The organism is Arthrobacter sp. EPSL27, from assembly GCF_001512305.1.
GTDB lineage: Bacteria > Actinomycetota > Actinomycetes > Actinomycetales > Micrococcaceae > Arthrobacter.
In genome coordinates this window covers 1-94700 of sequence record NZ_LNUT01000006.1, presented here as the reverse complement: position 1 = coordinate 94700, position 94700 = coordinate 1, and the positions used below count along the sequence as shown (strand labels likewise).

At 66.2% G+C, this 94700-nt stretch carries 81 protein-coding genes; 37 read left to right on the top strand and 44 right to left on the bottom strand.

The window, feature by feature from the left end; genetic code table 11:
• Positions 1 to 164: 164 nt before the first annotated feature.
• Entirely contained in the window at positions 165 to 1139 is a 975-nt protein-coding gene (locus AR539_RS18550; protein ID WP_066440317.1) for an aldo/keto reductase, read from the bottom strand.
• Between the two features lie 231 nt (positions 1140 to 1370).
• Here AR539_RS18550 and AR539_RS18545 point away from each other — a divergent pair, with 231 nt between their 5' ends.
• The gene (locus tag AR539_RS18545) at positions 1371 to 3110 is read left to right on the top strand and encodes a SulP family inorganic anion transporter (protein ID WP_066440316.1); all 1740 of its coding nucleotides are present in this window, start codon (positions 1371 to 1373) and stop codon (positions 3108 to 3110) included.
• On the opposite strand, the gene AR539_RS18540 is transcribed toward AR539_RS18545, so the two are convergent.
• From AR539_RS18540 to AR539_RS18530, 3 genes are read right to left on the bottom strand one after another with little or no spacing between them, the layout of a single operon-like run.
• Complete coding sequence (locus AR539_RS18540) at positions 3107 to 3547, bottom strand: DUF2177 family protein (protein ID WP_066440315.1); 441 nt, start codon at positions 3545 to 3547, stop codon at positions 3107 to 3109. The two genes, AR539_RS18545 and AR539_RS18540, sit on opposite strands and share 4 nt — an antisense overlap.
• On the bottom strand, positions 3544 to 5427 hold the full coding sequence (locus AR539_RS18535; RefSeq protein WP_066440314.1) for an AMP-dependent synthetase/ligase: 1884 nt from the start codon (positions 5425 to 5427) through the stop codon (positions 3544 to 3546). The genes AR539_RS18540 and AR539_RS18535 overlap by 4 nt, the downstream gene beginning before the upstream one ends.
• A complete protein-coding gene (locus tag AR539_RS18530) occupies positions 5424 to 5891 on the bottom strand; it encodes a MarR family winged helix-turn-helix transcriptional regulator (RefSeq protein ID WP_231728678.1) in 468 nt (155 codons plus the stop codon). Before AR539_RS18530 ends, AR539_RS18535 begins: the two co-directional genes overlap by 4 nt.
• 159 nt (positions 5892 to 6050) lie before the next feature.
• Between AR539_RS18530 and AR539_RS18525 the strand changes: the two genes are divergently transcribed.
• Together AR539_RS18525 and AR539_RS18520 are read left to right on the top strand one after the other, a co-directional pair.
• Positions 6051 to 6917 carry a DUF1295 domain-containing protein gene (locus AR539_RS18525; RefSeq protein ID WP_066440311.1) on the top strand — a complete coding sequence of 289 codons (867 nt, stop codon included), beginning with the start codon at positions 6051 to 6053 and terminating at the stop codon, positions 6915 to 6917.
• 235 nt (positions 6918 to 7152) lie between these two features.
• Complete coding sequence (locus AR539_RS18520) at positions 7153 to 8094, top strand: pullulanase X25 domain-containing protein (protein ID WP_066440309.1); 942 nt, start codon at positions 7153 to 7155, stop codon at positions 8092 to 8094.
• Between the two features lie 507 nt (positions 8095 to 8601).
• Here AR539_RS18520 and AR539_RS18515 read toward each other — a convergent pair.
• Positions 8602 to 10362 (bottom strand): glycoside hydrolase family 13 protein, encoded by a 1761-nt coding sequence (locus AR539_RS18515; RefSeq protein WP_066440307.1) that lies wholly within the window; start codon positions 10360 to 10362, stop codon positions 8602 to 8604.
• A gap of 97 nt (positions 10363 to 10459) precedes the next feature.
• Entirely contained in the window at positions 10460 to 11758 is a 1299-nt protein-coding gene (locus AR539_RS18510) for a mechanosensitive ion channel family protein (protein WP_082699488.1), read from the bottom strand.
• 191 nt (positions 11759 to 11949) lie between these two features.
• On the opposite strand from AR539_RS18510, the gene AR539_RS18500 reads away from it, so the two are divergent.
• Together AR539_RS18500 and AR539_RS18495 are read left to right on the top strand one after the other, a co-directional pair.
• The gene (locus AR539_RS18500; RefSeq protein WP_082699487.1) at positions 11950 to 12672 is read left to right on the top strand and encodes a hypothetical protein; all 723 of its coding nucleotides are present in this window, start codon (positions 11950 to 11952) and stop codon (positions 12670 to 12672) included.
• A 4-nt stretch (positions 12673 to 12676) separates the two neighbouring features.
• On the top strand, positions 12677 to 13495 hold the full coding sequence (locus tag AR539_RS18495; RefSeq protein ID WP_231728677.1) for a hypothetical protein: 819 nt from the start codon (positions 12677 to 12679) through the stop codon (positions 13493 to 13495).
• 42 nt (positions 13496 to 13537) lie between these two features.
• On the opposite strand, the gene AR539_RS18490 is transcribed toward AR539_RS18495, so the two are convergent.
• The 3 genes from AR539_RS18490 to AR539_RS18480 are packed head-to-tail and all read right to left on the bottom strand — an operon-like array spanning position 13538 to position 16047.
• On the bottom strand, positions 13538 to 14800 hold the full coding sequence (locus tag AR539_RS18490) for an ABC transporter permease (protein WP_066440301.1): 1263 nt from the start codon (positions 14798 to 14800) through the stop codon (positions 13538 to 13540).
• 3 nt (positions 14801 to 14803) lie between these two features.
• Entirely contained in the window at positions 14804 to 15730 is a 927-nt protein-coding gene (locus AR539_RS18485) for an ABC transporter ATP-binding protein (RefSeq protein ID WP_066440299.1), read from the bottom strand.
• A 53-nt stretch (positions 15731 to 15783) separates the two neighbouring features.
• Positions 15784 to 16047, bottom strand: coding sequence for a YegP family protein (locus AR539_RS18480; RefSeq protein WP_066440297.1), 264 nt, complete (start codon positions 16045 to 16047; stop codon positions 15784 to 15786).
• 203 nt (positions 16048 to 16250) lie between these two features.
• Between AR539_RS18480 and AR539_RS18475 the strand changes: the two genes are divergently transcribed.
• The 6 genes from AR539_RS18475 (at position 16251) to AR539_RS18450 (ending at position 21170) form a co-directional block, all read left to right on the top strand.
• Entirely contained in the window at positions 16251 to 16556 is a 306-nt protein-coding gene (locus AR539_RS18475; RefSeq protein ID WP_066440295.1) for an acylphosphatase, read from the top strand.
• Positions 16557 to 16637: 81 nt separating this feature from the next.
• The gene (locus tag AR539_RS18470; RefSeq protein WP_066440289.1) at positions 16638 to 17042 is read left to right on the top strand and encodes a glyoxalase; all 405 of its coding nucleotides are present in this window, start codon (positions 16638 to 16640) and stop codon (positions 17040 to 17042) included.
• 284 nt (positions 17043 to 17326) lie between these two features.
• Positions 17327 to 17662, top strand: coding sequence for a cupin domain-containing protein (locus AR539_RS18465; RefSeq protein ID WP_066440287.1), 336 nt, complete (start codon positions 17327 to 17329; stop codon positions 17660 to 17662).
• Between the two features lie 69 nt (positions 17663 to 17731).
• A complete protein-coding gene (locus AR539_RS18460) occupies positions 17732 to 19066 on the top strand; it encodes a diacylglycerol/lipid kinase family protein (RefSeq protein ID WP_066440286.1) in 1335 nt (444 codons plus the stop codon).
• Positions 19067 to 19118: 52 nt separating this feature from the next.
• The gene (locus tag AR539_RS18455) at positions 19119 to 19721 is read left to right on the top strand and encodes a class I SAM-dependent methyltransferase (protein WP_066440285.1); all 603 of its coding nucleotides are present in this window, start codon (positions 19119 to 19121) and stop codon (positions 19719 to 19721) included.
• Between the two features lie 87 nt (positions 19722 to 19808).
• Positions 19809 to 21170, top strand: a complete 1362-nt coding sequence (locus AR539_RS18450) for an MFS transporter (protein ID WP_066440284.1) — start codon at positions 19809 to 19811, stop codon at positions 21168 to 21170.
• Between the two features lie 274 nt (positions 21171 to 21444).
• Here AR539_RS18450 and AR539_RS18445 read toward each other — a convergent pair whose 3' ends face one another.
• A complete protein-coding gene (locus tag AR539_RS18445) occupies positions 21445 to 24051 on the bottom strand; it encodes an AMP-binding protein (protein ID WP_066440282.1) in 2607 nt (868 codons plus the stop codon).
• Positions 24052 to 24351: 300 nt separating this feature from the next.
• On the opposite strand from AR539_RS18445, the gene AR539_RS18440 reads away from it, so the two are divergent.
• Positions 24352 to 24771: an ester cyclase gene (locus AR539_RS18440; protein ID WP_066440281.1), complete on the top strand. Its 420-nt coding sequence runs from the start codon at positions 24352 to 24354 to the stop codon at positions 24769 to 24771.
• Positions 24772 to 24944: 173 nt separating this feature from the next.
• Here AR539_RS18440 and AR539_RS18435 read toward each other — a convergent pair whose 3' ends face one another.
• From AR539_RS18435 to AR539_RS18420, 4 genes are all read right to left on the bottom strand, one after another.
• Positions 24945 to 26015, bottom strand: a complete 1071-nt coding sequence (locus tag AR539_RS18435; protein WP_066440279.1) for a glycerophosphodiester phosphodiesterase family protein — start codon at positions 26013 to 26015, stop codon at positions 24945 to 24947.
• Between the two features lie 219 nt (positions 26016 to 26234).
• A complete protein-coding gene (locus tag AR539_RS18430; protein WP_157361089.1) occupies positions 26235 to 26762 on the bottom strand; it encodes a hypothetical protein in 528 nt (175 codons plus the stop codon).
• 9 nt (positions 26763 to 26771) lie between these two features.
• On the bottom strand, positions 26772 to 27533 hold the full coding sequence (locus AR539_RS18425) for a DinB family protein (RefSeq protein WP_066440277.1): 762 nt from the start codon (positions 27531 to 27533) through the stop codon (positions 26772 to 26774).
• Between the two features lie 89 nt (positions 27534 to 27622).
• A complete protein-coding gene (locus tag AR539_RS18420) occupies positions 27623 to 28213 on the bottom strand; it encodes a histidine phosphatase family protein (protein ID WP_082699485.1) in 591 nt (196 codons plus the stop codon).
• A gap of 236 nt (positions 28214 to 28449) precedes the next feature.
• Here AR539_RS18420 and AR539_RS18415 point away from each other — a divergent pair, with 236 nt between their 5' ends.
• Complete coding sequence (locus AR539_RS18415) at positions 28450 to 29937, top strand: APC family permease (protein WP_066440274.1); 1488 nt, start codon at positions 28450 to 28452, stop codon at positions 29935 to 29937.
• Positions 29938 to 29964: 27 nt separating this feature from the next.
• Here the strand turns inward: AR539_RS18415 and AR539_RS18410 are convergent, their stop codons facing one another.
• The gene (locus AR539_RS18410) at positions 29965 to 32607 is read right to left on the bottom strand and encodes a hypothetical protein (RefSeq protein ID WP_066440273.1); all 2643 of its coding nucleotides are present in this window, start codon (positions 32605 to 32607) and stop codon (positions 29965 to 29967) included.
• Between the two features lie 177 nt (positions 32608 to 32784).
• Here AR539_RS18410 and AR539_RS18405 point away from each other — a divergent pair, with 177 nt between their 5' ends.
• Both AR539_RS18405 and AR539_RS18400 read left to right on the top strand, forming a co-directional pair.
• Positions 32785 to 33264 (top strand): DUF2975 domain-containing protein, encoded by a 480-nt coding sequence (locus AR539_RS18405; protein ID WP_066440272.1) that lies wholly within the window; start codon positions 32785 to 32787, stop codon positions 33262 to 33264.
• The gene (locus tag AR539_RS18400; protein WP_066440270.1) at positions 33264 to 33470 is read left to right on the top strand and encodes a helix-turn-helix domain-containing protein; all 207 of its coding nucleotides are present in this window, start codon (positions 33264 to 33266) and stop codon (positions 33468 to 33470) included. The genes AR539_RS18405 and AR539_RS18400 overlap by 1 nt, the downstream gene beginning before the upstream one ends.
• Before the next feature lie 100 nt (positions 33471 to 33570).
• On the opposite strand, the gene AR539_RS18395 is transcribed toward AR539_RS18400, so the two are convergent.
• Positions 33571 to 34509, bottom strand: a complete 939-nt coding sequence (locus tag AR539_RS18395) for a lipid kinase (RefSeq protein ID WP_066440267.1) — start codon at positions 34507 to 34509, stop codon at positions 33571 to 33573.
• A gap of 55 nt (positions 34510 to 34564) precedes the next feature.
• Entirely contained in the window at positions 34565 to 35314 is a 750-nt protein-coding gene (locus AR539_RS18390; protein WP_066440265.1) for an ArsR/SmtB family transcription factor, read from the bottom strand.
• Between the two features lie 654 nt (positions 35315 to 35968).
• Between AR539_RS18390 and AR539_RS18385 the strand changes: the two genes are divergently transcribed.
• Positions 35969 to 36514: a hypothetical protein gene (locus AR539_RS18385; RefSeq protein WP_082699483.1), complete on the top strand. Its 546-nt coding sequence runs from the start codon at positions 35969 to 35971 to the stop codon at positions 36512 to 36514.
• Positions 36515 to 36639: 125 nt separating this feature from the next.
• On the opposite strand, the gene AR539_RS18380 is transcribed toward AR539_RS18385, so the two are convergent.
• Complete coding sequence (locus AR539_RS18380; RefSeq protein ID WP_082699482.1) at positions 36640 to 37659, bottom strand: PASTA domain-containing protein; 1020 nt, start codon at positions 37657 to 37659, stop codon at positions 36640 to 36642.
• Positions 37660 to 38625: 966 nt separating this feature from the next.
• Here AR539_RS18380 and AR539_RS19445 point away from each other — a divergent pair.
• Positions 38626 to 38805 (top strand): hypothetical protein, encoded by a 180-nt coding sequence (locus AR539_RS19445; protein WP_066440262.1) that lies wholly within the window; start codon positions 38626 to 38628, stop codon positions 38803 to 38805.
• 415 nt (positions 38806 to 39220) lie between these two features.
• Here AR539_RS19445 and AR539_RS18365 read toward each other — a convergent pair whose 3' ends face one another.
• The 8 genes from AR539_RS18365 to AR539_RS19565 form a co-directional block, all read right to left on the bottom strand.
• Positions 39221 to 39526 carry a hypothetical protein gene (locus AR539_RS18365; RefSeq protein ID WP_231728676.1) on the bottom strand — a complete coding sequence of 102 codons (306 nt, stop codon included), beginning with the start codon at positions 39524 to 39526 and terminating at the stop codon, positions 39221 to 39223.
• Between the two features lie 403 nt (positions 39527 to 39929).
• Entirely contained in the window at positions 39930 to 41591 is a 1662-nt protein-coding gene (locus tag AR539_RS19200; RefSeq protein ID WP_157361088.1) for an ATP-dependent nuclease, read from the bottom strand.
• A 449-nt stretch (positions 41592 to 42040) separates the two neighbouring features.
• Positions 42041 to 43729, bottom strand: coding sequence for an alpha-amylase family glycosyl hydrolase (locus AR539_RS18360; RefSeq protein WP_231728675.1), 1689 nt, complete (start codon positions 43727 to 43729; stop codon positions 42041 to 42043).
• Positions 43726 to 44646, bottom strand: a complete 921-nt coding sequence (locus AR539_RS18355) for a carbohydrate ABC transporter permease (protein ID WP_082699479.1) — start codon at positions 44644 to 44646, stop codon at positions 43726 to 43728. The genes AR539_RS18360 and AR539_RS18355 overlap by 4 nt, the downstream gene beginning before the upstream one ends.
• On the bottom strand, positions 44643 to 45656 hold the full coding sequence (locus tag AR539_RS18350; protein ID WP_082699478.1) for a carbohydrate ABC transporter permease: 1014 nt from the start codon (positions 45654 to 45656) through the stop codon (positions 44643 to 44645). Before AR539_RS18350 ends, AR539_RS18355 begins: the two co-directional genes overlap by 4 nt.
• 119 nt (positions 45657 to 45775) lie before the next feature.
• Positions 45776 to 47095, bottom strand: coding sequence for an ABC transporter substrate-binding protein (locus AR539_RS18345; protein WP_066440260.1), 1320 nt, complete (start codon positions 47093 to 47095; stop codon positions 45776 to 45778).
• 108 nt (positions 47096 to 47203) lie between these two features.
• Positions 47204 to 48196, bottom strand: coding sequence for a LacI family DNA-binding transcriptional regulator (locus AR539_RS18340; protein WP_066440255.1), 993 nt, complete (start codon positions 48194 to 48196; stop codon positions 47204 to 47206).
• A gap of 599 nt (positions 48197 to 48795) precedes the next feature.
• The gene (locus tag AR539_RS19565) at positions 48796 to 49272 is read right to left on the bottom strand and encodes an HNH endonuclease (RefSeq protein WP_197410688.1); all 477 of its coding nucleotides are present in this window, start codon (positions 49270 to 49272) and stop codon (positions 48796 to 48798) included.
• A gap of 1519 nt (positions 49273 to 50791) precedes the next feature.
• Here AR539_RS19565 and AR539_RS18335 point away from each other — a divergent pair.
• Positions 50792 to 51067 (top strand): hypothetical protein, encoded by a 276-nt coding sequence (locus tag AR539_RS18335; protein ID WP_066440253.1) that lies wholly within the window; start codon positions 50792 to 50794, stop codon positions 51065 to 51067.
• A gap of 42 nt (positions 51068 to 51109) precedes the next feature.
• Here the strand turns inward: AR539_RS18335 and AR539_RS18330 are convergent, their stop codons facing one another.
• Positions 51110 to 52783, bottom strand: coding sequence for a thiamine pyrophosphate-binding protein (locus tag AR539_RS18330; RefSeq protein ID WP_066440250.1), 1674 nt, complete (start codon positions 52781 to 52783; stop codon positions 51110 to 51112).
• A 120-nt stretch (positions 52784 to 52903) separates the two neighbouring features.
• On the bottom strand, positions 52904 to 53407 hold the full coding sequence (locus AR539_RS18325) for an Lrp/AsnC family transcriptional regulator (protein ID WP_066440249.1): 504 nt from the start codon (positions 53405 to 53407) through the stop codon (positions 52904 to 52906).
• A 93-nt stretch (positions 53408 to 53500) separates the two neighbouring features.
• Here AR539_RS18325 and hisC point away from each other — a divergent pair, with 93 nt between their 5' ends.
• Positions 53501 to 54598 (top strand): histidinol-phosphate transaminase, encoded by a 1098-nt coding sequence (gene hisC / locus AR539_RS18320; RefSeq protein ID WP_066440247.1) that lies wholly within the window; start codon positions 53501 to 53503, stop codon positions 54596 to 54598.
• A 55-nt stretch (positions 54599 to 54653) separates the two neighbouring features.
• Positions 54654 to 56066 (top strand): amino acid permease, encoded by a 1413-nt coding sequence (locus AR539_RS18315; RefSeq protein WP_066440245.1) that lies wholly within the window; start codon positions 54654 to 54656, stop codon positions 56064 to 56066.
• A 220-nt stretch (positions 56067 to 56286) separates the two neighbouring features.
• Here the strand turns inward: AR539_RS18315 and AR539_RS19940 are convergent, their stop codons facing one another.
• Positions 56287 to 56835 (bottom strand): substrate-binding domain-containing protein, encoded by a 549-nt coding sequence (locus tag AR539_RS19940; RefSeq protein WP_082699476.1) that lies wholly within the window; start codon positions 56833 to 56835, stop codon positions 56287 to 56289.
• Between the two features lie 198 nt (positions 56836 to 57033).
• On the opposite strand from AR539_RS19940, the gene AR539_RS19185 reads away from it, so the two are divergent.
• From AR539_RS19185 to AR539_RS18285, 5 genes are all read left to right on the top strand, one after another.
• Positions 57034 to 58137: a DNA cytosine methyltransferase gene (locus AR539_RS19185; protein WP_082699475.1), complete on the top strand. Its 1104-nt coding sequence runs from the start codon at positions 57034 to 57036 to the stop codon at positions 58135 to 58137.
• A gap of 158 nt (positions 58138 to 58295) precedes the next feature.
• Positions 58296 to 61586: a sacsin N-terminal ATP-binding-like domain-containing protein gene (locus AR539_RS18300; protein ID WP_157361087.1), complete on the top strand. Its 3291-nt coding sequence runs from the start codon at positions 58296 to 58298 to the stop codon at positions 61584 to 61586.
• Between the two features lie 2 nt (positions 61587 to 61588).
• Positions 61589 to 63151, top strand: coding sequence for an ATP-binding protein (locus AR539_RS19180; RefSeq protein WP_082699474.1), 1563 nt, complete (start codon positions 61589 to 61591; stop codon positions 63149 to 63151).
• 144 nt (positions 63152 to 63295) lie between these two features.
• Complete coding sequence (locus tag AR539_RS18290; protein WP_066440234.1) at positions 63296 to 64153, top strand: PD-(D/E)XK motif protein; 858 nt, start codon at positions 63296 to 63298, stop codon at positions 64151 to 64153.
• Complete coding sequence (locus tag AR539_RS18285) at positions 64153 to 67245, top strand: Z1 domain-containing protein (protein ID WP_082699472.1); 3093 nt, start codon at positions 64153 to 64155, stop codon at positions 67243 to 67245. The genes AR539_RS18290 and AR539_RS18285 overlap by 1 nt, the downstream gene beginning before the upstream one ends.
• 489 nt (positions 67246 to 67734) lie before the next feature.
• Here the strand turns inward: AR539_RS18285 and AR539_RS18280 are convergent, their stop codons facing one another.
• The 3 genes from AR539_RS18280 to AR539_RS18270 all read right to left on the bottom strand — a co-directional run bounded on the left by AR539_RS18280 (position 67735) and on the right by AR539_RS18270 (position 71302).
• Positions 67735 to 68169, bottom strand: a complete 435-nt coding sequence (locus AR539_RS18280) for a helicase associated domain-containing protein (RefSeq protein ID WP_231728674.1) — start codon at positions 68167 to 68169, stop codon at positions 67735 to 67737.
• A 526-nt stretch (positions 68170 to 68695) separates the two neighbouring features.
• Positions 68696 to 70129 (bottom strand): SLC13 family permease, encoded by a 1434-nt coding sequence (locus AR539_RS18275; RefSeq protein WP_082699489.1) that lies wholly within the window; start codon positions 70127 to 70129, stop codon positions 68696 to 68698.
• Between the two features lie 54 nt (positions 70130 to 70183).
• Entirely contained in the window at positions 70184 to 71302 is a 1119-nt protein-coding gene (locus AR539_RS18270; RefSeq protein WP_066440321.1) for a PrpF domain-containing protein, read from the bottom strand.
• Positions 71303 to 71542: 240 nt separating this feature from the next.
• Here AR539_RS18270 and AR539_RS18265 point away from each other — a divergent pair, with 240 nt between their 5' ends.
• Positions 71543 to 72481 (top strand): LysR family transcriptional regulator, encoded by a 939-nt coding sequence (locus tag AR539_RS18265; protein WP_066440227.1) that lies wholly within the window; start codon positions 71543 to 71545, stop codon positions 72479 to 72481.
• 155 nt (positions 72482 to 72636) lie between these two features.
• Here AR539_RS18265 and AR539_RS18260 read toward each other — a convergent pair whose 3' ends face one another.
• The 4 genes from AR539_RS18260 to AR539_RS18245 are packed head-to-tail and all read right to left on the bottom strand — an operon-like array spanning position 72637 to position 77291.
• Positions 72637 to 73680, bottom strand: coding sequence for a zinc-dependent alcohol dehydrogenase (locus AR539_RS18260; RefSeq protein ID WP_066440225.1), 1044 nt, complete (start codon positions 73678 to 73680; stop codon positions 72637 to 72639).
• 54 nt (positions 73681 to 73734) lie between these two features.
• Positions 73735 to 75030, bottom strand: coding sequence for a four-carbon acid sugar kinase family protein (locus tag AR539_RS18255; RefSeq protein WP_066440223.1), 1296 nt, complete (start codon positions 75028 to 75030; stop codon positions 73735 to 73737).
• Position 75031: 1 nt separating this feature from the next.
• Positions 75032 to 76297 (bottom strand): RuBisCO large subunit C-terminal-like domain-containing protein, encoded by a 1266-nt coding sequence (locus AR539_RS18250; RefSeq protein WP_066440221.1) that lies wholly within the window; start codon positions 76295 to 76297, stop codon positions 75032 to 75034.
• Positions 76298 to 76334: 37 nt separating this feature from the next.
• On the bottom strand, positions 76335 to 77291 hold the full coding sequence (locus AR539_RS18245; RefSeq protein ID WP_231728672.1) for a 2-keto-3-deoxygluconate permease: 957 nt from the start codon (positions 77289 to 77291) through the stop codon (positions 76335 to 76337).
• Between the two features lie 203 nt (positions 77292 to 77494).
• On the opposite strand from AR539_RS18245, the gene AR539_RS18240 reads away from it, so the two are divergent.
• A complete protein-coding gene (locus tag AR539_RS18240; protein ID WP_231728671.1) occupies positions 77495 to 78355 on the top strand; it encodes a GntR family transcriptional regulator in 861 nt (286 codons plus the stop codon).
• A 2-nt stretch (positions 78356 to 78357) separates the two neighbouring features.
• Here the strand turns inward: AR539_RS18240 and AR539_RS18235 are convergent, their stop codons facing one another.
• A complete protein-coding gene (locus AR539_RS18235; protein ID WP_066440215.1) occupies positions 78358 to 79575 on the bottom strand; it encodes a hypothetical protein in 1218 nt (405 codons plus the stop codon).
• A gap of 407 nt (positions 79576 to 79982) precedes the next feature.
• On the opposite strand from AR539_RS18235, the gene AR539_RS18230 reads away from it, so the two are divergent.
• Positions 79983 to 80831: an esterase/lipase family protein gene (locus tag AR539_RS18230; RefSeq protein WP_066440213.1), complete on the top strand. Its 849-nt coding sequence runs from the start codon at positions 79983 to 79985 to the stop codon at positions 80829 to 80831.
• A gap of 44 nt (positions 80832 to 80875) precedes the next feature.
• Here the strand turns inward: AR539_RS18230 and AR539_RS18225 are convergent, their stop codons facing one another.
• Both AR539_RS18225 and AR539_RS18220 read right to left on the bottom strand, forming a co-directional pair.
• The gene (locus AR539_RS18225; RefSeq protein WP_066440210.1) at positions 80876 to 82141 is read right to left on the bottom strand and encodes a flavin-containing monooxygenase; all 1266 of its coding nucleotides are present in this window, start codon (positions 82139 to 82141) and stop codon (positions 80876 to 80878) included.
• A 2-nt stretch (positions 82142 to 82143) separates the two neighbouring features.
• Positions 82144 to 82533: a TfoX/Sxy family protein gene (locus tag AR539_RS18220; RefSeq protein WP_066440208.1), complete on the bottom strand. Its 390-nt coding sequence runs from the start codon at positions 82531 to 82533 to the stop codon at positions 82144 to 82146.
• Between the two features lie 153 nt (positions 82534 to 82686).
• Here AR539_RS18220 and AR539_RS18215 point away from each other — a divergent pair, with 153 nt between their 5' ends.
• The 3 genes from AR539_RS18215 to AR539_RS18210 all read left to right on the top strand — a co-directional run bounded on the left by AR539_RS18215 (position 82687) and on the right by AR539_RS18210 (position 84569).
• Complete coding sequence (locus AR539_RS18215; protein ID WP_082699471.1) at positions 82687 to 83895, top strand: acyltransferase family protein; 1209 nt, start codon at positions 82687 to 82689, stop codon at positions 83893 to 83895.
• Between the two features lie 96 nt (positions 83896 to 83991).
• Positions 83992 to 84240, top strand: a complete 249-nt coding sequence (locus tag AR539_RS19440; RefSeq protein ID WP_157361085.1) for a hypothetical protein — start codon at positions 83992 to 83994, stop codon at positions 84238 to 84240.
• Positions 84237 to 84569: a hypothetical protein gene (locus tag AR539_RS18210; protein ID WP_066440204.1), complete on the top strand. Its 333-nt coding sequence runs from the start codon at positions 84237 to 84239 to the stop codon at positions 84567 to 84569. The genes AR539_RS19440 and AR539_RS18210 overlap by 4 nt, the downstream gene beginning before the upstream one ends.
• Here AR539_RS18210 and AR539_RS18205 read toward each other — a convergent pair.
• Positions 84556 to 84957: a VOC family protein gene (locus AR539_RS18205; protein WP_066440203.1), complete on the bottom strand. Its 402-nt coding sequence runs from the start codon at positions 84955 to 84957 to the stop codon at positions 84556 to 84558. The genes AR539_RS18210 and AR539_RS18205 overlap by 14 nt on opposite strands.
• 38 nt (positions 84958 to 84995) lie before the next feature.
• Positions 84996 to 85418: a helix-turn-helix transcriptional regulator gene (locus AR539_RS18200; protein WP_066440202.1), complete on the bottom strand. Its 423-nt coding sequence runs from the start codon at positions 85416 to 85418 to the stop codon at positions 84996 to 84998.
• Positions 85419 to 85665: 247 nt separating this feature from the next.
• Here AR539_RS18200 and AR539_RS18195 point away from each other — a divergent pair, with 247 nt between their 5' ends.
• Entirely contained in the window at positions 85666 to 85869 is a 204-nt protein-coding gene (locus AR539_RS18195) for a cold-shock protein (protein ID WP_056738746.1), read from the top strand.
• Between the two features lie 87 nt (positions 85870 to 85956).
• Here the strand turns inward: AR539_RS18195 and AR539_RS18190 are convergent, their stop codons facing one another.
• Positions 85957 to 87777: a tetratricopeptide repeat protein gene (locus AR539_RS18190; protein WP_066440201.1), complete on the bottom strand. Its 1821-nt coding sequence runs from the start codon at positions 87775 to 87777 to the stop codon at positions 85957 to 85959.
• Positions 87778 to 87918: 141 nt separating this feature from the next.
• Between AR539_RS18190 and AR539_RS18185 the strand changes: the two genes are divergently transcribed.
• Positions 87919 to 88113 carry a hypothetical protein gene (locus AR539_RS18185; protein WP_066440199.1) on the top strand — a complete coding sequence of 65 codons (195 nt, stop codon included), beginning with the start codon at positions 87919 to 87921 and terminating at the stop codon, positions 88111 to 88113.
• A gap of 136 nt (positions 88114 to 88249) precedes the next feature.
• Entirely contained in the window at positions 88250 to 89005 is a 756-nt protein-coding gene (locus AR539_RS18180; protein WP_066440198.1) for a ZIP family metal transporter, read from the top strand.
• A gap of 42 nt (positions 89006 to 89047) precedes the next feature.
• Here the strand turns inward: AR539_RS18180 and AR539_RS18175 are convergent, their stop codons facing one another.
• Entirely contained in the window at positions 89048 to 89230 is a 183-nt protein-coding gene (locus AR539_RS18175) for a PspC domain-containing protein (RefSeq protein ID WP_066440319.1), read from the bottom strand.
• Between the two features lie 171 nt (positions 89231 to 89401).
• Positions 89402 to 90295 carry a glucose 1-dehydrogenase gene (locus AR539_RS18170; RefSeq protein ID WP_066440196.1) on the bottom strand — a complete coding sequence of 298 codons (894 nt, stop codon included), beginning with the start codon at positions 90293 to 90295 and terminating at the stop codon, positions 89402 to 89404.
• A 380-nt stretch (positions 90296 to 90675) separates the two neighbouring features.
• Here AR539_RS18170 and AR539_RS18165 point away from each other — a divergent pair, with 380 nt between their 5' ends.
• From AR539_RS18165 to AR539_RS18155, 3 genes are all read left to right on the top strand, one after another.
• Entirely contained in the window at positions 90676 to 91875 is a 1200-nt protein-coding gene (locus tag AR539_RS18165) for a TerC family protein (RefSeq protein ID WP_082699470.1), read from the top strand.
• Positions 91872 to 92231: a winged helix-turn-helix domain-containing protein gene (locus AR539_RS18160; RefSeq protein ID WP_066440194.1), complete on the top strand. Its 360-nt coding sequence runs from the start codon at positions 91872 to 91874 to the stop codon at positions 92229 to 92231. The genes AR539_RS18165 and AR539_RS18160 overlap by 4 nt, the downstream gene beginning before the upstream one ends.
• Positions 92232 to 93097: 866 nt before the next feature.
• Complete coding sequence (locus tag AR539_RS18155; protein ID WP_066440189.1) at positions 93098 to 94363, top strand: plasmid pRiA4b ORF-3 family protein; 1266 nt, start codon at positions 93098 to 93100, stop codon at positions 94361 to 94363.
• Positions 94364 to 94700: the final 337 nt, after the last annotated feature.

The window sequence follows — 94700 nt, the reverse complement described above, 5'->3', positions numbered from 1 at the left end:
GGCCGCCGCAAAAATCGACATCCCGCCGCAGACCAGATCAAAGAACTCGGTACGGGCCTCCAAGGAAAAGCTGCCCATCAAACGCTCCATCTTTCAGAGCGTTGCAACGACCATATGAATTTGCCCGCCGAATGGGCACCAAATCTGATAGGGCACCGGCGGGATTAGACGTCGATCGAGTCCATGTGCGGGTACCGCGCTCCGGCGGCCGCACCGGCCGGAACCAGTTCGTCCAGGCGGGTTAGGTCTTCGGTGGAGAGTCCGACGTCGATAGCGCCCAGGTTCTCCCGCAGGCGGTCGCGCTTCTTGGTGCCAGGGATGGGAACGATGTGCTCGCCCTGGGCCAGCAGCCAGGCCAGTGCCAGTTGCCCCGGGGTGCAGCCCTTCGCGTCCGCCAACTTCTTGACCTCCTCCACGAGTTGGAGGTTTCGGTAAAAGTTCTCGCCCTGGAAGCGTGGTGAGTGCCTGCGGAAATCGTCCGCGGCGAAGTCGTCGGGGCTGCGGAACTGGCCGGTCAGGAAACCGCGGCCCAGCGGGCTGTAGGGGACAAAGCCGATGCCCAGTTCCGCGAGGACCGGGAACACCTTGGTTTCCGGCTCGCGTTCCCACAGCGAGTATTCGGTCTGGAGGGCGGTGATGGGGTGCACGGAATGGGCCCGGCGCACCGTGTCGGCGCTGGCCTCGGACAGGCCGAGGTGGCGGACTTTGCCGGCCTGCACCAACTGCGCCATGGCCCCGACGGTTTCCTCAATGGGGACGGTCTTGTCCACCCGGTGCTGGTAGTAGAGGTCGATGTGGTCCACGCCCAGCCGCTGCAGGCTCGCGTCGCAGGCGGCGCGCACGTAATCGGGGGAACCGTTGATGCCCACCCAGGAGCCGTCAGCCCGGCGTTCGTTGCCGAATTTGGTGGCCAGGACGACGTCGTCGCGCCGGCCGGCGATGGCCCGCCCGACAAGCTCTTCGTTCGTGAACGGGCCGTACATGTCGGCGGTGTCGAGCAGGCTACCTCCGGCGTCGAGAAAGGCCTGGATGATGGCGACGGACTCGTTTTCCTCGCCTTGGCCGTAGAACTCGCTCATGCCCATGCAGCCCAAACCAAGGGCCGAGACGGTGAGCGAACCGAGTGTACGCGTTTGCATAGTAATCTCCTCGATCAGGAAAGCAGGGGTTCAGAAAGGCAGGGGTTCAGAGAGGCAGGGGTTCAGAAAGGCAGGGGTTGCCTCAGGCACATCTCCGTGCAGCGTGGCGGCACAGTTGGCCGATGGCCACTCTAGGCCTCCCGGTCCGTGCGCACAACGGCCCCCGGGCGTGCGCCCGGTTCACCCGCGGCGGAGGATGCACCGGAGGCCGCCGCCGGGCAGAGTGCACTCATGACCGAGACTGCACGACGGCGGCCGGAGGCGGGCTGGCTGCGCCAGCTGATGCCGGGGTTCGACGTCGCCGCGGCGTATAAAAAGGAATGGTTCGGCAAGGACATCGTCGCCGGGATCGTCCTGTCGACGCTGCTGGTCCCGCAGGGCATGGCGTACGCGGAACTGGCCGGGCTGCCGCCGATCACCGGCCTCTACACCACCGTCCTCTGCCTGCTCGCCTATGCGGTGTTTGGCCCGTCCCGCATCCTGGTGCTGGGGCCGGACTCCTCGCTGGGGCCGATGATCGCGGCGACGGTCCTGCCGCTGGTGGCGTCCGACGGCGACCCGCAGAAGGCGGTGGTCCTCGCCTCTATGCTGGCGCTCATGGTCGGCGCCATTATGATCCTCGCGTCCGTCGCGAAACTCGGGTTCATCGCGGACCTCATCTCCAAGCCGACCATGATCGGTTACATGAACGGCCTCGCGGTCACCATCCTGATCGGCCAGCTCCCGAAGCTGTTCGGGTTCTCCGTGGACTCCGATACCTTCATCGGGGACATCACCGGCTTCCTGCAGGGCGTGGCCGGGGGCGAGACGGTGGTTGCCGCGGCCGCCGTCGGGATCTCCGGGATTGTGCTGATCCTTGCCCTGCAACGGTGGCTGCCGAAGGTCCCGTCGGTGCTGGTGATGGTGGTGCTCGCCATTGGGGCGACCACACTGTTCGGCCTCGCGGACCGCGGCGTCTCACTGGTGGGGGAGCTTCCGCAGGGTTTCCCGCCGTTCACCATCCCGTACCTGGAATTCTCGGACTTCGCGCTGATGTTCGCCGGCGCCCTCGGCATCGCCCTGGTGTCCCTGACGGACACCATCTCGACGGCGTCGTCGTTCGCCGCGCGCTCCGGCGATGAGATCCGGGGCAACCAGGAGATGATCGGAATCGGGGCGGCGAACCTCGCGGCGGGCCTGTTCCAGGGCTTCCCGGTGAGCACCAGCGGATCCCGGACCGCGGTGGCGGAGCGGTCCGGCTCGAAGTCCCAGCTCACCGGCGTGACCGGTGCCGTGCTGATTCTCCTGATGCTGGTGCTGCTGCCGGGGCTGTTCCGGAACCTGCCGCAGCCTGCCCTGGCGGCCATTGTGATTACCGCGTCGATATCTCTCGCCGACATCCCGGGCACCGTGCGGCTGTGGCGCCAGCGCAAGACCGAGTTCAACCTGTCGGTGGCCGCGTTCCTGGGTGTGACGCTGCTGGGGGTGCTGCCCGGCATCGGTATTGCGGTGGGGCTGTCCATCCTCAACATTTTCCGCCGGGCCTGGTGGCCGTACGAGACGGTGATCGGCCGGGTGCCGGGGGTGGAGGGCTACCACGACGTGCACTTCCATCCGGAGGCGAAGCACCTGCCCGGCCTCGTCATCTACCGGTTTGACGCGCCCCTGTTCTTCGCCAACGTCCGGCCGTTCCGCGAGAACATCCGGCGGCTGGCACGGACCGAACCCAAGCCGCGGTGGATCGTCATTGCCGCCGAGCCCATCACCGACGTCGACACCACCGCCTCGGACGTGCTGCTGGAGCTGGACGTCGAACTGAACGCGCAGGGCACGTCCCTGGTGTTCGCGGAGCTCAAGCACGGGGTCAGGGAGAAGATCGAACGGTACGAACTGACCCGGCAGATTAATCCGCTGCACTTCTACCGCACCGTGGACGCGGCCGTGGCTGCCTACATGGCCGAGACCGGTGTGGAATGGAGCAGCGGGGACTAGCCGGTGGCGGAGCCGGTGCGCACGGCGAGCTTGCGCCGGAGCAGCGTGGCCGTCAGCCAGGTGACGGCGCTGCACACCGCGGCGCCCCAGGCGATGTCGGTCAGCGCCACCACGGCGGGGAACCCGTCCAGGATGGCCAGCGCCGTTAGGGCCCACGTGGCGTAGGTGAAGAACCCGTACAGGGCCGCACCCGTCACCCGCTGACGCAGTGTGGCGTCCGGATCGTTGGGGCGGATGCCGAAGTGAACGATCCCCGCGACAAAGATGAGGTAGAACGCGACGGCGCCGGGGCCGTTGACGCTGGGCGCCATCAGGTGGGGGATCTGGCTTTCGTACTGCCGGTTCGCCACGGTCAGGATCCAGACGACGTCGATGGCGGCAAAGATCACGGCGGCGGCCGCGTAGGACAGCAGCCACCTCTTGATGCGGGGATTCATGCGGGACTCCTCGTGTCGGTGGGGCGGGGTTCGGTGTAGAGGCTGTCGACGATGTGCTGCGCGCGCTCGGTCAGGGCGGCGCGCTTGAGCTTCATGGTGGGGGTCACGATCCCGTTGGCCTCGGTGAGGTCCGCGAGCAGCAGCACCCAGCGGCGCACCTGCTCGGACTGCGCGATCTTGGCATTCGCGGCGCTGACGGCCTTGCCGATGGCCGTGAGGAGCCGTTGGTCTTCAATCCGGACGGCGCCGCCGTCGTCCGGGATCCGCAGGCCTGCCAGGTCCGCGATGCCCTCGCGCTCCGCCCAGGCGGTGACGGATTCCGGGTCCAGCAGAACCAGGCCGCCGAGGAACGGTTTGCCCTCGCCCACCATGACGGCGTGCGCCACGAGGGGATCTCCCTCGACGTAGCCCTCCCAGATGGCCGGGGAGACGGTCTTTCCGCCCGCGGTGACAATGACGTCCTTGATCCGGCCCTTGAGGGTGAGTCGTCCCAGTTCGTCGAATTCGCCGAGATCCCCGGTGCGGAAGTACCCGTCCACGAAGGCGTCCGCGTTGTCGGCGGGCCTGCGGTAGCCGGCAAACACGCCGACGCCGCGGGCCATCACCTCGCCCTGCTCCGAGAGCCGGACGGTGGTGCCGGGCATCGGGATGCCCACCGAGCCGGCCCGGATGGAGCCGGGCATGTTCCCGGTCAGCGGGGCGGTGGTTTCGGTGAGCCCGTACCCTTCGATGACCGGAAGGCCGAGCCCGCGGAAGAAGAGCGACAGCTCGGCGTCGAGCGCGGCGGCACCGGACAATAGGTAGTCCAGCCGTCCGCCCATGAGCTTCCGGAGCCGGGCGTAGAAGAGGTGGTCGAACAGGGCGCGCCGCAGCCGGAGTCCCGGTGCGGGCCTGGCCGACGGGTCGGCGTCGCGGGCTTCGGCCAGCCGGCCCCATTCGACGGCGGTGCGATGCGCAGCCGCCCACACCCGTCCGAGATGTTTTTGCGCGGCAGCCGCCGCGGCGGACGCCTGGATTTTCTGCAGCACGCGGGGGACCACCACCAGGAAGGTGGGCTTGAGGACGCCGAGCGCGGGCACCACGTCCTTGGGGTCGGCCAGGTGCGCAATGCGCATGCCGTTGGCCAGGCAGGTCAGCTGCAGCCCCCGGGCCAGCACGTGCGCCATGGGCAGGAAGATGATGGTGTTGCCGGCCTCGCGGACCACCTCGGTGTAGGCGGCGGCCACGTTAAGCACCTGGCCGACGAAGTTGCCGTGCGTGATCAGGGCGCCCTTGGGGGCGGCGGTGGTGCCGGAGGTGTAGACGATGGTGGCCACCGAGTCGAGGCCGGCCAGCAGGCGCCGCTCTTCGACCGCATCGTCGGTGATGTTGGCGCCGCGGGCTTTGAGGTCGGCCAGGTCCGCTCCTGGACGGGCGTCCATGGTCCAGACCCCCAGGCTCGGGATCCCGGCGTGCGCAAACCCCTGTTCCAGCAGGAGGGCATGTCCAGCGGTGCCGGCGACGGCCAGGCGGACATCGGCGTCGTTGAGGATCGCTGTGACCTGCGGGGCCGCCGATGTTTCGTAAATCGGGACGACGACGGCGCCCGCGAACCAAGCTGCCATGTCCGCCAGCGCCCACTCGTAGCGGGTGGGGGACATGATGGCGAGGGATTCTCCCGGGCCGATGCCGGCCGCGATGAACCCCTTGGCCAGGGCGCGCACCTCGTCGGCGAACTGCCGGGTGGTGACCTGGCGCCAGGGGCTGGTGACGGGGGCGTCCGCGGCACGCACCTCGAAGGCGATGTGGTCGGGGGAGGAGCGCACCCGCTGCATCAGCAGCTCGGTGGCGTTCCGGTGGCCGGCCGGTTCAACCAGCAGGGGGGTGGTGAACTCTCTCATGGGGCGTCCTTTGTCGAAAGTGCGTTCAGGTGGTCCTGCATGAGGTGCCGGGCAACCTCGAGGAAGTCCGCGATGACCGTCTTGTGATCGTCGGGCAGGGACGTGATGTGGTTGTCGGCGGCGGTCATCAGGGGCCGCATCACGGCCGCAATCTCGCTGGTTGCGGCGGGTGTGACGCTCACCTGGACGCGGCGCCGGTCCTCGGTGCCCCGGTGGCGTTCGAGGTAGCCGCGGGATTCCAGCCGGCTAACAATCGCGGTGGTGGTGGCCGGGGTGGCGCCCAGGTCCTCGGCGAGCTGGCCCACGGTCACCGGACCGGACTGCGACAGCGCCGACAGGGCGCGGAAGTCAGTGAGGTTCAACCCCATGCCGCGGGCAATTTCCCGCTCGGTTTCGTTGGCGAGGCCGAACAGCCCCTGCAGGGCCAGTGTGGCCGGATGGTACTGCGGCACAGTCATAGCCATTACTCCGGTCCCGATTTCCGCTAGTCTTCCATCTTATTAGATACTCTATTATTCAATCCTATTTGATTATCTACTAGGATGGCTACAACTGCTGATACCCGGGGTGCCTCCCGGGCCGTGCCAGCCGCGGCCAGTTCCGCGGACGAAAGGAACTTCCTGATGAAGGATTCGTACCGTAAGTCGCTCTTCGTTCTGCCCGTGGTGGTGCTGCTGGGAGCCCTGCTGGCCCTGGCAGGGTCCCAGGGCGGCGCCACACTGGGCGGGGTTCCGGTCTTCGCACTGGCGGTGGCGGCCGCGTTCATCATCCAGTGGCTGGTGTTCATCCCCTCCTTCAAGGCCCAGACCGAGAAGTTCTACGACCTGACCGGCTCCCTGACCTACATCACCATCACGCTGCTGTTGCTCCTGCTCACGCCGGGTATCGACGCGCGGGCGCTGCTGCTCGGCGCCATGGTCCTCGTGTGGGCCGTGCGGCTGGGAAGCTTCCTGTTCCGGCGGATCAGCAAGGCCGGCAAGGACGACCGCTTCGATGAGATCAAGCCCGACTTTGTCCGTTTCCTCAACGTGTGGACCATCCAGGGCCTCTGGGTGACCTTCACCGCGGCCGCTGCCTGGGTCGCCATGACCTCAGACACCCGCGTGGCGCTGGACGGCTTCGCGCTGGTGGGCTTCCTGGTGTGGGCCGCCGGTTTCGCCTTCGAGGTGGTGGCCGACCTGCAGAAGTCCCGCTTCAACGCGGACCCGGCCAACAAGGGCACCTTCATTTCCACCGGGCTGTGGGCCAAGTCGCGCCACCCCAACTACTTCGGCGAGATCCTGGTGTGGGTCGGCGTCGCCCTCGTGGCCATCCCGGCGCTCAACGGATGGCAGTGGGTTGCCCTCATCTCCCCGGTGTTCGTCATCCTGCTGCTCACTAAGGTCAGCGGCGTGCCTCTCCTGGAGAAGAAGTCGGACAAGAAGTGGGGCGGCCAGGCCGACTACGAGGCGTACAAGAAGAACACCCCGGTCCTGGTCCCCAAGTTCTGACGCCACCCCCAAAGCAACGCGGGGTCACTTAGGGTCCATTCCGGCGGCTGGGATGGACCGTAAGTGACCCCGCGTTGTTTTTTCTACTGACGGGTAGCGGTGAGTTGGTCCCGGAAGCACCCCGGTTAGGCCTGTCACAGTGGGTCACGACACACAGAGTTAACAGTGTCCACTCGCGCAAAGACGTTCACTCTTGGCAAAATGCAGGTGGATCAATTGCTTCTAGAGGAGACCCATGGGCACCAACACTGCGGAAAACACCACCCTTCGACTGAAAGCCGTGCTGGACGTGCTGGCCGAGGGGTTGTGGACGGATCAGAAGCTGAACGCCGGAGCAGTGCTGGGCGAGGCCATCGCCCGCGTTCCGCTCAACGAGTCGGAGCGCGAGCTGCTGAGCGGCGGCATTCCCCGCGGACACAAGGCGCTGACCACCGCCACCGCGAAGCTGGTCAAGGCCGGCTGGCTGGTCAAGGGCCGCTCGGGCTGGACCATTACGGAGGAGGGCCAGCGCGCCACCGTGGCCTTCGCTGACCCTGCCGCCTTTGCCGCAGCGCTCGACGCCGGAACTCCAGTTCCCGCCGACACCCCGCTGCCCGCGGCACCCGCCAACAAGCCGGCCACCCAGGCCGCGCCGAAGGCAGCAGCAAAGACCGCCACGAAGGCCGCGCCGAAGTCCGCCTCGAAGGCAACTGCAGTCGCCGAGAAGGTTGCCGGCAAGGCCGCCAAGCTGGTGGAAGAAGCCGTAGCCCCTGTCGCCAAGGCGGTCCGCAAGCGCAAGGCAGCTGACACAACGGAGGCCCAGGGCGCGGCCGCGGACACGGCGACAGCAGCCGGCGCGACGGCACCCGCGGCTCCCGCGGTCAGCGTCGAGACCATCGACCAGCCCGACGCCGTCGCCGTGGCGGGTGACTTCAACATCCTGCTGGGCGCCCCGGCCAACTGGGCTCCGCAGTACGACGAGTCCCAGATGGAACTCGACCAGGTGGACCAGCTGTGGAAGCTTGCGGCGGACCTTCCGGCCGGTTTCTACAGCTTCAAGATCGCGCTCAACCGCTCCTGGGACGAGAACTTCGGCGCGTTCGGTGCGTTCGACGGCGCCAACCACGAGGTGCACCACTCCGGCGGAGTGCTGGTCATCCACTACGACCACCGCACCCGCGACATCGTCCTGCCGTAGCGGACGCTCTTTCCCGCTGACGACGCGTTTTCCCACCGACGCGCCTTCCCACCGACGCGCCTGCCCGCCGACGCGTATTCCCGCTGGCGACGCGTTATCCCGCTGACGACGCGCAAAAGACCCCTCGCACCCTTATTCGGGTGTCGAGGGGTTTTTGGCGTAGCGCGGGCGGTTTCGCGTGTCGTCAGATCACGTGCCCGCTGGAATCCGCCGTCGCTAGAACCGCGTTGGATCCGGCCGCGGCGGGACCGGGCCGGGGTCCGGAATCGGCAGCGGGCCGGGCGCGGGGAACGGGCCCGGGGTCGGTGCGGGGCCGGGTTCTGGAATCGGTGCCGGCGGCGGGACCGGCCCGGGCTCCGGCGGGAACGGATCCGCGGGCTGCGGCTCGGGCGTGGTGGGCCCGGGTTCCGGCGGAAACGGCTCAGGTTCGTGTGGCGGTGGAATGGTCATGCCGGGCTCCCTCACTCGTTGCGGATGGTGCGTGTGGTCCAGATCAGCGGCCCGCCGTCAGCGCCCGGCGCGGAAGACCTTCAGCTCCCACGGCCGGAGGTGCAGCCGCGGCACCGAAGGTTCGGCGGGGTAGTTGCCCAGGATCAGCACCGCGCTGCCCCAGGCCACCGGAACGTCGGCGCCGTCGAGCGCCACTTCCTGGTCCTGGCCGGAGAAGTTGCCCAGCACCAGCAGCTGGGTGTCCGGCAGCGAGCGGACGAACGCGTAGACGTGCTCGTCCCGCGGCAGGAGCATGGTGAAGTCCCCGTGCGACACCACCGGCTCGCTGTGCCGCAGCGCGATGACCTGCCGGTAGAAGCTGTAGACGGAGTCGGGGTCGTCCACCTGCGCGGCGGCGTTGATGTGGTTGGCGTTTGGGTTGACCGCAATCCACGGCGATCCCGTGGTGAAGCCGGCGTGCCGCGAGGCGTCCCACTGGACCGGCGTGCGGGCGTTGTCGCGGTTCAGCGGCGCCAGGGCGGCGAGGACCTCGGCGTCGGTGTGGCCCAGGTGGGTGGTGGCTTCGCGGTGGTGGTTGAGGACCTCAATGTCGCGGTAGTCGCTGATGGCGCCGAATGTCATGTTGGTCATGCCCAGTTCCTCGCCCTGGTAGACGTAGGGCGTGCCCCGGTGCAGGTGCAGGATGCCGGCGAGCATCTTGGCGGACAGCTCGCGGTATTGGCCGTCGTTGCCGAAGCGCGACACCGCACGGGCCTGGTCGTGGTTGCCCCAGTAGAGGCTGTTCCATCCGCGCTCCGCTAGGCCGGTCTGCCAGCGGCCCAGGGAATGCTTGAGGTCTGTGAGCTTGAGTTTCTTCGGCCGCCACTTGTTGCCGTCCTCCTGGTCCAGCGCGACGTGCTCGAACTGGAACACCATGTCCACCTCGGCCCGCTCCGGGTCGGTGAACAGGACGGCCTGGTCCACGGTGACGCCGGGCATTTCGCCGACGGTCAGCAGCGGGCCGGGCCGGTCGGCGAACACCTCGCGGTGCATCTCCTGCAGGAATTCGTGGATCCGCGGCCCGCCGATGAAGAACGGGCTGCCGTCGCCGTACAGCATTCCGGCGGCGATGGGGCCGTCCGGCAGGGCGGTGTCCTTGGAGATGAAGTTGATGACGTCCATCCGGAACCCGTCCACGCCCCGGTCCAGCCACCAGTTCATCATCTCGTAGACGGCGGCCCGGACCTCCGGGTTTTCCCAGTTCAGGTCCGGCTGCTTCCGGGAGAAGATGTGGAGGTAGTACTCGCCGGTGGCCTGGTCGAACTCCCAGGCCGGGCCGGAGAACACGGACCCCCAGTTGTTGGGTGCCGCGCCCTGAACGCCGCCGCCGTCGCCGGCAACTTCGCGCGGCGGCCGCCACCAGTACCAGTCCCGCTTGGGGTTGTCCTTGGAGGACCGTGATTCGACGAACCAGGGGTGCTCATCCGAGGTGTGGTTGACCACCAGGTCCATGACCAGCTTCATGCCGCGGGCGTGGAGCCCGTCCGTCAGTTCCTGCAGGTCCTCGAGGGTGCCGAACAGCGGGTCCACGTCGCGGTAATCGCTGATGTCGTAGCCGTTGTCGTCCTGCGGGGATGTGTAGATCGGGGACAGCCAGACGACGTCGACGCCCAGCCGCTGCAGGTAGTCGAGCTTGCTGATGATGCCGCGCAGGTCCCCGATGCCGTCGCCGCTGGAATCGGCGAAGCTCCGCGGATAGATCTGGTAGACGACGGCGCTCTTGAACCAGTCGCGGGCAGGAGCCTCCACGGATTCTTCAGTGGGCTGTTCTACCGTCATCGGGTCTCCTCAGCTGGTCCGGCAGGCTCCGGCGGCCAGCACCGGCGCTGACTCACCAACGTCTGATTATTGACCAGTTCCTGAAGGCTGGGAAGACCTAGTTCTGCGCGGCGATGCTCTTGTCCCGGTCCTCGAACACTTCCTCGCCGGGGCCGGTGAAGGCCTTGGACCGCTGGATCGCTTCGATGGAACCGGTGAACAGCTGGGAGTCGTGCGGGTCGGCGGGGTGCCGGCCGGTCTCATCCGCCGCGGAGACCTTGCGGGGCCGCGCGGCGGTCGTGCCGGCGGGCGTGTCAGCTGCGCCGGCAGTCGCGGGCGTGCCGGCGCTTGCCGTCCCGGTACCGGGGATAGCGGCACCGAACGGTTCGAGCCGCACGTGGGGAAGCGCCGTCGGGTGTTCCTGCTGCAGGAAGAGCACCAGCTCCTCGCGGATCAGGCAGCGCAGGTCGAAGAGGGTGGCGCTGTCCGCGGCGCTGACCAGGATGCGGACCCGGACAAAGCCGGCGGTGGCGTCGGTGATCTGCAGGATGCCTACCCGCTCGTCCCACAGGTCGGTGCCGGCCAGGACGCGCTTGAGCTCCGCGCGCATGTCCTCGACCGGGGCGCGCCAGTCCAGGTCGAACTCCACGGTGCCCATCACCTCGGACTGCCGCCGGGTCCAGTTCTCGAACGGGGTGGTGGTGAAGTACGTGGATGGCAGGATGAGGCGGCGGTCGTCCCAGATGTGGACCACCACGTAGGTCAGGGTGATCTCCTCGATGCGGCCCCATTCCTTCTGGACCACCACTACGTCGTCCACCCGGATCGCGTCCGTGAAGGCCAGTTGGATGCCGGCGAAGACGTTGACCAGGGAGGTCTGGGCGGCCAGGCCGGCCACGATCGAGATGACACCGGCGGAGGCCAGCAGCCCCGCGCCGAGGGCCTGGATGGCGGGGAAGGTCAGCATGGCGATGCCCAGAGCCACGATGGCGATCAGGGCCACGCCGATCCGCCGGGCCAGGATCACCTGGGTGCGGAGCCGGCGGGCGCGGCGGTTGTCCGCCACGTCCACCCGGTAGCGGGTGAGCACCATGGTCTCGATGATGAGCAGGACGGCGATGGCCAGCCAGGCCAGTGAGCCGATCAGTGCGATCTGCAGCGCGTGGTCCACGTTGCGGCGCCATTCGGCGTCCTCGGTGGTCATGCCCAGCGCAATCCGGACGCCGATCAGGCAGAGCGCCAGGCGCAGCGGCATCCGCGCCACCCGGGACGTCTCCCGGAGGGCTTCCTGCTTGCGGTTGAGCCGGAGCACCACGCGCCGCACCAGCCAGGAGGCGAGCAGGCCTGCGGCGATGGCGAGCGCGACCGCGAGGATGGGGACCAGAAAGGGCATGGCGGGATCGAGGGCGTCTTGCATTAGTTAAGCTCTAGCAAGCTTCAGCGGCCATTTGAAATCAGCAGGGGTCAACGTGGGAAGCATCACGGCCGGCTCCGGTGAGGCCGCCCCGGCCCGGCCCGCCCGCACACGTAGGGCCCAAAGCCCCTAGTTTCCCCGCCGAAAGCCCCGAGAATGGTCGAATCACGGACTATTCCCAGGGGGAGGGTGTCATGCGCCCAGCCGCATCATTGGCATCAGTCGTTTCCGCTGTCTGCGCGGTGGCCGTCCTCGCGGGGTGCGGGTCGCCGGCGGCGGCGCCGTCCACCAGCGCTCCGGCCACGAGTGCCGCTGCCACCAGTCCCGCAGCCAGCGCGCCGTCGTCGGATGCGTCGCCATCCGCCACGGTACCGGCAGGCTGGAAGACGTTCACGACGTCGGACGGTACGCTCGCGTTCGACTATCCGGAGGCCTGGACCATTGTGGACCCGGCCGGGCCGCCGGCCGAGGGCGGTGTTTTTGTGGCCCTGGTCAGTGACTACGGCAAGACGATGGCCACCCTGCGGACCGGCATGACCTCGGGCGCCGAGTGCCCCGAGAAGCTTCCCTTTATGGTGTACGACACCGAGCCCGTCCCGGCGCTGGCCCAGGGCGGGGAGGCCCCCAGGTTTGTGTACGAGGGGCGGACCGATCCGGCGGCTAGCGATCCGTCCCGGGCAATGACATTCGGTTACGGGATCACCTCCGAGCCGGAACCATTCGGGGACACGGCCTGTCCCATCTCCCACTTCTTCACCTGGCCGCCCAACCGCGCCATGTTCAGCGGCGTCTATGACCCGTTCGACACCACCCCGGGAGCTCCCAAGAATGTGGACACCCCCGAGGTATATATGGACACCACGGAGTACAAAGACGTCAAGCAGGCCATCATGTCACTGCGGCCGGCCGGAAAGTAGGACCGTGAGGAAACCGGCGGGACCACCCGGCACGGCACTGCAGGCCGGGGTGCGCGCCACCGCCGGCACGGCCCTCGGGCTGGTTCTGCTGCTGACGTCCTGCGGCCTGGTGTCGGGCACGGAGAACGGAACAGCAGCACCGCCGGCCGCCTCCGGCTCAGCGACACCGCCGTCGGGCACCCCGCCGCCAGGCACCACACAGCCGAGTACAACGCAGCCGGGCACCACGCCGTCGCCCTCGGAGGGGACGCCGTCGTCGGGCTGGAAGACGTTCACGACCACGGACGCCGGCCTCAGCTTCGACTATCCCGCAGGCTGGACGGTCAAGGACCCCGGCGGAGCGCTGGGCGGGGAGTTTGTGGACGTGTTCAACGCCGAGGGCAAGCCCATGGCCAGCCTGCGGACCAACATCGTCACGGGTGCGGAGTGCATAGGCAAGTCCCCGTACGAGGTCTACGACAGCGAACCGATGCTTGCCCTCGCCGAGGGCGGAGGCGGCGACGGCGGGGTGCCCCGCTATGTGTTCGAGTCGCGGGGCGACGACCCCGACCCGCTGGCCACACGGTCCACCATCGCGGCGTACGGCATCACCATGGTGCCGGAGGAGTCGGGGGACCTGGCGTGCCCCATGTTCCACCTGTTCCTCTGGCCGCCGAGCGGCGCGTTCTTCGGCGGGACCTACAACCCGGAGAACAACACAACGCCGGGCGATCCGTCCCTGCCGTACCTCGAGAAGGCCAAACAGTACGAGTCCACGCCGGAATACCGGGACATCCGGACGATGATCACGTCCCTGCGGCCCGGGGAACTCCCGGCGGGTTAGTCCGCCGCCTGCCGCCTCAGCGGCCGGCCGCCGTCGGCCGCCTCAGCCGCCGGCCGCCGTCGGGGGTTCCTCCGCCGCAGTGCGCCGCGGCCCGGCCCGGAGCGCCGTGCGGACGTTGACCTTCGACGTGTAGGAGATGGAGCCGTACTGGAAGAGCCGCACGGCGATGCGGAGCATGACGGCGGCGCCTCCGAACAGGATCACGATCACGATTGCCGCCTCCGGCAGGCTCAGGGAGCCGAAGCCGTTCCGCAGCAGGGCCGTGACGGGGGCGGAGAACGGGAAGAACGTGAAAATCTGGACGATCACGGACTGCGGGTCGGAGATTACCAGGGACACGGCGTAGAACGGGACGAAGATCAGCGCCATCATCACGCCCATGAAGTTGCCGGCTTCTTTGGCGGTGGGCATCACGGCGCCGATGGCCACCAGCGTGGTGGTGAACAGGGCGAAGCCGCCGACCAGGATCAGCAGGCCAACGGTCATCCGGACCGGGTCCAGGATCAGCGGGGGCAGGTCCAGGGACGCGAGGCTGAGCTCCTCGGGGAAGAACAGCCGGGCGATCGCGATCGGGGAGAGGAACACGATCATCTGCACCAGCCCGATCGCGAACAGGGCGATCACCTTGCCCGCGATGAGGGTGGTGCGTTTGAGGGTGGTCAGGATCATCTCGGTGACGCGGTTTTCCTTTTCCTCCAGCGTGGAGTTGAGCATCTGCCCGGCCAGGAGCACGATCAGCCCGTAGAAGATGACCAGGAAAACCAGCGGCGGAATCACCGAGCCCAGGCCGCCGGATTCCTTGGTGCCGTCGTAGGTGACGGTCTCCACCCGGACCTGCCCGGCCGCGAGCGCGGACAGCTGCGGTGAGCCGATTTTTTCGTTGACAGCGTGCGCCAGCATGGCCTGCGCGACGGCGGCATACTTGCCGTTCTCGAAGATCCCCTGGTCCGCGCCGTAGACGCGCACCGGCGTCGACTCGGGCTGGGCAGGGTAGTCGAAGTAGGCGTCCACGGTGCGGGACTGCACGGCCTGGATGCCGGCGTCGGGGGAGTCCGCCGGGGTGGCGCCGAAGATCGCGGCATCGGCGGGGGTGATGAGCCCGGAGGCGTCCGTGTAGGCGATGCTGAACTGGGCGTTTTTCTGCGCCTCGGCGGCGGTGTCCGTGCTGGAGTTGCTGAGGAAGATCAGCCCGAACACCACGGCGAGGATGAGCGGGACGGACAGGGTGCCGATCCAGAAGCGCTTTTTGGTGACGGTGCGGATGAACTCGAAGCTGAGGACTGTCCCGAGGTTGTGCTGCGCCACGGCCTACACCCCGCCCGCCGCCGTCGACGGCTTGTTCTGGTCCCCGTAGACCCGGATGAAGATGTCCTCCAGCGAGATTTTGGTGGTGGTGAAGCTCCGGACCGTCACGCCGGCGTCCACCAGGTCCTTGAGGATCGCGGCCTCGTCGGTGGCGTCGGTGATGGACAGTTCCGAGTAGTTGGTGTCCTGGAGTAGCGCCTTGTAGTGGGGCGACGGCGGGATGGCGCCGCTGTGCCGGATGCGGATGATGCGGCCGCCGTACTTGTTCTGCACCTCATCGATGGTCCCGTAGGCTTCGGCGGTGCCGTCCTTGAGCAGGATCACCCGGTCGCAGAGCCGCTCCACCTCCTCCATCTGGTGGGTGACCATCACTACGGTGGCGCCGCCCCGTTTCTGCTCGGCGATGATATCCATCAGCAGGCGCCGGTTGACGGGGTCGAAGCCCTTGGTGGGTTCATCGAGGATCAGCAGCTCGGGGCTGTTCATGATGGTGACGCCCAGCTGGACTTTCTGCTGCTGCCCGCTGGAGAGCTTGTCCAGGACGGTGCCGGCCCGGTCGGCGAGCGCCACCCGCTCCAGGTACGCGAGCGACCATTGCCGGGCGGTGCGCCGGTCCATCCCTTTGAGCCGGCCGAAGTAGGTCATGATGTCGATGACCTTTTCCTTCTTGTAGAGCCCGCGCTCTTCCGGGAGGTAGCCCAGCCGGTCGCCGTGCTCGGGTTTGAAGTCCCGGCCGTTGATGTGGAGGGTCCCGGCCGTGGGCTCGTAAATGCCGAGCAGGGCCCGGATGGTGGTGGTCTTGCCCGAGCCGTTGCTGCCGAGGAACCCGAAGGTCTCGCCGGCGTGCACGTCAAAGGACAGGTCACGGACTACGGTGGTGTCGCCGAAGTCCATCCGGAAGCCGCTGATGTGGACCCGTGCTTCGTCCATTGCGGCTCCCGGTGGTGCCGGGCTGTCCGCCCGGGGTGTTGCCGATCCTTTGTCTAGATGGCGGGGGTGTGCGGGTGCCGGCGCTGCGCGGGCCTTGGCAGGCCCGCCCTGCTGGTGCCGGTGCCGCCCCAGGCGTTGGAGCGGGCCTCCCTAATCAGGCCGGTGCCGGCGCATTCGCGGACCGCCATGATGCCGTCCGCGGCCGCCCGTTTGTCCTCATAGGGTTTGGAGATCGCCAACACCGTTCCGTCGGCGCCGAGAAGTCGGAAACGGACGTTCGCCTCCGCGTCCGTGAAGATTTCGAATTGTCCTGCCATTGGTAATGTCCTTTCGGGCAATACGGCACGGCGGGAGGGTGAAGCACTTCCATGTGCCCCTGCCGTTGCCTCGACAGGTCCCCACTGTGCATCCGACCATCCTTCCGGCTGCGCTCCGCGGAACGTAAGGGGCGAAGGTCCCTATGTGGAAAACGCACAGGGCCTCTGGACCCGGCCCGCGGGAGGGGCACTACATTGGGAGCATGGCTGAGGTGGCGAAGGGCGATGCCGGGGAGTGGGTCCGGCTGACGGCGCGCGTGGACGGTGTGGTGCAGGCCGTCGGCTTCCGGTACTGGACCGTGCGCAAGGCGGAGGAGCTGGGGCTGACCGGGACGGTCAGGAACAACACCGACGGCTCTGTGGGCATCCTGGCGGAGGGGCCGCAGTCGGTGGTGCTGGAGTTCCGGGGCTGGCTGCGCTCGCCGGAGGCGCCCGGTCGGGTGGACACCGTGGACGAGTCGATCTCCCGCGCGACCGGGGCGTTCAGCAATTTCCGGGTGGTGTACTGAACGCTCGCCCGCTGGTGTTTGGCGAGGCGGTGTTGACGGACCCGCGGTGCCGGAAAATCCGGGGTGTGTAGGCTGTGCCCCATGACGGCACCCATGATCTATGTCAGTTTCCCCGGTACCGCCCGTGAAGCTCTGGGCTTTTACTACGACGTTTTCGGCGGTGAACTTGCCCTCTACACGAAGGGGGAGTTCGGGAACACTGACGGCCCGCCGGACCACATCGCCCACGGAGTCCTCAACGGCGTGGTAACCCTGGCCGGTTCGGACGCCCCGGCGGACGGCCAGCCGGTCCGGTTTGAAGGCCTGATGCTCTCGCTGCTCGGGACGGCCGAGCCGGGAGTCCTGCACAGCTGGTTCGACCAGCTCGCCGTCGGCGGCCGCGTCGTGGATCCGCTGGCCCCGAAGCCGTGGGGCGCATCCGACGGACAGGTCATCGACCGCCACGGGCTCCACTGGCTGATCGGCTACGAGCCGGCCTCGTCCTGACCACCCCGGGGGACATGCCCCGCCGCAGGCCACGCCGGTGGACATATGCCCGCAGTGTCCAGGCCTTGGCGTGAAGATTGAGCATGTCCCACGAGCAAGGTCCGTCGGGGCCAGCCCGGTTCTCTGATCCTCTGGGGGCATGCCCCGCCGCGGGCCACACCGGTGGACATATGCCCGCAGTGTCCAGTCCTTGACGCGAAGAATGGGCATGTCCCGCGAAGGTCCGGCAGCGACCGGGGCTAAGGTCCCTCGGCAGCGGGGGCGATTCTGAGTAGGGTGGCCCCATGCAGAAGATATCGCTCGATGCCCTTGCCCGGCAGCAGATCGCGGCCGCCGTGGCAGCACCCAGCGGGCGGGCTGCGGACACGGCGTTCGGCGGGCACGAGAAGACCCTTCGCCAGACCGTCATGGCGTTCCGGGCGGGGACCCAGTTGAGCGAACACCAGAACCCGGGCGAGGCCACCGTGTTTGTGCTCCGCGGCTGCGTCCGGATGAAGGCCGGCAACGAATCCTGGCAGGGGAAGACCGGGGACCTGCTGATTGTGCCGAACGGGCTGCACAGCCTGGAAGCAGAAGAGGACTCGGCGATCCTGATGACCGTCGCGAAAATCAAGACCTGACGGCACAGCCGCAGGCGGGGCGCCCGGCCGAGTGACGGGCCGGAGCCGGAGATCCGCAAGGAGCTGCACATGAGCGTCGTTCCCTTCGAAGAAGTTCCACAGACCCGGCGGTGGTGGGCGCGGGCCGCCTACCTTGCCATCCTGTGCGCGGTGGCCGTCCCGCTGGCCGCTGCCGGAATAGCCGGCATTGTGGCGCTGCTGCTGACCGCGGCGGGCGGCGTGGTGGTGATGGTCGCCGGCATCTACTGGGCCCTCATCAGCCGAGGGCTCCTGCGCTGGTGTGCCTTGGCGCTGGCGGTGCTGGCCCCGCTGGTGGTGCTGTTCCTCTTCCTGCAGCGGGGCCTGCTGTGGGAGGTTCTGATTACCGTGGGGCTGGTGTTCGTGGCGCTGGTCTGTGCCCGCGCCGCCCTCCGGGAGAGCCGTGATGCGCCGCCGGAGTACCCCGCCCCGGCGTGGCGGCACCCCTTCCTGGTGATGAATCCGCGCTCCGGCGGGGGGAAGGTGGTGAAGTTCGGCCTGCAGCAGAAGGCGGAGGAACTCGGCGCCGAGGTGGCACTGCTGGAGGGCCCGGGGACTGTGGACGTTGACGCGCTGGCCCGGCAGGCGGTGGAACGGGGAGCCGACCTGCTCGGCGTCGCGGGCGGGGACGGGACCCAGGCCCTGGTGGCCGGCATCGCTGCCGAGCACAACCTGCCGTTCCTGGTGATCAGCGCCGGCACGCGCAACCACTTCGCCTTAGACCTGGGCCTGGACCGGGAGGACCCTACCGGCTGCCTGGATGCCTTGCGCGACGGGGTGGAGGTCCACGTGGACCTGGGGAAGATCAACGGCCGCACGTTCGTGAACAACTCCTCCTTCGGGGTCTATGCCGAGGTGGTGCAGAGCCCGGAATACCGCGACGACAAGACCGGCACCGTGCTCCAGATGCTCCCGGACCTCATCAAGGGCGCCAAGGGGGCGCGGCTGCACGCCAAGATAGACGGCACTACCGTGGACGGGCCGCAGGCGGTACTGGTGAGCAACGGGCCTTACGGCAGCCACGACCTCGCGGGCCTGGGCCGCCGCACCCGGCTGGACCGGGGTGTGCTCGGGGCGGTGGCGCTCTCCGCCGCCACCACGCGCGAGGCCGTCGGGCTGCTGCGCCGGGCGACAAAGCGCGGCCTGATCCAGCGCACCGCGAGTGAAGTTGTGGTCGACGCCGATGTGCCCGAGATCCCGGTCGGCGTCGACGGCGAGGCGCTCCTGATTCCCACCCCGGTGCGGTGCACGGTGGAACCTGGGGCACTCCGCGTCCTGGTCCCGCGGAAGCGTCCGGGCGTGCCGCCAGCCCAGCCCGCGCTGGACCTGATCCGGCTCCGGGAGCTCGCATGGGGCCGCCGGGCCACGGCGGGCGCAACGGCCTGACCTGCGGCGTTGCCCCATGGTTCGTCGGGCCGCCGAGTGGAAAAATGGATCTGTGGAAAGCCATGCGGGCACCAAGGTCTGGAGGGAGTACAACGCGGCCCAGGCCGACCGGCCCGTGCGGCCCCTGTGCCTGGACGCCATGGCGCTCGCCGGTCCGGGGCAGGGCCGCCAGGCCGTGGACCTCGGCTGCGGGGCGGGCAAGGAAACACTGGCCATGCTGGCCGCGGGCTGGCGGGTGCACGCCGTCGACTCCCTTCCCGGCACCCGGAACCGGCTGCGGGCGATCGCCCCGGCGGACGCCGACGGCCGGCTGAGCATCGAGGTGCGGACCTTCCAGGACCTCCGGGCGCTCCCGCCGTCGGACCTCATCTTCGCCGGCTATTCGCTGCCCTTCATCCACCCGGACAGGTTCGGCCGGTTCTGGGCGGGGGTGCTGGGCGCGCTCGGGAGCCGGGGTGTGCTGGCCGTGAACCTGTTCGGCGACCGCGATTCCTGGGCGGACATTCCCGAATGGAACTTCCACACCGAGGCGCAGGCCCGGCAGCTCTTCGCCGAGCTGGAACTGCACAAGTTCGAGGTGTACGACGCCGACGGCCAGTCGTTCCGCGGCCCCAAACACTGGCACATCTACGACGTGATCGCCCGCAAACCCTGACCCCGCGGCGCGGAAGTGGTACTAAGGTCGCGTCCAAAAACGGCGCCGGGTTCGATTTTGGCGCACCCCGTGGGACAGACTGTTGCCGTGAGCAACTCTCCCCGGACGGGCCTGGCCGTCGCCGGACTCAGCCTGGGCACGGCGCTGAATCCGCTGAACTCCTCGATGATAGCCGTCGCCCTGGTGGTGCTGCGCGCTGACTTCGGGCTCGACGTCGCCACCGTCACCTGGGTGATCACCTCCTTCTACCTCACCTCCGCGGCGGGGCAGCCGCTCATGGGCCGGCTGGCGGACCGCTTCGGCCCACGGCGGCTGTTCATGATCGGCATGGCCCTGGTGGCGGTGACGTGTGCGCTGGCCCCGTTCGCCCCGAATTTCGCGGTGCTCTGCGTGGCGCGCGCTGTCATGGCACTGGGCACGGCGGCCGCCTACCCGAGCGCCGTCGTGATGGTGGGGGCGCTGGCGAAGCAGGCAAAGGTGAAGTCCAGCCGGCCGCTGGGCCGGATCCAGATGGCCAACACCTCCGCCGCCGCCGTCGGGCCCGTGGTGGGCGGACTGCTGGTGGGCTTCGTCGGGTGGGAGGCCCTGTTCCTGCTCAACGTCCCGCTGGCCCTGGCCGCGGTGGTGCTGGTGCGCCGCTTCGCCCCTACGGACGAGGCCCGGGAACACGGCCGGGCAGTGGACCTGCTGCGGGACTCGGACATCCCGGGCATCTTGGCGTTCATCGGTTCCATGGTCCTGGTGATGATGGCGCTGCTCAATGTCGTGCCGGGGTACCGCTGGTGGCTGCTGGGCGGTGGGACCCTGCTGGCCGTGCTGTTCGTGTGGCGCGAGCTGCGGTTCGCCCCGCCGTTCCTGGACCTGCGGCTGCTGGGCCGGAACCGGCCGCTGCTGCTGGTGTACCTGGGCTTCGCCCTGTTCAGCTGTGTCTACTACTTTGCGTTCTTCGGCCTGCCGCAGCTGCTGCAGGAGGCGGGCGGGTACGACCCCCGGGTGGTGGGGCTCCTGGTCCTGCCGCTGGCCGCCGTCTCGGTGGTCTCGACGCCGGTGGCCGTCCGCGCGATGGACCGGTTCGGCGTCAAGCGCGTGCTGGTGGCCGGCGTCGTGCTGCTCATGGCGGCCTCCGCAGCCATGTGGCTGCTGACCGCCTCCTTCGCCATTCCCCTGGTAATGGCGCTGACCGCACTGCTGGGGGTGCCGTACGGGGTGGCCGGCATCGCCTACAACCAGGGCATGTTCCTCTCCACCCGCCCGGAGGAGCGCGGCGTGGCCGCCGGGATCTTCCAGACCTGCCGGTATCTCGGGGCCATCACCGCCACCGTGCTGATCGGCATCTTCTACGGCCCGGGCGTCACGCAGGCCAACTGGGGGCTGGCCGTGATGGCGATGCTGGGCATCGGGGGAGTGGTGCTGGTGGTGGCGCTGATGTGGCGGGAGCGCCGGAGCTAGCGCCCGACGTCCATCGCGTGTCGGACGTTCTGGCGACGCGGTTCCCCCTCCATGACGCGCAAACAAGCCCACGACACCCGAATACCGCCGCGTCAGACATTTTGCGTGTCGCGAGGCCGTTCCCGCAGCGCTGGACCCTCCGCGCGTCGCCCGACTGTCCTCGCAGCGTGGAGGCCGGCGACGGCGTGGGTGAGGGCCGTCGTCGGACGTTCTGGCGATGCGGTTGCCCCTCCACGACGCGCAAAAGCACTGACGACACCCGAATACCGCCGCGTCAGATATTTTGCGCGTCGCGAGGCCGTTCCCGCAGCGCTCGAAGCCAGCGCTCGGCGGCGTTCATGGCGCGCGTGGCGATTGCCCAGTAGCCGATGCCCACCGCGAGGGAGACCGCGACGGCCAGGGCCTTGCTGGTCTGGTCGAACAGCGGATAGACGAGCCAGTGGGTCACGTAGGCGTAGAGCGAGGCGCTGGCCAGCAGGCCGGTGATCCGGTGGAGGGCGCGCGGCACGGGCAGGGTCGGGAGCCAGAGCAGGGCGAGGAACCCGGCCAGGATCGTGGCGTTGCGGTAGCCGTCGTCGAACGCTCCCGGGATGGTCAGCACCGCCAGTGCGGTCACGGCGGCCCGCGCCCGCAGGGTCCGGGACACGGCGGCCGCCCACCCCAGCGCGAACAGCCACAGCACCGGGCCCTGGCCGGGGTACGGGAGGTCAATGATGCGGAAACGCAGCAGCAGGTCCGCCCCGAAAAGGGCCAGCGGGAAGGCCAGCGGCCACCGGCGTTCCGCGCGCCCCACCTTAGGTATCGCCAGCAGCGCGGCCAGCCCGAGCAGGATGTGCACCAGGATCTCCACGAACCAGAAGCGGGAGTAGTCCGTCCATCCTTCCGGGCCCAGGACGGTGTTGAGCAGGAACACGTTGGCCCAGGTGTAGGAGTCGGTCACGGCGAACGCGAAGCCGATCACCGCGACGCTGGGCACCACCACCCGGGCGATGGTCCGGAGCTGCCGCCGCAGCCGCGCGCCGGGCGGGCCGTTGAGCTGGAACCGGGCAAAGTTGAAGCCGGCGACGGCCAGCAGCACGTGCGCCATGCCTTCCCAGGAGAACAGCCGAATGTGGGTCGAAATGATGAAGACGATGGCCACGGCACGCAGCACAATGCCCGTTTCCATGGGGGCGAGCAGCCGGTTCCGCCACTTCTGCACCATCGCCCGCACCGGGCCGGCAGCGCCAGGATCCGCAGCGGCGTCGGGAACCGCCGCGGCCGTTCGGGCCCGTTCCAGCTCGCCCACGGGCAACAGGTGCCAGTCCCGGGGAAGGTCCCCGAGCGCCCGCTCCAGCCGGACCGATGCGGCGACGTAGGAGAGCGAATCGCCGCCCAGCGAAACGAACGTGTCCGCGTCGCCGATGTCCTCCAGCTCGAGGACGTCCGCGTAGATGCCCCGCACATCATCCGGGGCATCTGCCGGGCCGCCACCCGTGCTGCTTTCCGCTGACGAGTCGTGCAGGGCTAGGATCGCCGGGTAGTCCGGCTTTCCGTTGCCCAGGCGCGGGATGGCGGCGACCGGGTGAAGATGGATGGCCGGGCGCGGCACGCCCACCTCCTGCGCCACCGTTTTAGCGATCAGGGCTAGGCCATGGCCGGATTCACCGGCAGCGGATTCCACCGCAGCGACCACGCGCCCGTCCTGGCCCGCGGCCGCAGCGGCCATGCCCAGATCCGCGAGGATCCGCTCCACCTGGCCAAGGTCCACCCGCAGCCCCACGATCTTCACGAACCGGCTGCGGCGGCCAACAATTTCGTAGAGCCCCTCGGCGGTCCGGCGGGCAAGGTCCCCGGTGTGCAGTTCCGTGACCGTGCGTCCCAGTTCCAGGTCCGCGGGTGTCTCGGCGTAGCCCAGCATGACGTTCGGTCCGCTGTAGACGAGCTCGCGCTCATCCAGCCCGGGAACCTCGGCCAGGCGGAACTGGCCGCCGGGAATCGGGATGCCCACGGCCTGCGGGTGCTCCGCCGCGACGTCGGGCGGCAGGTAGGCCATACGGGCCGTGGCTTCCGTCTGCCCGTACATCACGAACAGGTCCCAGCCCCGGCGGCGGCCAAGCTGCGCGTAGGCACGGACCCGGTCCGGATCCAGCCGGCCCCCTGCCTGGGTGATGTAGCGCAGGCTGGGCAGGTCCATGTCCGCGAAACCCGCCCGCTCCAGCAGCTCAAACGTGTACGGCACGGCGGCGAAGGAGGTGACGCGCTCTGTGCGGACCAGGTCCCAGAAGCACGGGTCCACCACGGAAAGGTCGGTCAGCACCACCGTGGCCCCGACGGACAGGTGGCTGTTCACCACCGACATGCCGTAGCAGTAGGACAGCGGAAGCGTGGTGGCGGCCCGGTCCTCCGGCCGCAGCTGCAGGTACTCCGCGATCGCGGCCGCGTTGGCCTGGACCGCGTCCCCGGAGAGCCGCACGAGCTTCGGCGAGCCGGTGGAGCCGGAGGTGCTCACCAGCAGCGCCAGCTCGGGATGCAGCGCGTGGCGGGTGCCCTCCCGCCGCTCCTCTAGGACGGCGTCCCCGCCTTCAACGCGGGCCAGGACGTCCGGATCGTAAGCCGCCACCAGGGATTCGGCGGCCCGCCCGCCGCCGGTGGGCAGAATGAGCAGCGGATGCCCGGCGGACAGCGCCGCCAGATACACCACCAGGGAGGGCAGGGAATTGTCTGCTTCGAGGGCCACCAGGCGGCGCACCGTCCCCAGGGAACGGGCGGCAGCGTCCACCCGGTCGGCGAGTTCGCTGTAGCTGACCGCTTGGCCGTCAACACAAACAGCGGTCCGGTCTCCGAATGCGGCCAGGCCGGCGGCAAACGAGACTTCCGTCAGAACTGGCTCAATAATCACCGGAAAACCTTATAAGGGTATCCTTACCTAACTCAAATGGAGTAGCGTCCGACGCTGGGCCGATCCTGCCACCGTCGGACCCCGCACGGTGCTACCAACGGTCTCTTGACAGGCCTAGTCCACCGGCCTATGTTCGGCCTTAACGGGCCATTTCTCCCGTTCCATCCTCTTTTCCACAGTCGTTATCGGCGCCCGTGCGGGCTCCGCTGCCCGGAAATGGCCCGACAGGCCGGGCCCGCGCGGCGCCGAACACAGCGCTGGGGGGATCCAATTCGGTCTCTCGTCAGCAAGGAGTCGGAAATGTCTGAAGGTAATGGCCTGCTGGAGCGGTTCTACAGGAGTGTCATTGAAAGCGGGGACCTCACCCTCATCGATGAGATGGCGGCGGAGAGCTTCGTTGACCATGAGGAGGGCCTCCCGGGGCAGCCCGCGGGCAAGGAAGGGGTCAAGTTCTTTGTCAGCACCATGCGGCAGGCTTTCCCGGATATCAGGGTCAAGGAGTTCGCACCGGCGTTGAGCGAGGGCAACATGGAGGCGTGCCATGTGGTTCTGACGGGCACCCACCGCGGGGAGCTGGCCGGCATCCCGGCCACCGGAAAGAGCGTGGAGTTCGACTGCACCGACATCATCCGTGTCGAGGACGGCCGGGTGGCCGAGCACTGGGGCACCACGGACAACATGGCCATCATGCGGCAGATCGGCGCCATGGCTATGGCCTGAGCAAAACCGAAGCACGACGGCGGCCGGCAAGACCGCCGTCGGGCAGCATGAAAGGCTGTCCCCGTTCCGCAAAGGGAACGCAGACAGCCTTTCCGCATGCGGCTGGACGGGGCCAACGCGTGCGATGCCGAAGCCGCGTTGACTCCGGAGCAGCCAGCCGGCGCGGGGGTTTACTAGCCCTGCGGTGCGTACGCCTTCGGAAGCTTCAGCCCGCGGTCCTCCATCACGGTGCGCAGGCGGGTGGGGTAGTCGGTGATGATGCCGTCCACACCGAGGTCCATCAGCCGGGTCATGTCTGCCCCGGTGTTGACGGTCCAGGGGACCACCGGCAGGCCCAGCGCGTGCGCCTCGGTGATCATGCCGGGCGTTACGGAGCGGAAGGCGGGGGAGACGGCGTCGTAGCCCTGGGCGGCCGCAGCCTGCGCCAGCGATCCGCCGTAGGTGTCGATGTCGATGCCGCCGAGGTTGGGGCTGGCGCCCGGCTGGCCCACTTCGAGCCACGCGTCGCCGCTGGACAGGGCAACAAGCGGGAGCTCCGGGGCGAGCTCTTTGGTCAGGTTCAGCGATGACCAGTCGAACGACTGCACCGTGGTCCGCTCCGCCATGCCGGAGGCCTGGATCTCCGTGACCACGGCCTTGGTCAGCGCCACCATGCCCTCGCCGCCGGACTTCCCGTCCTCCACTTTGGTCTCGATGTTGAAGCGGACCTTCTTGGCGTCGGCGTCACGCACCAGCTGGAAGACGTCCTTGAGTTCGGCGATCCGGTTGCCCGCAATCACGTCCTGCTCCGGGAAGCCCTTCAACCGGACGAAGCCGCAGTCCAGGGTCTTGATCTGCGCCAGCGACAGCTCGGCCACCCGGTCGCCGACATACGGGTAAGCGGCGTCGCCGGGAGTGGCCGGCGCGGTGTCCTGGCACTTGTCCGCCTGGATGGTGTCGTCGTGCCAGACGATCACCTTCCCGTCGGCCGTCAGGTGGGTGTCGAGTTCCAGCGTGGTTACACCGAGCTGCAGCGAGTTGGCGAACGCGGCCAGGGACTCCTCGGTCCACTCGCCGCGGCCTCCGCGGTGCGACTGCAGGTCGAAAGAGCCGTTGCTTTCATTGGTTTTGATGCCGGCCGTCGCCGTTTTGGCAGTGTCCGACGACGGCGCGCTGCCGGCGTCGGGGGTGGAAGCGGCGACGGCGGGGCCCGCGAGGGCGGCGATGAGCGCGGCGGCGGCCGCGGCGGTCAGGGGTGTGCGCATGGTGATGGTTCCTCCTGGGTGGCGGTGGCCGGCGGTCCGCCGGCGACCCGACCACGTTAGGGAAGCGAGATGGACTGCGGCGTTCGGGGAGCTGGACCGCGGGTGAACAGTTCATCGGGCCGCATGCGCTGCCTTCTGCCGGTTCGCGGCAGATCTACCCGGGAAGGCACGCCGCAACCGCAGCCGGCGCCGAGCCCAACGCGGACCCGCCTGCAGCAGTCATCCGGTGTGGCCGGCGGGCTCCTCCTGGCCGAGGGCGGTGATCCAGTCCGGAGTGGCCTTGCCCAGGCGGCGGTCGGTGACTTCCCGCAGCTGCGCAGCCGCGATGTGCAGGGCGCGGTCATCGTCGTCGAATTGCTCAGGCCCGGAGGGCGCAGCCTGTGCTCCCTGCCTGGCCAGCCGGGCCGCCTGGCCGAGGGGCCGCTCCGTTGCGGCTTCCAGGACGGCGAGCTCGCCGGTGCCGGCCAGTTCGCTTTCGCCCAGGACTTTAAGGACTTTCAGCCCGACGGCGCCGCGCTGCTTGTCGCCGGAGTGGACGGCGTCCAGAGCCCACTGGGCCCGCTTCCACCATTCCGAGCGGTTGTCCGCTACAGCTTTTTGCTGCAGCGTCCGCCAGCCCACCACCCCCGCAATCACGGCCCCGAGGAGTACCGCGAGCGGCCCCAGCGCGGCCAGGACTTCCCACCACTCGGCGGGGCCGGTGTGGACGAAAACCTCGACGGGCGTCGGCGACGGAGTCGGTTCCATGGCACCAGCCTAAGCCTCGGCACTGACGGCCTCGATGGCGTCCAGGTCGCGGACGGCGTAGCGGTGGTGCTCCCATTCCTCATCAAGGATGGTATGCAGGCACGAGAGGGTGGTCTCCGGATATTTGGGGGCCCAAGGGTTCCGGCGGGCAATGGACATGTCCTCCCGGGTGAGCGCCGCGAGGAAGCCGCGCACCATGGCCACCCGGCCCGCCCGGGCCTCCAGCACTTCGGCGTACGTCGGGTTCGTGGCCGAGAAGACGGACATGTCGTACCCGTCCGTCTCATACTCCGAGTTGGGCTGGCCGACGGGGTGGTACGGCTGGTCGATCTCCAGGATGGCCCGGCCCAGCCAGGTGTCGGTCGCCATCACCAGGTGGCGCAGCGTCCGGGCGAAGGACCACTCGCCGTCCACAGGGATGTCAACCGTGCCGGCCGGCATTGCCGCGGCGCGCTCCAGGGTCGCCGCCCAGGTCCGCTCCAGTGCGGCCCACGCGGCACGAAGACCCTCCGGGTCGGTGGCCCGCCGTTCGGCACGGCCGGGAAAGCGGCGGTTGAGTTCAGCCTCGACGAAGGGGACCACGTCGACGCCGTTGACGCGCAGGGTGGCCCCGCCGTCGAACAGCCACGGCGCATCAATGTCGGCCCCGCCCACGTCCACCCCTCGCATTACAATGGCGGACAGATCGGACCGGATGAACCGGGCTCCGCGCAGGTTCACGTCGGTGAAGTGGGCTCCGCTGAGGTCGTCGGACTGGTTGAAAGCTGCCATGGCGACACCCTGCCACGCTTTCGGGCCGGACGCACACGATGGGCGGCCGTGGTCAGCGGCGGCTGCGCAGCGCCGGGCGGTGGTTGCGGTCAGCCGACGGCGGCGGCCAGCCGTTCGCCGTTGAAGTATTCGAGATTCCAGCCGTCCGCGGGGTGGTGGTGGGCCAGGTTCAGCACGGCGTTCTGGATGCTGGGCAGCGTGCGGCCGGCGGCGCGGCTGAGGCTCACCCGCAGGAGCGAGCCGTGGGTGACCACCAGGACGCGGCCGCCGCGGAACTCCTCCGCCAGCGCCTCCAGCGCGGCCAGCCCGCGGTCCGCGGCCGCTTCTTCGCTCTCGGCGCCGCGGAAGCCGCCGGGGATCCGCAGGGCATCAAGTTCGGGGCCGTCCTGCAGGCCCTCGGCGGGGCCAAAGCTGCGCTCGGTGAGCTCCGGGACGCGCCGCGCCACGGCCCGTCCCAGCCCGGCGGCGATGAGGTCGGCGGTTTCCGCGGCGCGGCCCAGCGGCGACGACACAATCGCGTCCCACTGGGTGCCGGCCAGGGCGTCGGCGGCGTCGCGCGCCTGGCCGCGGCCGACGTCGTTCAGCGGAATGTCGGTGGATCCCTGCAGCCGGCGCTCCGCATTCCAGTCGGTCTGGCCGTGGCGGATGAGCGCGAAAGTGGTGAGGGTCATGGGTTCCATTCTGCCTTGAGTTGCGCTGCCGCCAGGAAACCCCGGCGTCATGGAACGCGAGATTGCCTCAGGCGGCCCGCGCCGGTGAGACCTGGACGACTTTCACCGGCGGTTGTGGATAGGCCGCACCGGAAGCGTTGATGTTGCCAAACTGACCCTAAAAAATCACAGTGAAGTAGGTCACATCGAGGCCGGAAGGTCGGCCGCAGCACTCAGCACCCGTGTACCCGATGCGGAGGTCAGCCATGAGCACCATGTCCGACGACGTCTTCGATGCGACTCCCGAAAGCGACCCGCCTGCGCTCAAGCGGGTCCTGGGGCCCAAGCTCCTGCTCCTGTTCATCGTCGGTGACATCCTCGGCGCCGGTGTGTACGCCGTCACCGGAACCATGGCGGGCACCGTCGGCGGCGTCGTCTGGCTGCCGTTCCTCCTGGCATTCGTGGTCGCCACGATGACCGCCTTCTCATACCTTGAGCTGGTCACCCAGTACCCGCAGGCGGCCAGCGCTGCGCTCTACGCCCACAAGGCGTTCGGGATCCACTTCGTCACCTTCCTGGTCGCGTTTGCCGTCGTCTGCTCCGGGATCACCAGCGCCTCGACCTCCGCGAACGTCCTTGCCCAGAACCTCTTCGGCGGCCTGGAGATCAACGGCTGGATGGGCATGCCCGGACAGGGCGCGGTCACTGCCGTCGCGATGGGCTTTATGGTGCTGCTGGCGGTGGTCAACCTGCGCGGAGTGGGCGAGAGCGTGAAGTTCAACGTGGTGCTCACCCTGGTCGAGATGACCGCCCTGTGCATCGTGATCGGCGTCGGCTTCTCCGTGATGGCCCAAGGTGGCGGAAACTTCAGCGAGATCACCGTTTTCACCGACTCCCAGGACAAGGGCCTGTTCCTGGCCGTCACCGCGGCCACATCCATCGCGTTTTTTGCCATGGTGGGCTTCGAGGACTCCGTGAACATGGTGGAGGAGACCCAGAATCCCGAGCGGATCTTCCCCCGGACCATGCTGACCGGCCTCGGCATCGCGGTGATCCTCTACATGCTGGTGGCCGTGTCCGTGGTCACCGTGCTTTCGCCCACCGAGCTCGAAGGAATCAGGGAGGCCGAAGGCGCCGCGCTGCTCGAGGTGGTGCACAAGGGCTCCCCGGACTTCCCGATCGACCAGGTGTTTCCCTTCCTCGCGGTGTTCGCCGTCGCCAACACAGCGTTGATCAACATGCTGATGGCCAGCCGCCTGATCTACGGCATGGCCCGCCAGGACGTCCTGCCGCGGCCGCTGGGAAAGGTGCTGCCGGTGCGCTGCACCCCGTGGGCCGGGATCGTGTTTTCCACCGTCCTGGCGCTGGGGCTGATCTGGTACGTCACGTCCGACCCGGACAGCAACGTCGTCGCGAATCTTTCCGGCACGACGGCGTTCCTGCTGCTGTGCGTGTTCACCTTGGTGAACGTGGCCTGCGTTGTCCTCCGCCGCAAGAGGGACCCCAGCCGCGAGGTGTTCTTCACCTCGCCGGGGCCGCTGCCCATCATCGCGGCCGTGCTGTGCGCCTCCCTCGCCGGACCGTGGGTGGGCCGCAACGTCATCCAGTACCAGATCGCCGGGGGTCTGATGGCGATTGGCGTGGTGCTGTGGCTCATCACCTGGCTGATCAACAGGAGGACCAATACCGGGAAGGGCGAACCGGTCGGCGTCCGGGGCGCGGGCCCGGACGGGCAGGAGCCGTCCGGCCACTGAGCGCGGACCAGGGCGGGCGGGTCACTGTCACGGCTTCGGTATTCCGTCGCCGTCGGGGGCAATCCAGGAACGGATCAAACGTCCGTAGGGCGCCGACTCCTGGTATTGGCTGTGATCCAGCGGCTTGGCCTTCTGCGTCCCCACCGGGTTGGGGTCCCAGTCTGAAACGCGATGGTCGACGTCGTTCTCGGAGTCCTGCAGTACGCGGAACCCCAGGTAGTCCGTGCGCCGGTAGAAATTCTGCCAGTGCCGTGGTCCCTGCAACAGGCTGGCCAGGGATCCCTCGGGCGGAGTGAAACCGTCCGCGGGCGGCTGTGGCGGGGCGTCCGGGACCGCGGTCCGGAAATCCGGCCGGGCGGTTGCCTGATGACCCAGGACGGCGGGGCCGAGCAGGTCCGGGAAGAACCTGCCGAACCATGCCCGCAATTGCGAACCGTAGGTCACAAACCTGATGCGCGGGAGCACCGCGTCGGGCAGTTGGAGCATGACGGCGGCCAGGATGGCTGATCCGAGGCTGTGTCCGGACAGGATGACGTAGTCGTATTTCGCTGTTGCCTGTCTATCCGTCGCCCTGCACGGCGGATCTGTCCCGGCATTCCCCGGGGAAGCCATCCCCGCCAGGCCGCCGCTGATCCTGTCCAACAGTTCAGGGACAACGCGTTCTCCGTAGCAGGGCGGGCTGAATGGGTGCGCTGCGCGGGGCCAGAACGTCGCCAGGTCCCAGATGACGGCCACGGCGCGCAGCAGGTCCTCATGGAAGATGCTCAGCGCGATGAGGACCAGAAGGATGGCACCGGTGACGGCGGCCAGGACAGCGCCCCATTGAACCAAGGCGGGGAAGTAGGGATCCTGCCCACTGAACATGCCAAGGGTGGCCAGCAGTCCCATGCTCAAAGGCACCATTATGAGGGCACCCAGAAGGGCTTCTGCCCGGTGAATGACGGCCGCCAGGTACCGGGAACGGGTGGTCCTGCCGAGCAGCGCGGCGCTGTTCGCCTGCCGCTCCGCCGCTTGGTCCTTCTGGGCCAGGTCCCTGATGTCCGGGGCGCCATTACGGCGGAATCTGAGGAGCAGAATCACGACGACGACGGCGGCTATCACCAGTCCCGGCAGGAACAGCATGGCGAACCAGAGAAAAGGGCTCGGCACCGCCAGGGTGAGGCTGACTTCGGCGGACACCTCATGCGGGGTGGACGGCTTCAATAAAGCGGGATTCAGGCGACCGTCGAGGATTGCGGCGGAAAACAACGTCGCCACCGACGAATACATGACGCCGAGAAAGGCAGCGAAGGAGAGGAGATACGCCGGGGCCAGCCCAAACCACGCCCAGCTTAGGACCACACCTTTCCGGGAGCGGCCATGGACCACGGCTCCGACGAGCAACACGGCCACCAAGAGGCCGGCACCGGCCCAGAAATTGTCCCGGATAACCACCGGATCCAGGATCTGCATGGTGATAAACGCAGCAAGAATTACGCCTGCCACCCATGCGAACCAAACCGCCGAAAGGACGGCGGCGAGCAGGTACACGAGGGCAAACAGGGACGCCGTGATGGCGATTTGAAAGTCGGACGCCAGCGGCAGCTGCCCGCTTTGATCCAGCGTTCCATGTCCGTTCCAAAGCCAGACGATGTTGGCGGCAAGAGCTGCGGCAGCCGCGGCCAGCACCACCCGCGGACCCATTTGCCGGGTGCGCCGGAGTTTCTCGGAGGGACCGTGCTCGATCTGGTCCAGGACGCCGACGGCTGTCAGCAGGAAAACTGCCAGCAGCACACCGGCAGCGCATGCCAGCGGGACGGGCAGCACCCACGAGCCGCCTGATTCGAGGGCATGGACGGGCGCGGCGCCGAGGATAGCGACCACGCAGAGCCCGCACGCGACGTGCAGCGTGAGGAGGGAATTCGTCCTGTCCTTTCCTTCCCAGAAGGCAGGCCGGCGCAGGATTCGATGGTCATGGACAGATTCGCTTGCATAGGTGTGGTGGGGCTTCCGGGCTTCTGTCTTACGCATGGACTGCCGGCTCAGCGTCAGCAGGACGGCTAACCCGGCAAGCGGCAAGATCGCCGCGATGACAATACGTTCGACGGCGCGCGAGCTGCCAAAAACGGGCGTCAGGACGCTGATGCTGGCGCACCAGGACGTGCCGTGCCGAAAGCACTGCCACGCCACAAGGTCCACCGCGATGCTGCAGATGGTTCCCAGCAGGAGGCAGGTAAGAAGAAGCCCGGACCACCGGATGAGGACCGCTGTCACGTACTGCCGCCGCCCCGCCGAGGACAGTCCGGGCCGGGACCACATTGCCACGTTGACGAAGGCAAACGGGGCCAGCAGGAGCCAAAAACTCCTCAGCAGGCTCTCGAACCCCCACGCCCCGGAGGTCAGCATGCCCCAAAAATAGGCCTCCACATGCAGTTTCCGGCCGCCGTCCAGGTCCGGATCGACCGTCGTCGCCTCGCTGGCTCCTGGACGGGCCCTGCCGGAGCAGTAGAAACCCGTCTTGTTGTCAACCGTGTCCTTCCCGACTCCGGGGGGAGCAGGTTCGCAGGGCTGCTGGACGCCTTGGGGCACTCCGAGGCTCTCCCAGGGGCGGGTTCCCCGGACGCCATGGACCCGGATTTCCAGAAAGTGAAGCGAGTCGTGGCCCGTCGGTTCGCCAGTTGTGGACTGCATGCCAGGTCCCTCCGAGATGTCCGACGCCGATCGTCGAGGCGACTTCTTCGGCCCGCCGCCGCCCCGCGCGGTACCGACTAGTTAGCTCCGGATTGCCAGGTGTGTCAATGGCGGCCACGTCTGCGCCGTCCGCGCTTATCGATTGACTTTCGATAGTTAATGGCCGAAGATCGATGCATGCAATTTACTCGGTTGGCAGTGGTCGCACTCCGGATCGTCCTTGTGGTGGCGTTCCTCCTCCTCGTTCTGTTCCAAGTCATGTCCCTCCCCGGGCAGTTCGCCCACATGGCGCAGGAGAACCCGGACCGCGCCGCCCTGCAGTGGCCTCTCACCATCTTCTCGGTCCTGGAGGTCGCGTGCGTCCAGGTGGTGATCGTGAGCACCTGGAAGTTGCTGACCATGGTCAGGCGCGGCAGCATCTTCAGCGACGGCGCCCTGCGGTGGGTGGACACTATTGTCTGGTCCATCGCCGCAGCATGGGCCATGCTGGCGGCACTGTCTGTTGCCGTGGTCCTCAACGCGGACGACCCCGGAGTGCCGCTCCTGCTGCTCCTGCTGCTGGTGGCCGGGGCCGCCCTGGGCCTTGTGGTTGTGGTGCTCAGGGCGCTGCTGCGGCAGGCCACCGATTTGCGCACCGACATGGAAGCGGTGATCTGATGCCCATCGTGGTGCGCATCGACGTCGAACTGGCCAAGCAAAAAATGAGTGTTGGGGAGTTCGCCGACCGCGTGGGACTCACCCCCGCCAACGTCGCGGTGCTGAAGAACGGCCGGGCCAAGGCTGTCCGCTTCAGTACCCTGGAGGCCATGTGCCGGGTCCTCCAGTGCCAGCCCGGTGACCTGCTGGAGTTTGTGGAGGAATGACCGGGTGGCCTGCGCGCGGCGCGGTGCTCTCTCTGCTCGGGAGTCCGTCGCGCCATGACCTCAGCGGCGGGCAGCTTCTCTCACCCGCCCCCACGGCGGGCTACCCGCCCGGTCCGTCGAACAGTGCGCTGGTGCTGCTCTGCGGCACCACCACGTGGACGGCGTTGCGCTGGATGGTGAAGTCGGCTGGCGTGGCGGTGGCGATCTCGCCGTCGAGGTTCACCGGCAGCGGCGGCTCGGTGACCACCCGCACGTGCCGGCTGGTCAGGTGGACCACACGGTCGTGCTCGATGAAGCTTCCGTCCTTGAGCAGCCGGGCGATACTCACGTGCTCCCGCAGCGGGCCGGCCAGGATGGCGTAGATGTCAAGGATGTGGTCGTCGATCCCGGCCGTGGGGGAGACGGTGTAGCCGCCGCCGTAATGCCGGCCGTTGCCGACCGCCACCTGCAGCAGGTCATCGAGCTCCAGCGGCTGGTGGTCCCCGTCCGGAAATTCAAGGCGAGCCCGGAACGGCTTGTGCCGCGTGTAGGCGCGCAGGGTGGCGATGCTGTAGGCCAGGGGCCCGATGTACCGCTTGAGGCGGGGGCTGAGGGCTTCCGTCACAGCCACGGACAGGCCCACGGACGCGACGTTGAGGAACGGCTCTCCGTTCGCCCGGCCGAGGTCGATGTCCACCACCTTTCCTTCCGCGACGGTGGCGCATGCCTCGGCGAGGTTGGGCGGGATCTCCAGCGTGCGGGCGAAGTCGTTGGCGGTGCCCAGCGGGAGAACGCCGAGCACCACCTGCGTGCCGGCCACCCGGCCGGCGGCGTAGCTCACGGTCCCGTCGCCGCCACCGACGACAACCAGGTCGTGCCCGTCCGCGATCACCTGGTCGAGCGTCGCGGCGAGGTCTGCCCCCGACGCCACTTGGTGCACGGAGGAGACCGGCACGCCTGCCCTTTGCATGCTGTCCACGGCCAGTTCGTAGGCCGCCCCGCGCCGTGATCCGGTATTGATCACCACGGCGGCGGAGCGTGCGTCCCGGGCATCCTTCATTCGGCCATGCTAGGCGGCGGACCTGTGAATTCTCCTAGGTGTTTCGCCGGCCGCCTCAGGTGTACATGAGGGAGCCGGGGGTGGTGAGGAGCTCCCCGGTTTCCAGCCAGGTCTTCAGGCCGGAAAGGATCATCGGCCAGCCGCCGTAGAGCTGTTCGTTGGCGCCCTCGCGCAGCTGGTCGTGCGTGACGGTCAGGCGGCAGGAATCGCCCACCGGTTCGATCTCCCACGTGATCCGGGAGGTGCCTTCGGCCTTGACGTTGTCGCCCCAGAGCGCGCGCATGCTCTGGACCAAGCGGCGGGGCGGGTCCACTTCCAGGTTCTCTCCCTCGCCCAGGGGTTCGCCGCCCTTGGGTGCCATCTGGAACCGGGACCCCGGCGTCCAGTCCGAGGTGATGACCGACCCGAACTGGTACTTGCTCCGGATCTCGCCGTCCGTGATGGCCTCCCAGAGCCGCTCCGGGGTGGTCTTGATGTAGATTTCGAAGATCTTTTCCATGGGACTTTCCAATCTGGTTTTGAGGTCGCTGAGGCCAGCGGCCCATGGTTCGGCATATTTGCTCACCCAGCGGTCGTGGACCAGCCGGATGGGCACCGGATTCAGGAAGTGGAGTTTCTCGCGCCCCCGACGGCGGGTCACCACCAAGCTGGCTTCCTCCAGCACCCTGAGGTGCTTCATCACGCCGTAGCGGGTCATCTCGAAGCGGGCCTCGAGAGCGTGGAGGGTCTGTCCGTCGTTCCTGAAAAGCTCATCCAGGAGATCGCGGCGGGTGACGTCGGCCAGGGCCTTAAATACGGCGTCCACAGGGCCAGATTAGGTGACTAATAGGTCACATGTCTATGGCTGATCGGCTTCTGGGTTGACGTGCCGACGGTGCCGGTGGTGCCGTTCATAACTGTCGAATACATCAGAGGACGTGGCTCCTGAATAGCCGAATTTGCCGCGAAGGACCTCCGCGAGGGCATCCAGCGACGCGTGCAGCATCCGTCCGGCGATTTGGAGTTCCGAGCTGTCGCTGCGCTGGGCCTGGGATGCCGGCTCCTAAGTCTTGGACCATTGGAAACGATGCCGCTGGTGACCCACGGAGCGGCCAGGCTGTGCACGGCCGCCGGCCGCCGTGGTGCGTTGAGTGGCTCAGGTTCCCTTGCGGTTGTGTGCAGCCGGTCAGGTGGGTCCCGTCGTCCCCCTGTGTGCGGGAAAAGCAGCGGAGCGGTTGGGCTTTTGCCGTGCCCAGGTGGGCGAGGGGAAGCGTAATTGTTCGCCGGTGGTTTCATGGGCGGGAGAGGCGTCGGAGCACTCCGCGGCGGCGCGGTTCGTGTTCTTGCGCCGGCGACTGACGGCACCGGATTCCAGACCCAGCTTCTTCAGCTCCTCCGGGCTCCAGCCGTCCTTGGTCGCACGGACATAGGCGCGCTTGTCCTCGCTGGTCCGGCGCGGCTTTGTGAAGGCGCGGCCGCGATGAAGCTGGTCAAGGACGGCATCAACGGTCCCGACCTTGACCAGCTGCGCAAGGAGACGACCGCGAACGTCAACGGTGCAGGTGCCTGGCACTTCGAGGACCCAGCGTTGGTAAAGGCCGCCAAGGAGATGCACGAAGCCAAGCTCCTGGCCGAGAGCGGTTTCACAGGGTCCGAGCGGACGCCCGTGGAGCTGCGCTACGAACGGGCCGAGAAAGAACTTTTCGCCCGCGTGGAAAGCGTCGGCCGCGAAATCGAAAACCGCGTCACCGGCAACGACAGCAGCCATCTCAAAGACCAGGGCCTGAGAGCAGAGAGCATGTCGGCCGCCGGCTACAGCTCGGCCCAACACCATGAGAAATTCGCTGAATCCCTGGCGAATACCGGCGCCAGCGAAACGCAGATACGGGGGCGTCTCGCTGCCGCCCGCAGCGAGAGCACGCACCCCAGCGCATCGGTCACCGCAGGCAAGGCAGCTAAGGCCAGAAAGACCCTTACCGGGCCAGCGGTGGGTGCTGAGCGGAGCAAAAGCGGCCCAGCCCTATAGGGCGAAACGAAGAGGGGGACCACCAACAAGCGGTCCCCCTCTTCGGTGCTATGTGCGTCCAACTTACGGGTGTGGGCTTCCTTGCCGATTAGTTAGGCGGCCAATTGGAGCGTGACGCAGAGCATTTATCCGATCTTCGTCCAGGTTCCGCAACGGGATGATTCGAATCCCTCTCCGGGGTAGACAGTAACAGTTACGCCGTTTGGTGCGAAGCCAACGAAGTCGTTTGCGATGATGCCTCCGCCGCCGGTGTTGCGCGACCAGTAGCAATCCTTGATCCCAGCCTTTGTCTTCCACGTACCGGGCTCCATTGTCTGGCCGACGATTTTGTCGCCGTCACCGATTTTCACCGCGGTGATTTCCTGCTGGAGAACCGCTGCGTGCGGGGCGTCCGGGCACACGGTGAGAGCGGCTTCAGCTTCAGATTTCCGCCATTCAGGACGAGCTACGACCTGGTCCGTGTAGTCTGGATCCAGCTTTGCGCAGAGCTTCATGACACTACCGACAGTGGCCGATGGGAGACTAACGTCCCCTCCTTTGGATGCGACGAAGTCGACGATTTTCTGCTCGGAAGGCAAAAGCGGGAGCTTGCTGTAGGAGTCCTTCCCATCGATCTTGATGTAGCACGTGCCGCTGCCGTTGTAGTCGGCGCTGGCCCAGACTTCCTTATAGGACTTGTACGTGGGTTGCGTGCTGCTGTATGCGCCGCAGGTGTACGTGTAGCGGGTGGCGATCTTCGCTTCCTCGGCTGCGACCTTTGTCGCATCCGCCTTTGCCTTGACTGCCGCGGTGAATTCCTCCTGCGTAAGATTCACGGTGATATCGATGGTGTCGTTAGCAGGCACTGTGCCAGCGGCCGGGTTCATCGAAACCGCCAGGACAGACTCATTGGGCACGATGTTCGTGTTCCACTCTTTGCCGTCTTTGCCTATGAGGCGCGCGTAGTAGTCGCTCTTGTTCAGCAAGGATCGGGCTTCTAAATATGTTTTGCCGACGACATCAGGTACCGGCTTGGCGGCTGCTGTCGGTGAGGCACTGGCAGATGTGGAAGCAGCGTCGCTTGCCTTCTGCTCCTCTCCTCCCCCGCATGCAGTGAGACCTGCGATGAGTGTGGCTGCCACCAAGGCAGAGATACGAAGTTTCATGTCCCCCAAGTTTCGTTTTTAAGTTTTAGGTGCCGTGACGATTCCCGCTTGGGTAGAGCGGGAGGTGGTGATTGCATAATCATAATGGTGGGACAGCTGCTGGCGGCCTGATGACGCCGCGGATGGCCCGTCGGCTGCACTTCTCGGAATGCCGGGTCGATCAAATCCTGGCCGGTTTCTTCGTCCCCGATGGGAACCTGACAGCGATACCAGAAGGGTAACGTTCGGGAGCTGTTGAAACCCTCACGTTGCCCGGCGTCAAGTGCGCACCCAAAAAAGGTCAGTGCTCTCAAGGCGGGAGACGAGGTCAAGATCCAGACCAAAGTCAACTGTCGCCATGGGCAAAGTCGGAACCGCCACTTTCGAGGACCGGAGCCCGGACAATGGTTACTTCTGCTTCTACCCCTTCAGCGTCAGCGGTGTGCCGGTCGGCGAGAAGTCGACACCGTTGTCGTCGACCGGACAAGGGGATAAGGGAGTCTCTGAGGGGACCTCACGGACGGCTCGCTTGTCCTTTGTAACTCTCGAGTTGGAATACAGGCCTTCCCTGAGTACGCACGTCAGGAAACCAGCCATCTAGAGCCTTCTTAGGCGCTAGGTGTTCGGGGTCCCGGTCCTTTTGCATATCGCATAGAAAGGGACCACCGGGGTCCATGTGAACGCATATGTAGTGGTCAGCTTGATCCTTCCAACAGGCACTGAACCCCCGTTGCCCCGTCAGGCCTTCGATGTATCACGCCCGCCACAGCGCTTCCACGGTTCCGGTAGGCCGCTATGAACCATGGGACGTCCGGGAACGGAAACCAGTACATTCATGTGGCTGCCTCGCTCGTCCGCGAGGACGGCACCAAGGCATGCCCCTCGCGATCGTCTGTATCGCCGCGGCACCTTTGTTGCTGCGTGTGCCGGGATTCCTGGTGCCAGCGCAGCACCAGCGCGGGCGGGATCCGGGGCGATGGAAAGCTTTTGGCCCCGCTGCTGCTTGTCGCGTCAATGACCGCAGTCGCTGGGGCCGGGGTCTCGTTGTTGTTGCTGCTTCATCTGCAGAAAGCGCTCGGGCTCGAGGTCTATCAGATTGCGCTGATCTACCTCCCCGGCGGAATCGTGCTCACGGTGATGCCCCGTGTGTTGCACCGCTTTTGTTGAACGCCGGGGCCGGCGTACGAGCTATGTCATTGCCTCCGTCGCGTCGGCAGGGACGGCGTCCGGTCTCGTGTTCACTCTCAGTCCGCTCATGGTCGCCGCGCTGTGGGTGCTGACGAGTGCCTCCTGGGCGATCTTGCTCCCGATCCAGCGGGCGGTCGTGGCCGAGGTCAATGGGCACCGGGTGGGCCGCGGGTTAGGCCTGCTGACCAACTTCTGGATGCTCGGCGCCGCAGCGGGGGGCTGCTCGCGGGTCTGCTGTATGAGGGTGGATCGTGGCAGTTCTCATGCCTGATCTTCGCGGTCATCATTCTCAGTGGGACGGTCCTGGGACCGTTCGCACTCAAGAAGTTGGGCGTCCGGGACCGGCCGGGCCCCGGCGTGACCGTCGTGACCGGCGCTTAGCGCAGCTCGTTACTCAGAGCGCGGCGTAGGCCACCGTGGCGGGCAGGGAGCCTCGCCGCTCAAGTCCACGGAAGTAGTAGGTTTCACGGAACGCTTGCAGATCGATGCTCACCGACGCCACGTTGCCGGCCATGGCCTCCAGCAGTCCGGCGGCATGCCCGGGATCTAGGGACAATACACCGGAGGGACCTGCCGCTTCCCCGAACAGGTTCAGCTGGTGGGCCAGGGTCCGGCGGCGGTTCAGGGCAGGGTACGTCTGCAGGATCCAGGTGACCGTTGCCGTCAGCAGCCCGAAACCGGTGACGGCCTGTAGGGCCACCACCAGCCTGAGCAGCGGATCTGCCCGCGGGATCTCGCCGAACCCCTCGAACGACTCCGTCCATCCGGTACGGCGCAGTCCAGCCGTTCCTCCGTCAGGAACTGCCCCTGCGAGAGCGCCAGCCGCGTGGCTTCCCCGGTGCTTGCGAGCTGACGGAGGTGGACCGGTCTGCCAGACGGTTGACGGCATGCGGCCGCTACGCCGCTCCAACCCGCCGCGGCAGGTTGCGGGGCTCGGGCCGCGGAGGTCGCGTCCCCACGTATCTGGCGTCCCGGCACGCAACATTGTTAGAAGTGGCCAGTCGTCTTGGGTAATGATGCCGCGCTGAGTAGCGCTTCGTCGGTAACTACACTGGTCCGTACTGTCGCGACGGCGTCGTCGAAGTGCGCGTTCCGTTCGCAGCTCAGGCGCTAGCCTGCGATGAAATGTCTTCTGGTGTGTCCCCGGTTGAGTCAACAACGACTTTTTCGGCCACAGGAGGCTGGAAACTGTGCACCGTCCCGCGGAGCATGCGCCGAAGTTGATCTTCAATTGCGGCCGCGCTGCAAACCCTGGCGTATGCGCCGATCAGGACATTCCGAACCAAGTCTGGATCGTGGCTGAGCTTCTCACCCACCACGGTGAACAGATCGTGATGAGTGCCGCTGGAAATTGCGGAACTCTGCAGAGCATCGACCAAATCATCGGGCTCGGTGTTCAGCGTCGTTGAGACATCACTAAGGGTGCCAGAGGATTGGAGGATGGATCGCCGAATTGTCTCTTCGGGCGGCAACAACTTTCCCAGGGCGTTCGTCACCGGGCGACCTTCTTTGTCGGTAAGACCGGGCAGCCGGTTCCACTCCATGCCCCCGATCGGTCCGGCGCTGGCGAAGTCCGCCTTATTGCAGCTTGAACGAACTTCTTTGTCCGACACATCGCTGTCCCAGACGATAAGTATGGGAGCCTGGGGATTCTCTTGACTGAGAGTCCTTGCGGCCGTGGCAAGGGCCGAGCTAGAACCTACGGGGATTATTTGGATCCGGCTTCGGATGTCCTTGGGCAAAGATACTTCAAGAATTTGCCGAGCGAGCTCATCTTCACACACGACACGAAGTTCCGGCGTGGCCGAACCCGAGAGGTCAGAAAGGGCCGTCCGGGTTGTAACTCCGGTAATGCATGAATGTCCGCTGGGCCGCCTTCGAACCAAAACTCTCGACTCCCGAGGTAACCCATCGATGAAGGCCGCACTGTGCGACGTGCATACAATCTGCAGATTTCGTTTCTTGGCGACCTCCACGAGCACCGATGCCAGAGCGTCTAGCGCTTCGGCATGTATCCCCATTTCTATTTCTTCGACGAGAACCAGGCTTCCGGTTGGTGCTTCCTGTAGCGCTGACAGAATGGCAAGCAGCGCGCTCTCCCCGGTCCCCATGTTGAATCCGGAATACAGATGATCACCTGTCATCGTGGGCATGGTGTACCGCGGAGAAACCAGGGTGGCTGCTCTTGAATACGATCGAGATAAGATTTTTGTCAAGTAGGCAACAGAAGTATTGTCCAGATCTTTAGAACGCCAGTTACCCGTTGCCCCGAACTCCCGGCGGTGGCCGGCACTTTCGACAAAAGATGCCACTCGACTCAGGCCAACGTGTACGACGGAGTTCGCCGGTCGCCGTTCGTAGTGCATCCATTTCTGGGGAGTCTTCCGCCAGACGTTCAGCTCGTCGGCGCCTGAAAAGCGCCAATCGATACGGATGTTCAGAGGGATGTCCTCGCGTTTCGTGCGCGCAAAGAAGTCAACAAAGGTGTAGCCGGGCTTCGAGCGGCCGTGGGGCGTATGAGACGCTCCGTTGAAGGCCAGAGCCGCCAGCGCGAGTAGGGTCGACTTCCCGGATCCATTCGCTCCAACGAGAACGGATACGGGGAAGTCGAAACGCACTTTGGTTTTAGTAAGTCCCCTGATTCCGACAGCTCCGGGCTCGGGCCGCACTTCGATTTCTCGCAGGGTGGGTGCGTCGCCCTGGGAACTTTCATTCCAGCGCTTCAGCAAGTACTTCTCGTCGCTAGTGAGTTTTGCTCCGGGCAATTGGGTTCTCCGTCTAAATCGATAGCTCTGATTGCGGGCCCAAGGTTGGGATTCCGCGGTCGGGGTCAGGGTGGTGGGAGAATGCTCAACCCGCGTCGCCTGAATTCGAACGGACCTTATGCACAGCGTCCAATGTCGGTGTCATTCTGGCGGCAATGAGGCGCAAATCAAAATATAGGCCATAAGGGCCGCGTCGTGACAAACAGGGGGTCATGCACGGGGGATGCTTCCAATCCCCGACGCGCAGTCGGCTTATCGCCTCACCGAGTTGCGAGCCCGTAGTGGAGAGGCGAACCCAATGTGGGAGGCCCTAATGGAGGAGGCCGATTTGTTCCAACCATATTGCCGCTGGGGCAGCAGATTTAGGAGGCGACGCCCGGCGCAACGCCATGGAAAGCGAAGGGCCGTCCCAGCTCCCGACGGAGCCGTGGACAGGCCCCCGCAGTTTCCTAACCCCGCAGCACCCACGCGGCGTTGTTCGGCTGCAGCCAGCCGTCCTCTTCCAGCGGCACCGCCGAGAGCAGTACCGTCCCAGCCGGCAGCTGCACCGGTTCGGTGCCCATCGCGACGGCGACTAGGAACTCCGCGTTGCGTTCACACACCAGGAGGTTCCCGGCCTCGACCCGCCAGGTGCCGCCGTCGGTTGCGGTGAAGACCTCGTTCTTCCAGAGGGTGCGGCGCAGTTCCAGTGCGGTTTTGGCCAGGTTCAGCGGCGACTCTGGATCCAGTTCCTGGCGCTCGACGGCGTGCGTGCCCCAGCCCTCAGGCTGCGGCAGCCAGGATTCGGCCGGGCTGCCGCCCAACGCAAACCCGTGGTTCAGTGCCGGGTCCTCGGTCCACGGCATTGGCACGCGGGCGCCGTCGCGGCAGACTCCGCCGCGGGCCCACATGGGATCCACCCGGGCCTCGAGCGGCACGTCGACCTCCGGCAGGCCCAGCTCCTGGCCCTGGTACAGGTACGCCGCGCCCGGCAGGCCGAGCAGCGCCACCAGGGCAGCGCGTGCCCGGGCGGAGCCCAGAGGACCGCCGCCGAAGCGGGTGGCCGAGCGGACAATGTCGTGGTTCTCCAGCGCCCAGGTGGGGGCGGCGCCGTGCTCCTGTCGGGCGGCGTCGAGGTCGTTTCCGACGGCGGCCCAGGCCTCCGGATCCCAGCCCAGCTTCACAAACGCGAACGCGAACGCCTGGTGCATCTCGTCCGCGCGGGTGTAGCGGGCCGCGCGGGCGGGTTCAAGGTTGACCTCGCCCACCAGCAGCCGCTGCGGCTGGTATTCCCCGGCGATCCGGCGCCAGCGGCGGTACACCTCGTGCACGTCCTCCTGGTCCGAGACCTGCGGGTTGGACCGCAGCCCGTCCACCACACCGCCCTCGGACGGCGAATCGGGCAGGCCGTCGGCCTTGAACAGCGCATGCGCGACGTCGATCCGCAGCCCGTCCACGCCCTTGACGAACCAGAACCGCAGCACCCCGTCGAAATACTCGCCGACGGCGGGATTGCGCCAGTTCCAGTCCGGCTGCTCGGGGGAGAACAGGTGCAGGTACCAGTCCTTATCCGTCTCCGAGCCGGGATTCGCCCGGCTCCACGCCCGGCCGCCGAACACGCTCTGCCAGTTGTTCGGCGGGACGTCAGCGGAACCCGGCCCGCCGCCGTCGGGCATGCCCGACGGACCCTGCACAAAGTGGAACATGTCCCGTTCCGGCGAGCCCGGCCCGGCCGCGAGGGCCGCCTGGAACAGCGGGTGGGCCGAGGAGCAGTGGTTGGGGACGACGTCGAGCAGCACCCGCAGCCCCAGCGCGTGCGCCTGCGCCAGCAGCACCTCGAACTGCTCCAGGGTGCCGAACAGCGGGTCCACACCGCAGTAGTCGGACACGTCGTAGCCCTGGTCCACCTGCGGGGAGGGCTGGAACGGGGTCATCCAGATCCCGTCCACGCCAAGGGCCGCGATGTACGGCAGCCGCGCGGTCAGGCCGGCAAGGTCGCCCACGCCGTCGCCGTCGCCGTCGGCGAAGGACCGCGGATAGACCTGGTAAATGACGGCGGACTGCCACCACTCCGCCGCCGGCGACAGCGGGGAGGACAGCGGAACCTCAGCAGCAGCAGGGGTACGGTCCAGGGATTCGGAGAAGGACACTGCGCTCACTTGCTGGCGCCCGCGGTGAGGCCCTCGACGATGCGGCGCTGGAAGACCAGCACCATGATCACCAGCGGCACGGTGACAATCACGCCGGCGGCCATCTGCTCGCCGAACGGGGCCTGGAACTCGGTGGCGCCGGTGAACTTGGAGATGGCCACGGTGGCGGTCTGGATCTTGGGGTCGTTGATCATGGACAGGGCGATGATGAATTCGTTCCAGCTGTGGATGAACGTCAGGATCGCGGTGGTGAACACGCCCGGCGCGGCGAGCGGCAGCAGCACGCGGCGGAACGCCTGCCACTTGGTGCAGCCGTCGATCATGGCGGCTTCCTCAAGGTCGAACGGCAGGGCCTTCATAAACGTGGTGAGGTTCCAGACAGCCAGCGGGATCGCGAAGGACAGGCTCGGCACAATCATGGCCTGGTAGGTGTTGATCCAGCCGAGGTCCGTGAAGAGCCGCAGCAGCGGGACCACCACGGAGATGCCGGGGAACATCGACGTCGCGATGATGACGCCCAGGATCAGCGACTTGAAGCGGAAGTTCAGCCGGGAGATCGCGTAGGCAGCGAACACCCCCAGCAGCAGCGCGAACACCGTGGTGGTGCCGGCCACGACCAGGGAGTTCAGCAGGGCCTGGCCGAACATGGTGGAGCCGTCGAACACCTTGGCGTAGTTCTCCAGCGAGAACGGCGCCGGCAGCAGGGTGTTGTCGAAAATGTCGGCGGTGCGGCGGAGGCTGGAGACCAGCATCCAGTAGAACGGCGCCAGGCAGTACGCGAAGATCAGCGCCAGGCCCAGGTACACGCTGTAGGAGCGCCACGTGCGCTTTGGCTTCGCTTTGGCGGAACGGCCGACGGCGGCGTCCGTCGCCTGGGGTGCGGCGCCGGAATCGGCCGCGGCGTTGCGGAGATCGGAGAGAGTCATCGGGTGGCCTCGGCCTTCTTCTGGCGGTTCTTTTTGGAGATCAGCTTCAGTTCCTTGGCGCCGGTGACGTCGGCGCCGAGGACCTTCACGAACACGATCGCGACGACGGCGACGTACAGGAAGAGCACCACTGCGAACGCGGAGGCGGAGCCGTAGCGGAGCTGATTGGATTCGTCCCAGGCCAGCATGGAGAGGGTCTCCACGGACTCCTTGCCCGGGCCGATCAGGACGAACGGCAGGTCGAACATGCGCAGCGCATCGAGCATGCGGAACAGCACGGCCACCAGCAGGGTGGGCTTGACCAGCGGCAGGGTGATGGAGCCGAGCTGGCGCCACCAGCCGGCGCCGTCGATCTTGGCGGCCTCGTAGACCTCGCCGGGGATCACCTGCATGCCGGCCAGGACCAGCAGGCCGATGAACGGGGCGGTCTTCCAGACCTCGGCGATGATGACGGCCGCGCGGGAGGCGTTGCCCTCGGCGGTCCAGAGGATCTCGCTGCCCATCAGGGTGTTGGCGATGCCGTCGGACTGGAAGATCCAGCGCCACAGCAGGCCGGAGACGGCGGTGGGCACGGCCCACGGGACCAGGATGCTGGCGCGCAGGAAGGACCGGCCGCGGAAGGCCCGGTTCATGGCGAGGGCCAGGCAGAGGCCCAGGACCGTTTCCAGGAACACGGTGGTGAGGGTGAAGAAGGTGGTGTTGCCGAGGGCGTTCAGGAAGCGCCGGCCGGATTCGCCGACGAACATGTCCGCGTAGTTGGCCAGGCCCACGAAGGATTCGACGTCGGCGACGAAGCCGTCCGCATCCAGCCCGGTTTCGGCCCGGTACAGGGACTGGTGCACCGCAGCCAGCAGCGGGTACAGGATCACCAGGGCCAGCACCAGGATGGTGGGGGAGAGCAGCAGTGCGGCCATGCGGCCTTCACCGGCGGTGCGCTTGGCCCGCTTGCGGGGCTTGGCGGAGTCCGGCGCGGGCTGCACGCCGGCGGGCGGGGCTGTCGTCGTCGTCATGGTTTGGTACCTAACTGAAGTTGCAGCGTGCCTGGCCGGCCGGAAACGGGCCGGCCGGCCAGGCACGGGGTCTGGACTGCGGGGGGTGGTGCGGGGTTACTGCACCAGGGTGTGCGGTGTTACTTGGTCAGCTCGGTGAGCTTGGCCTGCATGTCCTTCAGCGCCGTGTCCGTGTCCTTGGCCCCGGTGATGGCGGCGTAGGCCTCTTCCTGGATGGCCTTGGTGGTGGCGCCGTACTGGACCACCTTGGGCCGCGGCTGGGCGTTGTTCAGCGAGGTCAGCAGGGTGGGGAAGAACGGGCGCTTGGCGACGACGGCGGGATCCTCGAAGAGGGACGCGTAGACCGGGGCGCGGGAGGACAGGGCCAGGCGCTTCTGGGCCTGCTCCTCGCTGGTGAAGAACTTGACGAACTCCAGGGCGGTGGCCTTGTTCGGGGTGAACGGGGAGATGGCCAGGCTGCGGCCGCCCAGGGTGGAGACGCCGGGGCCGTCGGTGCCGGGGATGGAGGTGATGTCGAACTTGCCGGCCACCTGGCTGGAGCCGTCCGTGGCGCTCAGGGAGGCGTGCAGGAAGGGCCAGTTGCGCATGAAGACCAGCTTGCCTTCCTGGAACGCGCGGCGGCCCTGCTCCTCGAGGTAGGTGATGGCGTCGGAGGGGAACATGCCTTCCTTGAAGCCGTCCACCAGCAGGTTCAGGCCTTCCTTGGCCTCGGGGGTGTCCACGGTGGGCTTGCCGTCGGCGTCGACGATTGATCCGCCGGCGGAGGCCACGGCCTCGGAGAAGTTGACCGTCAGGGCCTCGTTTTTGTCGAACTGGCCGGTGTAGCAGGACATGCCCGTGGCTTCGGGGAGGGCCAAGATCGCGTCGCAGGCGGTCTTCATTTCGTCCCAGGTCTTGGGCGGGGCGGCGATGCCGGCGGCCTTGAGCAGGTCGGAGCGGAAGTAGAACAGGGCGCCGTCGGTGTAGTACGGCGCGCCCACCAGGGAGTCGCGGTACGTCGCGGCGTTGACCGTGGCGGGGATCATCTTGTCCGTGGGGACGGCGTCCGCGGGCAGCGGCAGGATCCACTTGTTGGCGGCGAACTCGGAGGTCCAGACGACGTCGAGGTTCAGCACGCTGAAGGTGTCCGACTTGATCTGCGCGTTCTGGATGAGCTGCTGGCGCTGCTGGTCCGCGGAGTCCGGCAGTTCGATGAACGTGACCTTCTCCTCGGGGTGGGCGGCGTTCCATTCCTCGATGGTCTTGTTCGCGGCACCGGAGGCGTCGCGGTTGGAGACGTAGTTGATGGGGCCCTTGCCCTCGAAGGACGCGGCGGCGGCCTTCGGGGTGCTCTGCGCTTCCGTGGACGTTCCGCCGCAGCCGGTGAGGGCGACGGCGGCGACGGTCAGGGATGCGGTGGTGGCGAGAAGAGTCTGCCAGGTGCGGCGGCGCTGCCTCATGTGATGCTCCTTGTTGAGTGGGTGATGCGGATGGTGTGGTGCGTGCTTGACTCCGGCTCCGGGCGCGCGGAGGCGCGGCGGGGCCGTGGTGGGGAAAATCTGTGGGGTTTAGCTGGCGGGATCTGGGGTGTTCGGCGGCGCGGTGGAGCCGCGCTCTACCAGCCGGTGCGGCATGATCTTCGGCCCCAGGTCGCGGGAGCGGAGCAGTTTTTTGACCGCCATCCGTCCCATCTCCTCGAGGGGCTGCGCCATGGTGCTCAGCGGCGGGTTCACGTGCCGGGAGGTGGAGGTGTTGTCGAAGCCCAGGACGGAGACGTCCTCCGGCACCCGGAGCCCGCGCCGCTGCAGTTCATTGACGACGGCGGCGCCCATCTCGTCGCTGACCGCGAAGATGGCGGTGAGCCCGGGATCCTGCTGCAGGAGTTCGTCGACGCCGGGGGCGCCGCTTTCGTAGAAGAAGGTCCCGGTGGCGGTGACGGGGGTGCACTTGGCCTCGGTCATGGCGCGGAGGTAGCCGCGCTTCCGGGGCTGGGCCACGAAGACCGACGCCGGGTCCCCGGTGAGGAGGCCGATGCGGCGGTGGCCGAGCTTCAGCAGGTGACGGGTCGCGTCGTAGGCTGCCTGCTCGTCGTCGATGGCCACGCTGGGGGAGCCGGACTTGTCGCTGATGGCGACGGAGATGATGGGCACGTTGGGCCCCAGCAGCTGCCGCGTCTCCGGCGTGATGACCGCGGAGATCAGGATGACGCCGGCGGCCCGGTAGGTGCGCAGCGTGCGGAGGTAGCCGGCGATGTACGCGGACTTGGCGCCGGTGCGGCCCAGCATCACGGCGTAGCCGCGCTCCTGGGCCTCCTCCTCGACGCCCTGCATCACCTGGGATGCGAGGGCGTCGGAGACCATGGGGGCGAGGAGCCCGATCACGGAGGTCTGCCGGGTTTTCAGGCCGCGGGCGAGGTAATCCGTTTCGTAGGAGAGGCTCTTGACCGCGGTCTCGACCCGTTCCCGGGTTTCGTCCGAGTAGCCCACCAGGCCGTTGACCACCCGGGAAACAGTGGCGGGGGAGACGCCGGCGTGCTTGGCGACATCGCGGATGGTGACCACTGTTCCTCCTCCCTGAGGGCGCCTGCGGGTGCCGGCTGACTTGCTGTTGAGTGCGTTACGCAAACGGTTTACGTAAACGGTTTCGTTGCGTGCAGGTTCAACAGTAAGGGGTGGGAGGGGGATCGCGTTGCGTTTCGTAAACGGGGTCCAGCAGACGGGCGCTCACACTCGGAGCCGGGACCGCTCCGTCATGGCGTTGGGAGCGAACTGATCAGGGAAACGTGCTGGGAACCTGGTTGTGGGTGCAGGTCCGCGGCGGTGAAGCGACCGCGCCGGGCTCAAAGTACCAAATAAGATGCGTTTCAGTACCTGTATGGTCCGCGGCTGTCGCTAGATTCCCGGGCACGTCGGGCGGCGCAGGTCCGGCTCGCCGTCCGCACGAAACCGAAACGGCGAACCGCATACCTCCGCACCTGCTTGATCAATGAGCTAGGAGGTAGGCCTGTGAGGGGCAGGATGCGCTTTCACTGTGGGCTTTTGCGCTGAACACCGTCATTGACGCCTAAAAGGCGACTTCGCGAAACTCCCACTGTGGTTGCGGCCCGGCGATGCCGGGCCGCAACCGTCTATTTAGTGCGGTAACTCAACCCCGTTCTTTGTCACGCGGCCGCCTCACCCTGCCCATTGAAGAAGGCTTCGGTCACCCGAATTGCGCGCAGGAGTTCCGGGTGATCCTTTGCCTGGGCAAGAACCGACGGGAGAGGACCACTCTCATCTCTCCACGCAGCAGGCACCCACGGATTTCCTCTCTTTCCGCGAGGCGCGGATTTGTCCCAGCGTGGTTTCCCGCCGAGAAGCACAGGTGCCCACTCAAAGAGGAGGGGTCGGTCTCTCTTGGAGACATTGCATCCTGCACATGCCAGCGTCATGTTAAAAAGTGCATGTGGACCACCTCGGCGGAGCGGCACGATGTGATCCATATGCATGTCGCTTGGGTCAACAGTCTTTCCGCAGTAAGTACACCGATTTTCGAGTTTTTCAGCTAAAGCCACCCAGGCCTCAACACTGAAGGGTGCGGAGCCCGGATTGTTCAATTTCCGGGCTTTCCGTAGAGCCCCAGCAATTCTGATGCGCATGCGAATCACCTTAATGTTTTTTGCTGCGCTGGCGGCCTGAGTGCAACGTGAGCTGCAGTATTTAGAATTGCGCCGGGCTGTCGACATGTCGGTGCCACACTGAGGGCAAATCCGCTGACCCAGTGTTGCGACACGTTCTACCGCCCGCCTCCTCCGAAGGTAGTGCATATTGCATCGGCTGGATTTGAATGCTCCGCTCGGATCAGTGGATCGGGAGATTTCACAATTAGGTTCTTCGCAGACGGGATCCGCTAGTTCATACGATCCCCATTTCGCCATGCGGTAGTAATGCTTGCTGCAAAGGCCGCCGTATAGGCGCACCTGAGGTCCGCATTCGTTGCCGCCCACGGGACATGTCTTCGGGGCGGCCGCCGTGGCGCTCTTTGCTTCAGCTTCCCGTGTTGCTCGTTCGGCAACCGCCGTCCGGCATTCCACGCTGCAGTACTTGGAGTTTCTTCTGACGGCACGTGCCATGCTGCCGTGACACTCCGGGCAGACTTTAGTTTCGAGGTCTACCCCCATCGCTTTGTCCTTCGCCATGCGGACGTGGCGAAGGTAGTGACGGTTGCACCTGCCAGCTTTGAATTGGCCGCTGGGATCAGTTTCTCGAGTTACGGGACAGCCTGCTTCTTCGCATGCCGATGGCAGTTCGGGGCGTTCGTATGAACCGTGCTTCTGCATGCGACGGTAGTGCTTCCGACAGACACCACCGATTAGCTTCGCTTGCGGGCCGCAGGCGTCACCGCCGTACGAACATGTTCCTGTCTTCATGTCTTATTACTCACCTTCTGTCTTGCCTTGCCGGTCCATAGGGGGCAGGGGGCCAACATGAGCGCCTGTAGCGCGCATGTTGAATGGGTTGGTGTAGGGGTGAGCCCACAAGAGGGCGGCTGTACCCCGGAGTCGGTGGAAGGGTACTCGAGTTGCCTCCACCAGGTGCCGGCCCTGATGATTCTTCGCGGTCTTGTCGCCAAGAGCCAGCCCCTGGCCATAGGCGTTATCAAATCGTTAACAAGTTTTATTGTCCAAAGGTATATACACGATAGACAATCGGGTGTATATTGCTCACTTTCATTTATGAACAGAACATTAGTCATCGTGGTTTGGATGCATTACGTTGCGCCCAGTGGTTTCGAAGTGGGGCTGGTACACCGTGGTTTTGTCACGTGACGTTGCACACCGTGGGTTGGAACTACTGACATGCACACCGTTGTCGGAGATGTCGCGTCGCATCGAGGTCGGAAGTGGGACTGCCAACAGCGGTTTCGACTCGTCACGCGGCCCTGCGTGGGTTGAATTGGGACTCGCACGTCTAGGTGGACATTTCACACCGCGTTTGAAAGGGACACGTTGCACATTTCACAGGGAAGCGGCAGATCTCACTGAATGTAGGACGCCGGGGATAGTAATTCGACGACTCGAGGGCCTCTCCAGTTAGTGGCCCTGCAGTTCGTCCGGGCAGTTCCAAACAGAGCCCAACTACCGGCGGATCCGGCTCAATGATGAATCCTGCCCTCTCGTGACAGACCGCAGGGACCTTCTGGAAGAGTTTTCGCTAGCCCTCGCGGGCTGTGGCGTGCTGACCGGCGGCGACGCCGGGACGATCCGCTTCCTCCACCAGCCCGTCCTCTTCGGGTTCCTCGCCGCCGCCAGGAGCACCGCGGAACTCGCGGACCGAAAGCTGAAGTCCATTTGGTTGCCCGTGGTGAAGAGGACTGACTTGACGTTGGCGGTTTCGAGATTCAGCCGTGCCAGCTTCGAAGGAAACCAACTGCCTACCCGGCCAGCGGCGTAGGAGACCGTCCCGTCGCCGCCGCCCGCTGACCTGTGAATTCCGTCAGCCGGCGACGGTTGCCTTCGCGGCCTGCGAGGCCGCCATCCACTCGGTCAGCCACGGGGCGCGGACGCTGGAGGTGATCCGGCAGTCGGCCACGAAGGTTCCCCTGGCGCCGGCATCGATCCAGTCGGTGAGCGCGGAAAGGTCCTCCAGCGAGCGGATGATGGCCGCTTCGGCACCCAGCGCCCGGGCGACGCCGCTGAAGTCCACCTCGGGGATCAGCATGGGCTTTTCGGTGAGGCCCTGGGACCCGTACTGGTGGATTTCGGCGCCGTAGGCGGCGTCGTTGTAGATCACCACGACGGCGCTGCTGGCGGCGCCGATCAGCGATTCGAGGTCGGACAGGCCCATCAGGAAACCGCCGTCGCCGGAGGCCAGCACCAGGGTGCGGCCGTCCTCCACCGCGCGGGCTGCCCCGACGGCGCTGGCAAGGCCCAGCCCGATGGTCTGGTAGGCGGTCCCCACCATGACCAGGTCCTGCGGCCTAGGGATGTGCCAGTACATGGGTGCCCAGCCGACGAAGTGCCCTCCGTCCTGGACAACCGTGCGGCGCTCCGGCAGCACCGCGTCCAGTGCCTTGGCGAGGGAGCGCGGGTCCAGCCGGCCGTCCGGCGTCTCCGCCGAGCCGGGGTGGTGGGCCGGTCCCTCGGCCAGGCGTTTGCGGGCTTCCGCGCGCCAGGCGTCTGTTGGGCTTGCGGCCGGCGCTGCCGGGTCATCCAAAAGCGCAAGGATGCGTTCCGCGGCGGACTTCACGTCCCCGCTGACGAACGTGTCCACCCGGGGGTGCGTCGGCTGCAGGGCGGCGTCGATCTGGATGACCGTGCTGTCGGGGCCCAGCAGGTGTCCGAACCGCATGGTGAAGGGGCTCAGGCTCGCCCCCGCCACCAGGATGACGTCGGCCTCGCCCATGAGCCCGGCCGCGGTGTCAGTGCCGAAGCCGCCCGCGACGCCGAGGTAGCCGTCGCCCTCGAGGAGGTTGAGCGCCAGCGCGGTTCCGGCGGTCAGCGCGCCCAGGCGGTCGGCGAGCTTCCGGAGCTCCCGGCCGGCGCCGGCGAGGTGTGCGCCGCGGCCGGCGAGGATCAGCGGCCTCTTCGCCCCGGCGAGCAGGCGGGCTGCCTGCTCCAGGCCGCCGTCGACGTCGTCACTTCCGGCCGGCGCCAGGGCCGCCGGAAGCTCTTCATCGGCCGCCGGGAGTGCGGCGAGGTCGTAGGGGATGGCAACCACGACGGCGGTGCGCTTGGTGAGTGCGTACTCCACCGCCTGCTGCGTGATGGAACCCGCGGCGTCGCGGGTGACGGTGAAGGTGGCCGCGCCCAGGCCGGCCGCGATGGCTGCCTGGTCCACGTCCTGGGGTCGGGCGCCGCTGGTGGGGGCGTCCCCGGTGACCAGCACGACGGGGATCTGCGCCTGCACGGCCTCGGCCAGGGCGGTGAGCGCGTTGGTGTAGCCGGGGCCGTAGGTGGTGGTGCCCGCGGCGAGGCGTCCTGACGTCCGGTAGTAGGCGTCGGCTGCGGCGATGGCGGCGCCCTCGTGCCGGACGGCGGAGAAGCGCAGGCCCAGCTGCTCGGCGGCGTCCAGGAAGTGGACGTTGCCGTTGCCCATGACGCCGAAGAGCTCGGTGAGGTGATTGCTGAGAACCTGTGCGACGCGGCCCGAGACGGTGAGGGAAGTCATACCGAAAGCTTGTGGGCTGGGTCACGAATCGGCAAGAGCACTGCTTTTGGCTGGGACTTTTGGCAGTCAAAGGTCATCGCGGGTGAAAATCTGCCCACTGGGAGCGGTGCGCATGCGGCCTTAGTCGGCCGGGCGCGACTCCTGCTCCGAGAGCCGGGCCAGCAGGCCGTCGTAGCGCGGGGGCAGGAGTTCCAGCACGGAAATGGCGGTGCTGGTCCGCTGGATGCCGTCGATTTCCAGGATCTGGTTGGTGATGCGGTAGAGGTCGGCCGTGCTGCGGGCCACCACCTTGGCCATGAGGTCGGCGTCTCCGGTGGTGGCGTGAACCTCGATGACCTCCGGGATCGCGGCGAGCCCGTCCTCCACGGCCCCGGTCCGCGTCTGGCTGATGGACAGGGACAGGAAGGCCATGAGCTCATAGCCCAGCGCGGCGGGGTCCAGCCTGCGGCTGAAAGACCGGAGGGCCCCGCTGCGCTCCAGCCGCGCCAACCGGGCATGGACGGTGTTCCGTGCGACGTTGAGCGTCCGCGAGAGTGCCAGGGCGCTGGCTTCGGGATCCTTGTCCATGGCCAGGATGATCCTGCCGTCGAGGGAATCTAAGGTGCGAGGCTGTGGGTTGGTCATATTTTCACCGCAGACAGTAGAAGTTGAGCAGAAGTCCCAATGGATTAAGGTTATCTTGCATTGTGTGGCGGGTCACAATCATGATCAGTCCTCATGACCTCTGATCAGCTCCTGACCACCCCGGACACAGCACTTCCCACCCTGCGTGGCGCCGTGGCCGGGCTTCCGTCCTACGTCCCGGGACGGCGGAGTGCCGGCCTGGATATTGCCGCTCTCGCCAGCAACGAAAGCCACTACGCCCCGCTGCCGGCGGCCTCCGCTGCGGTGAGCGAAGCGGCCGGCACCATGAACCGCTACCCGGACAGTGCCGCCGTCGAACTCCGCGAAAGGCTGGCACGGCACCTGGGCGTCACCGCCGGGGAGGTGGCGGTGGGACCCGGCAGTGTGGGGGTCCTCCAGCAGATCATCACCGGACTGTGCGACGCCGGCGATGAAGTGATCTTCGCGTGGCGCTCCTTTGAGGCGTACCCGATCCTTGTTGAGCTGGCCGGCGCGCGGCCGGTCCGCATCCCGCTGGACGACGCCGAGGGCCACGACCTGGAGGCCATGGCCGCGGCCGTCACGGACCGCACCAAGGTGATCCTGCTCTGCACCCCCAACAACCCGACCGGCGTGCCGATCAGCCACGAGCGCATCGAGGCCTTCCTGCGGTCCGTCCGTTCCGACATCCTGGTGGTGGTGGACGAGGCCTACGTGGAGTACGCCGAGGCGGGCAGCGGCCCCGATTCCCTGTCGCTCTACCGCCGGTACCCGAACGTCTGTATCCTGCGCACCTTCTCGAAGGCCTACGGGCTGGCCGGCCTGCGCGTGGGCTACGCCGTGGCGGCGCCGGCCATCGCCGAGGGGCTGCGCCGCACGGCCCTTCCGTTTGCTGTGAGCGCGTTGGCCCAGAAAGCCGCGATCGCGTCGCTGGATGCCGGGGATGAGATGGAAGCGCGGGTGGCCGCCGTCAAGCAGGAGCGCGCCCGGATGGCCGCGGAGCTGGAGGCGCAGGGCTGGAAGCTGCAGCCAAGCCAGGGCAATTTCCTGTGGATCCGCGCGGATGACACCCTCCGGGAGGTGCTGGTGGAGGCGTTCGATCGCGCCGACATTCTGGTGCGCGGGTACCAGGGCGACGGCGTGCGGATCACCGTGGCCGACCCCGCCGCCAACGACCGCGTGCTCCGGCTCCTGGCAGCCCACGCGGGCTGACTACTTACTGACACAAACCCTTATCTCCGTTCCGCCTACAACCAGAGGAATCCCCATGGAACAACAGACAAAGACGTCTGCCCGCGCGCTCGGCGCGGCCCTTAAACCCAGGCAGCTGACCATGATGGGCCTGGGCAGCGCGATTGGCGCGGGCCTGTTCATCGGCTCCGGCGCCGGCAGGCCGGCGGCCGGCCCGGCGGTGCTGATCTCCTACCTCGTGGCCGGCACGCTGATCATCCTGGTGATGTGGGCGCTGGGCGAGATGGCCGCCGCCAACCCGGACAGCGGCGCCTTCTCCGTCTACACCGCCAAGGCCTACGGGCCGGTGGCCGGCGCCACTGTCGGCTGGCTGTGGTGGATCCAGCTGGTGGTGGTCATCGCGGCCGAGGCGCTCGGCGCCGCCGGCCTGCTGGCCACCATCTTCCCGGCCCTGCCGGTATGGCTGATGGCCTTCGTTTTCATTGTGGTGCTGACGGCCGTGAACCTGACCAGCGTGAAGAACTTCGGCGAGTTCGAGTTCTGGTTCGCTCTGCTCAAGGTGGCGGCGATCGTCGGGTTCCTGCTGGTGGGCTTCGCGCTGCTCTTCGGCTGGCTGCCGGGCGTGCAGTCGCCGGGCCTGTCCAACTTCATGGGGGAGGGCTTCGCGCCCAGCGGCTTCGCCGGCATTGCCACGGCGCTGTTCGTGGTGGCCTTTGCGTTCGGCGGCACCGAGATTGTGTCCGTGGCTGCTGCCGAGACGGCTGAGCCGGCCCGCAGCGTGAAGAAGGCAGTCCGGACGGTGCTGTGGCGGATCCTGGTGTTCTACATCGGTGCCATCTTCATCATCGCGGCCGTGGTCCCCGTGGGATCGGACGGGCTGAAGAGCCCGTTCGCCGCGGTGCTGGACGCCGCCGGCATGCCCGGTGCCGCCACCGCCATCACCCTGGTGGCCGTCGCCGCGCTGCTCTCGGCACTGAACGCCAACCTGTACGGCGCGTCCCGGATGGCGTACTCCCTCGCGGAGCGCGGCGAAGCGCCGCGCCTGCTTGCCTCAGTGTCCAAGGCCCGGGTTCCAGTGGTTGCCGTCCTGGCCAGCGTCGCCTTCGGTGTGGTCACGGTGGTACTGGAACTGGCCTTCCCGGAAATGGTCCTTCCTGTCCTGCTCAACATCGTGGGTTCCACCTGCCTGCTGGTGTGGACCTCCGCACTCCTGGCCCAGCTCGCCTTGCGCCTCCGCGCCGACCGCGAGGGCACGGAGCTTCCCCTGCGGATGCCCGGCTTCCCGGCGCTCACGGTGTTTGGCCTGGTGATCCTCGCGGCGATTTTCACGGTGGGCTTTATCGGCGAGGATTCCCGTCCCCAGCTGCTGAGCACGTTCACGCTGGTGGCGCTGCTGGCGGTGGGGTGCTGGCTGAACCAGCGGAAGCGTAAGGCTGCGCCGGTTGTGGGCTCCTCCGAACCTGCCAAGGAGCCTGCGCTGATCGACTAACTAGGGGACGCCGACCCGCCTCGCGGGTTCGGCGCAAGCTGAGGGCGCGTCCGGTCTGACCGGGTGCGCCCTTCGGTCTTGGGGTGCCGGGTTGGCCTTGTTGAGCATCAAACCGGCTGGGTGACGCTTGCGTCGATGGCTAGGCGCCGCTGCAAGGGCTTGAGCGCCGGCCGAGGGCGAGGGCCATGTGATGGAACATCACGTGATGAGCAGCGTGGTGTCAGGTGCCGGGAGGTCGCCGGTGTCGGACGGGGCGGCGCGGCGGAGACGCGCTCGACCAGTGTGTGCGGCATGATCTTGGGCCCGAGGTCGCGGGAGGGATCAGCTTTTCACGGCCATCCGCCCCACCTCCTCCAGCGGCTGCGCCATGGTGATCGGCGGCGGGTTCACGTGGTGGGAGGGTGGAAGTGTTGTCGAAGCCGGGGACGGAGACTTCCTCCGGCACCCGCAGGCCGCGGCGCTGCAGTTCGTTGACGACGGCGGCACCCACCTCATCGCTGACCGCGAACATCGCGGTCAGGCCCGGATCTTGCTGCAGCAGCTCGTCGACGCCTGCGGCGCCGCTTTCGTAGAAGAAGCTGCCGACGGCGGCAGCAGTGCTTTCTGAAGTTTCGATAGAGACCGTTGGCGCCCGAAGGTGGTGTCCCTGCAGCGTCCGGCAACGTGTTTGTCTTGGAGCCTTCGAAAGGGCTTTTGACGCCGCGAGTCGTGGGGATCCTGGCCGTTGCGGGCTGCCCTTTTCCTGACACTCGCGGAGTAGTGCCTTCATGACGGGCAGCTACTGAGTTGGCAGCCGATGGAAGGGCCGAGAAGTCGGAACGGGGACCGTTGGCCGAACCCACCGCGGCTTGCGACGCTGGGCCAAGCTGGCGGCATTGGAGACTCAGGTGCTCAAACATTTGCGACTCGCCCTGCGAATCCTCGGCCTATTACGGGTTACTGCCTGGGGCCGGCTAGAATCCTAGGCATGGCCAAACCACTACGACTCATTGATCTTTTTGCGGGCGCAGGCGGGATGACGGAAGGGTTCGAGTCCACCGGCAAGTTTAAGACCGTTGTCGCAGTTGAACACGACCAGCATGCCGCTGCCACCTATGCACTGAATCACCAGGCTGAGCGCGTGTACGCGGGCAAAATCGAGGATTGGCTTGAGGAAGGGCTGGTGCCTGAAGCTGATGTGATCATCGGCGGACCTCCTTGCCAAGGGTTTTCGGCCTTGGGCAAGCAAGACGTATTGGATGAGCGAAATTTTCTTTGGCGGAAATATGCGGAAACCATATTAGCGGCGCAGCCAAAGTACTTTGTTGTCGAGAATGTCCGACAATTCCTGAAGTCCGATCAGTATGAAGAATTTGAACGCTGGACTCGACCGGGGAAACCTCTGGAGGACTATGTTCTTCAGCCGTACCTGCTAAACGCCGCAGACTTTGGGGCCTATCAGTCGCGTGTACGGAGTATCGTGATTGGTCGTTTGAGGGAGCTTCCAGAGGTGCCCGAACCCGAAGGCGCCTACATCGGCTGCCATCGAACCGTCGGAGAAGCTTTTGCCACTATTGAGGCCCACGTGGTCGAGACTACCTTCCCGAAGGTCTCCTTCGAGTACAATGGGCAGCGAATTCCGGGACCGTATAGTACTCAGGAGCTGCACGTCACTAGGAACTATACGCAGCTTTCACTCGACAGGTTTAGACAAATTCCCGTTGGTGGGAACAGGTTCAACATCCCCACGGACTTGCTAGCTAACTGTTGGAAGAATCATACGAGCGGTTCAGGTGATGTGATGGGACGACTTCGCAATGACCGTCCTTCAGTGACCATTCGAACAGAATTCTTCAAGCCCGAGAAGGGCAGGTATCTTCACCCAAACCCGAGCGTGCACCGCGCAATTACGCACTACGAGGCAGCAAGGCTCCAGGGCTTTCCAGATGACTACAAGTGGGCAGGATCGAAGACTTCCATAGCTCGCCAGATCGGTAACGCAGTGCCGGTGCAGCTTGCAAGTCACCTAGCGAACCTGATTGCCGCCCAATTTCATGCCGAGGTCGTCGTTTCCGGCAAGCTGCCCGTATAAGCTCAACAGCCAGGCTTGGTGTTACCGGCTTGGCTAGGCCCTCCAGCCTGATAGAACTGTCTTACAACAACGTGGTTTTCTGACATACACCGATCCTGTGGGGGAGCATCTTGCCATACGACTATTGGGCGGACACGGACAGTGATCTGAGTCGCTTCGTGGCAGACGAGACACTTCAAGCGTTGAACGCGTATAAAGCACGCCCAGACTTGATTCGTGAGCACAGCAATATTGAACAAGCCATCACCCAGAGCGGATATGGTCGCAAGCAGCTGAATGAGCTGATTCAGAACGCGGCAGATGCCGTCGATCTTCCAAACGGACGAATACGTATCGTGCTGACTGACGGAACGTTGTACTGCGCCAACCAGGGATCACCGTTTACGGAGGCGGGATACCGCACCCTGATGCTCTCGCATTCCTCCGAGAAGAGGGATGACCAGATCGGGCGGTTCGGCCTTGGATTCAAGTCCGTCATTCAGATTTCGGACGCCCCGCAGATTTTCAGTAAGACCGGTTCTGTCAGGTGGGACCGCCAGCACAGCACCGAACTCCTTGAACCGTTGCGGCCGGGGTTGGATTCGTATCCAGTCATGCGAATCGCCACACCGGTTAATCCTGTCGCTGCTGCCAGCGCGGATCCCGTTCTTGGCGAACTCATGTCCTGGGCCACTACGGTCGTGAAGCTCCCCTTGGTTCAGCAAGCAGCGTGGTTAAGCGAGGAGATGCGGAAGTTTCCTCACGAGTTTTTGCTATTTTCCCAAAACGTAGGCCTCCTTGAGTTCGACAACAGAATAGAAGGATCTCTTACTGCCTGGTGTGCACACCGCGATGGCTCCGACGTTTTCCTCGAAAACGATGACGTGCAGGAGGAATGGCGGATCTTCCGCTACAAGCACCACGTCAGCCCCTCAGCGGCCGTCGAGGCAGGATCGATAGCCGCCCGGGAAACAGTGGACGTCACCTGGGCAGTACCCATCAAGGGCAACCCCCGCCGTCAACGTGGTTCATTCTGGAACTACTTCCCAACAAGTCACACGACCTCCCTAAGAGGAATTGTGAACGCGGCCTTCAAGATGAACGAAGACCGCCACAGCATGCTTCACACGCTGTATAACAAGGAAATTCTGCAGAAAGCCGTCCCGATGATGGTTGCTGGAGCGTTGACGTCTTTCCGCGACGACGCTGACCCTGCCGGTTTCCTGGACTTATTGCCCGCACGTGGGCGGGAAGCCCCTTCGTGGGCCGACTCTGTCATCAATGAACCCATCTTCACCGCGCTATCGGCGGTCCGATGCCTGCCCGACAGGGCCGGGGAGCTTCAGCTCATTTCGGATCTCTTATTCCCGCCAGATATGGATGAAGCCACTCGCCTTGAGGAGATGTGGGATAGCTGGGTTGGGCTTGATCGGCCGTGGTTGCATCGTTCAGCTTCCACGACGAAGGAGCGGCGACTTATGGTGCGACGTCTCCTGGGTCTTGCGAACAAGGGAAGAGCCCCGGTTGAACTGTGGCTTGAAGAGATCACTCACGGCCGCCGTCTGGACGATTTCGAAAATGCTCTTCGGATGGCGGTCGAGATCGACAAGCGTTACCCGGACCATCGGGCCGCCATGCGCCGGAGTCGCATCGTGCTCATGCAGGATGGCAGTGCCCGGCCGCCGATCACTTCAAAAGTGTTCCTCCCAATAGACGAAGAGGACGAGGGAGATAACCTCGTCTCTTACGAGTTGCTGCATCACGGTGACGTCAGCACCCTTCTCAAGGCGCTGGACTTCCAGGCCCTTGATGACAGAGGAAAAGTTGACCGCATCGCCCGCCAAGTCGCAAAGGACTACGACGACGAAAGTGCAGCCGAATCTCTTTGGCGGCTTTCTCGTGCCCTGCCAGTTCCGGAAATGCTTGCCATTATTGGAGACCGCCTTGATATCGGCAAGCTCCGCGTTAGGTCAAAGGACGGCCGGTGGCGTCCGACCGCCGAAGTCTGGCTGCCCAATGGTCTCATCCCCGCTAACAGCATCGGCGACGAACACCTTCTCGTTGACGAGCTCTTTCATCGCCAAGACCTCAACCTCCTGAAAAGCCTAGAAGTCAAGAGCACGTTAGCGGAGCCCGCCACAGTGAAAAGTGGGCCATCCTATGACCTGTGGAAGTCCTCGGAAGCTGCAAGAATTTCTGCTGAATCAAGAACTTCACCTGTTCCAGTGTCGGAAGCATCCCTTCGCTTCAGCCCGGTACTGGCCACCTCGGACCTTCACCTCCTGTGCAAGGCATCCATGCGCACTCGGGAAAAAGTCACTCAGAGGATCCTCTCTGACACTCAATACAAGACAAAAGTTGAGTTCAGCAGCACCTACAAGAGCGCGCAAATCATTGATGGGCCGGATATGTGGTGGGTGCGGAACTATGGTGTCCTGCAAACCCGGCTCGACTTGGTGGACGTGAAGTACTGTGCTGGTGCCGTTGAGGGGATTCCGGTGGGGTTCCTTCCCTACCCCGGGCCATCCCACGCCGAAAAGTTAGAGCTTCCAGACTCCGTGGACAAGGTCAACTGGGGTTACGCGCTGCCGTTGGCCGAGCATAAACTTCCATGCGGGCGCGTTCATGAACTGTACGGACTCCTGGCAAAACTTGGCGTTCGTCGACCCACGGAACTATTAGTCCAGCAGACAGACGGCACCACTACGCGATACCCTGCAGAGTTCATAGCTGTTGCCGAAGATGACGACACCTATCAGTTCCTTTTACAGTCCGCCAAAGTCGCGGCACTTTATACCGGGAACCCGGAACTGACCGAACCCCTCTCCGAGCAATGGAAACTCCAGAAAGTCAAAGTGGAGTTTTTTAGCGCCTTCGAACATGTGAAAGATGAAGAATCGGACACTGAGACAATCAACTCCCTGTATCCCTTCCTTCACCAGATCGAGTCGAAAATTAGGCGCAGCACCAAGTGCATCCCGTGTCTGTCCCTAAGCACTGTCCGTTCAAACAGCTATAACGAAGAGCAAGATGTGGAACATCACGAGACGTTCCGTGACGGCTCGAACTTCTACTACGCCTCCTCCTTGTCTAGCAGAAGGCTACTCACCGCCCTTCTCCAGGATGCTGGCAGCTCCCGTCGCTCCGCCGATGTCGAAGCAGAGATAAGGCGGCTGGCCAAGGTAGAACGCACGCTTCCGGGAGCTGATCCCGAGCCGGCCCCGGAGCCTGAACACCTCAAGACACATGCCAGCGGATTCATCCCGATTGACGCAACCAGGAACCTCAGCGAACAGATGACGCTAATCGAACGAGCGGTTCTTCGTTACCTGGACACCCCTGATGCGAATGTTTTCGACCTCCGGCTCAACTTCGAGGTCGATGTCTCCCAAGGCATCACAAATGAGGCAGTCAGCAAGGTCACAGAAAATGTGTCGAAGCTCGGTGGTCAAGCTAGGTTTGAGGACTAAAAATGCAACCCACATACGAACTCGACGAACGACAATGGTCTACTGAAACCGTTTTGCCGGACCCCTCAACCATTGCGGCTATCGGAGTGCACCACAACCTCACGAGTGCCTTGGCAGACCTCGTTGATAACTCCATTGATGCCACGGCCAGCCACATCCGGATCCGTTTGGTGCAGCGCAGCACCACCATACTTGGGCTCCAAATCATTGATAACGGGCGAGGCATGACTGCTGAGGGGCTAAAACAGGCGATGACCTTCGGAGCGCGGCGTGAGTATGGGGCTGAAGATCTTGGGCATTTTGGGCTCGGCCTTAAGGCGGCCTCTCTATCTCAGGCCACCTCCTTCGAGATCTATTCTCGCCAAAAATGGGGACCTGCAGTCGGACGCCGGATGGATCAAACAGTAAGTCAGGACTTCAGCGTCGGAGTAATGGAGCCAGGAGCCGCAAATGAGCGACTTGACGGCGTTGCTGGCATGGAACTACCAAGTGGCACCTTGGTGGAGTGGCGAGGCCTGAAGGACGTAATACACACGTCCAACCAAGGGGAACTCACCGAATGGAGATCAGCCAAGCTTCGCTCTATTCGCGAGCACTTGGGTATTACCTTTCATCGGCAACTGCGCCTGGGCACCGTGAAAATGGACATAGACACATTCGACGTTGAGCGAAGCAGAGCCCTCCCTCCCCTCCAAGTTGATCCCATCGACCCCTTCGAGGGCTCCTTGCAGCAGGACGGCTACCCGCGGAACTTTGTCGTCGACCTTCCAGACGGAGCATCATGCACGATCGAGGCGCACCTATTTCCTCCTCGTCTGAACTCGGCAGCTTTCGATTTATACGGGGAACCGGGAGAAGCGAGGCAGGGAATCTACTTGTATCGACGGGGCAGGCTTCTGTCGGGCGGGAAAAACTGGGCAGGTCTCCGTCTCCCCAAGAAAGAGTTGGGACTCGGCCGAATCAAAATCGACCTTGATGCGGCAAACGAGCACTACATAGCACTCAACGCGGAGAAGGTTACGCCCGTATACTCCGAGGACTTCACCCGCGCAATGGCGCGGGCCCATACACCGGGTCCTTCATCATCCAATCTGGATTCATACTTTACTGACCTTCAGAGAGCCCACAAGGAGTCCAAAAAGACCAAGCGTCAAGAGATACGGCTGGTTGAGCCGGCCGTTGGGTTGAACCCCGCAGTCCTTTCCCGCCTCACTGACCTCCAGGATTTTGCTGACTTCGATCCCATCGATCTGCGCTTCGTTACCCTCCCATCCACAGAACTGTTTCGGGCTGATCGGACAGCACGACGAATCGACGTCAACGTAGAGCTCGTCCGAAGGATCTATGGATCAGGAGGCCGCTTGAGCAACCGAGACGGCCAATTGCTCAAGGCCTTCCTTTACTTCCTCCTCGAAAGCGACTTCAAAGTTGAACAACGGTGGAACGTCGTACGGGAGGACAGGCATCGCATCCTCAACGACGTGCTGTTGACGGCCTTTGCCGAAGATTTCATCCAGCCGAACGTTCAAAAAGACCAGGCACACGAGAAGAACGGCGGTGCCTAGCATATGGCCCCAGATTCATCCGGCGAGGTTCGTAGACTTGAACCCGAAACCATAGAACGGTATTTCAGGTCACCAAATACTGTTGTGCATCTGCTTTCGCAAGCTCCTCGATGCGAGCTTCACATCGAACCCGCGACCGAAAGCTTGGAACTCCGCGTTCCGAGTGACGGTTCGAACCCCGATCTCAGTCCGTTCGAGAACATTGAAGTTGACTACGCGACCGACCCGGATCAGGACTGCTTCGTACTGAGGCTCGCCGCCGGTGGAATGCACTACGCTGCGTACTCGTTCATAGCCAAGATCGTTGAGGAACTGCAGCAGGGCCACTTCTTTTCCAGTGCAATCTCCCTCAGCCTCAAAGAATACGAGTTGCTCATCCAAAGCCGCAGGCTACTGAGCTCCGAGAAGCAGACCGGACTCTTAGGAGAGCTGCTGCTGCTGACGTATCTCTGCAGTGTCGACCCGGTCTCGGCCATAACATCGTGGCTGGGGCCGCAATCGGAACAACACGATTTCTCGTTCGACACCTTCGACCTGGAAGTCAAGACGACGAAATCGGAACGACGAACACACCGTATTGGATCAGCCACCCAGCTTGAACCTTCCGAGAACCGTTCTCTCTTGTTTCTCTCCATTCAGCTCACTGCGGCCGGCGTTGCAGATAATGCATTCAGCCTGGCGGGGCTGGTATACAAAATTCAAGACCTCCTTGGCCCGCATACGCTGCCATTCAATGAATACCTGGCCAGACTCGGATGGAGGTCGGCCGACGTGGAGTCATACCGCACCAGGTACGTACTCCGTTCCCGCCCAGCTTTTTATCCCGTAGATGAACACTTCCCCTCGCTGCAGAATTCTGTTCTACAGCAGACGATCCCCAACTACGAGCATCTATCAGAAATTTCTTATCGGGCCGATGTCTCACACCTACAGCCGGCTCCGGTCCCAGACGCACTGAACGGGTTTGCGTCCTACGCGAATTCGCGACTTCGGAGGTCCTGATGCCCATTACAGAAACCAGAAACGACGCAATCACGAGTGCCATCGCGATGATTGCCGAGAAGGGCCCGAAGTTACTCCTCAACCGTGTCAACTTCTCCCTCGAGGAAGACGGCGTCGAGACGATCGCACCTTCGGAGCTGACCGATCTCCTGACTCGGGAAGGGGATCCGAACGATCCCGCCCAGGTCGAATTCCGTTTGGCATTGTCCAGATGGGACCAGACGACAGATGCACAGTGGCTCAGCGAGGCGCCCAGACACGCTACCCATCCGAAAGGCCCGGAACGACGCGCCTACGTGCTCGGGAAACTAGGCTTTTCGGAGCACGAATTTGCCGCCATCAACTCTTTCTATCCGATTATCAAAGCCGGCACGATCGTCGCGAACCTCACGGACGACGGCCGATGGCCGTGGTACTCATCGGAGAGGCGGACGCGCAGCCACTACTGGGACGTCTACCAAGGGATACTCAAACGCCGCGGCTTCGATCCTGATGCAATAGTGGCGTTGGACGAATCAACCACAGAAATCGTTAGCCGGTTCGCAGACCCCACGTGGGACGAAACCTATCAGACCAAAGGTCTTGTCGTAGGGCATGTCCAAAGTGGGAAGACGGCCAACTTTACCGGCACCGTGGCCAAAGCGATCGATGCAGGCTACCGGCTCATCATCGTATTGACCGGAACCCTTGAGCTTCTTCGAAGCCAGACCCAACGGCGCCTCGACAAGGAACTCGTTGGCTTCGAAAACATTGTCGGTGGAATTGACCTTTCAGACGAAGCTCTTGCCCGAGAAAACATCGACTACATAGCGAACCAGGATGCAGACTGGTTAGCAGGCGACAAGTTCGTAAAGTTCGGCTACGACCCGGAGAGCGTTCCGGGGGTCCCCCATATTATCCGCCTTACGAAAAGCACCGACGACTATAGGTCACTCAGAGCCGGGCTCAGTACTCTCGACTACAAATCGAACATACGTAACCAACAGAAGATTTACCACCCGGACAACCTGTGGGATACCCCTGTCCGGCTTGTTGTGATTAAGAAGAATGCAGCAGTCCTACGCAAGCTCATCAAAGACCTCAAACAGATTCGGGGCAATACCCAGGACTATCCCGCGCTGATTGTCGACGATGAGGCAGATCAGGCCGGAATAAACACCAAGAAACCCCCTGTGAAGCTCACCAAAGAAGAACAGGACGAAGAAAATAAGCAGACGCGCGAGCGGACAGCGATCAACAAACTCTTGTCCGAACTCTTAGGGATCTTGCCACGCGCCCAGTATGTGGGATACACGGCGACTCCGTTCGCTAACGTCTTCATTGACGCCTCCGACGTCGATGACATCTACCCCAAGGACTTCATTTTCAGCCTGACTCCGCCCGATGCCTACATGGGAGGGCGCTCGTTCCACGATCGTCATCTTCTCCTTGCGCCGGACGAGACCAAGACGGCTGCAACGAGTAACCAGGCAGCCTATGTAAGGAACATTTCCTCAACTCCCAACACTCTTGAGCTCAGGCAGCGTGAGATGCAAAGAGCCATGGATTCCTTTGTTCTCTCCGGAGCGATCAAGCTGTGGCGCCAAGCCAGAGGCAGCAAGGGCGACTTCAAGCACCATACGATGCTCTTCCATGAATCCGTCAGGCAAGTCGAGCACAATGCTCTCGCGGACGAAATCCACAAGCTATGGAAGCGGTCAGATTATCTGGGCTTCGACGGTTACGATCGCATGGCAGAACTGTGGGCCGACGACTTCTCCGTGGTCATGCAAGAGCTGACGCAGAGGACCGACTCTGAACTTCCCGATCCACGGACCCACCCGATCCCTTCTTCCTTCGATGACGTCGCGGTATACCTACCCGAAGTCGTGAAACGTGTCGAGGACGGCATCCGCCCAATCGCAGTCGTAAACGGTGACAAAGACAGCGAATACACCCAGGCTGGGGCCGACTTCCAGAAGGGTCCCGTGTGGAAAATGCTTGTAGGCGGGGCAAAGCTCTCCCGTGGCTACACCATTGAAGGCCTTACAGTGACCTGGTACTCACGAAGGGCACTAGCAGCGGACACCCTGATGCAGATGGGCCGCTGGTTCGGGTACCGACCTGGCTACCGGGATCTGGTGCGGCTATACATCGGACGAAATGTTCCGGCATCGGCCAGGAACCCTAAGCCATACGATCTTTATGAAGCCTTTGAATCGATGATCGCCGACGAGGAAGAGTTTCGCGATCAGCTCGAACAGTTCGCTGAACTGGATGAAAACGGACAGCCGCAGGTACGCCCCATCGATATTCCGCCGCTCGTATCACAGAGCTTGCCTTGGCTTAGACCAACCGCACGCAGTCGCATGTACAACGCCCAGATCGTCCAATACGCCAAGGGTGACCGCTTCAAGGACTTCTTCTATCTACCTCCCCGGGAACCGAATCAAAGCAAGAACCGCGAAAATCTGACGGCAATGGCGCCCGTGCTCAAGCGCCTCACCGACTTGGAAACGTTCCAGTACACAACGGCCACCAAGAAACGCTCTTCCTACGAAGCCCAAACAGGTCTTGTGCCGGCACAGGTCGTTATCGACGCACTATCTCTATTTGAGTGGAGCAAACCAGGTCTTGCAGACGCGGACATTCAATTCGTCAAAGAAGCGATCAGCAAGGGAACCATCACAGACTTCAAAGTTGTCATGCCAATTCCTTCAAGAGATCCGGTCATCAGGATGATTGATCTCGATGAGATGGGAGCCACCCGGTTCCCTATCATTGAACGAAACAGACGAGAACGCGGAGACTTTTCTGGATCGTCCCGATGGACACGACAACCCCTTGAAGACCAATTCACAAAGGAGAAGGAGCCGAACGATCCCTCTTCCCGCACAACGGGGACCATCATACTTACCCTCGCCGCCGATCAGTGGAGCGGAGGAGCCGCATTCTCGGAACCCACATCTCTGCCTGCCGACGTAGTCGATCCGGCGGACATAGCGACGCTCTTCTCGTGGGCCCTTCCCCACGCCGCTGCACCGAAGGGAAAGGCAGGTTTCAGCGTACGAGCTCCTGACCGCCCTGACGCACTTACAATCGAGGTTCCATAGGCACCAGAACAGACAACGCAAACAGCTAACTCGGCGCTTTCCTGAGCCTGGCTTGACCGTCGCCCGTGGTCTGGCTATGGCAGTTTGATTCCGGACCGGTATGACAGCTTGTACTAGGGCCACCCACTGTGGGGTTGAGCTTAGGTTCAGAGCTTGGCTGCCCAGCGTTCCTGTGCGGACTGCCGGGTAATGCCGACGGCGCGGCCAATATCTGCTTTCCACTCGTCGTGGATGGCGTATTCGACCCTGCCGGCATCCTCGGCAAGTTCGTGTGGGGAGCGTTGTCCCTACCGTGTATGAGATCGGCGGCGGCCGGGGATGTGACCCGTTCCAACTTCTCGCCTCGCCAGCCGCAACGCAGGCCCGCGCGGCGCTGGGTGATTGTCAGCGATGGTCCAAGACGGCGCCGTAGATCACTAGGAGAACAAGTCAAGGGTACTACCGGCGTGGGTCCTTCCCGGTGGCACGTTTGGGAGGCGCGTCGACGGGTCATCGGCTGGGAGGGCGGCCCCGGGTCCTCCCGGCCTGCCATCCGGGAACGGCGGCGTCCAAGAGTTCGACCTTCGCAGGGTCGAGGTCGCCGCGGCGCCGTTTGTATCGCTGGGTGTGGATCCATACACCGAGGGTGTGTTCACGGTCCGAGTCGGTCTTGCGGTGGCGGGGCCAGTCGTTGCCTTCCCCCCGGTAGACGACGAGCTGGGCCAAACGGTCATTCCACCTGGCCTCGTCCTGGGCTTCTCTGCGGTTTCCCAGCCACCCTGGCACCTGAGCCAGACCGTCACGGTACGCTGGCTCCAAGGCACCCTCGGCTGCTTCGCTCCGACGATCAGAGAGCCACCGGGCCATCGACCGTTCACCCTTGTCCTCGGAGCGGTCACGTGGTAGTCGGCCCTTCGCCCTAACCCATTCAATGATCTCTTCCATTCGGGCGATGCTCGCAGGAGAGGGGCGGCTCTGGGTACTCAAGGAGGCCAGATGTGCTGCCTCGAGTTCCGGGTTCTGGCGGCGTGCGATGACCAGGTGATACCCGACGACAGCAGGATGAACGCGCACCAAGTCGGCTATGCGTTTCCGACTCAGCCCAAGCCGGTACATCAACACCCATTCTGCGTCGGGAGCGCGCCGCAACTGCCTGTCCATAATGGTGTCATCTTGCCACGGTCCCGGGTCGGAACGGGTCCACGCTGGAGATGCGGCGGAAATTCGCCAGCCACCACCCGCCTGTCAGTGCGTTCCTGCTGCTGGTCTAGGTGCGGCTCCACAACAGCTCCGAAGGGCATTCCGCGCACGTGGGCAAGGCCGGCTACATCGCCGCGGCCCTGGCCGTGGCGAGCGGTTTCTGCGGGCCGATGGGCCATGCCGCCACCCGTGCAACGGCGACGACGCCGTCGTCGGCAAAAGGCAGGCCGGGTGTGAAAGCCGGCCTGCCTTTGGCGTGTTTAGAGCCCGCCTACATAACCCCGGTCGGCACCAGCAGCGCCCAGGCCAGGGCGGGGGCCACCAGGACCACGCCGCCGGCGTACATCATGAGCTGGCGGTAGACGCGCTGGCGGTCGTTGTCGCGGGCGTTGGCCACCACCAGGGCGCCGTCGGTGGAGAAGGGGGAGACGTCCACCACGGTGGCCGCGATGGCCAGGGCCGCCACGGTGCCGGAGGCGCTGAGTGAGCTGGTGGCCAGCAGCGGGCCGGCCATCGGGATGAACGCGGTGAGCAGCGCCGTCGAGGATGCGAAGGCGGAGCCGACGCCGATCACGTAGCAGAGCACCAGGGCGATCAGCAGGGGAGCGCCCAGTGCCAGGGCCATCTCGGCGAGGGTGTCGATGACGCCCACGTGCTGGAGCAGGGAGACGTAGGTGATCATGCCGGCCACCAGTAGCACGGTGGACCAGGACACGCCCCCGATGAAGGTCTTGTGTTCCTTGATGTTGACGAACGCCAGGAGCAGGCCGGCGGTGAGGGCCACGAAGCCGATCGGCATGTGGAAGCCTAGCGTGCACACCAGGATCGCGGCGATCAGGAGCAGGGTGAAGACCTGCTGGCCGGTGGGGCGGCCGGTGCGCGGCGTCTCCAGGCCGGCGTACTGGTTGCTGTGCTTGTCCCGCAGCTTGCCCAGCAGGCCGAACACCACGATGGTCAGGGCGGAGAGGATGAAGTTCAGGGCGAAGCTGGCCAGGAACAGCGAGCCCTGCGAGATGGGGAAGCCGTTCTTCAGGGCGATGTCGTGCACCAGGACGCCGGCGACGGACAGCGGGGAGAAACCGCCGGCGTGGGCGCCGTTGATCACGAAGGCGCCCATCAGGACCGGGTGGATGCGGGATTCGTACGCCAGGCCCAGGGCCGCCGGGGCCAGCAGCGCCACTGCGGCGGGGGAGAAGGTGCCCAGCGCCGTCAGCGCCGCGGCCAGGAGGAAGAACACCCAGGGGAGCAGCATGGTCTTGCCGCGGACCAGCCGCACGCAGGTCTGGACGATGATGTCGATGGACCCGTTCCGCTGGGCCATGCTGAAGAAGTAGGTCACGCCGATGATGGTCAGGACGATGCTGGCCGGGAAGTCCGCCAGGATTTCCTTGTCGGTCATGCCAAGGATGAAGTAGCCGACGCCGAAGGACGCCACCAGCCCCATGACGCCGATGTTCAGCGGCCATTTGGTGGCGACGACGAACATCACCACAAGGATGACAAGCGGGATGATCTGGGTGGCGGTCATGGTCGGCTCCGATTCAGAGGCGGCCGCGGGGTTGAACAGGGCACCTCCGAACAGGAGGACCATCAGCCCCAGCATCGTGATCGCGGCCACCGTCACCAGCAGGATACGGCGACGGCGGTCGGGACGCCCGGAGCGCTCCGCCCGGGTCTCGCCGGGCGCTGTCTGTTGCGGTGCCATTTCTTCGGTCTTTTCTGCAGTCTTTTCTGCGATGTTAGTCATGATGCTGTCTCCTCATCGAGTAGCGCCGGCAAAAGAGGCGTCGACGGCGGTGCCGAGGGCCTCGGGAAGGTGGATGGTGGTGGTGGCAATGGTGCGGGCGGTGCGGTCGACGCCGACCAGCAGCTGCCCGTCGCGTTCCTCGCTCCAGGTTTCAATCACCCCGGCCGGGGTGCGCAGCCGCAGCGTGGGGCCGGCGGTGCCGCCGGTGATGTCGCCCAGCAGCGTGCCCGGGGTGCGGGCGGCGAGGGTCAGGGCGATGCTGCCGGTGATGGCCAGGGCCGGGTGCGGCTTGCCCATCGAAAGCATGACGACGGCGACGTCGGACTCCGCGTCGGACCCGGCCGGGGCGGCAACCACCGCGACCTTGGGAACGGCGCGGGCGGCCTCAGCAGGCGTCGCCGCGAGCCCCATCCGCACGGCGGCCTGCCGCCGGATGTGTTCCAGGGTATCCAGCTGCAGTTCCAGCCCGGCGGTCCAGCTGCCGTGGCGCTCCGGGTCCAGGCCCAGGTCCTCCGCGCGCAGCATCACGACCGGTGCTCCGGCGTCGACCATGGACACGGTCCAGCGGGTGCCGCCGGCGACGATGGTGTCCGTGGCGGAGCCGGTGGGAAGCAGCCTGCCGGTGGTCTTGCCGGCCGGGTCCAGGAAGCCGAGGCCCACCCGGTAGCCGGGGAACGGGACGCCGGGCATCTGGGCCTGCGGGACGATCGGCAGGGCGCCGGCCGGCGTCGCCACCCGCTGGATGATGATCTGGCCGGTGTTGGTGTTGCGGGTGACGATCCGGGTGACGTCGCCGTCGGGGACCACCCAGCCCTTTTCAATCGCGTACAGGCCGACGACGGCGGAGCAGTTGCCGCAGTTGCTGCCCCAGTCCACGGCGGCTTCCTCGATGCCCACCTGGGCGAAGGTGAATTCCACGTCGACGCCGGCGTCGGCGGGGCGGTGCAGGATCATCGCCTTGCTGGTGGTGGAGGTGGCGCCGCCCACGCCGTCGATCTGCCGGTGGTCGGGGCTGCCGAACAGCCGGGGCAGCAGCACGTCCGGGCTGGTCCCGGTCTCATCCAGCTGCCCTGTTTCGAAGACCCAGCATTTGCTGGTGCCTCCGCGCATCCACTCCGCTTCGATCTTCATGGTCTGTTCCTTGCTTCGGTTCTGGCCCGAGGTGTTCAAGGCCTTGATTCGAGATTGATCCAGATCACAATTGAAGACAAGGTTGGATATCTGCAAGGGAGTGTAGCGATGCTTCATTCATTGCCAGCGTTAGGCTGAACGCCCTCTCGGCGGAGCGACGTCGTCGGAAATGGGGCGCTTAGTGCCGCGGATTGCGCGGGGGATGTATAGAATTAACGGATTCAACAGAAGGGCATAGCGTTGCTTAACGATGCTGACGAGGAATTGTTCGACATCCGGCGCCTTGCGCTGCTGGTGGAGGTGGTGGAACAGGGATCCATCACCGCCGCGGCCGAGCTGATGATGTACACGCCCTCCGCCGTCTCGCAGCAGCTGCGCAAACTTGAGCAGGAAGTGGGGCAGCCGCTCCTCAACCGCCGCTCCCGCGGGGTGGTGCCCACCGAGGCGGGGCAGATTCTCGCCGGCCACGCGCGCAAGATCATCGGGCAGATGCGGGCGGCGCAGTCGGACCTGGACCAGATCGCCGGCCTCAAGCGCGGCTCGCTGACCGTCGGCACGTTCCCGACGCTCGCGGGGTCCTTCCTGCCCGTGGTGATCCGGGCGTTCAAGAAGAGGTACCCGGCCATCGGCCTGTCGCTGCGCAGCGCGCGGTTCGATGACCTGGTGAGCGACCTGCAGTCCGGGGTGACCGGGCTGTGCCTGCTGTGGGACTATCCCTGGAACCGCTTTCACGACGACTCCATCCGGATCACGGAGGTGTTCCAGGAGAGCACGGTCCTGCTGGTCTCCCGCAGCCACCCGCTGGCCGACCGGGACGAGATCCGGATGGAGGAGCTCCGCAAGGAATCCTGGATCGTGCGCGCCGAGGCCCACCCGGTGGTCGAGGTGCTGCAGCGCTCCGCCCACGAGGCCGGGTTCGAGCCGACCATCGGCTTCCTGGCCAACGACTACCAGGAAGCGCAGGCGATGGTGAGCGTCGGCATGGGGGTGGCCATGGCGCCGAAGACCGCCGTGGCCCTGCAGCACCCGGATGTCCGGGTGATCAGCCTCGGCTCCGCCGCACCGCTGCGGCGCGTGCTCCTGGCCCAGCGCCAGGACAAGGTCTACGCCCCGGCCGAGGTCGCCTTCCACTCCACGCTGCTCGAGATCGCCCGCGAACGGGCCGGGGACTACCTGTAACGACGGCGGCGGCGAGGGCGCGGGTCGTGCTCGGCCTTCGCGGCAGCAGCTGAACAAAAAGCGGGGTGTGCATTACGCATGCACACCCCGCCCGGCACCCTGTTCCTGCCCGAGGCCGGAAATTCTGCCGAGGCAGCTCCGCGCCGGGGCTCCGATCAGCCGAGACCCGGGATCAGCAGCACTTTGCACGCGTCACCGGTGAGCAGTTCAACGGCCTCGTCGATTTGGCTGAGTTTCTTGCGGTGGGTGATGAGCCAGTCGAGTTCCAGTTTCCCGGAGTCCAGCAGCAGCAGGCTTTGTTCCCAGGTTTCCCAGAGGCGGCGCCCGAAAATTCCCCGCAGGGTGATGCCCTTTTTGTTGATGTACGCCGCGATGTCGACCTCGGCGGGGCGGCCCGGGTGGCCCACCGTGATGACGGTAGCTTCCCTGCGGACGGCTTCGAAAAGTGTTTTCAGGGTCCCGGGGGCTCCGGAGCATTCGAAGGCGACGTCGAAGCCGCCGCGCCGGCCGGTCAGCTCGCGGCAGCGCTCCACAATGCCGTCATCGGGGTGCAGCGCGGTCGCGCCAAGCTTTTCGGCCTGGGCGCGCCGGTAGGGGTTGGGGTCGACGGCGATGACGTGCGAGGCTCCCATGAGCAGTGCCAGGTTCACCACCACCAGCCCCACCGGTCCTGCCCCGCTGACCAGCACCGCCCGTCCTGCGACAGAGTAGTTGGCGCGCTGGATGGCGTGGACTGCCACCCCGGCTGCTTCGAGGAGGGCTCCGGATTCCAGGGACAGGCCCGTGGGGAGTTTGACGCAGATGTCCTGCGGGACGGCGGCATACTCAGCGAAAACGCCGTCGATGTGCATGCCGAGGATTCCGGTGCGCTCGCATGTGTGGGCATCGCCCGTGCGGCAGGGGAAGCACTGGCCGCAGGTCAGGTGGCTCTCGAGGGCGACCTGGTCGCCCACCTTGAGTCCGGTGACGCCTGGGCCGACCTCGACGATGGTCCCTGCGCCTTCGTGGCCCAGGATGACCGGAAGGTTGAGGTTGAAGGCCTGGGCCGAGGGGGTCCATTCATACAGTTCCCGATCGGTGCCGCAGAGGGATGCCGCGCCGACTTCGATGACGACGGAGCCTTCGGTTGCCTTGGGGTCACCGGCGTCGGTGACGTAGGTGACGCCTCGCTCGGCCGCGTTTTTGACTACTGCCCGCATTGGGGGCCGCCTTTCATTGGTTCTGATGATGCGTGGAGGAAATTGTCTGGAGTGTCAGCTGGGCTGGCCGGAGAAGCGGCGCAGGATGTCGGTGGGGCCCACCTGCCCGCCCTTGAGCAGCAGCCGGCAGTTTCCGACGGCGGAGCTGCTGTCGGCGCGCAGGATCGGGCCGGCGGTGACGAACTGGTCCGAGACGCGCAGTTCGCGTACGCCCATGGCGATCAGCGCGTGGCTGGAGGTGTCTCCGCCGCAGACGGCTATGTCCCGGGTGAGGCCGGCGTTGGCCATCCGTGCGGCGATGCCGCCGATCAGGGTTCCGACGTAGCCGGCATCCGCAGGTTTGGCGGCTCCATAGCGGGGATCGCCCGGACCCCGGGTGGTGTGGACCACGACATTCCGGCCCTTTTGGAGGGCTGCTGAAACGCGCCGGTCCAAGGCAGCCTCGGCGTCGGCGTCGGGTCCCTGCAGCAGCCCGGCGGGGACGGGAACGTCCTCCCAGCCGTGCGAGACGGCGTCGTTGATCTGTTCCGCGGTGGTGCTGGATGCGGAGGCGCTGATGGCCAGTACGGGTCCTGACGGGTGCTGCGGTCCTGGTGTGCGCGGAGCCTGGTCCGAGATGGTGCGCGCCAGTGCCGCCATGATGCCGCCGGAGCCAACAACCACCGAGGGCCCGTGCCCGTGCTCCTCCCGGGTCAGGGCTTCGGCGACGGCGTCCATGTGCCGTTCGTCCACGGCGTCCACCACGAAGGCCGGCGCGCCGGGTTCCCGCCGGCGGTCCGCCCAGGCGTCCTTGAACGTGCCGTCCTCATAGGCGGGCAGGTGGATGGCGCCGGGAACGTCCCCGGTGCCGAGCTGTTCGGCGAGGACCTGGCGCAGGTCGGCCTCGGCCATCGGGGTGGACGGGTGCCGGGACATGACCGGGTGGCGGTCCAGCCGGTAGATCTGGCCGGCATGGGCAGCGTAGTGGTTGCTGAACGCGGTGTAGCGGCCAAAGGCCGGCTGGGCCGGGACCACCGGGACCGGGCCGTGCAGGGGGAACTGCTCATGGAGCAGCTGGATCCCGCGGCCAATGCTGCCGACCGTGACGGAACTGTCGAAGGTGGAGCAGACCTTGTAGAGGAGTACGTCCAGGTGGAGAGCGGCGATGCCGGCCAGATCCCTGCGCACCAGGTTGTCGAAGGCCGTTCCGGCCAGGGACCTGGAGGGCCCGGCGATTCCGACGACGTCGGCATCGGCTGGCAGGGTCGCGTCGCCAATGACCAGGACGGCTTCAAGACCGTAGCGGTGGCTCTGGGCGAGGACGTCGGCGGCTCCGGTGAGGTCGTCTGCGACGAAACCGAAAGCGGGCATGTCAGGCACCTTCCCCGAAGGTTTGGACTGCGTGCAGGAGAACATTGTCCCCGGTCTTGGACAGCGTTTCCGCTGCCGTCTGGAGTGGTATGCCGGCCACGGCCGCGTCCCACGCCTGGCGCAGGCTCCGCACTCCGGCCCCGGGGCCGTCCGGGTGGGCGGCGACGCCGCCGCCGGCGAGCATCATCAGGTCGGTGGATCCCACCGCATTGAAGGTGGGGCCGGGGGTGGTGACGTTCTGCCCGGAAGACAAGACAGGCAGCGGTGCGATGGTCTCTCCGAGGGGTGCGAGCAGGCTGCCGATGTTCGAGGCCACCTCTTCGTCGAGTTCGTAGAACTTGCTGCCCAGCCCGCTGGCATGCAGGTGGTCGGCGCCGGCGAGGCGGGCCATCTGTTGCCAGACCCGGTAGTCCATACCCAGGGACTTGGAGCGCATCGAGGCGGCGAGGCCTGCCCGGTGGCCGTGGATTGGCACCTCGGCGAAGCTGCGCAGCAGGGCCAGAGCGGGCAGCCCCATGACCGGGATGTTCAGCATCACGCAGCGGCCGCCGGCGTCGACCACCAGGTCGTGGCGTTTCTGCAGTCCGGCAAGGTCACCGGTGATGTTGAAGGCGTACATGGTGGAGTGGCCGGTGATCTGCTCGGCGGCGCGGATTTCCTCGGCAGCGACCGCGACTCTGCGCTCCAGCGGCAGGTAGGCCGGGTCGGTCATCAGCTCGTCGTCCTTGATCAGGTCGATGGAGGCCAGGGCCAGGTCCCGCACCACGAGGCGGAATTCCTCTTCAGAGAGCCCGACGTTGGGCTTGACGATGGTGCCGACCATGACGCCCTGTACGTCGCTGATGAGTTTGCGGGTCCCCTCGATGCCGAAGGCCGGGCCGGGGTGGGCTGCGACGAAGTCCGTTGGCAGGGCTATGTCCTGCAGGCGGCAGGCGTAAAGGTCGCCCAGTTCGAAGAGATTGCCGGCAATGGCGGTTTGCAGGGTGGCCAGGTCCGTGCCGACGTTCTCCATGGGGAAGTCCACCGTGACAAGGGCGGCCCGGACCTTCTCGGGAGTCGACCGTGACGGCAGGGAGGGCCGGCAAAAGCCCAGCTCCTGAACGTCCGAGATGCGGGCGGCGTGCCGCTCCCGGATCCGGGCTGACTCGCCGGGGACCGGCAGGAACGTGCCGCTGGACTGCTCGCCCGCCATGATGGCTGCGGCTTTTTCAGGGTCGATCTCTGACTCGAGGTAGTAGGTGCAACGCACCGAGCGCGGGTCGCGCATGGTTTCTCCGTCCATGAAAGGGAAAGTAGGGGCTGTCTCAGACTGTGGCGGGGACCGGATCGGCCGGCTGCAGGCCTCCGGCCCGCTTCAGCGCCCAGGACGCGACGATCGGGGCAAGGATCGCCGTCACCAGGACGGCTGTGGCGGCCTGCGCCGAGGCGGAGGCGACGAAGGGTTCGAAGCGCGGGTCCGCCACGGCTACTACAGCGGGCACTGCGACGGCGTTGCCGGCTGTGGTGCCGGCGGCGAACCCGATGCCGCTCTTGGAACCGCGCCTGAGGATGAGCTTGTAGCCCAGATAGGTGAGGCCCCCGGTGAAGATGACTACTATCAGGCCGAGGAAAATCCCGGCGAACCCGCCCGTGAGCACGGTCTTCAGATTGATGCCGGTGCCAACCGCGAACGACATGAAGGGGATGACGATGTTCGGCACGTGGTCCAATGCCTTTGTCCACTCCCGGTCGACTGCCCCGATGAAAAGGCCGATGATGAACGGAATCAGTGCCGCGGCAAAGGCCAGTACCGGGATATCGCCCAGCCCTGAAGCGCCCAGGAAGAGCAGGGCCAGGAACGGTCCGTCATCAAAGGCGCTGGCGACGTAGGCGCCTGTATCCCGCTCGTCGCCGTACTGGCCGGCGAACGCCAGCCAGAGGGCGCCGTTGCTGTTCCCGAAGATTGCCAGCATCGCCAGGATCGAGACGCCTGCGATTCCTTCGATACCCACCACCAGGCCCAGGGCCACCGCAACTGTGGCAGGGATTAGGGTCTTGCAGACCAACACCACGGTGGTAGTGGAGGCAGCAGCCTTGCCGCTGTGGCTTCCGGTGATCTGGGCGCCGGTGGCGAGGATCAGCACCGCAATCAGCGTCAGGGCGCCCTCCTTGAACAACGCCGTGGTGAAGCCGCCAATTTTCAGGGCCTCGGGCGCGAAGGTATTCATGAGCACTCCCAGCATCAGCGGGATCAGCATCATGCCTGCGGGAACCTTTTGCATGAAGGCAAACATTGGTACACGTGAGCGTCCGGTCCTCAAGTGCAGCTGCGTCATTAGTCGACCTTTCTACGTCATTGTATGTTTCAGCCGTCGGATCTAGTCCGTACAATTAGTACGTACATTACCTGTGGTGTGGATCACCCGTCAAGCAGGGGAAGTCACGCCTACGGGCTAAGATGTGCTCAAGCGCCAAAGGAGTCAGTGTGAGTGTGCAACCAGCCGGGGCAGAGCCCCGGGAACGGGCAAACGGCCTGGACCGGGAGGCCGGGCCGCCCCTCCATGCGCAGATCCGGGACATCCTGCACAGGCAGATCCTGGACCGGCCGCTGCTTCCCGGCTCTCCACTGCCGACCGAAGAGGAACTCCAGAAACAGTTCGGGGTCTCCCGCAGCGTGGTACGCCAGGCGTTGTCCGGCCTGTCAGACCTTGGGCTGATCCGTCGCCAGCGTGGCCGCGGCAGCGTGGTGGCCGCGGCGCCGGTCCTCCGCAGGCATATCCAGCGCGCCGGCGGGCTGGATGAACAGGTTGCCGAGCACGGGCAGCACCTGCGGACCCATGTCATCACCATTGAACACGCAGCCCCGCCTGAGTCCGCCGTCGAGGCCCTGAACACCACCAACACGTGGAAGATTGAACGGATCCGCTACCTGGAAGAGGTGCCGGTAGCCTTCATGCGGACGTGGGTGCCCCGCGACCTCTTCCCGCACTTCACCCAGGAACTGCTGGAAAACGCTTCACTGCTGGGCCTCATGCGGGAGCACGGGTATCACCCGGCGGGCGGTCCCAGGCAGGTCCAGGCCGTGGCCGCAGACCAGGACCAGGCGAACCTGCTCCACTGCAACGTCCGCGAACCCCTGCTTCTGCTGCAGGGCGTAACCCGTGACGCCCTCGGCCACGGGCTCGAATGGTTCAACGTCTGGCACAGCCCCAACACCGTCTTCGACGTCGACGCCCAGGTGACTTCCCAGCCCGGACGCGTGTCTCAGGAGCACATTCGCCGTCTGCGGAACCTCACACAGCAACTTGAATCCGAACTGGCCGATCTTGAACGAGGCGCACGCTAGGGTCACGGCGCCGTTGGCGACCGGCGCTCTGGCCGCTGCCGACCGGGCCTGCGGTCACGCCGGCGCTCAGCGCACCCGCAGGTTCGAGGGCTTGCCGGGAACGTCCTTCGGGTGCAATCCGGCGGCTTGGCCTGCAGCACGCACCACTTGCGCAACGGCATGCCGAGAACCTTTGGAAGGGACCCGTGGTGCTGCTTTACCAGCGGCGTTCCCACGGCGCCGAACAGGGACACGCTGATGCCCGATTCTTCATGCAGCTGGGTGTCGCCGAGCGCCGACCTCCACGCCGTCTCCAGCGCCTTGGTTGCCGCGGCCGCACTGCCGTTGACTCCCTGGAACCTCCGCGTCAGATGCGCGTTCATCCGCTGGTGCTCCGACAGGGAGGGGGCCTTAGCGGGCGCTGCCGGCGCAGCCTTCGCCGTCACAACCTTCACCGGCGGGTCCTTAACCGCCGCCTGCGGTGCCGTGCCGGCGGCCGGCGGCCGGGCGGTCCGCGTGTCCGCGCCGGCGGCGGTGACCACCAGGTCGGCGAGTTCCGCGTGCAGCGCCGCGATCTGCCGGTGGATTGCGCTGATCCGGCGGACGACGTCGGTGTCCCCGCCCTTGGGCGGAACGCGAAGCTTGGTTTCCGCCTCGGGCGGGAAGGTGGTGCGGAACAGCGCACAAAGTGCTGTGGCCAGCGCTAGCCGGGCTCCAGCGTCGGGCAGGAACAGCGGTGACCGGCTAGCCGAGTTGGCAATCACCGCCGCCAGTTCCGGCAGGTCGCCGTACACCTTGCCCCAGCGGATCCGCTCAATGGTGGTGTTCTGGTCCACCTGCGGGGAGTAGACGCTCTGCATGATCCGCAGCTGAAGTGGATCAAATGCGGGGAAGTGCTGGGGGAGGATGCTGCCGCGCAGGGCTGCCCGGACGGCGTCGAGCTGCCGCGACACCTGCTCGATCGGATTCGGCAGGGCCAGGCCGCCGTCCAGCAGCCAGGGCGTGCCCGTGTCGGTGGCGAGAGCGACCCGTTGGGGGAAGCCCTTCCACTCGCTGACCATGAGGGTGCCGTTCCGGACGTTATAGAACAACCAATCCACTTCGGCGACCGGCCTGCCCGGAGCGTCCACCCGGCAATTGCTGAACGCCCACACATCGTCATCCAGCAGCTCCTCCAGCCGGGCAACATCGCGGGGAGACGGTCGGTGGGCAGCCGAGTTGGCCGAAGTAAAGTGCAGCAACGAAAGCCTTCTGGGGCGCTATGCCAACTGAGGGATCCCCACGCCCCGAGCCGGTCGCGCGTCGCGCTACGCCACATCATCACCGGCCAGAAGGCCAAGGGGCAAGCGAGGCTCGCGGGTGGCATAAGCCGCAGGCCGGGACTGAACGTTTGTGCAAACGCTCGCGGCTGTGCCCCGACAGTTTTGCGGGACGACAACAAGCTACTGACCAGTAGCTTTGGGTGTCGGACGGGCGGCATTCGCGAGCGGGCTGGGCCCGTCCGCGAACCCGTTGTTTCGTGCACATCCGTGCAAACCCGTGGCCGGAGCGGGGTCCGCGGTGCCTAGCATTTAGGACCGCGGCCCCTTCCGGCTGCACAAGATCACCATCTGGCACCACCCGCTGACACACGAACAAAGAGGTTTCCATGTCGCTGCTCACCAGAACCCTGTCCATTGCCGCCGCCGCTGTCCTGGCCGCCTCGCTGACGGCGGCCCCCGCCCAGGCAGGCACTCTTGATATTGCCCCGCCCGGCGCGAACGACTGGACCTGCAAGCCGTCCGCCGAGCACCCGTACCCTGTGATCCTGGTGCCGGGGACCTTCGAGAGCATGGCCAAGAACTGGTCCACCCTCTCTCCGTACCTGAAGAGCAAGGGGTACTGCGTGTTCGCCCTCAACTACGGCGAGACGAACGGCGTGTACGCCACCGCACCGGTGGCCGAATCGGCGAAGGAGCTCGCCCCGTTCGTGGACGCGGTCATGGCTGCCACCGGGGCCAAGAAAGTGGATTTGGTGGGCCACAGCCAGGGCGGCATGATGCCCCGCTACTACATGGGCTTCCTGGGCGGCGCCAAGAACGTCCATCACCTGGTGGGCATCGCCCCCTCCAACCACGGCACCAAAGGCGTGATCGTTCCGCCGCCGGGGTTCCTTCCGCCTCCGGACTTCTCCCTCGTGAACTGTGCGTCCTGCGCCGACCAGCAGGCCGGGTCCGCCTTCATGCAGCAGCTCAACTCCATCGGCGACACCGTGGCCGGACCGTCCTACACCGTCCTCTCCACGGTCTACGACGAAGTGGTGATCCCCTACAACAGCCAGTTCCTCAGCGGCCCGGCCCGGACGGTCACCAATATCACCATCCAGGACAAGTGCCCGGCCGATGTCTTCGAACACGACCAGACCCCGAACGACCCCGTGGTGCACCAGTTCGTGGCCCACGCCCTGGGACAGGCCGCAGGCCCCGCCGATCCGGCCTTCCAGCCCGCCTGCCTCTAGCCGGCGCCGGCGCGACGGCGGCGCGACGGCGGCGCGCAGCCCGGTCACCGGGCCGCGATGTGCCCGGCCACAAACTCCGCGTCGTCGCCCACCACGGACAGCGTGGCGGAGAGGTGCTTGGTGAGCCAGGGCAGGCCCACGGCGTAGAGGCCCGGGACCTCCGTGACGCCGCGGCTGTGCCGCGGGTAGTTCCACGCGTCCAGCACCGGCACGTCAAGGAAGCCGAAGTCCAGGCCGTACCCGGTGGCCCAGATGACCGACGTGACCCCCACTGCGTCCAGGTTGAGCCGCGCCCCGGAGTCCGCCGGCAGCCAGTCATCTGCCGGAGGACGCTCGGCGGGCGGGGCGTCGACGCCGGCCGCGGCGATGTAGGCGTCGGCCATCCGCCCCAGCCGCTGCCTGAACCCGGCCTCCACCAGGGCCAGGCGTGCGGGGAGGTCGTCGCTGAAGACGAGAACGCCGTCGTCCGTTCCTTCAAACCGCCCGTGCAGCCGGACGCCCCGGCGGCCCAGGTCCCGCACGTGGATGCTGTGGCCGCCACCGTTGCCCGAGATCAGCGGGTTGCACATAAAGCGCGCGGCCGGGGAGGGGAGCTGGTCCGCCTGGAGGCCGTTGAGGCCGTAGTCCGGACCGTGCAGGTTCAGCTGCAGGATCCAGTGGTAAACGTCCCGGCCGCGGTAGCGCCGCGGAGCCTCAGGGCAGGACGAGACGGACAGGTGGACCTGCCGGCCGGCGTCGAGCAGGTCCTCGGTGATCTGCCCGCCGGACTGCCCGGTGCCCACCACCAGCACGGCGCCGCCGGGCAGCTGCCGCGGGTTGCGGTAGGCGTGGCTGTGCAGTTGGCGGAGGTGCCCCGGAAGCCCGACGGCGGCCGGCGGGATCCGCGGGACCTGGAAGGCGCCGTTCGCGAGGACCACGTTCCGGGCCTGCCAGCGGCCCTGTGTGGTCTCCACTCTGAAACGCCCGCCGGCGACGCCGACCCGGGTCACCTCCGTGCCCAGCCGGACCGGCGCCTTGATCCTCGCGGCGTAGTCGCGGAAAAGTGCGATCACCTCGTCGCGGGGGAGGAAGGCGTCCGGCTCCGGGCCGTTATAGGTCAGCTCCGGCAGCAGGAACCCGAAGTTGGGCGTGTTCAAGTAGAACGAGTCCCACCGGTCCTGCCAGGCGCCGCCCAGTGCGTCCCGCCGTTCCAGCAGCTCATGTTCGACGCCGTTCCGGGTCAGCCAGTAGCTGGTGGCGAGGCCGGCCTGTCCCGCGCCGATCACCAGGGTGTCCACCTCACGGACCGGGCCGGCGTCGGGGGAGGCCATGGCTAGTCCTTCGGAGCCTTGGGCGCCCTGGCGGCTTTCGGCGCCTTCGGCGGGAGAGTGGCCACGTGCTCGAAGGCCTTCTCCACCCACGCCTTGGCGCGGGCGTCATCGCCGTCGCCTTCGGCGTTCCAGACCTCCGGCAACCCGGTGTAGCCGCCCATCGGGCGCTCGGGCGGGCCAAACGGGACGGTCCGCTCGGTGCTCTCGAGCAGTTCCTTGTCCGCCTCTGCCAGTTTCACCCCGACGGTGGGACCGAACAGGCCGGCGAACATGTTGCCGTTCACGAACGCGCCGAGATTCCCGAACATCGGCTTGATCACCACACTTGGGTGGTCCGGGACCACCGAGCGGAAGTGCTCCTTGTCGGCGTCGGACGCTTTGGGCATGTCCATGGGTACCTCCGGAAGCTGCTGATCGGTGTGCCTTCCTGCAGGATATGCCCGGCGGTGCGCACGGTACAGATGGCCCGTGCGGGAGGTGTTTCCGGCGGCCGCAGGGACGGTCCTGCCGGGAACGCAATGTAACGAACTGGTAACATGGGGTAGATGCCGAACCAGTCTGGTCACACACGAGTCACGCAATTGGACGGCCTCCGCGGGATCGCCGCGCTGGTGGTGGTCGCGTGCCATCTGCTCTCCGTCCTGCCCGGAATCGGAAAAGTCGTCTCCGAGGACCGGGCCGCGCCGCTCAGCGCCGCGGCGGACTGGGCCGTGTTTTCGCCGCTGCACCTCCTCTGGAACGGCACGCCGGCGGTCCACGTCTTCTTTGTGCTCTCCGGCTTTGTGCTGATCCTGCCATTCACCAAGGCCGGACCGCGCAGGAGCTGGGCGCCGTACTACGCCAAACGCCTGCTCCGCCTGTACCTCCCGGCCTGGGCCTCCCTAGCCGTCGCGGCGGCGCTGATCATAATGATTCCCCGCACGGAGTCGCCGCTGCAGAGCATCTGGGCGGACATGTTCGTGGTGGACCCCACCCTGGGCCGCGTCGCGAAGGACAGCCTGCTGCTGCTCGGAGCCAGCACCGTCAACACCCCGCTGTGGACGCTGCGCTGGGAGATCGCGTTCTCCCTGCTGCTTCCGCTGTACGTTTTCGTGGCGCTCCGCTGGCGGCGCTTCTGGCACCTGAAGCTCGGGGCAGTCCTGGCGCTGGCCGTTACGGGGGCCGTGCTGAATGCCGACTGGCTGATCTACCTCCCGATTTTCGCCATCGGCGCCATCCTTGGCGTCGAGCGGGACCGGATCCGCGACCTGACCCGGCGCTGGCCCCGCCTCGTCTGGCTTCCGGTCACGGCCGCGGGGCTGCTCCTGGCCAACGCCGAGTGGATCAGCCGCGGCGAGCCCGTGCCCGGCGTCGAGGCGCTTATCACCGTGGGTTCGACGCTGCTTGTGCTGGTGTTCCTGCTGACCTCCCCGGCGAAGAAGCTGGGGGACACGGCCGCGGCCCAGTGGCTGGGCAAGATCTCCTTCAGCCTCTACCTGGTGCACCTGCCGGTCATCCTGGCCTGCGTCACCCTGCTGCGGTCCGTCTCGCTGCCGCTGGCGCTCGCCGTCGCCGCAGTGGCCTCGTTCGGGGCCGCCGAGCTGTTCTACCGCTTCGTGGAGCAGCCCGCCCACCGGGTCTCGATCGCCGCCGGGCGCGCCTTGGAGCGCCGGGCCCGGCGGGACGCTCCGGCGGACAGCCCGGCCATCCCGCGGCCCGCAGGCACGGTACCGACTCCGGCCGGCCGGGAGTACGCCGGTGCCAGCTCCCGCTAACCGGGCGCACCGGCAGCCGGGGGAGGCACTGCTGGGGTAGGCTCGCCTGCGACCGGACCACGCGTTGGTTCCAACTGAAGGGGGCAGGGAATTTCCTTGGATCTACTGGGCGGCCTGAGCCGCGACGAACTCAGCACCTATTCCTGGGTTGCAGCCGCCGCCTTCGCGCTGGTGGCCGGCATCTGGCGTCCCGCCAGGCTTCACTGGACTGCGCTGGGTTCCGTCCTGCTCTTCGCAGCCTTGAACGCGGGCGCCGGCATCTACGTCCTGAACCATTCAATGACGCCCGCTGGTCCGGGGGAGAGCCGCCGCTCAGCGCACCGTCGTTTTCCGGGACGCCGATGATCGGTCAGTTCCTGGGCCCCCTCGACTCCGCCCTCAATGGTGTGGTGGGCGGCGTGAACGAGTTCCTGGCCTTCAAGCAGGCACTTCCCGTGGCGCTCGACTTCTTCGCCGCCTCCGGTTGGGCGCTGCTGGCCTCGTTTCCGCTGGCCGTTCTCGCTGCCGGCATCGCCTTTGCCATCGCCCGGCGCAGGGCCGCGGACTTCGACAGATACCGCGCCACCGTTGACCTGCTCCAAGACGAGCTGGAGCAGGTCAAACGGCAGATCGCCGCAGGGTATGCAGCCGGCCCGGCACTCCCCGCAGAGACCGGCCCCGTCAGGCCTGGTTAAACCGGACCATGTTCCCGGACGGGTCGCGGAACGCGCAGTCGCGAGGGCCCCACGGCTGGACGATGGGTTCCTGCAGGACCTCGGCGCCGGCGGCCCGGACCGCCTCGAACGTGGCATCCAGATCGTCGGTGCGGAACACTTGGATGGGAAGCGCGCCCTTGACCAGCAGCTGCTGGAGGGCGTCGCCGTCGTCCTTGGAACGGCCGGCATGCGGCTCGGACAGCACCAGCTCCAGGTCCGGCTGGGCCGCGCTGCCCAAGGTGACCCAGCGCTGGCCGTCGGAGCCGACGTCGTTCCGCACCTCCAGGCCCAGCGCGTCCCGGTAGAACGCGAGCGACTCGTCGAGATCGTTGACGGTAATTTGTGCGTACTGCAGTGAAATGTTCATGCCCTCCACGCTAGGCGCGCCGCTGCGGGGGTGCTTCTTCAATCCTGCTCAGATTGGACGCGCTGCGTCCGCGGCGGCCGGGTGCGCAGCCGGGCGATGCAGGGCGGCATGGCCTGCACCGCATGGTGCTCCCGGGCCCGGTACTCGCTCGGCGGCATGCCGACGATCTCGGTGAACCGGGAACTGAACGAGCCCAGCGACGTACAGCCCACCTCCATGCACGCCTCCGTCACGCTCGCCCCGGCCCGCAGCAGTGCCATGGCACGTTCAATCCGCCGGGTCATGAGGTAGTTGTACGGGGTCTCGCCGTAGGCCGCCTTGAACTGCCGGGAGAAATGCGCGGGCGACATGAGGGCGCCGGCGGCCATGGTGGGCACGTCCAGCGGGAGGGCGTAGTCGCGGTCGATCAGGTCGCGGGCCCGGCGAAGGTGCGCCAGGTTGGCCAGCTCCTGCGGTGTCATGCGGCCATTGTAGGTCCGGACGAGCCGCCGGTCAGCGCCCCGCGGGCGGCGCCTCGAATGCCCTGTGGTAAAGCAGCCCGCAAATCTCCTGTAGTGTGGAACCTGTTGTTGTGTTTATGCAGTTCGTAGTTCAGGCAGTACGCACGGTCGAAAGCCCGTGTTCTTCTGAAGCAGCGGTTTTGAGCACCCCACACCGGAGGACCCGAAAGTCGGGACTTTTCCTCCACCTTCACGAAGGACAAAAATAATGGCTACTGGTACCGTCAAATGGTTTAACGCTGAAAAGGGCTTCGGCTTCATTTCCCCCGATGACTCCTCGCAGGACGTTTTCGCGCACTACTCCGCGATCAACTCCTCCGGCTTCCGCTCCCTCGAAGAGAACCAGAAGGTCTCCTTCGAAACCGAGCAGGGCCCCAAGGGTCCCCAGGCTACCAACATCCAGGCTCTCTAATTTCCTAGAGATCCGGGACCGTTAGGTTTCGAGCAGGGCCCGTCTTCGGACGGGCCCTGCTTTTTGTTAACCCGGCTGTGCAAAAACCTAGAGTGAAACTCGGTGTCGCTCCGCCAGGAACGCCGTCAGCGCCGGGTTGTCGATCTCCTTCGCCAGCCACGGCACGGCCTGCGCCGCGGCTTCGTCCCCGAGCGCCGCCCGGTGCGACAGCGCCCGCACCGCGAACTCCCGCATCCCGCTCCGGCTGGCCAGCGCCGCCAGCCGGTCCACGAACCCCTGGGCCCGCGGGGACCCCGCGGCGAGGAAGACCTCCGCCGCGGCGTCCAGCAGCCGGGCTGTGTACCAGAGGTACCACGGCTTGGGCTCCAGCCCCCGGTCGATCCAGTGCTCCGCGGCCGCCAGGTCGCCGTGCGCCAGGAACAGCCGGGCCTCGCCGCCCGCAGCCAGCGCTAGGTAGCAGTGGTCCCCGGCCAGCTCGGCCATCACCCACGCCCGGTCGATCAGGGACGCCGCCTCCTCCAGCCGGCCCGCAGCGAGGTAGACCTCGCCCCGCACCCCGGCAACAAACGGCTCGAACGCCGTCCAGTGCTCCGCCGCGACCCCGGCCAGCGCCCGGTCCAGCGCGGCCGCCGCCAGCTCCAGGTCCCCGCGCAGCAGGTGGACCCGGCCCAGCAGCGCGTCGCTGAACGCCTGCTGCCGGCGGTTCCTGACCTCCCGCGCCAGCCGGCCTGACGCCACGAACGCCCCCACCGCATCCCCGTAGTGCGCGGTGTCCGAGGCCAGCATGCCCTGGATCGCCAGGATCCGGGCCTGCTCCTCCGGGATTCCCTGCGCCGCGTGCATGGCCCGCTCCAGCCAGCCGGCCGCCCGGTCCGGCACCCCGCGCTGGACGGACAAGTACCCCAGTTCCCGGAGGGCCGCGGCGGCCGTCCGGGAGACGCCGTCGGGCGCTTCCGCGGACAGCGCCCGATGCAGGAAATCCGCCACCTCGGCGCCGCGGCCGCCCGCCTGGTGGATCAGCGCCCCGGCGAGTGTCACCAGCGACTCCGCCACCAGGTGCCGGTCCGGGGCGGGCTGCCCGGCGCGCTGGGCCAGGACGACGGCGAGCCGCAGCTGGTCCAGGCCACGGTCGACGGCGCCCGCGGACAGGGAGGCGCTGCCGGCGTCGAGGTAGGACCGGACGGTGGCCGCGGTGGCGTGCAGCTCGGGGTCCGCCACCGGCTCGGAATCGGACAGCGCGCGGCGGACCTCCGCCGGCAGCGGCAGGCCCAGCTCGCGGTGGTAGAGGTCCGCGCATTTGGCGACCTCCTCCCGCGCGCGCCGGTGCTCGCCCAGGGCCACGAGCGCCTTCACCAGGACGGCGGTGCAGTCCGCGTGGAACGGGTCCCGGCGCAGCGCCCGGGAGGCGAGTTCGACGGCGTCGGCCGGGGCGCCCGCGGCGAGGGCGGCCAGCGACCCCTCGTACAGCAGCGACTGGACGCAGTTCTCCAGCCGGTACCGCTGGTCCGCCAGCCAGGAGTCGAAGACAGGGCTGTCCGCGAAGGAGAGGCCCTCCAGCAGCTGGCCCTCGAACCGCCGCGGATCCTCAGTGCCGCGGGGTACCGCGCCCACCAGTTCCAGCGCGTCGCAGCGCCAGGGCGGCAGGACGGCCAGCCGCAGCGGGTCGCCGGTGATGGAGACGCCGGGCAGGGTGCGGCGCAGCTCGGACAGGTTCCAGCGCAGTGCGCCCAGCGGGTCCGCGGCGTCGGGGAACAGCAGGGTGGCGGTACGGGCGCGGCTCACGCCGTCCGGCTGCAGGGCAAGGTAGGCCAGCACAGCCCAGGCTTTGCGGCCTTTGGGCTGTGGGGGAGCGGTGCCAGGGGACTCGATCCTGGGCGGACCGAGGAGCCGGATCCACGTCTCGGCCATGGGGTTAATTTTACGCCCGGCGGACCCGGCGGGGACCTGTTTCTGGGGCCTTTGCCGGGGTTTGGGAGTCACACGGTTGCTCACACGGCCCCTGCCGACACTGGAGCCATCCCATCCGCACTACCCCCAATAGGAAATGAAATGGAACTGCTTGTAGTCCTGCTGTTCGGACTGATTGTTGCCGCCGGAACCGCCACGGTGCGCGCGGTGCTCCGGGACGGCCACGGCCACACGCCGGTGGTGCGGTCCACCGAGTCATGGTCCGCCGGCAGCCTGCCCAGCGAGCCCTTCACGTCGTCGCTGGCCTGGTACCTGCCGGGCTCGCGCGTGCAGTAGGCAGACCCTCCGCCGCGGTGCTGCGTCACTTCACCGCCCGGATCTGCAAGACTTCTTGAGGGTGGCCCGCGGCTCAGCGCCGGGCGCCCTCCCAGGTGTCAGCTAGCAGGCTTCGCGGCCACGGAAGGTGCAACGCATGCCGATGTGGGCGCAGGCCATGTTCTGGGGAACGCTGGCGGGCGGGGCACTGGTCCTTGGCGCCGGGCTTGCCTGGAAGTGGTCCATCCCCGCGAAGCTGGTTTCCTCCATCATGGCCTTCGGCGCAGGCGTGCTCATCTCCGCCCTCGCCTTCGAACTGGTGGACGAGGCCGTCCAGGGCGGCGGGCTGTGGCCCACCGTGGCCGGGTTCCTGGCCGGCGCCGTGGTCTACGTCAGCGCCAACGCCCTCCTGGCGCGCTCCGGGGCCAAACACCGGAAGCGGTCCGGGGGAAAGCAGCCCTCCGAACAGGACAGCCCCGGCAGCGGCACGGCCATCGCCGTCGGCGCCCTGCTGGACGGCATCCCGGAATCGGTGGTCCTGGGGCTGGGGTTCATCACCGCCGGAGCCGTCAGCCCCGCCATGCTCGCGGCCGTCTTCATCTCCAACGTCCCCGAGGGGCTGTCCAGCACGGCCGGCATGAAAAGAGCCGGCCGCAGCGCCGGGTACGTCTTTGGTGTCTGGGGCGGCATCGCCCTGCTCTGCGGCGCCGCGTCCCTCCTTGGCTACACCGCGCTGGAGGGCGCTCCCGAGGAGGCGGTCGCGTTTATCACCGCCGTGGCCGCCGGTGGGATCCTGGCCATGCTGGCCGACACGATGATTCCCGAGGCGTTTGAGGAACACCACAACCTCACCGGCCTGGTGGCCGCCGTCGGGTTCCTCAGCGCGTTCACCATCCACCACGTGGGCGGCTAGCCCGCCGTACGCGGGCAGCGGGCGGCCGACGTCGGGCCTGCCTTACTCGGCTTTAGGGATGAGGATCCACAACACGATGTAGGCGAGCTCGCCCACACCGAACAGGCCGAAGAACACGAACCCGATGCGGACCAGCGTGCGGGAGATGCCGAAGCGGTCGGCGAGGCCTGCGCATACGCCGGCGATGACCCTGCCCCTCGGGGGCCTAACCAGTGATCGTTCCATCCAGCCAACGTAGCAGTGCGGGCCGGGCATGAGAACAGCCCGCCGCACGCACAAGCCCGCCGCAGGCACAACAAAGGCGGCCCTCCCCGGCGCTGGGCCGCGCCGGGGAAGGCCGCCTAGGTGTGCCCGGGGGGAACCGCGCCGGAGCGCGGCCGCCGTCGGGCATCTGAGTTACGGCGTCGGCATGCCGCCGTTGACGTTGAGCGTCTCGCCCACCACGTAGCTGGACTCGGACGAGGCTAGGAACACGTAGGCCGGGGCCAGCTCGGCCGGCTGACCGGCGCGGCCCAGCGGGGTCTCCTTGCCGAACTCCGGCAGGTCCTCGGTGAGCTGGCCGCCGCTGGGCTGCAGCGGGGTCCAAATGGGGCCGGGCGCCACGGCGTTGACGCGGATGCCCGTCGGTGCGAGCTGCTGGGCCAGGCCCTTGGTGAAGTTGTTGATGGCGCCCTTCGTGGAGGCGTAATCCACCAGCGTTTCCGAGGGGCTGTAGGCCTGGATGGACGTGGTGTTGATGATGCTCGACCCCGCCGGCAGGTGCGGCAGCGCCTCCTTGGTCAGCCAGAACATGGCGTACACGTTGGTCTTGTACGTGTGGTCGAACTGGACGTCGTCGATGTCGCCGAGGGCTTTCTGCGCCACCTGCTTGCCGGCGTTGTTCACCAGGATGTCCAGGCCGCCCAGCTCCTTGACGGCGGTCTCCACCAGGTCCCGGCACACGGCCGAGTCCTTCAGGTCGCCCGGCACCTTGACGGCCTTGCGGCCGGCCTTCTCGATCAGGTTCGCGATCCGTGCGGCGTCCTCTTCCTCCTCCGGGAGGTAGGACATCACGACGTCGGCCCCCTCGCGGGCGAACGCGATGGCCGTCGCGGCGCCGATCCCGGAGTCCGCGCCGGTGATGAGCGCCTTGCGGCCTTCCAGCCGGCCGGTGCCGCGGTAGGTGTCCTCGCCCAGGTCGGCCTTGGGCGTCATCTTGGCGTCCAGGCCCGGTTCCGGCTGGCTCTGCTCGGGCGGAGTGATGTCTTCGTACGCGGTAACGGGGTTCCTGAACGTGTACTGGTCAGTCATTGGTGCTCCTCCGGAAGGTTGCGTTCCACCCGGTGCCTTCCGCTCTCCAGCGGCAGACACCCGGGCGCGGACGGCGGGTCAATCCCACAACACGCTAAGCATGCTTAGTAATTACCCTATCCACCACGGGGGAGTAGCCGCAATCGGCAGGTCCGGGGCGGACTTATCGCCGTCGTGGCGATTGCCTGCCATACCCATTGCCCGCCGAACCCATTGCCTGCCATAGATGAAGTGTGCTTCACTTATTTGCATGGAGGGGAGTATCCCCTGAAATGTCCCGTCGTCAATACGGCCGACCCTGAGCGGCCCGGCGGGACAGGCTCCTAGAGCCGGGAAAGACCTCCAGTTGGTTTGAACTGACTGGAAGCGGGTGCTCCCTCATGAACGTTCCCCTATGGGCCTGGCTGGCCGTAATCGCCCTTATTGTCCTGATGCTCGCCGTCGACCTGTTTGCGCACCGCAAAGCGCACGTCATCGGCGTCCGGGAAGCCGCGCTGTGGTCGGGCCTCTGGGTCGCCATCGGCGTCGGCTTCGGTGCCGTGGTCTGGCAAATCTACGGTGCGGAGTTCGGCCAGCAGTACTTCGCCGGCTACCTGATCGAGAAATCCCTGGCCGTGGACAACGTGTTCATCTGGGCCATCATCTTCACGTACTTTGCCGTACCCCGCGAATACCAACACCGCGTGCTGTTTCTCGGCGTCCTGGGCGCCCTGGTATTCCGCGGCATCTTCATCGCGGCCGGCGCCGTGATCATCGCCAGCGCCGAGTGGGTGCTGTACCTCTTCGCGGCCTTCCTGCTCCTCACCGGCTACCGGATGATCCGCGACCGGAACGACCACGTTGATCCGGAAAAGTCCCGGGCGCTGAAGCTCTTCCGCCGTCGGGTCCCCATGACGGAAAAGTTCCACGGCCAGCGCCTGCTGGTCCGCAAGAACGGCGTCCTGCTGGCCACCCCGCTGCTGGCCGTCCTGGTCCTCATCGAAGTCACGGACATCATCTTCGCCGTGGACTCCATCCCCGCGATCTTCGCCGTCACCGACGAGGTGTTCCTGGTCTTCACCGCCAACGCCTTCGCCATCCTGGGCCTGCGGGCCATGTACTTCCTGCTCGCCGACCTGATCCACCGTTTCATCTACCTCAAGATCGGGCTGGCGCTGGTCCTGATCTGGGTCGGCATCAAGATGCTCCTCAAGATCGACATCTTCTACATCCCCACGCCGCTGTCCCTGGCCGTTATCGCCACCATCCTGGGCGTCTCCATCGGCGCAAGCCTCTGGGCCACCCGCGGGCAGGAACGCCGGGCCCCCGCGGCCCCGGTGGACCCTCCGTTCGGCACCGCCACCCCGGCTGAGATCGCCGAACTGGAGCCGCTGTGGCGGCGGGGCTCCCGCGCCCGCGCCGCTGCCGGTACGGGCACCGCTGTCCCTGGCAGGCTGCAGGAGTCCGACGGCGGCGGGTCCGGTGCCCCTGCGGCCGACGGGGCTGCTGACGCCGGCTCTACCGGCTCCGCCGGGGCTTCCGGATCGGCAGAGCAGGCGGACGCCGGACCGCATGAACCCGCAGGGCGTGAGCGCACGTGACCGATGATGCGCCACAGCTGCCGGCACGCCCGGGCTGGACGTTCCTGACGCACCACGGACACGTCCTGCTGGCGGTGGCGGCGGACCCGGAGGCGAAGGTCACCGAGCTCGCCGCCACGGTGGGGATCACGCCGCGCTCGGTCCTGCAGATCCTCAAGGACCTCGAGGACGGCGGTTATCTCCACCGGCGGCGGGACGGGCGGAGGACCCGCTACGCCATCGAACCCCACCAGCACTTCCGCCACCCCGCCGACGCCCACCGGGAAATTGACGGGCTGATCACCCTCTTCACCGGCTCCGCGCCACCGGCGGGGCAGGGGAGCGCACCGGACGCCGTGCCGGAGGGGTTCGATTAGCCCGGGCCGTGTCCGGGGAGGCCGCGCAGGACAGGATCGGCGTCGCGGGGCGAGGCAGCGCGACGGCCCGCGGGAATGGCGACGCCGTGCGTGTCTGGCGCTTCGCGGCGAGCCTGGCGCTGCGGATCGAACCTCGCGACGCGCCACGTACCCTGCGCTGCGGATCGAACCTCGCGACGCGCTACATACCCTGCGCTGCGGTACACCCGCCGCGTCAGGTCTTTAGCGCCGCGCAGGGCAGGGTCCGCGTCGCAGGGTGAGACAGCGCAACGGCCAGCGGGAATGGCGACGCCGTACGTGTCTGGCGCTTCGCGGCGAGCCTGGCGCTGCGGATCGAACCTCACGACGCGCTGCATACCCCGCGCCGCGGTATACCCGTCGCGTCAGGATTTTCGCGCCGCGCAGGATAGGAACCGCGTCGCAGGGCGTGGCAGCGCAACGGCCAGCGGGAATGGCGACCGCGTGCGTGTCTGGCGCTGCTCCGCGCACCTGGCGCTGCAGACTGTGCCTCGTGACGCGCTACGTACCCTGCGCTGCGGTACACCCGTAGCGTCAGGTCTTTAGCGCCGCGCAGGGCAGGATCGGCGTCGCAGGGCGAGGCATCGCACCGGCCACCGGGAATGGCGACGCCGTGCGTGTCTGGCGCTTCGCGGCGAGCCTGGCGCTCCGGATCGAACCTCGTGACGCGCTACGTACCCTGCGCTGCGATATACCCGCCGCGTCAGGATTTTCGCGCCGCGCAGGACAGGAAGCGCATCGCAGGGTGATGCGCGGCTGCGGCCAGAAGCGTGGAGGCGCGCTGCGGCGGGCATCCTCGTTCCGCGGCAGGCGGGGACCGGGGGCGTGGCTCTGGCAGGATATCTGGTATGGATTCCGTCGCCCATGTCACTCCCGAGACCGTCCCCGCTTACGACCTCCGCGTCAGCATCCAGGACACGAAACCCGAAATCTGGCGGCGGCTGCTGGTGCCGGAAACTATTAACGCCCCGGAACTGCACCGGGTCTTCCAGGCGGCCTTCGGCTGGGAGGACCGCCACCTCTACGGCATCCGGTGCGTGGACCGGCAGGGCCAGCCCCGCGTCATCGTCGGTCCGGACGGCGCTGCGGAGGAGATGGGCGACGAGCCGGCGTCCGGCGTCGTGCTCTCAGAACTCCTGGACGCGCACCAGACCGGCACGCTCGAATACGAGTACGACTTTGGCGATGCCTGGACACACACCGTAGAGGTGCTGGGGCCGGCCGAACTGCCCGCCGGCACCGTCCGCTGCACCGGCGGCGCCAACCGAGGCCCGGTGGAGGATGCCGGCGGGACCGGCGGCTACGCGCGCCTCATCGAGGCCCTGGCCGACCCTGTGGATGAGGACTACGAGGAGCTCGCCTACTGGTACAAATTCGCGACCGGCCAGGACGCCGCCACCTTTGACCCGGCCGCGTTCGACGCCGACGCGCTCAACCGGCGTCTGGACGACCTGGCGAAACGGCTCTGGCCGGAACCGCCCACGAATGAGGAGATCGCCGACGTCGTCCGTCCCGTCTACTGGCTGCTGGACCAGGCCGGCACCGAAGGACTGCAATTAACCCAGGACGGCTACCTCAAGCCTGCAGTGGTCACCCAGGCCATGCTTGACCTCGGCTGGGACTACCGCTGGCCCGGGGCCGCAAACCGGGAAAGCCAGACCCTGCCCGTCCTGACGCTCCGGCAGCAGGTGCAGACCTGGAAGCTGCTTCGGAAGAGCAAGGGCCGGCTGGTCCTGTCGCCGGCCGGACGCAAAGTGCGGGACGGCGGCCGTCCCCTTTGGGACTTCCTCGCCGAGGCGGTCGCCTCGCCTGCGGATCCGGCCACGGCCTTGGTGGCCCGCGTTGTGGTCCACTGGCTGCTGGAGGGCTCCACGCCGTCGTGGGAACAGCGGAATCACGTCATCGCCGACATCATGACCGTGGAGGGGTTCCGGATACAGGGCGGCAAACCGGTGCCCCCGGATGCTGCCCAGGAGTTGTATTCGGATGTGCGCTGGATGCTGGACTGCCTGCAGCTGAAAGTCCCGGAGCGCAGAGCTGTCGAAGATACGGTCCTGACCGACGGCGGACGCAAGTTCCTACTGCAGGTTCAGGGGCTGCTCGACGGCGTGTGACCCGGCGGGGCGCGGAAACCCCCGGGACGCTGGGGCCGCCGGCGGTGTTCCGGGGTGTGAGCCAGTACACAGGAACCCTGCTCCGCCGAAGCCGGGATATGCGCACCCCCGAGGGCTGCGGAAATCCCCGCCATTCCGGGGGTTTTTGCGGCCCGGCAGCGTCTCGGAGGGACGATTTGTGCCGGGTCCTCCGGCCGTGTACAGTTATTCGAGTCGCCGCCGCTGATGCGGAAGAGAGCGACCGACCCCCTTCTGAACGGCCTGGAAATGGTGCGCTTGTTAGCGTGCCGGAGTATGGGTGGGGATCCTCCTTGTGGGCTTGTGGATCGCGGTGACG

Excerpts from the sequence above, each read along its gene's own strand:
- AR539_RS18475 (WP_066440295.1), top strand. The coding sequence starts at position 16,251 with ATGGCTGAGGTGGCGAAGGGCGATGCCGGGGAGTGGGTCCGGCTGACG.
- AR539_RS19565 (WP_197410688.1), bottom strand. The coding sequence starts at position 49,272 with ATGCGCATCAGAATTGCTGGGGCTCTACGGAAAGCCCGGAAATTGAAC.
- AR539_RS18400 (WP_066440270.1), top strand. The coding sequence starts at position 33,264 with ATGCCCATCGTGGTGCGCATCGACGTCGAACTGGCCAAGCAAAAAATG.
- AR539_RS18345 (WP_066440260.1), bottom strand. The coding sequence starts at position 47,095 with ATGAGGCAGCGCCGCCGCACCTGGCAGACTCTTCTCGCCACCACCGCA.
- AR539_RS18380 (WP_082699482.1), bottom strand. The coding sequence starts at position 37,659 with ATGAAACTTCGTATCTCTGCCTTGGTGGCAGCCACACTCATCGCAGGT.
- AR539_RS18190 (WP_066440201.1), bottom strand. The coding sequence starts at position 87,777 with ATGGCCGAGACGTGGATCCGGCTCCTCGGTCCGCCCAGGATCGAGTCC.
- AR539_RS19185 (WP_082699475.1), top strand. The coding sequence starts at position 57,034 with ATGGCCAAACCACTACGACTCATTGATCTTTTTGCGGGCGCAGGCGGG.
- AR539_RS18245 (WP_231728672.1), bottom strand. The coding sequence starts at position 77,291 with ATGCAAAAGGTTCCCGCAGGCATGATGCTGATCCCGCTGATGCTGGGA.
- AR539_RS18435 (WP_066440279.1), bottom strand. The coding sequence starts at position 26,015 with ATGCGCACACCCCTGACCGCCGCGGCCGCCGCCGCGCTCATCGCCGCC.
- AR539_RS18210 (WP_066440204.1), top strand. The coding sequence starts at position 84,237 with ATGATCGGTCAGTTCCTGGGCCCCCTCGACTCCGCCCTCAATGGTGTG.
- AR539_RS18315 (WP_066440245.1), top strand. The coding sequence starts at position 54,654 with ATGGAACAACAGACAAAGACGTCTGCCCGCGCGCTCGGCGCGGCCCTT.
- AR539_RS18465 (WP_066440287.1), top strand. The coding sequence starts at position 17,327 with ATGCAGAAGATATCGCTCGATGCCCTTGCCCGGCAGCAGATCGCGGCC.
- AR539_RS18195 (WP_056738746.1), top strand. The coding sequence starts at position 85,666 with ATGGCTACTGGTACCGTCAAATGGTTTAACGCTGAAAAGGGCTTCGGC.
- AR539_RS18275 (WP_082699489.1), bottom strand. The coding sequence starts at position 70,129 with ATGGCACCGCAACAGACAGCGCCCGGCGAGACCCGGGCGGAGCGCTCC.
- AR539_RS18255 (WP_066440223.1), bottom strand. The coding sequence starts at position 75,030 with ATGCCCGCTTTCGGTTTCGTCGCAGACGACCTCACCGGAGCCGCCGAC.
- AR539_RS18165 (WP_082699470.1), top strand. The coding sequence starts at position 90,676 with ATGAACGTTCCCCTATGGGCCTGGCTGGCCGTAATCGCCCTTATTGTC.
- AR539_RS18525 (WP_066440311.1), top strand. The coding sequence starts at position 6,051 with ATGAAGGATTCGTACCGTAAGTCGCTCTTCGTTCTGCCCGTGGTGGTG.
- AR539_RS18410 (WP_066440273.1), bottom strand. The coding sequence starts at position 32,607 with ATGCAGTCCACAACTGGCGAACCGACGGGCCACGACTCGCTTCACTTT.
- AR539_RS18545 (WP_066440316.1), top strand. The coding sequence starts at position 1,371 with ATGACCGAGACTGCACGACGGCGGCCGGAGGCGGGCTGGCTGCGCCAG.
- AR539_RS18225 (WP_066440210.1), bottom strand. The coding sequence starts at position 82,141 with ATGGCCTCCCCCGACGCCGGCCCGGTCCGTGAGGTGGACACCCTGGTG.
- AR539_RS18470 (WP_066440289.1), top strand. The coding sequence starts at position 16,638 with ATGACGGCACCCATGATCTATGTCAGTTTCCCCGGTACCGCCCGTGAA.
- AR539_RS18530 (WP_231728678.1), bottom strand. The coding sequence starts at position 5,891 with ATGGCTATGACTGTGCCGCAGTACCATCCGGCCACACTGGCCCTGCAG.
- AR539_RS18170 (WP_066440196.1), bottom strand. The coding sequence starts at position 90,295 with ATGACTGACCAGTACACGTTCAGGAACCCCGTTACCGCGTACGAAGAC.
- AR539_RS18330 (WP_066440250.1), bottom strand. The coding sequence starts at position 52,783 with ATGACTTCCCTCACCGTCTCGGGCCGCGTCGCACAGGTTCTCAGCAAT.
- AR539_RS18425 (WP_066440277.1), bottom strand. The coding sequence starts at position 27,533 with ATGGCAGCTTTCAACCAGTCCGACGACCTCAGCGGAGCCCACTTCACC.
- AR539_RS18220 (WP_066440208.1), bottom strand. The coding sequence starts at position 82,533 with ATGGACATGCCCAAAGCGTCCGACGCCGACAAGGAGCACTTCCGCTCG.
- AR539_RS18500 (WP_082699487.1), top strand. The coding sequence starts at position 11,950 with ATGCGCCCAGCCGCATCATTGGCATCAGTCGTTTCCGCTGTCTGCGCG.
- AR539_RS18155 (WP_066440189.1), top strand. The coding sequence starts at position 93,098 with ATGGATTCCGTCGCCCATGTCACTCCCGAGACCGTCCCCGCTTACGAC.
- AR539_RS18205 (WP_066440203.1), bottom strand. The coding sequence starts at position 84,957 with ATGAACATTTCACTGCAGTACGCACAAATTACCGTCAACGATCTCGAC.
- AR539_RS18515 (WP_066440307.1), bottom strand. The coding sequence starts at position 10,362 with ATGACGGTAGAACAGCCCACTGAAGAATCCGTGGAGGCTCCTGCCCGC.
- AR539_RS18395 (WP_066440267.1), bottom strand. The coding sequence starts at position 34,509 with ATGAAGGATGCCCGGGACGCACGCTCCGCCGCCGTGGTGATCAATACC.
- AR539_RS18405 (WP_066440272.1), top strand. The coding sequence starts at position 32,785 with ATGCAATTTACTCGGTTGGCAGTGGTCGCACTCCGGATCGTCCTTGTG.
- AR539_RS18550 (WP_066440317.1), bottom strand. The coding sequence starts at position 1,139 with ATGCAAACGCGTACACTCGGTTCGCTCACCGTCTCGGCCCTTGGTTTG.
- AR539_RS18230 (WP_066440213.1), top strand. The coding sequence starts at position 79,983 with ATGTCGCTGCTCACCAGAACCCTGTCCATTGCCGCCGCCGCTGTCCTG.
- AR539_RS18215 (WP_082699471.1), top strand. The coding sequence starts at position 82,687 with ATGCCGAACCAGTCTGGTCACACACGAGTCACGCAATTGGACGGCCTC.
- AR539_RS18420 (WP_082699485.1), bottom strand. The coding sequence starts at position 28,213 with ATGGAACCCATGACCCTCACCACTTTCGCGCTCATCCGCCACGGCCAG.
- AR539_RS18535 (WP_066440314.1), bottom strand. The coding sequence starts at position 5,427 with ATGAGAGAGTTCACCACCCCCCTGCTGGTTGAACCGGCCGGCCACCGG.
- AR539_RS18540 (WP_066440315.1), bottom strand. The coding sequence starts at position 3,547 with ATGAATCCCCGCATCAAGAGGTGGCTGCTGTCCTACGCGGCCGCCGCC.
- AR539_RS18460 (WP_066440286.1), top strand. The coding sequence starts at position 17,732 with ATGAGCGTCGTTCCCTTCGAAGAAGTTCCACAGACCCGGCGGTGGTGG.
- AR539_RS18325 (WP_066440249.1), bottom strand. The coding sequence starts at position 53,407 with ATGACCAACCCACAGCCTCGCACCTTAGATTCCCTCGACGGCAGGATC.
- AR539_RS18200 (WP_066440202.1), bottom strand. The coding sequence starts at position 85,418 with ATGACACCGCAGGAGCTGGCCAACCTGGCGCACCTTCGCCGGGCCCGC.
- AR539_RS18175 (WP_066440319.1), bottom strand. The coding sequence starts at position 89,230 with ATGGAACGATCACTGGTTAGGCCCCCGAGGGGCAGGGTCATCGCCGGC.
- AR539_RS18270 (WP_066440321.1), bottom strand. The coding sequence starts at position 71,302 with ATGAAGATCGAAGCGGAGTGGATGCGCGGAGGCACCAGCAAATGCTGG.
- AR539_RS18260 (WP_066440225.1), bottom strand. The coding sequence starts at position 73,680 with ATGCGGGCAGTAGTCAAAAACGCGGCCGAGCGAGGCGTCACCTACGTC.
- AR539_RS18285 (WP_082699472.1), top strand. The coding sequence starts at position 64,153 with ATGCCCATTACAGAAACCAGAAACGACGCAATCACGAGTGCCATCGCG.
- AR539_RS18355 (WP_082699479.1), bottom strand. The coding sequence starts at position 44,646 with ATGACTCTCTCCGATCTCCGCAACGCCGCGGCCGATTCCGGCGCCGCA.
- hisC (WP_066440247.1), top strand. The coding sequence starts at position 53,501 with ATGACCTCTGATCAGCTCCTGACCACCCCGGACACAGCACTTCCCACC.
- AR539_RS18430 (WP_157361089.1), bottom strand. The coding sequence starts at position 26,762 with ATGGAACCGACTCCGTCGCCGACGCCCGTCGAGGTTTTCGTCCACACC.
- AR539_RS18440 (WP_066440281.1), top strand. The coding sequence starts at position 24,352 with ATGTCTGAAGGTAATGGCCTGCTGGAGCGGTTCTACAGGAGTGTCATT.
- AR539_RS19180 (WP_082699474.1), top strand. The coding sequence starts at position 61,589 with ATGCAACCCACATACGAACTCGACGAACGACAATGGTCTACTGAAACC.
- AR539_RS18520 (WP_066440309.1), top strand. The coding sequence starts at position 7,153 with ATGGGCACCAACACTGCGGAAAACACCACCCTTCGACTGAAAGCCGTG.
- AR539_RS19940 (WP_082699476.1), bottom strand. The coding sequence starts at position 56,835 with ATGAAGGCACTACTCCGCGAGTGTCAGGAAAAGGGCAGCCCGCAACGG.
- AR539_RS18180 (WP_066440198.1), top strand. The coding sequence starts at position 88,250 with ATGCCGATGTGGGCGCAGGCCATGTTCTGGGGAACGCTGGCGGGCGGG.
- AR539_RS18250 (WP_066440221.1), bottom strand. The coding sequence starts at position 76,297 with ATGCGCGACCCGCGCTCGGTGCGTTGCACCTACTACCTCGAGTCAGAG.
- AR539_RS18480 (WP_066440297.1), bottom strand. The coding sequence starts at position 16,047 with ATGGCAGGACAATTCGAAATCTTCACGGACGCGGAGGCGAACGTCCGT.
- AR539_RS18350 (WP_082699478.1), bottom strand. The coding sequence starts at position 45,656 with ATGACGACGACGACAGCCCCGCCCGCCGGCGTGCAGCCCGCGCCGGAC.
- AR539_RS18415 (WP_066440274.1), top strand. The coding sequence starts at position 28,450 with ATGAGCACCATGTCCGACGACGTCTTCGATGCGACTCCCGAAAGCGAC.
- AR539_RS18510 (WP_082699488.1), bottom strand. The coding sequence starts at position 11,758 with ATGCAAGACGCCCTCGATCCCGCCATGCCCTTTCTGGTCCCCATCCTC.
- AR539_RS18385 (WP_082699483.1), top strand. The coding sequence starts at position 35,969 with ATGAAGCTGGTCAAGGACGGCATCAACGGTCCCGACCTTGACCAGCTG.
- AR539_RS18280 (WP_231728674.1), bottom strand. The coding sequence starts at position 68,169 with ATGGAAGAGATCATTGAATGGGTTAGGGCGAAGGGCCGACTACCACGT.
- AR539_RS18485 (WP_066440299.1), bottom strand. The coding sequence starts at position 15,730 with ATGGACGAAGCACGGGTCCACATCAGCGGCTTCCGGATGGACTTCGGC.
- AR539_RS18185 (WP_066440199.1), top strand. The coding sequence starts at position 87,919 with ATGGAACTGCTTGTAGTCCTGCTGTTCGGACTGATTGTTGCCGCCGGA.